General features: G+C 65.9%; 84 protein-coding genes (1 of these 84 only partly in view). 32 read left to right on the top strand and 52 right to left on the bottom strand.

What is annotated here, in order from left to right:
- Window positions 1-215: 215 nt before the first annotated feature.
- The 3 genes from HNP02_RS25945 to HNP02_RS25935 form a co-directional block, all read right to left on the bottom strand.
- Window positions 216-875 carry a hypothetical protein gene (locus HNP02_RS25945; RefSeq protein WP_184443467.1) on the bottom strand — a complete coding sequence of 220 codons (660 nt, stop codon included), beginning with the start codon at window positions 873-875 and terminating at the stop codon, window positions 216-218.
- A 203-nt stretch (window positions 876-1,078) separates the two neighbouring features.
- Window positions 1,079-1,816: a hypothetical protein gene (locus HNP02_RS25940; protein WP_184443465.1), complete on the bottom strand. Its 738-nt coding sequence runs from the start codon at window positions 1,814-1,816 to the stop codon at window positions 1,079-1,081.
- Between the two features lie 18 nt (window positions 1,817-1,834).
- Window positions 1,835-2,908, bottom strand: a complete 1,074-nt coding sequence (locus HNP02_RS25935; protein WP_184443463.1) for a hypothetical protein — start codon at window positions 2,906-2,908, stop codon at window positions 1,835-1,837.
- A gap of 154 nt (window positions 2,909-3,062) precedes the next feature.
- On the opposite strand from HNP02_RS25935, the gene HNP02_RS25930 reads away from it, so the two are divergent.
- The gene (locus HNP02_RS25930) at window positions 3,063-4,022 is read left to right on the top strand and encodes an endonuclease/exonuclease/phosphatase family protein (protein ID WP_184443462.1); all 960 of its coding nucleotides are present in this window, start codon (window positions 3,063-3,065) and stop codon (window positions 4,020-4,022) included.
- Between the two features lie 19 nt (window positions 4,023-4,041).
- On the opposite strand, the gene HNP02_RS25925 is transcribed toward HNP02_RS25930, so the two are convergent.
- The 25 genes from HNP02_RS25925 to HNP02_RS25805 form a co-directional block, all read right to left on the bottom strand.
- Entirely contained in the window at window positions 4,042-4,806 is a 765-nt protein-coding gene (locus tag HNP02_RS25925) for a glycoside hydrolase family 16 protein (RefSeq protein WP_184443460.1), read from the bottom strand.
- A 13-nt stretch (window positions 4,807-4,819) separates the two neighbouring features.
- The gene (locus tag HNP02_RS25920; RefSeq protein ID WP_255506909.1) at window positions 4,820-5,377 is read right to left on the bottom strand and encodes a hypothetical protein; all 558 of its coding nucleotides are present in this window, start codon (window positions 5,375-5,377) and stop codon (window positions 4,820-4,822) included.
- Window positions 5,378-5,537: 160 nt separating this feature from the next.
- On the bottom strand, window positions 5,538-7,055 hold the full coding sequence (locus HNP02_RS43570; RefSeq protein WP_184443458.1) for a hypothetical protein: 1,518 nt from the start codon (window positions 7,053-7,055) through the stop codon (window positions 5,538-5,540).
- A 628-nt stretch (window positions 7,056-7,683) separates the two neighbouring features.
- Complete coding sequence (locus tag HNP02_RS25910; protein ID WP_184443456.1) at window positions 7,684-9,018, bottom strand: xylan 1,4-beta-xylosidase; 1,335 nt, start codon at window positions 9,016-9,018, stop codon at window positions 7,684-7,686.
- A gap of 299 nt (window positions 9,019-9,317) precedes the next feature.
- A complete protein-coding gene (locus HNP02_RS25905; protein ID WP_255506908.1) occupies window positions 9,318-10,166 on the bottom strand; it encodes a hypothetical protein in 849 nt (282 codons plus the stop codon).
- Window positions 10,167-10,297: 131 nt separating this feature from the next.
- Window positions 10,298-11,770 carry a KamA family radical SAM protein gene (locus HNP02_RS25900; protein ID WP_184443452.1) on the bottom strand — a complete coding sequence of 491 codons (1,473 nt, stop codon included), beginning with the start codon at window positions 11,768-11,770 and terminating at the stop codon, window positions 10,298-10,300.
- Complete coding sequence (locus HNP02_RS25895; protein ID WP_221317977.1) at window positions 11,767-13,155, bottom strand: FAD-dependent oxidoreductase; 1,389 nt, start codon at window positions 13,153-13,155, stop codon at window positions 11,767-11,769. The genes HNP02_RS25900 and HNP02_RS25895 overlap by 4 nt, the downstream gene beginning before the upstream one ends.
- A complete protein-coding gene (locus HNP02_RS25890; protein WP_184443450.1) occupies window positions 13,152-13,373 on the bottom strand; it encodes an acyl carrier protein in 222 nt (73 codons plus the stop codon). Before HNP02_RS25890 ends, HNP02_RS25895 begins: the two co-directional genes overlap by 4 nt.
- Window positions 13,370-14,947 (bottom strand): AMP-binding protein, encoded by a 1,578-nt coding sequence (locus HNP02_RS25885; RefSeq protein WP_184443448.1) that lies wholly within the window; start codon window positions 14,945-14,947, stop codon window positions 13,370-13,372. The genes HNP02_RS25890 and HNP02_RS25885 overlap by 4 nt, the downstream gene beginning before the upstream one ends.
- Window positions 14,948-15,006: 59 nt before the next feature.
- The gene (locus HNP02_RS25880; protein ID WP_309241691.1) at window positions 15,007-16,995 is read right to left on the bottom strand and encodes a hypothetical protein; all 1,989 of its coding nucleotides are present in this window, start codon (window positions 16,993-16,995) and stop codon (window positions 15,007-15,009) included.
- Window positions 16,996-17,120: 125 nt separating this feature from the next.
- Window positions 17,121-18,449, bottom strand: coding sequence for a lipopolysaccharide biosynthesis protein (locus HNP02_RS25875; protein WP_255506906.1), 1,329 nt, complete (start codon window positions 18,447-18,449; stop codon window positions 17,121-17,123).
- Between the two features lie 70 nt (window positions 18,450-18,519).
- Window positions 18,520-19,293: a polysaccharide deacetylase family protein gene (locus HNP02_RS25870; protein WP_255506905.1), complete on the bottom strand. Its 774-nt coding sequence runs from the start codon at window positions 19,291-19,293 to the stop codon at window positions 18,520-18,522.
- Between the two features lie 20 nt (window positions 19,294-19,313).
- On the bottom strand, window positions 19,314-20,282 hold the full coding sequence (locus HNP02_RS25865) for a glycosyltransferase family 2 protein (RefSeq protein ID WP_184443440.1): 969 nt from the start codon (window positions 20,280-20,282) through the stop codon (window positions 19,314-19,316).
- A gap of 70 nt (window positions 20,283-20,352) precedes the next feature.
- Window positions 20,353-20,739 carry a hypothetical protein gene (locus HNP02_RS25860; RefSeq protein WP_184443439.1) on the bottom strand — a complete coding sequence of 129 codons (387 nt, stop codon included), beginning with the start codon at window positions 20,737-20,739 and terminating at the stop codon, window positions 20,353-20,355.
- Window positions 20,740-20,748: 9 nt separating this feature from the next.
- The gene (locus tag HNP02_RS25855; RefSeq protein ID WP_184443437.1) at window positions 20,749-21,735 is read right to left on the bottom strand and encodes an NAD-dependent epimerase/dehydratase family protein; all 987 of its coding nucleotides are present in this window, start codon (window positions 21,733-21,735) and stop codon (window positions 20,749-20,751) included.
- Between the two features lie 58 nt (window positions 21,736-21,793).
- The gene (locus HNP02_RS25850) at window positions 21,794-22,663 is read right to left on the bottom strand and encodes a glycosyltransferase family 2 protein (RefSeq protein WP_255506901.1); all 870 of its coding nucleotides are present in this window, start codon (window positions 22,661-22,663) and stop codon (window positions 21,794-21,796) included.
- Between the two features lie 87 nt (window positions 22,664-22,750).
- Window positions 22,751-24,538: a glutamine--fructose-6-phosphate transaminase (isomerizing) gene (gene glmS / locus HNP02_RS25845; protein ID WP_184443435.1), complete on the bottom strand. Its 1,788-nt coding sequence runs from the start codon at window positions 24,536-24,538 to the stop codon at window positions 22,751-22,753.
- Between the two features lie 429 nt (window positions 24,539-24,967).
- Complete coding sequence (locus tag HNP02_RS25840; RefSeq protein ID WP_309241690.1) at window positions 24,968-25,597, bottom strand: response regulator transcription factor; 630 nt, start codon at window positions 25,595-25,597, stop codon at window positions 24,968-24,970.
- A gap of 1,769 nt (window positions 25,598-27,366) precedes the next feature.
- Window positions 27,367-28,341, bottom strand: coding sequence for a response regulator transcription factor (locus HNP02_RS25835; protein ID WP_309241689.1), 975 nt, complete (start codon window positions 28,339-28,341; stop codon window positions 27,367-27,369).
- A 794-nt stretch (window positions 28,342-29,135) separates the two neighbouring features.
- Window positions 29,136-30,305: a lipid-transfer protein gene (locus HNP02_RS25830; protein ID WP_184443431.1), complete on the bottom strand. Its 1,170-nt coding sequence runs from the start codon at window positions 30,303-30,305 to the stop codon at window positions 29,136-29,138.
- Entirely contained in the window at window positions 30,305-30,709 is a 405-nt protein-coding gene (locus tag HNP02_RS25825) for a MaoC family dehydratase (RefSeq protein WP_184443429.1), read from the bottom strand. The genes HNP02_RS25830 and HNP02_RS25825 overlap by 1 nt, the downstream gene beginning before the upstream one ends.
- Entirely contained in the window at window positions 30,706-31,713 is a 1,008-nt protein-coding gene (locus HNP02_RS25820) for a bifunctional MaoC family dehydratase N-terminal/OB-fold nucleic acid binding domain-containing protein (RefSeq protein ID WP_184443428.1), read from the bottom strand. The genes HNP02_RS25825 and HNP02_RS25820 overlap by 4 nt, the downstream gene beginning before the upstream one ends.
- Window positions 31,714-31,726: 13 nt before the next feature.
- Window positions 31,727-32,890 (bottom strand): acyl-CoA dehydrogenase FadE29, encoded by a 1,164-nt coding sequence (gene fadE29 / locus HNP02_RS25815; protein ID WP_184443426.1) that lies wholly within the window; start codon window positions 32,888-32,890, stop codon window positions 31,727-31,729.
- Window positions 32,890-33,912, bottom strand: coding sequence for an acyl-CoA dehydrogenase family protein (locus HNP02_RS25810; RefSeq protein WP_184443424.1), 1,023 nt, complete (start codon window positions 33,910-33,912; stop codon window positions 32,890-32,892). Before HNP02_RS25810 ends, fadE29 begins: the two co-directional genes overlap by 1 nt.
- A gap of 27 nt (window positions 33,913-33,939) precedes the next feature.
- Window positions 33,940-35,190, bottom strand: coding sequence for a cytochrome P450 (locus tag HNP02_RS25805; protein ID WP_184443422.1), 1,251 nt, complete (start codon window positions 35,188-35,190; stop codon window positions 33,940-33,942).
- 121 nt (window positions 35,191-35,311) lie between these two features.
- On the opposite strand from HNP02_RS25805, the gene HNP02_RS25800 reads away from it, so the two are divergent.
- Entirely contained in the window at window positions 35,312-36,475 is a 1,164-nt protein-coding gene (locus tag HNP02_RS25800) for a steroid 3-ketoacyl-CoA thiolase (protein ID WP_184443420.1), read from the top strand.
- A gap of 53 nt (window positions 36,476-36,528) precedes the next feature.
- On the opposite strand, the gene HNP02_RS25795 is transcribed toward HNP02_RS25800, so the two are convergent.
- Both HNP02_RS25795 and HNP02_RS25790 read right to left on the bottom strand, forming a co-directional pair.
- Window positions 36,529-36,798, bottom strand: a complete 270-nt coding sequence (locus HNP02_RS25795) for a hypothetical protein (RefSeq protein ID WP_184443418.1) — start codon at window positions 36,796-36,798, stop codon at window positions 36,529-36,531.
- A gap of 186 nt (window positions 36,799-36,984) precedes the next feature.
- Window positions 36,985-37,374 carry a hypothetical protein gene (locus HNP02_RS25790; protein ID WP_184443417.1) on the bottom strand — a complete coding sequence of 130 codons (390 nt, stop codon included), beginning with the start codon at window positions 37,372-37,374 and terminating at the stop codon, window positions 36,985-36,987.
- An 11-nt stretch (window positions 37,375-37,385) separates the two neighbouring features.
- Here HNP02_RS25790 and HNP02_RS25785 point away from each other — a divergent pair, with 11 nt between their 5' ends.
- Both HNP02_RS25785 and HNP02_RS25780 read left to right on the top strand, forming a co-directional pair.
- Window positions 37,386-37,841 (top strand): nitroreductase family deazaflavin-dependent oxidoreductase, encoded by a 456-nt coding sequence (locus HNP02_RS25785; protein ID WP_184443415.1) that lies wholly within the window; start codon window positions 37,386-37,388, stop codon window positions 37,839-37,841.
- Window positions 37,842-37,862: 21 nt separating this feature from the next.
- Window positions 37,863-38,330 (top strand): nitroreductase family deazaflavin-dependent oxidoreductase, encoded by a 468-nt coding sequence (locus tag HNP02_RS25780; protein ID WP_184443413.1) that lies wholly within the window; start codon window positions 37,863-37,865, stop codon window positions 38,328-38,330.
- On the opposite strand, the gene HNP02_RS25775 is transcribed toward HNP02_RS25780, so the two are convergent.
- Both HNP02_RS25775 and HNP02_RS25770 read right to left on the bottom strand, forming a co-directional pair.
- Window positions 38,318-39,223, bottom strand: a complete 906-nt coding sequence (locus HNP02_RS25775; protein ID WP_184443412.1) for an SDR family oxidoreductase — start codon at window positions 39,221-39,223, stop codon at window positions 38,318-38,320. The genes HNP02_RS25780 and HNP02_RS25775 overlap by 13 nt on opposite strands.
- 19 nt (window positions 39,224-39,242) lie before the next feature.
- On the bottom strand, window positions 39,243-40,025 hold the full coding sequence (locus tag HNP02_RS25770) for an SDR family oxidoreductase (protein ID WP_309241687.1): 783 nt from the start codon (window positions 40,023-40,025) through the stop codon (window positions 39,243-39,245).
- A 68-nt stretch (window positions 40,026-40,093) separates the two neighbouring features.
- Here HNP02_RS25770 and echA20 point away from each other — a divergent pair, with 68 nt between their 5' ends.
- Genes echA20 through HNP02_RS25735 form a run of 7 tightly spaced genes read left to right on the top strand, consistent with a single transcriptional unit; the run spans window position 40,094 to window position 45,994 of the window.
- Window positions 40,094-40,849 carry a (7aS)-7a-methyl-1,5-dioxo-2,3,5,6,7,7a-hexahydro-1H-indene-carboxyl-CoA hydrolase gene (gene echA20 / locus HNP02_RS25765; RefSeq protein WP_184443408.1) on the top strand — a complete coding sequence of 252 codons (756 nt, stop codon included), beginning with the start codon at window positions 40,094-40,096 and terminating at the stop codon, window positions 40,847-40,849.
- Window positions 40,850-40,892: 43 nt separating this feature from the next.
- Window positions 40,893-41,819 (top strand): cholesterol ring-cleaving hydrolase subunit IpdA, encoded by a 927-nt coding sequence (ipdA, locus tag HNP02_RS25760; RefSeq protein ID WP_184443406.1) that lies wholly within the window; start codon window positions 40,893-40,895, stop codon window positions 41,817-41,819.
- Window positions 41,816-42,574 carry a cholesterol ring-cleaving hydrolase subunit IpdB gene (gene ipdB, locus HNP02_RS25755; protein WP_184443404.1) on the top strand — a complete coding sequence of 253 codons (759 nt, stop codon included), beginning with the start codon at window positions 41,816-41,818 and terminating at the stop codon, window positions 42,572-42,574. The genes ipdA and ipdB overlap by 4 nt, the downstream gene beginning before the upstream one ends.
- Entirely contained in the window at window positions 42,571-43,632 is a 1,062-nt protein-coding gene (ipdC, locus tag HNP02_RS25750) for a (3aS,4S,5R,7aS)-5-hydroxy-7a-methyl-1-oxo-octahydro-1H-indene-4-carboxyl-CoA dehydrogenase (protein WP_184443402.1), read from the top strand. Before ipdB ends, ipdC begins: the two co-directional genes overlap by 4 nt.
- A gap of 28 nt (window positions 43,633-43,660) precedes the next feature.
- Complete coding sequence (locus HNP02_RS25745) at window positions 43,661-44,551, top strand: hypothetical protein (protein ID WP_184443400.1); 891 nt, start codon at window positions 43,661-43,663, stop codon at window positions 44,549-44,551.
- A gap of 46 nt (window positions 44,552-44,597) precedes the next feature.
- Window positions 44,598-45,257: a SatD family protein gene (locus HNP02_RS25740; RefSeq protein ID WP_184443398.1), complete on the top strand. Its 660-nt coding sequence runs from the start codon at window positions 44,598-44,600 to the stop codon at window positions 45,255-45,257.
- Window positions 45,254-45,994, top strand: coding sequence for a hypothetical protein (locus HNP02_RS25735; protein WP_184443397.1), 741 nt, complete (start codon window positions 45,254-45,256; stop codon window positions 45,992-45,994). Before HNP02_RS25740 ends, HNP02_RS25735 begins: the two co-directional genes overlap by 4 nt.
- A 57-nt stretch (window positions 45,995-46,051) precedes the next feature.
- On the opposite strand, the gene HNP02_RS25730 is transcribed toward HNP02_RS25735, so the two are convergent.
- From HNP02_RS25730 to ipdE1, 8 genes are all read right to left on the bottom strand, one after another.
- Complete coding sequence (locus tag HNP02_RS25730) at window positions 46,052-46,921, bottom strand: hypothetical protein (protein WP_184443395.1); 870 nt, start codon at window positions 46,919-46,921, stop codon at window positions 46,052-46,054.
- Window positions 46,922-47,036: 115 nt separating this feature from the next.
- Entirely contained in the window at window positions 47,037-48,185 is a 1,149-nt protein-coding gene (fadA6, locus tag HNP02_RS25725) for a steroid 3-ketoacyl-CoA thiolase FadA6 (protein ID WP_184443503.1), read from the bottom strand.
- A 10-nt stretch (window positions 48,186-48,195) separates the two neighbouring features.
- Window positions 48,196-48,789, bottom strand: a complete 594-nt coding sequence (kstR2, locus tag HNP02_RS25720; protein WP_184443393.1) for a TetR family transcriptional regulator KstR2 — start codon at window positions 48,787-48,789, stop codon at window positions 48,196-48,198.
- A gap of 49 nt (window positions 48,790-48,838) precedes the next feature.
- On the bottom strand, window positions 48,839-50,389 hold the full coding sequence (locus tag HNP02_RS25715) for a DUF4153 domain-containing protein (protein ID WP_184443391.1): 1,551 nt from the start codon (window positions 50,387-50,389) through the stop codon (window positions 48,839-48,841).
- A complete protein-coding gene (locus HNP02_RS25710; protein ID WP_184443389.1) occupies window positions 50,386-51,417 on the bottom strand; it encodes a HAMP domain-containing sensor histidine kinase in 1,032 nt (343 codons plus the stop codon). The genes HNP02_RS25715 and HNP02_RS25710 overlap by 4 nt, the downstream gene beginning before the upstream one ends.
- Window positions 51,414-52,088: a response regulator transcription factor gene (locus tag HNP02_RS25705; RefSeq protein WP_184443388.1), complete on the bottom strand. Its 675-nt coding sequence runs from the start codon at window positions 52,086-52,088 to the stop codon at window positions 51,414-51,416. Before HNP02_RS25705 ends, HNP02_RS25710 begins: the two co-directional genes overlap by 4 nt.
- A 93-nt stretch (window positions 52,089-52,181) precedes the next feature.
- The gene (gene ipdF, locus HNP02_RS25700; RefSeq protein WP_184443386.1) at window positions 52,182-52,973 is read right to left on the bottom strand and encodes a (5R,7aS)-5-hydroxy-7a-methyl-1-oxo-2,3,5,6,7,7a-hexahydro-1H-indene-carboxyl-CoA reductase; all 792 of its coding nucleotides are present in this window, start codon (window positions 52,971-52,973) and stop codon (window positions 52,182-52,184) included.
- Between the two features lie 28 nt (window positions 52,974-53,001).
- Window positions 53,002-54,165: an acyl-CoA dehydrogenase IpdE1 gene (gene ipdE1 / locus HNP02_RS25695; protein WP_184443384.1), complete on the bottom strand. Its 1,164-nt coding sequence runs from the start codon at window positions 54,163-54,165 to the stop codon at window positions 53,002-53,004.
- 47 nt (window positions 54,166-54,212) lie between these two features.
- On the opposite strand from ipdE1, the gene fadD3 reads away from it, so the two are divergent.
- Genes fadD3 through HNP02_RS25675 form a run of 4 tightly spaced genes read left to right on the top strand, consistent with a single transcriptional unit; the run spans window position 54,213 to window position 58,829 of the window.
- Window positions 54,213-55,748, top strand: a complete 1,536-nt coding sequence (fadD3, locus tag HNP02_RS25690) for a 3-((3aS,4S,7aS)-7a-methyl-1,5-dioxo-octahydro-1H-inden-4-yl)propanoate--CoA ligase FadD3 (RefSeq protein ID WP_184443381.1) — start codon at window positions 54,213-54,215, stop codon at window positions 55,746-55,748.
- Entirely contained in the window at window positions 55,748-56,926 is a 1,179-nt protein-coding gene (locus HNP02_RS25685; protein WP_184443380.1) for an acyl-CoA dehydrogenase family protein, read from the top strand. Before fadD3 ends, HNP02_RS25685 begins: the two co-directional genes overlap by 1 nt.
- Window positions 56,923-57,891 carry an acyl-CoA dehydrogenase family protein gene (locus HNP02_RS25680; RefSeq protein ID WP_184443378.1) on the top strand — a complete coding sequence of 323 codons (969 nt, stop codon included), beginning with the start codon at window positions 56,923-56,925 and terminating at the stop codon, window positions 57,889-57,891. Before HNP02_RS25685 ends, HNP02_RS25680 begins: the two co-directional genes overlap by 4 nt.
- Complete coding sequence (locus HNP02_RS25675) at window positions 57,888-58,829, top strand: acyl-CoA dehydrogenase family protein (RefSeq protein ID WP_184443376.1); 942 nt, start codon at window positions 57,888-57,890, stop codon at window positions 58,827-58,829. Before HNP02_RS25680 ends, HNP02_RS25675 begins: the two co-directional genes overlap by 4 nt.
- On the opposite strand, the gene HNP02_RS25670 is transcribed toward HNP02_RS25675, so the two are convergent.
- Window positions 58,826-59,158 (bottom strand): DUF1330 domain-containing protein, encoded by a 333-nt coding sequence (locus HNP02_RS25670; RefSeq protein ID WP_184443375.1) that lies wholly within the window; start codon window positions 59,156-59,158, stop codon window positions 58,826-58,828. The two genes, HNP02_RS25675 and HNP02_RS25670, sit on opposite strands and share 4 nt — an antisense overlap.
- 24 nt (window positions 59,159-59,182) lie before the next feature.
- On the opposite strand from HNP02_RS25670, the gene HNP02_RS25665 reads away from it, so the two are divergent.
- The 3 genes from HNP02_RS25665 (at window position 59,183) to HNP02_RS25655 (ending at window position 62,381) form a co-directional block, all read left to right on the top strand.
- Window positions 59,183-59,509 (top strand): helix-turn-helix transcriptional regulator, encoded by a 327-nt coding sequence (locus HNP02_RS25665; RefSeq protein ID WP_184443373.1) that lies wholly within the window; start codon window positions 59,183-59,185, stop codon window positions 59,507-59,509.
- A 10-nt stretch (window positions 59,510-59,519) separates the two neighbouring features.
- A complete protein-coding gene (locus tag HNP02_RS25660) occupies window positions 59,520-60,689 on the top strand; it encodes a pyridoxal phosphate-dependent aminotransferase (RefSeq protein WP_184443370.1) in 1,170 nt (389 codons plus the stop codon).
- Window positions 60,690-60,806: 117 nt separating this feature from the next.
- Window positions 60,807-62,381 carry a DUF4407 domain-containing protein gene (locus HNP02_RS25655; protein ID WP_184443368.1) on the top strand — a complete coding sequence of 525 codons (1,575 nt, stop codon included), beginning with the start codon at window positions 60,807-60,809 and terminating at the stop codon, window positions 62,379-62,381.
- Window positions 62,382-62,464: 83 nt separating this feature from the next.
- On the opposite strand, the gene HNP02_RS25650 is transcribed toward HNP02_RS25655, so the two are convergent.
- On the bottom strand, window positions 62,465-63,211 hold the full coding sequence (locus HNP02_RS25650) for a 3-hydroxybutyrate dehydrogenase (RefSeq protein WP_184443366.1): 747 nt from the start codon (window positions 63,209-63,211) through the stop codon (window positions 62,465-62,467).
- Window positions 63,208-64,551, bottom strand: coding sequence for an MFS transporter (locus tag HNP02_RS25645; RefSeq protein WP_184443364.1), 1,344 nt, complete (start codon window positions 64,549-64,551; stop codon window positions 63,208-63,210). Before HNP02_RS25645 ends, HNP02_RS25650 begins: the two co-directional genes overlap by 4 nt.
- Window positions 64,552-64,664: 113 nt before the next feature.
- Between HNP02_RS25645 and HNP02_RS25640 the strand changes: the two genes are divergently transcribed.
- From HNP02_RS25640 to HNP02_RS25625, 4 genes are all read left to right on the top strand, one after another.
- Window positions 64,665-65,573 carry a LysR family transcriptional regulator gene (locus HNP02_RS25640; RefSeq protein ID WP_255506899.1) on the top strand — a complete coding sequence of 303 codons (909 nt, stop codon included), beginning with the start codon at window positions 64,665-64,667 and terminating at the stop codon, window positions 65,571-65,573.
- Window positions 65,574-65,618: 45 nt separating this feature from the next.
- Entirely contained in the window at window positions 65,619-66,392 is a 774-nt protein-coding gene (locus tag HNP02_RS25635) for an alpha/beta fold hydrolase (RefSeq protein ID WP_184443360.1), read from the top strand.
- Entirely contained in the window at window positions 66,389-67,348 is a 960-nt protein-coding gene (locus tag HNP02_RS25630; protein WP_184443358.1) for a hypothetical protein, read from the top strand. Before HNP02_RS25635 ends, HNP02_RS25630 begins: the two co-directional genes overlap by 4 nt.
- A 118-nt stretch (window positions 67,349-67,466) precedes the next feature.
- Entirely contained in the window at window positions 67,467-67,736 is a 270-nt protein-coding gene (locus HNP02_RS25625; RefSeq protein WP_184443356.1) for a fibronectin-binding protein, read from the top strand.
- Here HNP02_RS25625 and hsaB read toward each other — a convergent pair.
- Genes hsaB through hsaA form a run of 4 tightly spaced genes read right to left on the bottom strand, consistent with a single transcriptional unit; the run spans window position 67,733 to window position 71,309 of the window.
- Window positions 67,733-68,296, bottom strand: coding sequence for a 3-hydroxy-9,10-secoandrosta-1,3,5(10)-triene-9,17-dione monooxygenase reductase subunit (hsaB, locus tag HNP02_RS25620; protein ID WP_184443354.1), 564 nt, complete (start codon window positions 68,294-68,296; stop codon window positions 67,733-67,735). The genes HNP02_RS25625 and hsaB overlap by 4 nt on opposite strands.
- Window positions 68,297-68,302: 6 nt before the next feature.
- Complete coding sequence (gene hsaC, locus HNP02_RS25615; protein ID WP_184443352.1) at window positions 68,303-69,202, bottom strand: iron-dependent extradiol dioxygenase HsaC; 900 nt, start codon at window positions 69,200-69,202, stop codon at window positions 68,303-68,305.
- 2 nt (window positions 69,203-69,204) lie between these two features.
- Window positions 69,205-70,125, bottom strand: coding sequence for a 4,5:9,10-diseco-3-hydroxy-5,9,17-trioxoandrosta-1(10),2-diene-4-oate hydrolase (gene hsaD / locus HNP02_RS25610; RefSeq protein WP_184443350.1), 921 nt, complete (start codon window positions 70,123-70,125; stop codon window positions 69,205-69,207).
- Window positions 70,125-71,309, bottom strand: coding sequence for a 3-hydroxy-9,10-secoandrosta-1,3,5(10)-triene-9,17-dione monooxygenase oxygenase subunit (gene hsaA / locus HNP02_RS25605; protein ID WP_184443348.1), 1,185 nt, complete (start codon window positions 71,307-71,309; stop codon window positions 70,125-70,127). The genes hsaD and hsaA overlap by 1 nt, the downstream gene beginning before the upstream one ends.
- Before the next feature lie 181 nt (window positions 71,310-71,490).
- Between hsaA and HNP02_RS25600 the strand changes: the two genes are divergently transcribed.
- On the top strand, window positions 71,491-72,558 hold the full coding sequence (locus HNP02_RS25600; protein WP_184443347.1) for a ferredoxin--NADP reductase: 1,068 nt from the start codon (window positions 71,491-71,493) through the stop codon (window positions 72,556-72,558).
- Window positions 72,559-72,598: 40 nt separating this feature from the next.
- Window positions 72,599-73,141, top strand: a complete 543-nt coding sequence (locus HNP02_RS25595; RefSeq protein WP_184443345.1) for a hypothetical protein — start codon at window positions 72,599-72,601, stop codon at window positions 73,139-73,141.
- Here HNP02_RS25595 and HNP02_RS25590 read toward each other — a convergent pair.
- Entirely contained in the window at window positions 73,138-75,336 is a 2,199-nt protein-coding gene (locus tag HNP02_RS25590; RefSeq protein ID WP_184443344.1) for an acyl-CoA dehydrogenase, read from the bottom strand. The two genes, HNP02_RS25595 and HNP02_RS25590, sit on opposite strands and share 4 nt — an antisense overlap.
- 278 nt (window positions 75,337-75,614) lie before the next feature.
- Here HNP02_RS25590 and kstR point away from each other — a divergent pair, with 278 nt between their 5' ends.
- The gene (gene kstR / locus HNP02_RS25585; RefSeq protein ID WP_184443342.1) at window positions 75,615-76,220 is read left to right on the top strand and encodes a cholesterol catabolism transcriptional regulator KstR; all 606 of its coding nucleotides are present in this window, start codon (window positions 75,615-75,617) and stop codon (window positions 76,218-76,220) included.
- A 3-nt stretch (window positions 76,221-76,223) separates the two neighbouring features.
- Window positions 76,224-76,967, top strand: coding sequence for a trehalose-phosphatase (gene otsB / locus HNP02_RS25580; protein ID WP_184443340.1), 744 nt, complete (start codon window positions 76,224-76,226; stop codon window positions 76,965-76,967).
- Here the strand turns inward: otsB and HNP02_RS25575 are convergent.
- Both HNP02_RS25575 and HNP02_RS25570 read right to left on the bottom strand, forming a co-directional pair.
- Complete coding sequence (locus tag HNP02_RS25575) at window positions 76,964-78,061, bottom strand: substrate-binding domain-containing protein (protein ID WP_184443338.1); 1,098 nt, start codon at window positions 78,059-78,061, stop codon at window positions 76,964-76,966. The two genes, otsB and HNP02_RS25575, sit on opposite strands and share 4 nt — an antisense overlap.
- 48 nt (window positions 78,062-78,109) lie before the next feature.
- Window positions 78,110-79,354 (bottom strand): NADH:flavin oxidoreductase/NADH oxidase family protein, encoded by a 1,245-nt coding sequence (locus HNP02_RS25570; RefSeq protein ID WP_184443336.1) that lies wholly within the window; start codon window positions 79,352-79,354, stop codon window positions 78,110-78,112.
- A gap of 109 nt (window positions 79,355-79,463) precedes the next feature.
- Here HNP02_RS25570 and HNP02_RS25565 point away from each other — a divergent pair, with 109 nt between their 5' ends.
- The 3 genes from HNP02_RS25565 to HNP02_RS25555 all read left to right on the top strand — a co-directional run bounded on the left by HNP02_RS25565 (window position 79,464) and on the right by HNP02_RS25555 (window position 81,496).
- On the top strand, window positions 79,464-80,132 hold the full coding sequence (locus tag HNP02_RS25565) for a TetR/AcrR family transcriptional regulator (RefSeq protein WP_184443335.1): 669 nt from the start codon (window positions 79,464-79,466) through the stop codon (window positions 80,130-80,132).
- 21 nt (window positions 80,133-80,153) lie between these two features.
- A complete protein-coding gene (locus tag HNP02_RS25560) occupies window positions 80,154-80,714 on the top strand; it encodes a TetR/AcrR family transcriptional regulator (RefSeq protein ID WP_184443333.1) in 561 nt (186 codons plus the stop codon).
- 86 nt (window positions 80,715-80,800) lie between these two features.
- Window positions 80,801-81,496, top strand: coding sequence for an SDR family oxidoreductase (locus HNP02_RS25555; RefSeq protein WP_184443331.1), 696 nt, complete (start codon window positions 80,801-80,803; stop codon window positions 81,494-81,496).
- Window positions 81,497-81,512: 16 nt separating this feature from the next.
- Here HNP02_RS25555 and HNP02_RS25550 read toward each other — a convergent pair whose 3' ends face one another.
- Window positions 81,513-82,349: a sulfurtransferase gene (locus HNP02_RS25550; protein WP_184443329.1), complete on the bottom strand. Its 837-nt coding sequence runs from the start codon at window positions 82,347-82,349 to the stop codon at window positions 81,513-81,515.
- A gap of 30 nt (window positions 82,350-82,379) precedes the next feature.
- On the opposite strand from HNP02_RS25550, the gene bluB reads away from it, so the two are divergent.
- On the top strand, window positions 82,380-83,045 hold the full coding sequence (bluB, locus tag HNP02_RS25545; protein WP_184443327.1) for a 5,6-dimethylbenzimidazole synthase: 666 nt from the start codon (window positions 82,380-82,382) through the stop codon (window positions 83,043-83,045).
- A complete protein-coding gene (locus HNP02_RS25540; RefSeq protein WP_184443325.1) occupies window positions 83,045-83,971 on the top strand; it encodes an MBL fold metallo-hydrolase in 927 nt (308 codons plus the stop codon). Before bluB ends, HNP02_RS25540 begins: the two co-directional genes overlap by 1 nt.
- Here the strand turns inward: HNP02_RS25540 and HNP02_RS25535 are convergent.
- A complete protein-coding gene (locus tag HNP02_RS25535) occupies window positions 83,964-84,998 on the bottom strand; it encodes a glycerophosphodiester phosphodiesterase (RefSeq protein ID WP_184443323.1) in 1,035 nt (344 codons plus the stop codon). The genes HNP02_RS25540 and HNP02_RS25535 overlap by 8 nt on opposite strands.
- A 105-nt stretch (window positions 84,999-85,103) precedes the next feature.
- On the opposite strand from HNP02_RS25535, the gene HNP02_RS25530 reads away from it, so the two are divergent.
- On the top strand, window positions 85,104-86,001 hold the 5' portion of the coding sequence (locus tag HNP02_RS25530) for an SLC13 family permease (RefSeq protein WP_184443502.1). It continues 353 nt past the right edge of the window; only the first 898 of its 1,251 coding nucleotides appear in the window; its start codon is at window positions 85,104-85,106; its stop codon lies off the right edge, out of view.

Raw genomic sequence — 86,001 nt, 5'->3', positions numbered from 1 at the left:
TCCGCCACCACAGCACCTACGACGAACACACCGCCTGGGCACACCGCCAACCCGCCAAAGCCGCTTGACACCTTACGAACCTGGGATGTCTAACCCTGGAACCACGTCGTCCACGATACGAACCGCTGGCGGAAATCATAAAAATGAAGAGTCCAACCCATCAGCCGAATCACCAACCATCCCGGCTCCCACCTACCTCACGACCATCGCCCCCATCATCGCCGACACAATTCTCCAACCGCCTTCGACACGCCTGTCGGGCAGAGAACAGTTGACTGGATGTTGCCGGGGCAGTTCACCACGGCGGCGCCGCGTGCGACGCCATCGAACGCGGCCTGCAATGCGGCCTTGTCCCGCACCAGCGTGTAGGTGGCCGACGGTGGGCCGTCGGTGTCGGCGTTCTGCGTGCAGTCGACCTGCGCCAGTACATCTTTCGGCGGCTCGACCTTTTTGCACGAATTCGACGGATAACCGGGTGGCAGGAGCCGCTGCAGCTTCGCCTGCGCTTCGGTGACGGCCGGCTTCTCGGTGGTCGTCGGCGTCGTCGACGCGGTGTTCGACGAATCCCCGGCTTCCGATGACGGCCAGAACAGCCAGGCCGCCAACCCAATGGCAAGCACACCGGCCACGCCGGCGACGATGGGGCCAAGACGGACGCCGTCGGACTTGACCGGCGTCGTGCGTGGATCAACCGTCAGGGGCGCCGTGAAGCGGCCCGCGAAGGTGTCCTGCTCGGGCGGCGGCGGGCGGTAGGCCTGCGGCCACGGCACGGGGCGGGTTTCCTCGAAGTCCGTGTCGTCGACGGGCGGCGGGTAGTAACTCTGTTCAACGGCAACGTCTTCGACGTGTGCGACGTCCTCGTCCGTCGGCATCACGACGTGCACCGGTCCCGTGTCCGCGTCGGGTCGGCATCGGTACCGGCTCCGTAGAAGCCCTCATCCTCCAACGGCGGATGCGACTCCCACGGTGGCGGAGGCGAACTCATGCCCGCACCGCCGCATCTCTAGCGCTCACTACACAACCCCCATGCATCGCTAATGAGGGTAATAGGCGAGCGTGGCAGACGAGACGTGGCGCGTTACAACCTGCGCCTGATGTCGTCGTCGCCGTGCCTCGGCGGCTCGGGCGGTGCTACCGGCGCGGGACCCGCATTGGGCTCGCGCACACCAGGTCCCGCAGCACTCTTGGGGGGCTGTTCGGCGTGCGAAGGCTGCTGTGTGGGGTCGTCGTGGTGCTCGGGCTTCGGTGCGGGTTCCTGGCGGGGCCCGTCACCCTCTTTGGACTGTGGTTGCGGAGCACCGGCCGGTCCTCCCTGGCCACCGCCGCCCTGACCACCCGCGCCCTGGCCGGAGGCCGGCTGCGCGGGCGCCGGTTGCCCAGCCTGCGGCTGGTCGGGCTGGGCGCCCGGTTCTTGGCCGCCGCCCTGCCCACCGCTCTGAGCAGCCTTCATGACCTGCTCCATCAGCGACCCGAAGATGCCGCCGCCACCACCGGAACCGCCACCGGCCGATTCACCGGCCTTGGACGCCATCTCGCCGACCTTCCCGATCATGCTCGACAGCTGGCCGACCGCCTGGCCGCCCTGGTCGTCGGCATTGTCATACGCCGACTGGGCCGAGGTGACCTTGCCTGAGAACATCGTCTCCTTCGCCTGCAGGGCAGTCACATTGGCAGCGAGCGGTGCAGCCAACGTCGGCAGCACGGCGGCGATCGTCATGCTCATCGCGTCCTCGCCTGGCGCAATCGACGGCATCGGCGGCATCTCGACCGACGCGGGATTCCAGGAAATGTTCTCCGGCGTCTGTAGGCCACCCATCAGCGCATACCTCCCGACTCACCAGTCATCGTCAACCTCATCACCCAAGTCGTATTCGAGCGCAGGCGGCTGCGCCAGTGAAGTCGCGTGGCCTCCACCGCTCTCACCACGCTGGCCCATGCCGCCAGCCATACCGCCACCCATGCCTGCTCCAACCGGGGCGACCCCGCCGACGGCACCAGTGCCCGCGCCCGCAGGCCGCACCGCGACGTCCGAGGTCCCCACCAGATTCGACATCAGCGCAGTTTGAGCCGGCGAGCCACCCGCTCCTGGCAACGAGGCGGCCTTGACGAGGCCGCCTCCGCCGCCCGCGCCGGAGCCGCCTGCCAACGGGTGGTTGGAGAACGCAGGGAAGGGGCTCGCGCCACCCAGGCCCCCGCTCGAGCCGCCCTTGCCCCCGAACATCGAGGTGAGCTGCTGCAGCGGTTGTGATACCTGCTGCATCAGCTGCTGCGGAGCCTGCATCAGCTGCTGCGGGAGCTGCATGGCCATCTGGCCCATCTGCATCATCATCTGCATCATCTGCTCGGAACCCTTGCTGGCGGCCTGGCTGGCCTGCGCCGTGCCAGGAGGGGCGCCGGTGCTGGGCATGCTCGGCGGCACCCCGAGCCCGTTGGCCATCTCGGCCGCGCCTTCGGTGACGTAGGCGATGTTCTGCGAAAGGCCCATCTTGATGCGGCTCTGGATCAGCGCCTCGGCGTTGCCGACCAGCGCGGCCCCTGCCTCGATCGCCATGCACTCCTGCTGGACCTCTTCAGCCGTCGCGTTGACGAGCGCCTTCGTCTTGGCGACGCTGGCCTCCATGGTCTGCAGTTTGAGCGCGATGGCCGCCGCGTGGGCAGCGTTGGCCTCGTGACCTGCGATGATCGAAGTGGCTTCGCCAGACGCGGCCACCGAACCGACACCCGTCCACTGCGCCGCGAGCGCCTGCAGTTGGCTCTGCTGCAACGGCACGACGGAACCCGTCAGCTTCGTCGCGAACTGCGTGTATTCGGCCGCCGCCGAGGCGAGTTGCTCCTCCTCGACATTCGGCCAGCCAGGACCCATCACGGTCTGCGACCCATACGGACTAACGTCGCGCGGCAACCCCACGACCCCGCTCCCCTCACATCGCGGTCAGCTATCTGAAACGAGATTACCGCCGCCGCAGGTGGCCCGGGCACACTAACCGACGATGAGCCCAGAGGTGGGAGCGCCGGTTCCCAACAAGGCACTAAAACCGAACCAGCTATCTACGATTCAGTAGGTGCTCAAGACGGCAATCGGCCTCGTCGCGCTCGGCATTGCGTGTTGGGCCTTCGTGTCCCGGCATCTACCGGTCACCAACCACGTCGTGATGTTCACGGCGGCGCTTTCGCCGTACCTGATGCTCTGCGGACTCGTGGCTGTGGTCTTGCTGGTCCTGGCTGGGAGCTGGATTCTCGCTATGGTCGCCCTCGTGTTGACTGTTGCGACGCTAGCGGTCGAGGTTCCTCTGTACCTGCGTTCGGATGTCACACACACCGAGGGCGTCGTCGTTCGGGTGATTACGGCGAACCTCCGTAACGGGTTGGCCGATCCAGGCCATCTCGTGAGATCGGCTGAGGCACAGGCGGATGTTCTCGCATTCCAAGAGCTCACGCCCAGAGAAGTTGACCGCCTATCCGCAGCTGGGTTGGATGCGACATTCCAGTACCGGTGGCTCGATCCACGGGCGGGGGCTTCTGGAGTCGGCTTGTGGAGTCGGTTCCCGATGCACGACACGAGGCGGATCGACGGTTACAGCATGGCGTTCGTAAGCGCGCGAATACGGGTCGCGGGCACTTCAATCGATCCCAGTGTCCTTGTCGTGCACCTACCCGGTCCCTGGCCGCAGCCGATCGATGACTGGCGTCGTGACATGGGTCGTCTGCCGGTTACCTTGGATGAGGTCGCCGAGGGGGCGGGCGGCGGTGCTGTGGTCGTTGCGGGAGACCTCAACAGCACCATGGACATGCGCCCATTTCGCAGCCTGCTGCACAATGGCTACCGGGATGCAGCCGAGCAATCCGGGGCAGGTATCAAGCCCACCTTCCCGGCCGACTGGCGGCTACCGCCATTCATTGCCATCGATCACGTACTGACTCGCGGCTGCACCGCGACCTCGCTGCGCACGATCGAGATTCCCGGTTCGGATCATCGGGGCCTCGTCGCGACGGTGATGATTCCGTCGTCGGCATCAGCATGAATCCGGCGCTGGCCCATACTCAGGTTTCGACGAGTGGATACTGGCGTGCCCAATCGACGATCTGCTGACCACCCTGGCTGACGTCGCCGCCGAAATTGTCGAGCTGCATACACATCCTCATCAGACCGGTTGGGATGTGCGCCGCGTTGGTGGTGTCCCACCATTGCGCACCGTCGACGAACATCGCAATCCGCTGAGGACTCCACTCGACAGCCCAGCTGTGCCACTGCGTGGCGTCTATCCGGATATGGCCGGCTTCTTGCCGGTCGCCGTAGTGAACAAAGGCGTCGACGCTCTGCCGCGTGGGATCGGCAATTTCCATGAAGTCGACTTCGCCACCACCCCGCCGGTCCGGCCACAGCAGCTGCACGGAATGGTAGTTCGGTGACGCCGCAGGCGATTTCACGCACACTTCCCAGCGGCCGAACGTCTGACCTGGGCTCCACGACATTCCCTCGGAATTACCCCGGGAGTCGCCCGTGATCGTCAACACGCCGTCGTCGACGGAAACCGCACTGGGAGTCCGGCGGCCGTTTCCGGCGTGTCCCGGACCGTCGTAAAGGTTCCAACCGGCAAGCGACGATGGGTCGTCGAAATCGTCGGATTTGTTCGGCGCGCCCCATTGGTAGGCGGCGGCGGCAGTCGCCGGGCAGTTGTCGGGAGCGGCCTGCGCTGGCGCCTGGTGGCAGATCACTCCGGTAGCGACGCACAGCACCGTGCCCAACGACGCAAGGACCGTGCGGGGGCGGGTGATGTGCGTGGTCGCGGCTGGGCTTACTGCCATCACGCACCAGTACCTACCTGCACACGAGTGCTATGTGGTCGCTGGCGGCTTGCGCTTGTCCCAGCAGTGCAGCCACAGCAGGATCAGTATTGGGCACACCGACGAGTTGGTTCATCCCGATGTCCTGGAAGTTGTTCGCGAGCGCACGAACCGCGTCCGCCAACTCAGGTGGGGTGGCCGGGTCCAGGCGCGAAAGCAGATAGTCGCCGCCCCCGAGTGTCGCCAAACGGGCGTTGGCCGCCACCGCTTCCATCGCGGTCGGATCACGCCCCAGGTCGGTATTGGTTTGCTTTGACACCGCCTTGCGCACGATGTCGAATGCGCCGCACACACGCCCCTTGGCGGCATCGGACTGCTGGGCATTGACGGCAGGCTCAGCCATCGTGACGGAAGGTTCGGCCGGTGCCTGCGCGAGCATCCAGGTGGCCACACCAAGGGCGATCACCGCGATCACCAGGGCAGCCGTTGAGACCCGATGCGATTGAGTTGGCGGGGCCGGCCGGATTGCATTCAATGTATTCATATCGTGAACCGCTTCCACATCTGGCGTCGAATCCTGCGTTGCCCGCATTCAGATCACCTTTCCGAGAAGGTCGAATTTCGTTGTGCGAGAGGTAATATCCGCCCATCGCGGGGTGACTGTGCCGCCACATAGGGCGGGTACGGGCGTCGACTGTTTCGTTGTCGGCGCCCGTACCCGCCTGTGTCATTGCCGATGGGCGTCGTCGGGTCTACGGGCTGCCGTTGTCGCCGGAGGCGCCGGACGATCCGCCTGCGCCACCTGCGCCGCCAGCACCCCCGGTGCCGCCGGTGTTGGTACCACCGCCGGTAGCGTCACCGCCAGTTCCGCCTGCGCCGCCGTTGCCGCCGAGGCCACCGTTAGCGCCCGTGCCACCGGCGCCACCTTGGGATGGGCCACTGGTGGAATTGCTGTTGCCGCCGTCGCCGCCAGCGCCGCCGCTACCGATGAATGTTCCGGTGCCGTGGCCACCGGCACCGCCGGTCGCGGTGGTTCCTGTGCCCTCAGAGCTCCCGGCGCCGCCGACACCACCACTGCCGCCGGTGCCATTGCTTGCCCCACCGCCGGACCCACCGGCACCGCCGGTGGCGTTCCCATTCTGGGAGAACGCGAAGCCGCCTTCGCCCCCGGTTCCGCCGTTGCCGCCCAACAGGCCGCCACTACCACCCGTCCCACCGGCGACGCCGGTGACGTCGGCGGAACCTTGATCGTCGGCAGGCAGGCTGTTGTAACTGTCGCCGCCCCTACCGCCAGCACCACCTGAGCCGACGAGCACTGCGCTGCCACCGTTGCCGGGAGTGCCGCCAGTACCACTGCCACCGTTGGCGCTCGCGTATCCGGCCATGCCGCCGTCGCCGCCGGTACCGACGACTGTTTGACCGCCCGCCCCACCGTTGCCACCGGTAGCGGTTCCCCCGAGGTCGTGGGCCTCGGCGAACCCGCCGACACCGCCGTCACCGGCGTCGCCGATCACTGCTCCACCGCCGGCCCCGGCGGCGCCGCCGGTGGCGTTCCCCGTGAGGGAAATCGCGTCGCCACCCTGGCCGCCGCTCCCGCCGTTGCCGCCGAGGAGGCCACCCCTTCCGCCGTTACCGGCGGCGGCGCCAGTGGCGTCAAGCGGATCTACCGAGAGCACTGACTGGAGGTCACTGCCGCCGTTGCCACCATTCCCACCTGTGCCGAACAGACCGGCGTTGCCGCCGCTTCCGCCGGCGGTAGCCGCGGAGACCAATGCTCCCGTCGTCTCGTCGTATACCGCAGCGACGCCGTTCCCACCGGCACCGCCGTTGCCGAACAGCAGACCGGCATTGCCGCCGCTCCCACCGAGAGCGCCGGCGCCACCGTTGCCCCACAGCAACCCGCCGTTACCGCCGTTGCAGGGAGCGGTGCACGTGGCGGGATCTGCATCGAGGCCGTCGCCGATCAGCCAGCCACCCGGACCGATGAGCGGTGGCAGTTGCGAGGGGCTGATAGCCGCGGCCAGCGCGGTGGGCGTCGGCGAGCCGGCGCCCCCGAACAGGCCGCAACCCGGAAGCGGACCGCAATCAAGATCCGGCGGGCTCAGCGCGTAACCGGTCGACGCCAGCTGCACTTCCGCAGTGATCGGCGCCGGTGTGCCAGGGGGAGCTGCCAGCAGGACGCCGATCCCGACCATCGCTGCTCCCGTGAAACCTGTGGTGACGTATTGGCGGGCCGACATCCGCGGCGCACGCACGTAGTGCTTGGACAAGGTAGGAACCTCCTCGGAGTGATGCCTGTCGGCACCCGGCAGGCATGGCGCTTTGCTGACTCAGACCTCACGAATACCTGGCGCCGCTCCCGAGCGACGGTCTGCAGTTAGCCGAACACCACTTCACTATCGGTGCCTGCAAGCCACCCGTATATGAGCCATCAGAGCGAACTTCAGACAAATCTCGGACTAGTCCCTGCGATCGCCCCACGCCGTCGAATGACGTTGGGCGAGTGCGGCTGCTGGCGCGCGAGTGCTGATACCGTGCTCCGTCCAAGCACTGTGCAGGTGGTTTCCGTCCGGATGAATCGAGATACCCAGCTCCGTTGGGACATCCGGACTCGAAAGGCCCATTTCCGCCATCGGCAAGAACTAGTTCCCACGCGCCGCAGGAACTAGTTCCTTCGCCGCCGATCGCCGCGCTGAGAGCTAGTGCCGACAACCGTCGCCGCGGGATGTTCACCTACACGTCAAGCCATCCGTACCGATGTTGAAGCTAATCTTGCGGCGGCGGACGCTTCAGTTGCTGACGCCCCGTCGCCGCTATTTGGCCGCAAAAGCGACCGCATCCCATGCCTCCGACCGGAATCCACTGCAGTGGAGCTATTTTCATGATCTCCTGGCGCACCTACGGCTGCACCGTAATCCACCGCGTCTCGTAGCCCGACCACTCGATCGGCCGACCCTCGACGGTGGCACTGATCGTCCTATTGGTGGTGTTGACGATCACGAGAGTCCGCTCGGACGCAAGCGCGAGCAGCCCATCCGCAATTCGCACCTTCTGCCGGTCGACGCCCGGCGGGAACACGCGGACGAAGCGCTGGAGGAAGTCAGTGAGGAAGGGCAGCGGCCGGCCTCCACCGGCCATCCGGGTGTCGGTCCACAGACAGGTCGCACAATCCGCGCCGTCCGGACGCGGGCTCCAGTACAGAACCGTGTCTGCTCCGGTACTCGCGAGCTCGATCATCGCGGCGACGCGCAACGCAACCTGGTGCTCCGGCGACCAGTCGGCACTCGTCGGCTCCACGTACCACTCGGCCCACCAGATGGGCAGATTGACCTGCTTTCGGAGCCACGCGTCGACCGCGGCGAACTTCTCCAACGCGGCGAACTCGTCCGAGGCGCCGTCACCAGTGGTGGCGTGTCCGTCGACCGCGACGAAGTCGGCGCCCTTGCGGTGCCGCTCCCAATAGACGAAGGCGTCGAGGACTCGTTGGTCCACCGCTCCCCAAGAGCCGCGCAGATCGGGCGCGCTGTGGGAGGCATCGTGGGGTTCGGCGAAGTCGAGGTAGGGCCCACCGACCCGATTTGCCCCACTCACAGCCTTCAACGCGTCGTAGACGGCGTTGTAGAGGTCGACGTATTCCTTTGCATCCCACCGATTGAGCTCGTTGTCGAAGAACCCCTTGAACTCGTTCCAGACGAGGAAATGGCGAACGTAGGGATAGCGCCCGGCGACTGCGGCACTCAGCGCGGCGAAATCCGCGTAGTGTTCGGGCAGCGGCGCATCTTCCAAGCGGTTCCAGTCGGTCTCCCCCGCCGCGCCGCCCTTCATCCAGTCTGGGGCGCAGCACAAGACGATCACTGGAACGCCGCCGCTGCGGCGAATGAAGTCCATCCGACGGTCGAGGCTGCGGAAGTCGTACAGGCCGGGCGAGGGCTCGGGGTTGTCCACCCCCCAACCCATGATCGCCTGGGCCTGCACCATCGGCACCGACTTGATCGCCCCCTCGGCCGTGGCAACAGCTGCGGGCTCTCCCTGGTCGGCGCTGAACTGTGTGTGAGTGAACCCCCAGCCGGGCCAGTCGGCATCGCCGTGGCCGTCGGAAGCGGGAGGCACAGGGGATCGAACGCAAATCGCCAGAGCCAACGCCGTCACGGCCACCACGATGGCCGCCCCTACGGTGACCCACCGGCGGTTCGCCTTTCGGGCGTCCTGCCTTAGCCGGATATGGCGCGCCATGGCCCCGCATTCCCACGGCCTACCGCTGGCCGGCGCCGACGACAGTAGGGGGTCATCGCGAATCCATGCCCGCTCTATACGTGCTCGGAGTTCGAAAAGGGCTCTTGCGGGATTGCCGATCGGAGCTTAAGGAAAAGCGCAATGTTGATGGCCACGAGAATCAGAAACACGGCTATCACCGCAGCGATGAGCATTACTATCGCGCCTACCACCATCGCCATCATGTTGATCGAATTCCTTTCTCGCCGTGCAACTTTCGCTTGGTCGTATGCTCCTCGGGTTGAATGTGCGCTGCACGGCTACCAAGGCACACACACGAGCTCGCTGTAGAGGTAGTCGATCTGCCGGGGTTCCAGGCTGGCACTGCGGTACATCTTGGGCCAGTTGTTCAGCTTGAACGACAGACGTGGCTCGTGCTCGATGATCCGTAGCTCGGCCAGGGTTGCCACTAGCCCATGACGAACCAACAGATGGCGGGTCAACGGGATCAAGGCACGATGGAACAAGTCAGGATTGCTGACGTGAAGGATGATGGCGAACACCGGCGCACCCTTGTACCGAAACTTCCGGTACATGACATAGCAGGACTCCTGGCCACGGATTAGCACCAGGTGATGCGCTGCGAGCGCTCGTGCGTGGTCGCGGTAGAGCTCTAGCTCCGGCTCGGCGAGCGTCCTTTCGATGACGTCCGGTTTGGCACTGATCCTCGTTCGGCCCGGCAGAGTAGGCCACGGCAGGTTGGGAACGAGCGCCGCAGACGTGTCCAGCAAACGGAACCTGAGCCAGGCGAGGATCTCCTGCGGTCCCTCGTCGGGCGACAGGACTGTGAAGTGGTAGCCCTCCTGCGCCAGCAACGCCTTGACCAGCAAGATGCTCCGGGACCGGTAGCTGGGCAGCACGCACCACGATCCCATGTTGCAGAACCGCTCCACCCGCCCTGCCATCAGCCGCTCGGAGTAGAGAGCCAATAGTGTGCCGACGACACGCTGCCCGTCCCGGAGCATGAATCCGTGATTGGGTGCATCCACGGTCCATGGCACCGCCGAGCATGATGCAGCCCACGGAACTCGGTCATTGTGGTTGGCGTTCAGGAAGTCCGCTACCGCAGCCACGTCTACGTCCGTGATCGGTGCCAGTTCGACGGTCATCTCGCGCATCTTTCTGGGTCGCCATACGTAGCTTCCATTTCCCCGCTCGTCCCCTTTCTAAGGCTTGCCGTTCCTGGCATGCCCCGTGTTAGGCGGGTAATTCCCGTTGCGCAGAAATCGGCGACTTCTGGTCAAGATCCGCCGTCGTCCGAGGCGGGCACGACCGAGTCGTAATCCACCGAAAGTGCTGTGCCACATGGGCGACTGCAATTCTCCCGCCACCATGCCTGCCCGAACGCCGGCAGACTGTCGATCGGGTCGTAGAACGGGTAGACGCGGTTCAAGGCATCGACATCCGTTAGATCCAAGCCGGTGCGGTAATTCTTCGTCCAGTATGAGATGCCGAGGTTCCGGTCGTATTGCACGACTTGATGAACCCACCGCTTACCGACATAGGGAACGTCGCAAACGATCCGCGGCGTCGCGAAGCCGGGCAGATAACCCATGATCGCCAACTGCAACTGTTGCGCTTCCCACAGTGAGGTCCGCCAGTGTTCGGCGTGCGGGATCATGTCGCACATGTAGAAGTAGTACGGCAAAATGTTTGCTTCGCCCTGCAGCGCGAAGCAGAGGTCGAGCAGGTCGTCGGCGGTGGCGTTCACCCCGCGCATCAACACCCCCTGGTTGCGAACGTCTCGCAGCCCAGCGTCAATCAGTGCCCGCGTCGCCGCCGCGACCAGTGGAGTCACCGACTGCACGTGGTTGATGTGGGTGTGCAGTGCCAGGTTGACGCCGCGGGCAGCGGCGATGTGTGCCAAGCGATTGACTCCGTCAATGACCTTCACTTGCAACCAGTGTTGCGGCAGCGCGGCCAGCGCCTTCGTCGCCAAGCGGATATCGCGGATGGTGTCAATCTCGAGCAACTGCATGACGAACGATTCCAGCCGCGGCCAGGGAACGTTGGCCACATCCCCGCCGGACACCACGACATCACGCACCGTCGGTGTGACGCGCAGGTAGTCCAGCATTCGGTCCTGCCGGTCGGCCGGCTGCAGGGTCAGCCTGTTCTTGCTGATCGTTGGTGTGGAATTGCCGATCAGATCCATCCGCGTGCAGTGCCCGCAATATTGTGGGCAGGTCGAGAGCATTTCGGCGAGGACCTTGGTCGGGTATCGATGGGTCAGCCCCTCCACCACCCACATGTCGCTCTCGTGCAACGAGTCTCGCTCGGCGAAAGGATGTGAGCCCCATTCCGGCTCGCGATCGCTGAGCAGTGGCAGCATGTAACGCCGGATCGGATCGGCATAGAAGGCCTCGGTGTATGTTCGGCGTTCCAGCGCGCAGTTGGGCGCCATGGTGTTCAGCATCTGCGGCGGCAGCAGCATCGACATGGTGGCGCGCTGCTGCTGATCGGCTGCCAGGTCGATGTAGAACCGCTCGTCGAGCAGGTCCCCTGTCACCGCGCGCAGCTGCGCTATGTTCTTGACGGAGTGCGCTCGCTGCCATTGCGCGTCCCGCCATTCGGACTCCGTGACCGTCGCCCATCCCGGGTAACGACGCCAATCCGGTTCGGACAACTCCTTGCGCACATAGGTGTACGGCTGATCGATTGCGGCGGTGAAGCCGGTACTTGCCGATTCGGTGAACTCCGTGAGTAATGTCATTGCGCCATAACCTTTCCCGTAACGGTCGCCGGTTCAGCGCCGTGGATCAATTCGGTCGCGACGCGTTTGCCCGACCTGATCGCACCCTCCATCAGCCCGAAGAACTCCAAGCTGGTTTCGGTGCCTGCCCAGTGGACTCGCCCATGAGGTTCGGTCAGTGTCGGCCCGAGCCGCAACCAGTCGCCTGGGCCGAACAGGGCGGCATAACATCCCCTGCTGTACGTCTCCGCAGGCCAGTCGGTCACCGAGCATTGCGTCGGCGGCGGCAACTGCGGAAAGAGCCGCCCGGTGTGGGCGAGTGCCGCTTCCCGCTGCTCGTCCGACGACAGCGCGCTGAAGGCCGATGCCGCTGCGCCGGTGACGAATCCCGTTAGTATGCCGGCAGATTCATCTGGCGGAGAATCATCGACCGTAGACAGCAGCGGTCCGTGCGCGCTCACCGACCACCCGGACAAGCCCTGCTCACGCCAGATCGGAGCCGGATAACTCAGATGTACTTTGACCGCGCAACCGCGGCCGGTGGCCGCCGTCGCCCGCGGCGCGGCCAATGCGGGCCGGAACTCGATCCGCTGCGCCAACAGCGGCGGTATGGCGACGACGACCTGGTCGGCCCGGTACTCGGAACGTCTGCCATCGACGGACGAAACGCAATGCACCACGACCTCGTCGGCGTCCTGATCGATCGCAGAAACGGGATGGCCCAACCGCACTCGCTCGCCGAGCCGATCAGCAAGCGCCTCGCATAGCAGATGCGCGCCACCATCGATCCGCCACTGCTGAGCCCCGCCCTCGAAGGCGTTGAGGTAGCGGATCCCTCCGCCAGAACGCAGATAGAAGGCCATGTGCAGAACAGAGATTGCCGCCGGATCGGCCGCCATCATTTCACCGATGAACAGCGGGAAGAAGGTCCGCGCGTCCGGATGTTCGACCTCGTCGGCAAGCCACTGCGCGGCCGTCAGCTGGTCGAGATACTCCGCGCGCGGGCTCTCCCACGGCGCGTCCGGCCGCACCTGCGCGACCAGTTCTTCGAGCCGATCGAACAGATCGCCGAGTGCGACCGCGGCCAGCGGGGGGACCCGGGTCGCAGTCGTCGTCCGCTCATCCGATACCAGGAATGTGCTATCCCCCTCCATCACCGTGGAGGCCAGGCCGAGTCCGTGCTCCCGCGCCATTGCGAGCAGCTCGGTATGCCGCACCCCCAGGTAGGCAGCACCCCCATCGGCGACGACACTGGCGGACACCGGGATACCGTGCATCCGGCCGCCTACCCGCTCACGTGCCTCGAGCACTGTGACCTCCGCGCCCACCGCCGCCAACTCGACAGCGGCGGTCAGCCCGGCCAGACCGGCACCGACGACGACGACGCGCATGCCTCCCCGGTTCATGGCGCTACCGCGGCAATTCTGGCGAACAATCCGTCCGGCGTGGGATCGTCGAGGAAGTCCTCGAACAACAACTCCGTCCCGAAATCCCGTGCAATCGCACTGAGCACCCGGGTGGCTAGCAGCGAATCACCGCCCAGTTCGAAGAAGTCGGAGCTCGCATCCACCTCAGGGGTGTTGAGAACCATACGGAAGATGTGGACGATGTGGTCGGGGTTCATTGACCTGCTCCTTTGCCTTGGTAATCCGTTGCAGCACGCTGTGTTGCTGCACGATCGACTTTGCCGCTCGCGGTATAGGCCAGCGCGACAACGAATTTCACTCGGCTGGGCACGAATTGACTGGGTAGTCGTTCGCGTAGGTAACGTTTCAACTCAGCCGGAGTGGTCGTCGACCCAGCCGGAACGACGTACGCCGTCAACGACGTGCGCTCGAGTAGCCGTTCGCCGACGACGACGGCACCCGCAACCGCGGGATGGGTGTTCAGCTGTGCCTCCACCTCGGCCGGATGTACTCGTACGCCAAGGACTTTCACCTGTTCGTCAGCGCGGCCGCGTGAATACAGCAGACCGTGTTCACCGCGGGTGACCAGATCGCCCGTGTGGAACCACCGGGTGGGTCCCGATCCGTAGTCGGCCATCGGGAATCCGGTAGAGGTAATTTCCGGCAGCCCAAGGTATTCGGTGGCCAGGGAGGGGCCCGACACCAGCAGTTCGCCCTCATCGGTGACGTGATCGCGCACATGGGGAAGCGGGCGCCCGAGAGGCGCCTCGGCATCGTCGGCCGTGACTTCTGGTTCGCTACCAGGGCCGCTCAACTGCACAGCATGGGTGATCATCGTCGTCTCGGTACACCCGTAGGTGTTGAGCAACCCGATGTGCCCGACGTCGAGATCGCGCCACTGCCGCAATCGGGTGGGATCAACCCGCTCACCACCGATCACCACCAACCGGACGCTGTACGGCAGTGCAGCTTGCCCCTCGTGCAGGTAGAGCACCAGTTCGTGCCAGAACGCCGTTGGCAGGTCGAGCACGGTGATCTCCCGTTGCGCCAGCATGCGGACAAAGCGCGGGAACGAGCCGGATTGGGCCTCGTCGTCGAAAACCAAAGTCGCGCCGCCGGTTAGCGTGGGCAGTATCTCTTCCAAGCAGGTGTCCCAGCCGAGCGAGGCGAATTGGAGCACGCGGTCCTCGCGGGTGAGTGCGAAGAGGTCGCGAAGTGCGCGCACCGTGACGGTTAGGGCTCGCCGCGAGACCACCACCGGCTTCGGCACCCCAGTCGAACCGGAGGTGCACAGCACGTACGCCGGATCACTGCCCTGCCATGGAGGCTGCGGCAGTTCGGTATCCGCGGGTGCTGGGTGATCGTCGAGCCGCTCGATCCGCAGATTTGCTTGTTCGTGCGGGTCGGCGGCTAACGCAAACAAGCGGTCCAGGCCGAGCACCGCGGCGATCGCCTGCTTGCGGGTGACCGGAAGAGCGGCGTCGATCGGGCAGTAGGTGGCGCGGGCTTGCAGTATCCCAAGCAGGTGCTCGACCACAGCGGGTGTGTGCGAGACCAACGCTCCGATCAGACCGGATGGTCCATTGGCGCCGAATCGGCCTGCCCGGTAGCGCAACGCGGTGAGTCGAACTCGCTCTGCGAGGTCTCGATAGCTGATGGCGGTCCCGTTGTGCACGATGGCAGGATGGTGAGGCCGATCTCCGGCCGCGGTGGCGAAGTCCGTAATCACATCGCCGACGACATCGACGTCGGGAGAGGCGACGCCGGTATCGGGAAAGATGGTGTGAGACATGGCTTCCTAGTGGTTTTGTAGGGATTGGTCACCGGTTCGAAACCGGATCTTGAAGTTCCTCATGACGTCAGCAACAGGAAACGCTCGACGACGACGAGCACGAACCCGACCAGGAACGGCGCCGCGGCGTACACGAGTGGGCGGAGCCGCCTGTGGTCGTCAGGTGCAAGGCGAATTCGCCACACCTCACGCACGCTCAGAATGCCCAACAGCATGACCAGAAAGCCCGCACCAACCGTGGTCCAGGGCGTACGCCACACCTGCAATCCGGTGGACGTAGGCGGGTAACGGTTGGCTACCGCGCCGGGGGGCCAGTCGAGGGCATAGATGGTCGCGTCCGGGTTGTCGACAACCACCCGAAGCCCGGGGGCAGCGGCTAGCGCGTGGCGGAATCGCCCGCTCCAATCCCTGGGGTAGCCCTGGCCGAATACGATGTATGCCTCCTGACTTCGCGTGGTGATCAGGTATCCGCCAGTCCCCTGCTCTCTCAGGGTCTGCACCACCCCGGTCACGTCGGTCGGATCGATCGGTGCCATCGTGTTCATCCAGTGGACCCGTTCCACGTCGCGGTAACCGAGCGGCATGAAGGGGGTGGAGTTGAGCTCGGGCACAGCGGTGACGTAAAGGAACTTCACGGGGCCAGACGTATGCTCGTAGACCGTCTCCACCGCGCTGACCGCCCCCTCGGGGATCCGTTCGAATGCCTCGTTGCCGTAACGAGTGACTAAGAAGGAGAACAACAGAACCAGAGCGCCTACGGTGGCGACGCATCGCGCGAGCATCGAGGGGCGTGATGCCGGGTGGGGGAACAAGGCCAATGCAGCGAGCACGGACGCGGGCGCAAGTGCGAACAAGTAGACGCGCAAGGCCATCTCGCCGCCGTAGCTCTGCATGAGCGCCAGGCCGATCGGGGCGGCGGTCAGCACCAGCAGGACGCGGTCCTCGATCCCTCGCCGCCTACGGCGGAGCAACCCCCAGCCCGCGATCAGGAAGACCATCACAGTCGCGAACATCCGGGCGTGAACGACGAGCAGGTGTTCGGCGTTGCCAAGGCTGGCTCGGTTCCCCACCGCCCCACCGATATCCCCGACGCCGCTGGCCACGTCACTGAGGTTGGCCCCCCAATAGGCCTGGGTCATGAAGCTGATCCACGCCAGAAGGATCACGACGAGCATCACGGGGAGCCCGGTGAGCGCGCACCGACGGGCGACGACGAGCCCAGCAGCGCTCATCAGCATCGCGAACGGGGTTAGCTGGTGGCAGACAGTGGCCGTGGCGAACAGGCCCACCACCACCGCAAACACGACAACACGTTCCGCCGGCGCAGCCTTCCTTGGCGGCAGCTCGCCCCGTGATGCATTGCCCCAGAGCCACCACCACAGCTTGCTTCCCCAGCGGTAGGGCCTTGGCATGTCCCCGGGCGGTGTGAGGGGCGGGCGGAACCACATGACGACGAAGGCCACGAAGAACAGGTAGAACAGCAATGACAAGCCCTGGGGCGAAAAATAGTCCTGCCCAATCCAGTTGAGGAGGCAAAAGAACAACGCCGCCAACCACCTTGCCTGCCAAACCATCCGAATGGTGGTCATCAGCAACCCGAGTGCAACCAGGTACAGCAGATTCAGCACCACCGGCGTCACGGTAAGGATGGTGTGCAGCGCCTCGAGCTTGCCCGAACCGGCCCAGAACGCGGCGAGCGCGAAGAATCCGGGCCAGGACCATCGGGTGTCGAGGTCCGGCGCCGTGGTCCCAGTGCGATCGATGAACTCGACGAAACCGGCATGGACCCACGTGATCGCGAAGCGCGGCTCGGACTCGAGCAGCGCCGTGATGCCATGAAGCATCAGGACGAGTAGCACCAGTTGCACGGAGAGCAACCACACGCAGCGCCGCGGCAGTGAAAGCGACCCCATGAAGCCGACGGTGAGAAGTGCAAGCCCGACCAACGTCGACACCGGCAGAACTGAGATCAGCCCAAGCCCGGTCATGCCGCCAAGATCGACGCTATGCAACTTGTCGAGGTACAACGCGACTGCCCCTACGGTCACGACGCACAGAATCGCCACACGGACGCCCTGGACGTGACTCGGTCGAAGACTCCCGGGCTGCGCTCCCTCCTCGGTGAGCCGAGGAGGGAGCACCGCCGGGATGAGCTGGCGCTCATCGGCATACATCAGAGGAGACATTCCGTCTCCTCGTGCACCGTGACCGGCGGGGCAAGTCGCCGGTGCCACCCGAGAAGCCTTCCAAGGCCTGGAAGCACAACGACCATCACGACGAGCTGGCCGAGCAGTACCGCCGCTCCCACTGCGGTCAGCCTCGGGTCACCGAAGTTTCCGAACAACGGGTGATAATGCTGAAAGACGACCACCAGTCCCAATACGGCAACTGCCCGAAGGGATTGCACCCACATGATCCGCATGCGCTTGGTCCGCGCCCGTAGCGTCCCGACATAGATGTCCACCACCGCGCTGGGCAAGCTTGCGAAGGCCAACAGCTGAAGCAGCGGCACGGCGTCGAGGTATCCGTCACCGAGCAGCCCCATGGTGTACGGAGCCGCAAGGCCGATCCCCACGACTCCGAAGGACAGCAGTACCAAGGTTCGAGTGAGCGCAGAGCGGCAATAGCCGGCCAAACGCGAAGGGTCATGCACACCCTCCACTGCCATGGACACCGACATGTTGACGGCCACCAGATTCATCATCGTCGCGATGGCCCAGGCCAGGAAGAAGTACGCGTAGGTGTGCGGCGCGACGTGTATTGCCACCAGCACCGGGACGAGAAACATTGTGCCGTAGAGCACTAGCGCGCCCAGATAGTCCGCGGCAAAGAACCGGCCGACCTGTGCGACCGTCAGCCCGACCTCGTGCGTCGACGTGCGTACATGCTGCGGCAGCAGCCGACGGAAGATCAACAGGTTCACCGGAAACATGACGATGATCATGGGAATGATCCAAGAGAAGAACAGTCCGGACCGGGGCATGGATTGAGCCAGCACCACCAGAAGGATGATCTTGGCGACAGAGAACGCGGCGTTCCAGACAGGCACCCAAACCGCGCCCCTCAGTCCTGTCAATACGCTGTCCTGCAACGTGATTACGCTCGCGGCAACCGCAGCTGCGACGAACCACATTTGCGTCTGCCCGTCGCGCAGGAGGTCGTATGCCGGACCTCCCACCATGTGGAGGGTGAAGAGCAAGGCCACGGCAAGGACGGCGATTACGGCGGACGTGACGAGATAGGTGAACGCGACGACGGCGACCGTATGCTTTCCGGTCTTGGGGATGAAGCGGTTCAGTGTGCCCGCGAAGTTGACCGACACCAGGCCGGTCAACAGCATCAACGCCGAGATGGCGGCCGATCCGCGACCGACGTCGGAATCGTCGTAGTAGCGCGCCGCGAGAATCCAGTACACCAGACCCAGAACCCCCGAGATCCCGGTATTGAGTACGAGGGCATAGGCGTTCCGCAAGAAGGGCGGGCCGGTGAATCGACTTCTCATCCGGCGATGGCGAACTGAATAGGGAACCAGTGCGGAGTTCTCGTCGGCCGCTTGGGTCGCGCTCACACTCTCAAGCATTGCCCAGGACCCGCTTTCGGGCCCGTCGAGCGCTGCGAACAGACGCCCAACCTGCCGTCAGCAGACGATCCCGCCGGAAGACTCGCTTGTCGCCGCCGGTCATGGCCGAGGCGAAGGCGATCGCGTTGGTGCTACGGCGGATCGTGAGCCGCGGGAGCATGAAGATGTCGTCGAATGAGGTCGCTCGGACATTCCTCACCGCCGCTGCGCAGCGATAACGAGCGTCGCGAGCAGCGAGGCGTACCCGCGGAGTGGAATAGCCGAAGGGATAGGCAAGGGCTCGAACCGGGGCACCGATGCAATCTTCGAGCAGTACCCGGCCGACGCGGAGTTCCTCCCACAGCGCGGCGTCAGCGAGCTGGTCGAGCTCGGGATGGCTGTGGCTGTGGGCCCCGATTTCGATGCCCGCCTGCGCAACGTCGCGAACCTGCGCCCACGTCATCATCTCGTCCAGCGGCGTACCGGCGGCATCCGGACCGGCGTCGGCGATCCAGCCGCTCGTGACGAATACCGTTGCCGGGCAATCGTAGCGCTGAAGAATCGGCAAGGCGGCATATGCGAAGTCCGCATAACCGTCGTCGAACGTGAGCACGACCGGCCGCTTCGGCAAGGCCTTGCCGGTCTCGAAGGCATCGGCCAGGTCCGAGAAGGTCATCCCGGTGAAGCCGTGCTCCGCCAAGAAGGCGACCTGCTCCTCGAATGAATCGGGAGAAACGGACAGGCGTCTCGATGCGGCCGACGGATGCTCCGCGACGGCGTGGTACATGAGGATCGGAACCGACTCGGTCATTCCGACCCGTTCATCGCGTGTCGCCGGCGCAGAGGCACACCACCGCGTGCGTAACCTGCTGCCGCGGTGAGTAGCCCCACGGCGATGGCGCCGGAGCGCTCGATCCCGGTCCGATCCCCACGCAGCGCCTCACCGAGCCCCCGCACGACACCGCGAGTGAGGGTGTGCGTGGTGTACTTCCGTTCGGCCGAGAGCCCGTCCGCAACGCCCACGCTGCGGGTCACTTCCGCCTTCGACAGTCCCTCGGCGAAGCACCGAGAACGGAAGTAGGCGAACCGCTCTCGTTCGGCGCCTACGCGGTGCCAGATCACTGCCCGTGGTTCGAAGACGTATGTCCAGTCGGGACGGTGCTGGCTCACCCGGATGCAGAACTCGGTCTCCTCGCAGCCAAGGGGGCGACGCTGCGCCGACGTCCTGCCAATGTGGCTCGGGAAACCCCCCGCGACGGAGAAGACCTCGCGACGAAATGATGCGTTGCCGCCCAGAAGGTTTCGGACCGGTCCCGGTTCCCTGCCAGTGAACGTACATCCCAGGACCCAGTCGAACTCCTCTGGGAACCACCGCGGACGCTCGGTTTCCCACCGAGGCAGCGTGGTGCCGCCTACACCGATGATGCTGTCATCGGTGTAGGCGTCGCGAAAATGTCTCAGCCAGTCGGGGTGGGCCACGGCATCGTCGTCCAGGAAGGCCACCACGTCGCTGGAGGTCACTTCGACGCCGGTGTCCTTGCCGCCGGATAGCCCGCGCCGATGCCGGTTCTCGACGACGGTCACGTCCGGAAGTGCGGTGCGCAGCCTGCTGAACAGATCTGCGTTGTGGTCGACGACGACGACGATTTCGTCTGGTGCTGTCGTTTGGCTCCGAACCGACGCTACCGCGGCAAGAGTGTCATCCCACCGATCGCACGTGTAGGCACAGATCACCACGCACGCGGTGGGTTTGCGCCTGATGGTCATTCCCGTCATCTAGCACCTCTCTTGGTCGTTCGGCGGATGGGCACGCTCGGCATTCGCCGCTAGCGGTGGAGCCAGGTCCTCACGAGCCAGTCCCCGTGGTTGGCACCAGCCACAGGAGGGCTGCGATGAGACCAACGGCGATGACACCCGCAGTGCGCGACCAGGCGCTGGCCGATAGCATCGACTGCGCGACAAGGGCGTTGATGACGACGGCGCCGGCAGCCGCGACGATCACGGCGACGACGGTGTTGACGCTGGGCAGCAGCCCGGTGATCGCAATCGCAGGCGCCAAGAACACGAAGGCCACGACCAACGTGCGGGCGAAGGGTGCGGAGGATTGGGCGTCGTTCAGTGCAATCCCGGCTGCGCCGATCGCCGTCACGGCCGCGGCGCCCACACGGCCAACGTAGGGCGATGACCGTCGTGGCGGCTGCGGCACTCCGAGGGGCACCTCTTTGATCGACATGACAACCCCTCAGGCTCCGACGATTACGGCAAAGTCAGGGTCGAGAACGGTGCGAAGCCAATGGACCGTGCGTTCGATTCCCTCGACGATGTCGACGGCGGGTTTCCACCCGATAGCCTCTTCCGCCTTTCTCGCATCCAAGGCGATGGCGTGCAACTCACCTGTGCGGGCGGCGGCGTATCGGGGCGGCGCCGACTCGTCGAGCACCGAAGAAATCATCCGGTGTACTTCTGCGACGGTCGTCTGTCGACCGGTGCCGATGTTGTAGGTTCCGGTGACTGATAGCGGAGCCTCGCCGGCGCGCACGAACGCATCCACGACGTCGTCGACGTAAACGTAGTCGCGGGCGGCGGTGCCGTCACCGTACACAGTCACGGGACGGCCGGCGATGAGCGCGCTGCCGAAAACCGCTATCACACCGGCTTCCCCATGCGGATTCTGACGTGGACCGTAGACGTTGGCCAGTGCCAGGCAGATCGGTGCCAAACCGTACATTCCTGCGTAGGCGCTCAGGTACAACTCCCCAGCGAGCTTCGCCACCGCATACGGCGAGAGCGGACCGAGCGGAGCGCTTTCGTCCACCGGCAGACGGGTCGGCGTTCCGTAGCGAGAACCGCCCGAAGCGGCGTAGACGATCCTCTTGACGCCCGCTCGCCGGGTGGCTTCACAGAGATTGATCGTGCCTAGCACATTGCTACGTGCGTCGAATTGCGGATCGGACACCGAAGCTCTGAGATCCACCTGCGCGGCGAGATGGAAGATGGCGTCCGGGTTGGCACCCGCGACGATGCCGGTCAGTTCAGGCGCTTGAATATCGACCTGCACCAAGGTGAAACGGCCCGTGCTCATACCCTTGCCGCTAAGGGCTGCCTCAAGGTTGGCCACATTGCCCGTGCTGACATTGTCGACCCCGATCACCTGATGACCGTCGGTCAGGAGACGGTGGACCAAGGTGGACCCAATGAATCCGGCCGCGCCCGTGACGAGTGCTCGCATCTCCGTCAATCTCCTAGTCGACGATGGCGCTTTGAGTGCGGACTCTTCATGTGCCCGTTCATCGGGAAGATTGGCGGGGTTGTCCGAGTTGCTGTGAGCCACTGCTATGCGACAGTGTCTGCGCGAGGTATCCGGACAGTCCGGAGCGGTGGCCGCGTAGGACGGTGCGCAGCACCCGAATACCGTCGCGGATTGCATGGAGGTTTGACTTGCCCGACCTCCGCGGCATTTCCAGACTCGGCACCTCGGCGATCCGAAGACCGGCCTGCATCGCATGAACGGTCATTTCCGCCTCGATCTCGAACCCCGTCGCCGAGAGTGCAAGGTGCTCGAGATATCGACGGTGAAACGCGCAGAAGCCGTAACACAGGTCGGTGAGGTCGGCGTCGTAGAGGGAATTGAACACCCCGAGCAGGAATCGGTTGCCGAGCCGTCGGAACGGGGTGATGTCCAACGACCCACCCCCACCGATGAATCGCGATCCCTTGACGAAGTCGTACCCGTTGGCCAAGAAATGCACGTAGTGGCGGATTTCCTGGGGCGACATGCTGCCGTCCGCATCCATCATCACGATGAAGTCGCCGGTGGCGGCCCGGAATCCTGTTCGTAGCGCGCTGCCCTTGCCGACGCCGTCCTGGGGAACCACCCTGATGTCGGGCCGGTAGCTGCACGCGGTGATCAGTGTCGCGTCGGTCGAGTCTCCGTCGACGAGGATGATCTCGTCCACGTCGTCGGCGATCTGCTCGAGCACCCAGGCTATGTTGCGGGCCTCGTTTCTGACTGGGATCACCAGGCTGACAGTCGATGCCGGCACGTGGAGCCCGCCGAAGGTACGCCGCCGGTGCTCGATGGGGTCGTGAACCGCCGCTGTCGGTAGTTGCGTTGGGACGCTCATGATTTCGACGTCATTGGTCTGTATATCGGTCATTTCTCGGCTCCACTCTGTTCGGACGTTGCAATGTCGTTGGGGGGTCCAGGCAGATATCTGCCGCTAGGCTGGTGGCGGTTCACTCGGCTATTCCACCGTCACTGATTTGGCGAGGTTACGGGGTTTGTCGACGTCACATCCCAAGGCCAGGGCCAGATTTCGGGCCAGGATCTGCAGCGGGATGACGGTCTCGATCGGGCCCCACGGTGCGGCGAGGTCGCTCACGACGGGAACTGTGCCACCGGGTGATCCGATGCTGATGATGCGCCCGCCTCGAGCCCTGACCTCGGCGACGTTGTGGGCTAGTCTCGGGTCCGCGCTCGCTATGGCTACAACGGGAACTCCGTCGCAGACCAGCGCAAGTGGTCCGTGCTTGAGCTCACCTGCCGGGTAGTGCTCGGCCCATCGGTAGCTGAGTTCCTTGAGTTTCAGCGCGCCCTCGGCAGCATAGGGAAGCGCCGTCCCCCTGGCGATGAAGATGAAGCCACTGGCGTCGATCAACTCGTCGGCAATCGGGGGGACCACACACTTGGCCACGGTGCCGGCCGCCGCCAGACGATCCGGCAGCCGTCGGAGGTCGTCGACGAGCCTGGTGGCGGCGGTGACCGAGAGCCGGTCAGTGGCGACGAGCGCCGAAACCATAACCGCGACACCGGCAACGATCTGACATACGAAGGTCTTGGTGGCTGCCACTCCGATTTCCGGGCCTGCTGCACACGTCATGACGGCGTCCGCACGGCGCGCAAGCGTGGAGAAAGGGTTGTTGGTGAGGGCCAGCACCGGCGGCTGGGAAGTCTCCTGCAGATCGATGGCATTCAGCAGGTCGGCCGTTTCACCCGATTGGCTGATGGCGAGGCGCAATGTGCGGGGCTCGACGATCTCCTCGGCGGCTTCGCTGGCAACCGTGAGCACCACCGGTAACCCGCCGAGGCGTCGCACCACGTTGCGAATCACGCTGCCCGCGTTCAGGGAAGTGCCACAACCGATTACCTGTACACGGTCGAACGGCGCCAATCCGAGATCGGTCCAGAGTGACCCGTCTGCGACGCGATCGCCGAACTCGTCGAGCACCCGCGTTACGGCCTCGGGCTGTTCGTCGATCTCCTTGGCCATGTAATCGGCGTGGCCGTTCAAGTCCGCGTGACTCGTACGCCAGATGTACCTACCCATCACCGGCGCCACGGCACCAATTCCATGATCGTGCCAGCCGTTGGCGCCCGTGAGCTCGACGACTTCACCGTCATCGAGCACCCGGAATTCATCCACCCAGTCGGCGACCGCGGCGATGTCACTTGCCGCGAAGTCGCCATGGCTCGTGTGTGCGACGAGTAGTGGAGAGCGTTGAGCGGCGACTACGACCCGACCGGTTCGTTCCTCCAAGACCGCGAGCGCCCAGGAGCCTTCGAGCGGAGTGAGGGCGGCCTGTACTGCGCCCAATAGGTCTCCATAGATGTCCAATTGATCTTCGATCAGGTGGCATATGACTTCGCTGTCGACGGTTGTGGCGAAGCGATGGCCCGACGTCGTCAGTGCGTGTCGTAGTCTGTCGGCGTTCTCGATGATTCCGTTGTGGACGAGACTGATCCGGCCGGTGCAGTCGCTGTGCGGGTGTGCGTTGGTCTCGGTAGCCGGCCCGTGCGTTGCCCACCGCGTGTGACCAATGCCAACGCCATCGAGTGCTGGTCCGGTCCGGTCGCGCAGCAACCGATCGAGTGCGCCGACCCGTCCGACCGTGCGGAACCGCGCTACCTCGCCGCTGGTCGTTTGCACGGCGACCCCGACTGAGTCGTAACCGCGGTACTCGAGTCGGCCGAGTGCGGTAAGGAGGTAGTCGATCGCGGGCGCGTGCGTCCGGCACGCGATGATGCCGCACATCACCCTGCCTCCTGATCCGTGCCGGCCGCGGAGAATCCGGTGTGGAGTGGCGCCGACGACGCGCGTGCGGATGGCTGCGGGTTCGGCGCCTCGCAATTCGCGATGTCGCGTGGGCAACTCTCATCCAGAGCGGATTGACGAAATGGTGAGGGACAGTGTGAGGAATCGGTGCTTGGAGATTCTGAGAAGTGGAGCAACCGTGCAATGCGCAATCTCGGCGTCGTCACCGACCGAGTCGATGCGAACGTCGCCGAACCGGGTGACGCGCCTTGCGTCGAACCGAGCGAGACCGATCCGTTCGCCAGCGATCGCCTACCACCGTCTGGAGCTAACCCGAGGAACACCACTTCACTATCGGTGCCCGCAATGGCTCCGTACATGGACCATCAGAGCGAATTTTGACTAGCCCAGTGCCTAGTTCGCACGTGTTCACCCTTGGTGTAGCCGGATGGTCCGGGAGACTGCCGCTGCCTCGGCGCGTGTGCTCACCCCGAGCTTGGTCAGCAGGCTGTGCACGTGATTCTTGACCGTGTGTATTGCGATGGAGAGTTGCGTCGCAATGTCCTGATTCGACTGACCCAGTTCCAGCATCCTCAAGATCTGGACCTCGCGCGTCGTGAGAGCTAGTTCCTTCGCCGCCGGTTGCCGCTGCGAAGCAAGGGCCGACAAGCGGCGGAGCAAAATTGCTGACACTCGTGGCGAGCAACATGTACCCCCGGCAGCAACGTTTCGTATCAATACAAGCAAGTCTTCGAGCGAGTCGGTGCGCATGTGATAGCCGGCCACACCCGCCTCGGCGCACGCGACGATCTCCGATTCGTTGTCCTCGGACGCACCCAGGACGATCACTCGCAAGCTCGGACAGATGTCCATCGCCGCCTGGAGCAACAAGGCACTGCCACGGGTCTCGATGTTTAGAAGGACGACGCTCGGCTCGATTCCTTCAAGCGCCGTGACCAAAGAGGGCAAATCCCACGCGACGCATGGAGCGGCCATTCCGTTCAGGGCGAAAATGGCGGCCAGATTTTCGCGATAGAGCGTGCAGTCGTCGATGATCAAGATCCGTTCGTCCCGTCCTGGATCTTGCATATGTCGGCTCTCCTGCGCTATCTCCGAGCTACCCGAACAGGTCGGCGGCGTGTCCCAGCCCCCGTGTTCCGCGTGAGCTCGGATGCGATCCCGAATCGGGCCCGCTTTGCTGACCGTTACAGGCCTGCTGCATGTGGACGGACTCCGACAGAGCGGTACCTGAACGCGGTGCTCGCTCACCCGCCGGAGCGGGCGGAACCCGCGGGGCACCGGCAGCGGCACTGTCTGCTGGCCGGACAACGCGCGCTAGGAGCGTCCACTCGGTAAAAGGTCCGTTCAGCATTTGCCGCATTTGCCATCTCCCGGCTTCGAGGAGTCGGTCGTCGGCCATGAAGGGAGCCGGGCGCCTGAGGTCATTCACCGCCCGAGGTTCCACCACCGGAGCTCCCCTCAGAACCACCACCGGAGCTCCCCGCGGAACCACCACCGGAGCTCCCCGCGGAACCACCACCGGAACTCCCCGCGGAACCACCACCGGAGTCCCCCGTAGAACCACCACCGGAGTCCCCCGCGGAACTCGCATCCGTTCCACCTGCTGGTGACGACGGAGGATCGGGACTCGGCGGATCCGGTTCCGGCACCGAAACACTGGGCGGATCCGGTGCGGAAACCGGAGCTTCGACAGACACCGAGACAGGAACCTCGGTAGGAGCCGGAGCCGCGGGTTCGACAGATGCCGGGGCCGCGGATTCGACAGATGCCGAGACCGCGCCTTCGACGGGCGCCGAAACGGGAGCCTGAGCGAATCCCGAGACTGGAGGGTCCGGGGCCGCCAAATTCTGGGCTTCGATTGGAGTGAACTCCGGAGCCGCGACAAGTGCCGAGACTTGCGTCTCGGGTGACGGCGCGGTTGGAGCGAGCGGGATGCCAAGGGACACCGCCAACTTCGGGAAGACGTTGGTGATGAGATCCCGCAGTCCGTCGCCACCCGCGAGACTTGGCGGGTTCTGCTCCAAGAAGTCGAGCAACAACATCAAGGCCGGCCACAGGTCCCCGGGAACATCGGACGATCCGCCACCCCCGCCACCCCCGCCACGTGAGACACTCGGAAAGCTGTGCCTCAGAGGGCCCAGCGAGTCGAGGAGTTGAAGCGACCTCACCACATTCGGCAACCCGTAGGTCATCGCCAGGTCTAGTAACCCGTCCGCCCCGAAGCCCGGGAAGTCGTGGTTCAGCGCAACCAACTTCACCATGTCCGCCAATTTCAGCGTGAAAGAACCCGAGTTCTTGTAGCTAAGGAACTTTGCGCCGGCCACCTTCTGGGAATCCGACGATGACTCGTGGTTGGGCGGGAATGGGTAAAGGAGATTCGGTCCATCCGGTAGTGGGTAGAGCGAGACACTGAAGGCGAGGCCACCTGCGACGATAGCCGCACCAACAACGCGATTGGCGGGACGCTCGGACGGACCACCATGCCGTCGCTTCTGGGGCAGCGGCGTCCAGAAGCGCGAAGGCCATGTCTGGCCGCGCATTAGCTTGCACTCCTTGAGTGCGGTGGCACGGTCAGCCTGCGGCGGCGAACCTGGCTACCGTCACTCGACGCGCCGAGGCGAAGGAGGCGCGCCCGGACGAGCCCGCGAGCGGGCGGGCTTCGCCATGTCGTCAGCAACCAGTCCGGCCGCGTTTCCCGCAGAGCTGCGTCAACGCTCCTGAAGCAACGGGATTGAGCCAACTCATATCGCACCGATTCACTATCGACCCCGCCCTGCCCGGCCGTATATGGACCGTCGGAGCCATCTTCAGACCAGCTCGGTGCCTAGGCCCTTCGCGTTCAGCTCGGTGTACTGAAATGAGCGCGAGACCGCCACCGCCTGAGCCCGCGTGCTGACCCCGAGCTTTCCCAGGACACTGTGCACGTGGTTCTTCACCGTGTGCAACGCGATACACAGCCGGTCTGCGATGTCTCGATTCGACAGACCTATCTCCAACATCCGCAGGATCTGGATCTCACGTGCTGTCAGAACTAGTTCCCTCGCCTCCGGCTGCCGCTGCGCAGCGAGCGCCGACAAGCGTTTGAGCAGGATTGCGGAAACCTTTGGCGAGCAAAGGGACTCTCCGTCGTAGACCTTGGAGATCAGGTCAAACAGGTCGCTGAGCGACTCGGTTCGCAGATGGTAGCCGGCAACGCCCGCTTCAGCGCACGCGACGATCTCCGATTCATCGTCCTCGGAAATGCCGACAACGATCACCTTTGCTTGCGGGCATGTCTCCCGTAGCGAATTGAGCAGTGTCACGTTCTCGCTGGAGAGCATGTTCAACAGAACGATGTCCGGAGTGGCTACGTCCGCCGAAGCGCGCAACGACGGCACATCCCAGGCGAGCGCCGGCACGGAATTGCCGTTGACGGCGAAGACCGCGGCTAGATTCTCGCGTTGAAGCGTGCAGCCGTCGAGGATCAGAATTTTGGCATCAGGACGCTGATGACTGGATTCCACTACCCCCGGTAGGTGTCCAATTTGCGAAATCGGTCGAGTGGACGGAGCGGTTCGACCATCCGGATCATACGTGCGCGACCGTGACGCCGACAGTTGTTCGCGTACAAGACCATTGGACGGAGCCCTCGGGTCCCTATGCGCCATCGGCGGGCAGTCGGTTGGAATGACGCAGGACACCGGGCCCGGAATCGGGTGATTCCCGAGGTCGCTGGACAGGCTGATGGTCGGAACGCCATCGAGGGGTCTTCGGACTCCTCGTAAAATGTCCTCGGGAATCACTCCAGAGACAGTGCGTTCCCCCATTTCAGTCGCACACCGCAGGCGCACCATTGATTGCCTCCCCCCATTGATTGAATTGATTCGCGTCGTTGATGATGGCGATCTTGCCTTTGGTCGCTACCACCCCTTGTCCATAAGGGGCACAAAGCAGTGACCGAGTCGGCACTGGTGCCCTCGGCACTCCCTCATCGCCGGTAGGCAGGTTGGCGCCTGCGCTAGCACCGGCCCTCCTCCGACGCCCCCACATTCCGTCCTTTGCTGTCGAGCTTGGCTAATGTTAGGCCTTTGCCAAAAGTGCCGTCAACGGTTAAGTTCGCGCGCACCAGTCAGAGATTCCCTGCGAAACTAGTTGGTGTCGGGACCCTTCGGAATCCGTTGGACGTTTCCCCTGTTAGGAGCGATATCAAATACTTCGAGCATCGTGCAGGTGAGTTTTCGGTGGCGTCATTTTGCTGTACTGGGGTTTCGCTGAGTAAACAATCTTCACGCCCGTAAATCCGACCAAAGGTACGAACGGGAGGTCGCTGGCTTAGGTCAGCCGGTGCCGCGGTCATGATCACGCCGTTGGCTGCCGCCAGCGAATAGATCGATCTTGATATTCAATGACAAACAGTTTGCTGGAGCGTTCTAACTCCGCCCTCAACACGACGAGCGCCGGGTGCCCGCGGTGGGCCACCGTCGAAGTAGCAGGTTTCAAATCGGCGCCGTTCGCGGTCACATCCCGCGGCGAGAGCCACGTCATCTGTGCCGCTAGTCTTCAGGCCTGGAAGCCTCGTCCGAGCCTCCTTGCCACCTCAACCGAGGATGAGGCCCGAGGTAGGCACGCCCGTTCCGGCCGTGACCAACACGTGCTCCACATCGGGCACCGGGTTGACCGACGTCCCGCGCAACTGGCGCACGCCCTCGGCGATGCCGTTCATGCCGTGGATGTAGGCCTCACCGAGCTGGCCGCCGTGGGTGTTGATGGGCAACCGTCCACCGACCTCGATGGCGCCATCGGCGATGAAGTCCTTGGCCTCGCCCCACCCGCAAAACCCCAACTCCTCCAACTGGATCAGGGTGAACGGCGTGAAGTGGTCATACAGGATCGCGGTCTGGATGTCGGTGGGCTTCAAACCGGACTGCGCCCACAGCTGCTTGCCGACCAGGCCCATCTCGGGCAGCCCGTCGAGCTCGGGCCGGTAGTAGCTCACCATCGAATACTGATCGGGGCTGGCGCCCTGCGCTGCCGCGTCGATGACGGCGGGCCGGTTCTTCAGGTCCTTGGCCCGCTCCGCCGACACGATGACGAGGGCGACGGCTCCGTCGGTCTCCTGGCAGCAGTCCAGGAGCCGCAGCGGTTCGGCGATCCACCTCGAGTTCTGGTGCTCCTCAATGGTGATCGGCTTCTCGTAGAAGTACGCCTTCGGGTTCTTCGCCGCGTGCTTGCGGTCGGCCACGGAGACGGCGCCGAAGTCCTTGCTGGTCGCACCGGAGAGGTGCATGTAGCGCTTGGCAATCATCGCCACTTGTGCAGCGGGCGTTGACAAGCCGTGCGGATACGAGAAGGAGTTGTCGACACCGGTCGAGTCGGCATTCTCCACCAGCCGGGTCTGCACCTGGCCGAACCGCATGCCCGAGCGTTCGTTGAACGCGCGGTACGCCACCACGCAGTCCGCGACGCCGGTAGCGACCGCGACAGCCGCCTGCTGCACGGTGGCGCATGCCGCGCCGCCGCCGTGGTGGATCTTGGAGAAGAACTTCAAATCCCCTATGCCGGTGGCCCTCGCGACGGCGACCTCGGTATTGGAGTCCATCGTGAACGTCGTCATGCCGTCCACGTCGGCGGGTGTCAGACCCGCGTCGTCGAGCGCATCGAGCACCGACTCGGCAGCAAGGCGCAACTCGCTGCGGCCAGAGTTCTTCGAGAAGTCGGTGGCGCCGATCCCGACGATCGCTGCCTTTCCGGACAGTTCACCTGGCATCAGGCTGTCTCCCCAATCGTCACCGTGGCAATGGCGATGACGTGATCACCAAGGCTGTTGCTGCCCACGATCTTCAGTGTGATCAACCCGTCCTGCACAGCCGTCACCTTGCCGTTGAACGCGACGGTGTCGTAGGCGTACCAGGGCACGCCGAGCCGCAGCCCGATCGTCTTGATGACGGCGTTGGGTCCGGCCCAGTCGGTGATGTAGCGCTGTACCAGGCCGGTGTCGGTGAGGATGTTGACGAAGATGTCCTTGGAACCCTTCGCGTGCGCCTTGTCCCGGTCGTGGTGCACGTCCTGGTAATCGCGGGTGGCGATGGCGGTCGAGACGATGAACGTCGGGTCGCCGTAGAGCTTGAGCTCGGGCAGCTTGGCTCCGATCTCAATGGCAGGAGCGCTCATTTGGCGGGCTCCCATGCGTACAGCGTCCAGGCCGGGCCGACGTCATTGGCCGGGAAGTCGATATACGTTGCGCGAACGGGTAATCCGATCTCCACCTTTGCGGGATCGATACCACGCAACTCACCGAGCATCCTGACACCTTCCTCGAGTTCGACCAACGCAATGACGAACGGCAACGTGCGACCGGGCACCTTCGGGGCGTGGTGCACGACGAAGCTGAACACCGTGCCCTCACCGCTCGCGACGAGATAATCCGACTCCGCTACTTCATCTTTGGCGTCCAGCCACAGGGCAGGAACCGGCGGGTGTTGCAGGCTGCCGTCCTGTCGCTTCTGAAGCCGCAGTTCGTGCGCGCTGACACCGTCCCAGAAGAACTTGGTGTCCCGTGACGAGGAGGGCCGCATCATCGAGTCGGCGTCCAAGTCATCGGGCACCGGCGCAACCGCTGACTGGTCCTTGTCAGCTGGAATGAACTTCATGATGCGCCACATCATCTCGGCGACGTCTTCGTCGCCGACCTGCCAGCTGATCTTCTGGGTGATGAAGAACGCCTCGCCGAGCGCAGTCTGCTTGGGCCCGACCACGTCGGTCAGCTCTGCCGCGACGCTGACCTCCTCGCCGGGCCGCAGGTACCGGTGGTAGGTCTGCTCGCAATTGGTCGCGACCACGCCGATATACCCTGCGTCGTCGAATAATTCGAGGATCTTGCTCAGCGGATCGTCGTCGGGGCGGACGCCGCCGAGACCCATCATCGTCCACACTTGAATCATCGCCGGTGGGGCGACGACGCCGGGATGACCGGCCGCCTTGGCCGCGGACTCGTCGACATAGATGGGGTTCTTGTCGCCGATGGCGTCGAGCCAGTGATCGACCATCGGCTGGTTCACTGGGTGGCGACCGACCCGCGGCTTGCTGCGCCCCTCGGCCTTGACCCGCTCCGCCGCCTTCTGGATGTCCTCGACCGCAGCCGTCTGCTCTTCGCGCAAGCGCTCATCACCACTCATGAGACTCCGTTCTTCACCTTGGCACCCGGGGAACCTTCAGGCCCGACGCCGCGATCATCTCGCGCATCACCTCGTTGACACCGCCGCCGAACGTGATGACGAGATTGCGCTTGGTCTGGCTGTCGAGCCACTCGAGAAGCTCGGCGGTTTCCGGGTCGGCCGGGTTGCCGTGAGCACCGACGACCGCCTCGGCGAGCCGCCCGATGTACTGAATGCGCTCGGTGCCAAACACTTTGGTTGCCGCCGCGTCGGCGACGTCGATGTTCTCCCCGGATGCCGCCACCTGCCAGTTCAGCAGCTCGTTGATGCGCCACATGGCCTTGATCTCGCCGAGCGAACGCTTGACGTCGTCATGGTCGAGCGGGGTGTCCCCGGAACTGCCCGGCTTGGACGCCCACGCGTGGATGCGGTCATAGATGGAGGCGACCCGCCCGGCGGGACCGAGCATCACTCGCTCGTTGTTCAGCTGGGTGGTGATCAGCCTCCAGCCGCCGTTCTCCTCGCCGACGAGCATGTCGGCCGGTACCCGCACGTCGCTGTAGTAGGTGGCGTTGGTGTGGTGCGCACCGTCGGACAGGATCATCGGCGTCCAGCTGTAGCCGGGGTCCTTCGTATCGACGATCAATATCGAAATGCCCTTGTGCTTCACGGCTTCCGGATCGGTCCGGCATGCCAGCCAGATGAAGTCGGCGTCATGACCACCGGTGGTGAAGACCTTCTGCCCGTTGACGACGTACTCGTCGCCGTGACGGATCGCGGTGGTACGCAGCGACGCCAGATCGGTGCCTGCGTCGGGTTCGGTGTAGCCGATCGCGAAGTGCAGCTCACCGGCGAGGATGGCGGGCAAGAACTTCTTCTTCTGCAGGTCGCTGCCGAACTGCTGCAGGGTCGGCCCGACGGTCTGCAGGGTGACCGCAGGCAGCGGCACGTCGGCTCGCTGTGCTTCATTGACGAAGATCGACTGCTCGATGGGGCCGTACCCGAGACCGCCGAATTCCTTGGGCCAGCCGACGGCGAGCTTGCCGTCCGAGCCCATCCGCTTGATGACCGTGCGATAGGCCTCGTTGTGGCGATCGGACTCCATCGCCTTGGCTTCTTCGGGGCTGATCAGGTTCGAAAAGTATTGCCGCAGTTCAGCTTGCAGCTGGCGCTGCTCTGGGGTCAGTTCGATGTACATTACGCTCCCACCAAAGTCGAGGCCCCGAGAAGTGTCAGCCGGTGCTCTTGCCCGCCGAGCAGACGGGTCAGGTCCTTGATCGTCGAGTAGTAGCGGTCCATGGGGTAGGCAATGTCCATACCCATGCCGCCATGCAAGTGGTGGCAGAGCTGCATAACCGGCGGCGCCTGCGACGTCACCCAGTACCCGAGCACGTCGATGTCCTCGTTGGCGTCACGACCTTCGGACAGACGCCAGATCACCGATGTCGACGCCAGCGCAATGGTGCGCGACACGATGTACACCTCGGCGAGCTGCGCGGCAACCGTCTGGAACGTCGACAGCGGCTTGCCGAACTGCTCACGAGTGGCCACGTAGTCGGCCGTCAGCCGAAGCGCGCCCGCGACGAGACCGGCAATGAAGGCCCCCGTCGTCGCCAACACCAACTGATTGACCCGGCGAACGTCGGCCCCGGCCAAGACGTCCGAATCGGCAACCGCCACACCGTCGAACGTGATCACGTACTCGTCGGAGTGGTTGGACGTCGGGGTCTTCGTCAACGTCACGCCTGCGGCCCTCTGCGACACCACGACGACACCGCCGTCGGTGGTCACCACGAGCCAATCCGCAAGCTCTGCATACGGAACGCCGACCTTGGTGCCGGTCAGCTTGCCGCCAGACAGCGTCACCTTCGGACGATCGGGCAACGAGGTGCCCGGCTCGTTGAGCGCCGCCGACAACACACCGCCCTTGGCCACTCCGGCCAGGAAGCGGTCCTGTTGCTCGTCGGAGGCCAGGTCGACCAGTGGCACCAGGCCGAGGCCGAGGGTCGCAAGCGCGGGGCTGACCGTGCCGTGCCTGCCGATCTCGGTGAGCGCCGTGGCGACCTCCGGAAGGCCGAGGCCGTCACCGCCGAGCCGCTCGGGAACGCCGAATGCGTTCACCCCGCCGTCGACCAGCGCCTGCCAAGTGTTGTCCCTGCCGAGCGCAGACGTCACTACGTCGGCGACGGCCTGCTGCCCCTCGTCTGGGGTGAAGTCCACCCGAATCCTCCTTGATTCCTGGGATTTTCAGCGCAGGCTGGCGCTGGCGCCGGTGTAATCGACCTGCCAGTGCTTGATGCCGTTCAGCCACCCCGACCGTAGCCGCTCGGGCTCGCCAACGGACTTGAGATCCGGCATGTGATCGGCGACCGCGTTGAAGATGAGGTTGATCGTCATCCGCGCGAGGTTGGCGCCAATGCAGAAGTGCGCACCCGACCCACCGAACCCGACGTGGGGATTCGGGTCGCGAAGGATATCGAATGTGTGGGCGTGTTCAAAAACGTCTTCGTCGAAGTTGGCCGAACGGTAGGACATCACCAGCCGCTGGCCCTTCTTGATCTGCACGCCGGCCAATTCGGTGTCCTCGTTGGCGGTGCGCTGGAAGGCCGACACCGGAGTGGCCCAACGGATGATCTCGTCAGCAGCGGTCGTCGGGCGCTCCTTCTTGTACAACTCCCACTGATCCGGATTGCTCGCCAACGCGATCATGCCGTGCGTGATCGAGTTGCGAGTGGTCTCGTTGCCCGCCACCGCGAGCATGATCACGAAGAAGCCGAACTCGTCGTCGGAGAGCTTCTCTCCGTCGATGTCGGCCTGGATCAGCGCCGTCACGATGTCGTCGGTCGGGTTCTTGCCCCGCTCGTCGGCCATCGCCATCGCGTACATGATCACTTCCATCGACGACTGCGCGGGATCGACGTCGGCGAACTCGGGATCCTCGCCGCCGGTCATCTCATTCGACCAGCGGAAGAGCTTGTCGCGGTCGTCCTGGGGCACGCCGAGCAGGCCTGCGATGGCCTGGAGCGGCAGCTCGCACGACACCTGCTCGACGAAGTCGCCGGAGCCCTCTGCCGCTGCGGCCTTCACGATGTTCTGGGCGCGCTGGGAAAGCTCCTCCTCCAGCCGGCCGATGGCCCGGGGCGTGAACCCGCGGGAGATGATCTTGCGCAGCCGGGTGTGGTGCGGCGCGTCCATGTTGAGCATGACGCTGCGCTGCATCTCGACCATGTCGCGCTTCATCTCTTGCGGCCACACGGGGATGGCGCCGTTCTCCCAGCTGGAGAAGACGTCACTGCGACGCGACACCTCCTTCACGTCGGCGTGCTTGCTGACCATCCAGTAGCCGTGGTCTTCGAAGCCGCCGCAACCGCTGGGAACCGAGACCCAGTAGATGGGCTCGGACTTGCGCAGCTCGGCCAGTTCCGCAACGGGCAGACCGGCGAGGTTGACATCGGGATCCAGGAAGTCGAAGTCAGCCGGGATTTTCAGGGGTGCCATAGGTACGCGCTCCTCAATTGCAACGTGTTCTAGTGCCAGTAAAACATGGCTTCACCGCAGATCAAAGGCGTGGGCACTTCGTAGCTTGTCAGACTTATGAAACGTGTTCTAGCCTGGCGGAATGGGTAACCCTGTCATCGTCGAAGCCACCCGCAGCCCGATCGGAAAGCGCAATGGCTGGCTTTCTGGCCTGCACGCCACCGAACTTCTCGGTGCCGTCCAGAAGGCTCTCGTGGAAAAGGCCGGCATCGACGCCGGCGAGGTCGAGCAACTGATCGGCGGCTGCGTCACGCAGTTCGGCGAGCAGTCCAACAACATCACCCGCGTGGCCTGGCTGACCGCGGGTCTGCCCGAGCACGTCGGCGCCACCACCGTGGACTGCCAGTGCGGGAGCGCCCAGCAGGCCAACCACCTGGTGCATGGACTCATCGCCGGCGGGGCCATCGACATCGGCATCGCCTGCGGCATCGAGGCGATGAGCCGGGTCGGCCTCGGCGCCAACGCCGGACCGGACCGGTCGATCATCCGGGCGTCGTCGTGGGACATCGACATGCCCGACCAGTTCACCGCCGCGGAGCGGATCGCCAAGCGGCGCGGCATCACCCGTGAGGAGATCGACGCCTTCGGCTTCGCCTCCCAGCAGAAGGCCAAGGTGGCCTGGGCCGAGGGCCGGTTCGACCGAGAGATCTCGCCGATCGTCGCGCCCGTGCTCGACGAGAACAAGCGGCCGACGGCCGAGCTCGCACCCGTGACCCGTGACCAGGGCTTGCGCGACACCACCCTCGAGGGCCTCGCGCAGCTGAAGCCCGTCATGGAGGGCGGGATTCACACCGCGGGCACGTCGTCGCAGATCTCCGATGGCGCAGCTGCGGTGCTCTGGATGGACGAGGACGTTGCCAAGGCGCACGGTCTGAAGCCACGGGCCCGCATCGTCAGCCAGGCGAACGTCGGCTCCGAGGCGTACTACCACCTCGACGGCCCCGTGCAGTCGACCGCCAAGGTGCTGGAGAAGGCCGGGATGAAGATGGGTGACATCGACATCGTCGAGATCAACGAGGCCTTCGCTTCTGTGGTGCTGTCATGGGCCCGCGTGCACGAGCCGGACATGGACCGCGTCAACGTCAACGGCGGCGCGATCGCGCTCGGTCATCCGGTGGGCAGCACCGGCGCCCGCCTCATCACCACGGCGCTGCACGAGCTGGAGCGCAGCGACAAGAGCACCGCACTCATCACCATGTGTGCTGGCGGCGCGCTTTCGACGGGCACCATCCTCGAGCGGATCTAAGGGGTCAGCGCTGGGCCTTGCCACCAACGGCACTGGCGGCCAGCGCTTCTCGCTTACTTCACCCCGAAGAACCGGTCCACCCTGTTATCGAACCGGGTCCCCTCGCCAACGCCGAATCGACCCTGGACGCGGTCGAAGAAGGTATCGGCGCGTTGGAGGTGGGTTTGGATGTGATTGCAGATCATCATGTGCGGATGCGTGCAGGAATGGACTGTATCGGCTTGGGCCGTACCTGAGCCGAGGCCCAAACCTACCGCAGCCACGGCTGTCGCCATCGCGGCGGTGCCCGCAAATTTGTTGATCGTTGCGAATCGAGTAGTCATGATCACTCCTTTTTGGAATCTACTTCTCGAGTCACCCGACCTATTCTGTTTACGAGTTGTGCCACTGTCTGGTTCAAAGCAGAATCGCAGGAAATCTAACGTTGTCTTGCTTCAACAACGGCCGCCGCTGCAAGCGCAGTGATTCGATTAGCTAAACACTCTCAGGGTTAACACGTCGGCTAGAACCTAGCGCTGGATGCGCGGGCGAATCCGCGCCCGAATGTGGTGGATCTTGCCGTCGCTCGCGGGGATCAGGAACGTCTCGTCGACCTGGGCAACGACACGGCGTCCGGCGACGTTCAGCTTGGTGACGACGGTGAACGTCGCGTGTACCTCGTCGCCGTCGACGGCGAAGTCACGGTCTGTGGTCGCCGCGATGATGCGGTACTGGGGGCCGCGATTCAGGCTGCGCCGCAAGTGATCTCCGGAGAATCCGGTCTTGAAACCCACCTCGATGCGGACGCAGTCGGTCGCGAACGGCACCGAATCACCGTCGTGGTTGGCGAGCGCGTCGATGTAGGCGTCGGCCGCGGCGATGCGGTCCGAATCCGAAACTGTGTTCACGGGGCTGAGCATAGGATGACCCCATGCCAAACTCACGTCCCAAGTACATGGACACCGCGTTCGGCGACTTCGTCGTCAAGTGGATGTCGCGCATCAACACCTTCATGTACAAGCGCAACAAGGGCGAGGGTCTCGGCGGCAACTTCCAGGGCATTTCGGTCGCACTGCTGACCACCACCGGCCGCAAGTCCGGCGAGCCGCGCGACAGTCCGCTGTACTTCCACCGTGACGGTGACAAGGTCATCGTCGCGGCCTCAAAGGGCGGCAGCGACAAGCACCCGATGTGGTACCTGAACCTCAAGGCCGATCCCAAGGTGAAGGTCCAGATCAAGGATGAGATCTTGCACCTGACCGCGCGCCACGCCAGCGAGGACGAGCGCAATCTGTACTGGCCCAAGCTGGTCGAGATGTACCCGACGTACGACGACTACCAGTCCTGGACCGAGCGAAGGATCCCCTTGGTGGTTTGCGAGCTCTGAGTCGCGGCAACACGCCAAGGCATGTCCCGCGAGCGTCCGATCCGCAATTCGAAGCTCGTTGCGCTGCTGCTGAAGTACTTCGCACGCGCGCACATCTGGGTCTATCAGCGCACCAACGGACGCCTGGGAGCGAAGCTGCTCTGGTTTCCCGCCGCGCTGCTGACCACGGTCGGTCGCAAGAGCGGGCAGTCGCGCATCACCGCGACGCTATATCTACGCGACGGCGACCGCGTCGTGTTGCCCGCGTCGTTCGGCGGTCGTGACCGCGACCCACTCTGGTATCTCAACCTGAAGTCGGATCCCAAGGTGCACCTGCAGATTCGTGGTGAGCACCTGGACATGACCGCGCGCGACGCGACCGACGAGGAGCGGCGGCGCTACTGGCCGCCGCTGATCAGGATGTACCCGCCGTACAAGGGTTACCGGGATGCGACCGATCGGGTGATCCCGCTGGTGGTGTGTGAACCCATCGCCGGTCAGGCGCCATAGACCGGCAGTGGGGTGCGTGACTTGGCCAGCAGGTCCGCGACGACCGGGCCGAGTTCGGCCGGAGCCCATCGCGCACCCTTGTCCGCCTCCGCGCCACGTGCCCACCCCTCGGCGACCCGCACGATGCCGCCCTCCACCTCGAACACCCTCCCGGTCACGTCCTTGGCCTCGGCACTGCCCAGCCACACCACCAGCGGTGAGATGTTCTCGGGCGCCATCGCGTCGAAATCGGAGTCCTGCGTCGACATCATGTCCGCGAAGACCGTCTCGGTCATCCGGGTACGCGCCGACGGTGCGATTGCATTGACGGTGACGCCGTAGCGGCCCATCTCCGCGGAGGCGACCAGCGTCAAGGCTGCGATGCCCGCCTTGGCGGAGCTGTAGTTCGCTTGTCCCACACTGCCTTGCAGGCCCGCGCCGGAACTGGTGTTGATGATGCGGGCGTCGGGAGTATTGCCAACCTTGGCCTGCGCGCGCCAGTAGGCCGCGGCGTGCTTCATGGTGGCGAAGTGCCCCTTGAGGTGGACGGCGATGACGGCGTCGAATTCCTCTTCGCTGGTGTTGGCGAACATCCGGTCCCGCACGATGCCAGCGTTGTTGACCAGGACGTCGAGACCGCCGAACGCGTCGACCGCGGTCTGGATCAGGCCTTCGGCCTGTGCCCAATCGGCGACATTGGCTCCGCTGGTGACGGCTTCGCCACCCGCAGAGGTGATTTCGTCGACGACGCCCTGCGCAGCGCTACCACCACCGGCGGGCGAGCCGTCCAGGCCGACGCCGATGTCGTTGACCACCACACGTGCACCCTCGGCGGCGAACGCCAGTGCATGGGCGCGTCCGATTCCGCCGCCTGCGCCCGTCACGATGACGACGCGGCCGTCGAGCAGTCCCATATCCGTATGTCTCCCTTGCCTATTTGATGTCTGCGGTCGTGGTGGCCAGGTAGTGCGGCGGCTCGCCGCCGCCATGCACCTCGAGTGATGCGCCGCTGATGTAGGAGGCCGCGTCGGACGCCAGGAACGCCGCGGCCCAGCCGATGTCGGTCGGCTGCGCGAGCCGTCCGAGCGGGACGTTCTTCGAGATCGCGGCGATGGAGTCGGCGTCACCGTAGAACAGCTCGGACTGCTCGGTCTCCACCATGCCGACGACCACCGAATTCACCCGGACCTTCGGTGCCCATTCGACGGCAAGTGTGGTGGTGATGCTCTCCATGCCCGCCTTGGCGGCACCGTAGGGTGCGGTGCCCGGGGTGGGCCTGCGGCCGCTGACACTGGTGATGTTGACGATCGAGCCGCCGCCTGCCTGCTGTTGCATGACCGCGTTCGCATGCGTCGAGACCGACAGCGGCGCAAGCAGGTTCAACTCGATGATCTTGGTGCTGAACCTCGCCGATGACTCGGCGGCCAGCACGTAGGGCGATCCGCCCGCGTTGTTCACGACGACGTCGAGCCGGCCGTGCTTCGCCACGATCGCGTCGACGAGCGCCTTGACCGCGTCGTCGTCGCGGACGTCGCAGGCATGGAATTCGTACGGCAACCCCTCGACGGGGCGGCGCGCGCATGTCACGACGGTCGCGCCCTGGGCGGCGAACACCGCGCTGATGCCTGCGCCAACCCCGCGCACGCCGCCGGTCACCAGAACGACCCGACCGCTCAACTGAAAGTTGAACGGAGCACTGTCAGCGGCGTCGGTCACTGTGCTAGCGTACCAAGCAAGTGCTTGCTTAGGTAGCCAGCCCAATCTCGGAGCCCACTGGAGTACTCGTGACCATCACCACCAAGACCGTGGAACCGGGCATCGTCTCGGTCACCGTGGACTACCCACCGGTCAACGCCATTCCCTCGCGCGGTTGGTTCGAACTCGGCGATGCCATCACCGCCGCGGGCCGCGACCGCAGCACCCACGTGGTCATCCTTCGCGCCGAGGGCCGCGGCTTCAACGCGGGCGTCGACATCAAGGAGATGCAGAACACCGAGGGCTTCACCGCGCTCATCGACGCCAACCGCGGCTGCTTTCACGCGTTCCGCGCGGTGTACGAGTGCGAGGTGCCGGTCGTCACGGCGGTCAACGGCTTCTGCGTCGGCGGCGGCATCGGACTGGTCGGCAACTCCGACGTCATCGTCGCCTCCGACGATGCCAAGTTCGGCCTGCCAGAAGTCGAGCGCGGCGCGCTCGGCGCGGCCACGCACCTGTCGCGGCTGGTGCCGCAACACATGATGCGACGGCTGTTCTTCACCGCCGCCACGGTCGACGCGGAGACGCTGCATCACTTCGGCTCCGTGCACGAGGTGGTGCCACGCGCCGAGCTCGACGAGTCCGCACTGCGGGTAGCCCGCGACATCGCATCCAAGGACACCCGGGTGATCCGGGCCGCCAAGGAGGCACTCAACTTCATCGACGTGCAGCCGGTCAACGCCAGATACCGGATGGAACAAGGCTTTACGTTCGAGCTCAACCTGGCCGGGGTGTCCGACGAGCACCGGGACGCGTTCGCGGGAACCGACAAGGGAGCGAAGTGACGGGGATGATTCGGCGGGCACGAGCGAAGCGAGCGGGGAAGAAGTGACGGACAAGAGGACCACGCTCGAAGAGGCTGTCTCGTCGATCGAGAGCGGCATGACCATCGGCATCGGAGGGTGGGGTTCGCGGCGCAAGCCCATGGCGTTCGTTCGAGCGCTGTTGCGCACCGACGTCACCGATCTCACCGTCGTCTCCTACGGCGGGCCCGACGTCGGGCTGCTGTGTTCCGTCGGCAAGGTCAAACGCCTCTACTACGGCTTCGTATCGCTGGATTCGCCACCGTTCTACGACCCATGGTTCGCCAAGGCCCGCACCACCGGCGCCATCGAGGCGCGCGAGATGGACGAGGGCATGCTGCGCTGCGGGCTGCAGGCGGCAGCGCAACGCTTGCCGTTCCTGCCGATCCGGGCCGGGCTCGGCAGCGACGTGCGCGCATTCTGGGGCGACGAGCTCAAGACCGTGACGTCGCCGTACCCCACCGATGGTGGCTTCGAGGAGCTCGTCGCGATGCCCGCGCTGACGCTGGACGCTGCGTTCGTCCACCTGAATCTGGGTGACGCTTCTGGCAATGCGGCGTACACCGGCATCGATCCCTACTTCGACGATCTGTTCCTGATGGCCGCGGACCGGCGGTGCCTGTCGGTCGAGAAGGTGGTGCCAACTGAAGAGTTGGTTAAATCGGTTCCGCCGCAAGCATTGCTGATCAACCGGATGATGGTCGACAGCGTGGTCGAGGCACCCAACGGGGCTCACTTCACCACCGCTGAGCCGGACTACCATCGTGACGAGAAGTTCCAGCGGCACTATGCCGAGGCCGCGGGCTCCGACGAATCGTGGGGCGCGTTCTACGCCACGTACCTGGCCGGCGACGAGGCGGATTACCAAGCCGCGGTGCGGAAGTTCACTGCGGACGCGAGGAGCAATAAGGATCAAGCGAACACAGCCGCCGCAAAGGAGGCGTCCAAGTGATTTCAGTGACCCGCGCCGAGGTGTGCGCTGTCGCCTGTGCCGAACTGTTCCGCGACGCCGGCGAGATCATGGTCAGCCCGATGGCACCCATGGTGGCCATCGGCGCCCGATTGGCCCGGTTGACGTTCTCCCCCGACATCCTGCTCACCGACGGTGAGGCCCGACTGCTGGCCGACACTCCGCCGATGGGCGCCACCGGGGCGATCGAGGGCTGGATGCCATTCGGTCGCGTCTTCGAGACCCTGGCCTGGGGCCGCCGGCACGTCGTGATGGGCGCCAACCAGATCGACCGCTGTGGCAATCAAAACCTGTCGGCGTTCGGGCCGATCCAACACCCGAAGCGGCAGATGTTCGGCGTCCGGGGTGCACCGGGCAACACCATCAACCACGCCACCAGTTACTGGGTGGGCAACCACTCCGCGCGGGTGTTCGGCGGGTCCGTCGACGTCGTATCCGGCATCGGCTGGGACAAGGTGGATTCCGGCAATCCGGCATACCGTTTCGTCAACGTGTACCGCGTAGTGACCAACCTCGGCGTCTTCGACTTCAACGGGCCAGACCACCAGATGCGGGCAGTGTCACTGCATCCGGGTGTCGAGGCCGGGCAGGTCGCCGAGAACACGGCCTTCGAGGTGCACGACCTGGACTCGGCCGAGACCACACGCCTACCCACCGGCGACGAGCAGAAGCTGATCCAGGAAGTCATCGACCCGGGGGGGCTTAGGGACCGAGAAGTGAAAGCAGTCAAGTCGTGAAACTGCGCACTCCGCTGACCGAGCTGATCGGCATCGAGCATCCCGTCGTGCAGACCGGCATGGGCTGGGTGGCGGGTGCACGCCTGGTGGCTGCGACGTCGAACGCGGGCGGTCTCGGCATCCTCGCCTCGGCAACCATGACGCTCGACGAACTCGCGACCGCGGTGACGAAGGTCAAGGCCGCCACCGACAAGCCGTTCGGCATCAACATCCGTGCCGACGCGGGCGATGCGAACGACCGGATCGAGCTGCTGATCCGCGAGGGCGTGAAGGTTGCCTCGTTCGCGTTGGCACCGAAGCCGGAACTGATCGCGCGGCTGAAAGAGGCTGGCGTGGTGGTCATTCCGTCGGTCGGCGCGGCCAAGCACGCGAAGAAGGTCGCGGGCTGGGGCGCTGACGCGGTGATCGTGCAGGGCGGCGAGGGCGGCGGCCACACTGGGCCGGTCGCGACCACGCTGCTCCTGCCTTCGGTGCTCGACGCGGTGGACATTCCGGTGATTGCCGCGGGCGGCTTCTTCGACGGCCGCGGCCTTGCCGCCGCGCTGTCCTACGGCGCCGCGGGCGTCGCGATGGGCACGAGGTTCCTGCTGACGTCGGACTCGACCGTGCCCGACTCGGTCAAGCAGCGCTACCTGGATTCCGCCTTCGACGCGACCGTGGTGTCGAAGCGCGTGGACGGCATGCCGCACCGCGTCCTCCGCACCGGACTGGTCGAGAAGCTGGAGAGCGGTTCGCGGGCAAGGGGTTTCACCGCAGCGATACTCAACGCGCAGAAATTCAAGAAGATGTCGGGCATGACCTGGCGGTCGATGATCCGCGACGGGCTGGCGATGCGCCACGGCAAGGAACTGACCTGGTCGCAGGTGGTCATGGCGGCCAACACGCCCATGCTCCTCAAGGCCGGGCTGGTCGAGGGCAACACCGAAGCCGGCGTGCTGGCCTCGGGTCAGGTCGCGGGCATCCTCGACGATCTGCCGTCGTGCGCAGAGTTGGTTCCTGCGATCGTTGCCGATGCCATCAAGCACCTGCAGAGCGCGGTCTCCTTCGTCGTCGACTGACAGCTTCCCAAGGTAACGTGGCTGACCCATGAGCGACGGCACCAGTCCTTCGGACCTGCGCCAGAGCAGTGTGCAGCGGCTCCAGGAACGCTACCGACGCTTGGCGGAGACCAGGCGCTTGCGGCCCGTTGCGGCAATCGTCGCGCGCTTCAACGACATCGACGGCGGCATGTTGGGCGCCATGGTGTCCGTGCAGCTGTTCACCACCGTCATCCCCTTGATGATCATGGGCTTTTCCTACATGAGGGGATTCGCCGACAACGCCAGCCCTGGCACGCTGGTCATCCGCGAGCTCGGTCTGGTCCGACCGGCGGCCGACCACGTGCGCGAAGCGTTCGGACACTCGTCCGCCCTGAAGTCCAGCTGGACGTTTCTCGGGGTCGCAGGCTTCCTGATCTGGGGCATCCCGATGGGCATCATGATCGCCGGGATATTCGCGAAGGCCTGGCACCGCCAGCAGTTCGGACTCGCCAGCAGGTTGTGGCGCGGATTGGCCTGGTTCGCGCTGTACCTGACGATGATCGGCCTGCGCGACCGGATCGCGTTCGGCGGCGATCACCACGCAGGGATGCGGATGGTTCGCTTCGTGGTCTCCCTGTTGCCGGTCTGGATCTTCTGGTCGCTCACCCCGGCCCTGCTGGTCCGCGACGGCGGGCGCGGCCGCAACTACCTGATGCTCGCGGGTCTTGCCGGTGTGGTGATCGACGGGATCGTGCTGCCGCTGGGATCGCGCTGGCTCTTCCCGCCCCTGCTCGACGGTTGGGACGAGCTCGGCCCGATCGGCGTGGCGATGGCGTTGCTGACCTGGTGCGGTGCGGTGGGAACGGGCTGGGTCGTCACGGCGTGTGTCGGCGCCGTCCTGTGGGAACGCTATGCACCCTCCAAGACCGTGGTGGAGTCCCAGACCGACGAGTCCTGATGAAGCTTATAGTTTCATTTTGCGATAGTGAAGCTATAGTCTTCATATGACAAAGATGAAGCTCTTGCCTTCATCGAAGGTATCTTCAAAGGCGACGTTGATCGGGGACGTGGTCGGTTCACGCGACGCCGTCGACCGTCGTGCCCTGCATCGTGACGTGACCGCGGCGCTGACCGTCGTCGCCGATGACGCTCTGGATGCCCCGGCCTTCACCGTCGGCGACGAGTTTCAGGGCACCTACCCGACCGTCGGCATGGCGATCGCCGCCGCGCTGTCGATTCGACTGTCGCTCGCCCCGGCCGTCGACATCCGCTTCGGCATCGGCTGGGGCCCGACCACCGTGCTCGACCGCGACACCGGGATCCAGGACGGGCCGGGATGGTGGGCGGCGCGCGAGGCGATCGAATGGACCGCGACCGCTCAGAAGCAAGCCGGCCTCGCGCTGGTGCGCACGTCGTACCGGACCGCGGACCCCGCCGGGCCCGCCGTGGATCCGATCAACGCCGCGCTGATGTGTCGGGACCACATGCTTGGATCGCTCGATGAACGGTCCATCCGCATCCTGAGAGGTCTCGTGCACAACCAGTCCAAGAAGGAACTCGCCGACGAGGAGGGCATCAGCGCCTCGGCCGTGTCCCAACGCGCGGGTCGCGACGGGTTGGACCTCATCGTGACCGCGTCGCAGTACCTTTCGGGTATTCGATGAGCGCACTGGCCGTGCTGCTCGTCGCGGTGGGGATCGGCGACGTGTGTCGTCGCCTCGTCGGCATCCGGTGGTTGTCGACCGTGGTGGCATTGGTCGTCATCGCGGCATGCGTACCGCTCGGTGCGTTGTGGCATCTCGGCGACGTGCCTCTGCTCGTCATCGCCGCCGTGACGAGCGTCGGCTGGTTGTTGCTGTGCGGTCGCGCCGAGCGCATGGGCACCAACCAGGCCTTGCCCCTCGCGGTGTTCGGCGCGGGGGTCGCGCTGCTGATCCTGTTGTCCGGGTGGGGATCCGACGTCGGTGGCCTCATCGGACGGTGGTCGACGTGGGCCGGTTTGTTCGGCAATCACCCGGTCGATCCGAATCGGTTACTGATGATCGTCGGCGTGGTGCTGATACAGCTGGCGACGGCAAATCAGTTGGTGCGCCTGGTACTTGGTTCGGTGGGCGCGGTCAAACCGGTCGGTCAGCCGCAGCCGTCCGACCGGCTCAAGGGTGGCCGCCTGCTCGGCCCGATGGAGCGGCTGCTCATCCTCGGGCTTGGCCTCGGCGGACAGCTCACGATGGCGACCGCCGTCGTCGCGGCCAAGAGCATCATCCGGTTTCCCGAGATCACCGCGCAGAGGGACAAGAACGGCACGCCAGGGCTTGGCATCGATGACGTCACCGAGTACTTCCTGGTCGGCAGCTTCGCCAGCTGGATCCTGGCGTTCGCGGGCTTGGCCCTCGTGCACTAGAGCCGCCATTTGTGCATCTGGCGACGCACCACCAGCGTGTCGCGTCGTCAGATTCACTCACCAGGTAACGCCCCGGTCGCGAAGCGCAGCAGCCACCCTCTCGACGAAGGTGCCCCGCCGGAACTTCAGCAGGTCCCTGCTTGCCCTGATGATCTTCCACCCGAGATCCTGCAAAGCGACCTGCCTGTCGATGTCGCGCTGACGGACCGCGGGATCCGTCCAATGCTGCGGGCCGTCGTACTCGATGCCAACCAGAACGTCCTCGTAGCCCATATCGATTCGGGCGACGAAACACCGGTGGTCGTCGTAGACCTGGATCTGCGTCCGGGGCCGCGGCAAGCCGGCGTCGATCAACACCAATCGCGTGAGCGTCTCCTGAGGAGACTCAGCTCCACCGTCCACCACCGGAAGCACCTTCCGCAGCCGAGGCATCCCGCGGGCGCCAGGATGCGCGGCCATGACGGCTTCGACGTCGATGAGCTTCACGTCGGTGGCATTCACCAGAGCGTCGAGCCGTTGCACGGCTCGCAACCGCGAGGATGTGCGACGTCCCAGGTCGAAAGCGGTTCGCGCGGCGGTCGTTACGGGCATGCCGTCCACCTCGAGGGTTTCGCCCGTTGCCAGCGCGTCGGAGTGAACGATCAGCTTGGCCGGCGGCCTGCGATTGTCGTGGATGAGCTCCGCGGGCTGGGCGCCGTCGACCCACTTTGTGCCAAGCATCGCGGCGGCGGACTGGCCTGCGACGGTTCCGCGGCGCCGCGACCACAGCCACGCGGCCTTGGCCCTCGCGACCGCCGAGGGCGCGACACCCCATGGGATGTAGACACCGGGATACACGGGTTCATAGAGCGTCCGCATCGCGCGCTCGGGAATCACACGCGCCGCCAACGCCTCCGACCCGATGAAGGGCCACGGTAGCTCTGCCATGGCCGAATGTTGCCAACGACCACCGACAAGCTTGCGTGTGTGAATCTGGCTACGCAACACGCCGGTGGGGCGTCGCCAGATGCACGAACGGCGGGGAAGGAGGGAGGGGCGGGGGCTAGAGCCGCTCGATGATGGTGACGTTGGCGGTGCCGCCGCCCTCGCACATCGTCTGCAGTCCGTAGCGACCTCCGGTGCGCTCCAGCGTGTTCAGCATCGTCGCGAAAAGCTTTGCGCCCGTTGCTCCGAGCGGGTGACCAAGAGCGATGGCGCCGCCGCTCGGATTGACCTTGGCGGGATCGGCCTTGGTGTCCTTCAGCCACGCCATCACGACGGGCGCGAAGGCCTCGTTGATCTCGACGGTGTCGATGTCCTCGATGGACAGCCCCGTCCTGTCCAGCGCGTACTGAGTGGCCGGGATCGGACCCGTCAACATGAACACCGGATCCGCGCCGCGCGCGCTGATGTGGTGGATGCGGGCGCGTGGCTTGAGGTTATGGGCCTGCACTGCGCTTTCTGACGCCAACAGCACCGCACTGGCGCCGTCGGAGATCTGGCTGGCCATCGCTGCGGTCAAGCGGCCACCCTCGACCAGAGTCTTGAGCCCTGCCATCTTCTCCAGTGAGGTATCGCGCGGGCCCTCGTCGGTGACGAAGCCCTCCACCGGAATGATCTCGTTCTCGAAGTAGCCAGCGCGGATCGCCTCTTGGGCCCGCTGGTGGCTGGTGAGCGAATACTGCTCCATCTCCTCGCGCGAGATGTTCCACTTCTCCGCGATCAGCTCGGAGCCGCGGAACTGAGAGATCTCCTGGTCGCCATAGCGGTGCAGCCAGCTCTTCGACTCGCTTGTCGGCGAGGTGAAGCCGAACTCCTTGCCGACGATCATCGCCGAGCTGATCGGGATCTGGCTCATGTTCTGCATGCCACCCGCGACGATGATGTCCGCGGTGCCCGACATGATCGCCTGTGCACCAAAGGAAATGGCCTGCTGACTCGAACCGCACTGGCGGTCGACCGTGACGCCGGGCACCTCTTCCGGGAAGCCCGCCGCCAACCACGACAGGCGCGCTATGTTGCCGGCCTGGCCACCGATGGCGTCGACGCATCCGGCGATCACGTCGGTGACTGCGCTGGGGTCGACGTCGTTGCGCTCGAACAGGCCACGCCACGCGGCCGCACCCAGATCGACGGGGTGAACTCCAGCCAGCCCTCCGTTGCGCTTGCCGACCGCGGTTCGCACAGCATCGATGACGTACGCCTGTGATATCCCAGTCATGTCAGTCCATTTCTTTCGTGATGCCGCCAAGAACGATGGCGAGGTATTGCCGGCCGACTTCCTCAGCCGTGAGTGGTCCGCCTGGCTGATACCAGCGGACCGAAACCCAGGTGGTGTCGCGGATGAAGCGGTAGACGACGTCGACGTCGATGTCGGGCCGGAAGCATCCGTCCGTGATCCCCTGCTTCAGCACGTCGAGCCACATCTTGCGCTGTTCGCGGTTGCGCGCCTCGACGAAGCCGAATTGCGGAAGTGCCGAGAGCCGCTTGGCTTCGTCCTGGTAGATCACGACCTGCGCGTGGCGATGCTCGATGGCTTCGAACGACACCATGAACAGCCCCTTGACGCGCTCCAGCGGATCGGGCTCGGTGTCGACGATCTGCTGGTACCGCTCGAAGAGCCAATCCAGGAAGTCGCCGAGGACCTCCTCGACCATCTGTTCCTTGGACTTGAAGTGGTGATAGAGGCTGCCTGAGAGGATGCCTGCCGAGTCGGCGATGTCGCGCACGGTCGTCGCGCGCAGCCCACGGTCGGCGAACATCGTCGCGGCGAGCTCGAGGAGCTCGTCGCGGCGGCTCGGAGGCGCCTTGTCCACCAACCCACTATATCGACCAAGCGCTTGCTTGGCTACCGCGGGGCCATTGTCAGTCGGACCGCGTCCAGTACGCCTCGCACGAATCCCGCGATGCCGTGCCACCGCCGGTGGCGCGCGACCTCGACACGTTGAACTGATACCAGGCGTCGGGCTCGCGGTCGCGGTACCTCGCGCACTGTCGCACCTCCTCCGGCAGCCGTTGAAGTGCAGGCTCGACGTCCTGCGACAGGGACAGCAGGTAGTCGGTGTCCAACAGCCCGGTCTGCTCGTAGCGGTCGATGTTGCGATCGGCGATCAGTCTCTCGGGATTGATGGCGGCCAGCCCGAGCAGGGCCACCGCGCCCGCCAACAGAACCGCACGGGGTAGCCATCGCGCCGTCATGCGGATGCCGGCCACGGCGATGAGGACGAACACTGCACCGAGCCAGAGCTCGATCGTCACCACCATCACCCGCTCGGTGCTGAAGCCATACGCCTGCTGGTAGAGCCACATCCGGTGGATCGCCGAGATCACCACGACGACCGAAGTGGCGCAAAGAGTTCCGACGAGAACCCGCAGGATCCGACGATCGGCGACGGTCACGCGCCCGGCCACCCGGATGGCGACGCTGAGCACCAGCAGGGTCAGCGCGGAGACCCAGAGCAGCTGCCAGAACCCCTGCCTGGCGTATTCGGCGTAGGTCAGCCCTTCGGTCTCCAGCACGTGCGTATGCCCGCCGAACAGCACGGTCGCCTGCACCACCACGAAGGCGATGAACAGCGCGTCGAGCACGCCGAGCGGCAACGCCCACTCCCACCGCTGCACCGGTCGCATCGGCTTCGGGGCCATGGCGTCCAGCTTCGGCGCGAACCGCACGACGTAGCCGCCGGAGAAGACGAACGCCAGCACGATCCCGAAAACCACGACACGGGCCACGAATTCCCCTGCGTTGAAGGCGGGCACCAGATCGCCGACCAGCCGTGCGAACGCGGGATCGGCAGCCGCGAACAACGCACCGAAGACCAGCCCGAGCACCACGGTGATGCCGACGACGACGAGGCCACGAACCAGACTGGGAGTGCCTACGCCCCTGAGGCCAACGACACGCTCCGAGCACCGCACCCAGCCGAGCACGCGCGCCGGTAACACCCATGGCACCAACGGTCCCGTGAACACCGCGGTCCACGTGCGGCCGCCGACGAGCGTGCACCACCCGACCGCCCATGCCGCGATGATGCACAGCCCGCCAACCCATTCGGCCGCAAGCAGGCCGGGCACCGCGAGAAGTGCCAGGGTCAAGGCGATCCCGAGCCATTCCACACGGGTGGGACGACGTTCGGCGGTGCCGTAGACCACGCCGAGGACGACGATGCCCACGACCAAGTACGCGACGCTCATGACCGACGGGCGCCACAGCGCGGTGCCCACGATGCCTGCGACGAGCGCCAGCACCACCAGTCGGCGTGATGCGGAGGCGAGCGGGTCGAGAGGCCAGATGCGGTGCGGCCAGACCGTCCAACCCGGTTCGCCGTACTCCGGCAGCGCCGGACCGTTCAGCGGAGGAGGAGGCGGTGGCGGGGGTGGCGGGTAGCCGTACACACCCGGAACCATCGTCGTCATGCGAGCTCCTCCGCTGTCGCCAGATCGGGCAGCGTGACCCTGATTCGGCATCCCGTTCGGACATCGACCACTTCGATCGTGCCGCCGTGCAATTCGACCGCCCAGCGGGCGATCGCCAGACCGAGTCCGGTGCCACCGTCGGACGTCGCACCACGGCCGAAGCGCTGGAAGACCAGTTCGTGCTCGGCGGGCGGAATGCCGGGCCCCTCGTCGCACACGTCCAGATGCAAACCTCCCAGCTCTCCCGCACTCGCCTGCACCGACACCCGGCCGCCCGCCGGACTGTGCCGAACGGCGTTGTCGACCAGGTTGACGACCACTTGCCGCAGGCGTGCCGGGTCGGCGACCGCGGCCAGGTCGGACGGCGAGACGTCTACTGCGATCCGCACGTTCGCGGGCGATACCGCGACGTGTTCGATGGCGTCGTGCAAGAACTGGTCGACCCGAAACAGTCCGAGCTGCAACGGAATTGCACCACCTTCGACGCGCGAGAGGTCGAGCAAGTTCGTCACCAGCTCGCCGAGGCGTGCGGTCTGGGACAACGCCATCCGCATCGTCTCGGCGTCGGGTTCTGCGACGCCGTCGACGACGTTTTCGAGCACTGCATGCAGGGCGGCGATGGGCGTGCGTAGCTCGTGTGAGACGTTGCCGATGAGTCCCCGCCGGTACTCGTCGGCAGCTCCGAGGTCAGCTGCCATCTGATTGAACGCCGTTGCCAACTGGCCGATTTCGTCACGGGACGTGGCGCGTACCCGGCGGCTGTAGTCGCCGCGAGCCATGGCGCCCGCGGCGTTGGTCATCTGCCGCAATGGAGACGTCATTCCGTGGGCCAGAAACTGGGTGAGCGCCAACGAGGTGACCAATGCCGCGAGGAGTGCGTATCGGAACTGCCAACTCGCGCCTATCCAGAAGGTGAAGGAGGCCAGGATGATTGCGCTGCCGACCAGCAGCCCCATCTTCATCTTGAAGGATGCGAACGGATCGAGAGGCCGGGGCAGTCGGTCCCAGACTGCGGCGAATCCGCTCATCGTGGCGTTTCCAGCGCGTAGCCGACGCCGTGCACGGTCCGGATCAAGTCGGGTCCCAGCTTGCGCCGCAAGGCCTTGACGTGACTGTCGACCGTCCGGCTCTCCGCGCCGGAAGGGGGTCCCCAGATGTGCTCGAGCAGTACAGCTCGCGTGATCGCGGTGCGCGGGCGGGCGGCAAGGAAGGCAAGCAAGTCGAATTCGATACGGGTCAGGTGGATTTCGCGCTCCTCGTGGTGAACTCTGCGCTCCTGCAGGTCAAGTCGATAGCCACCGACGGACAACGTCTGCGCTTCACCCGCGTCACCGGCCCGTTCCATCCGGCGGAGCAGCACCCGCACCCTTGCGACGAGTTCGCGCATGCTGAACGGCTTGGTGAGGTAGTCGTCGGCGCCGACGCCAAGACCGATCAACATGTCGGTCTCGTCGCTGCGGGCGGTCAACATCAGCACCGGGATGGACCGCTCCGCCTGAATCCGCCTGCACACCTCGAGGCCGTCGAATCCCGGCAACATCACGTCGAGTACGACGAGATCAGGTGCGGTCGCCGAGGCGGTCGCCACCGCCGACGGCCCGTCGACCGCGGTCTCCACCAGGAAGTCCTCGGCGCGCAGCCTGGTTACGACGGCGGCGAGGATCGTCGGCTCGTCCTCGACCACCAGTATTCGTTTCACACAACCGACTGTAAGTGCTGGTTGTGGAGCAATCGGTCAACGATTGTGAAGATACCGTGGAGATTGCTCGGCTCGCCGAGACGGAGTAGCCGCTCAGGCGTGCTGGCTGGATACCGAGATCACTTCGCCAGTCAGGTAACTGGAATACTCACTGGCCAGGAACGCGATGGTGGCGGCGATTTCCCACGGCTCGGCGGCCCGGCCGAACGCCTCGTCCGACGACAACCGGTCGAGCAGTTCCGTGCTGCTGGTCTTCTCTAGAAACTTGTGCCTCGCGATGCTCGGCGACACGGCGTTGATCCTGACGCCGAACTCGACGGCTTCGATTGCGCTGCACCGGGTCAGGGCCATCACGCCTGCCTTGGCGGCGGCGTAGTGCGACTGCGAGTGCTGCGCCCGCCAGCCGAGCACGCTGGCGTTGTTGACGATGACGCCGCCGTGTCCGGCACCGCGGAAGTATCGCAGGGCGGCGCGGGTGGCGCGCATGACCGACGTCAGCGTGACGTTGAGGACCCGATCCCATTCGTCGTCGGTCATGTCGATCACGGGCGTCTGACCGCCGAGCCCAGCGTTGTTGACCAGGACGTCGATGCGTCCCATCTTCTCCACCGCGCCGGTGAAGAGCGCGTCGACGGCTTCTGTGGAGGTCACGTCGCACACCACGGCCTCGACGCGGCCCAGCCCGAGCCCTGCGAGTTCCTCGCGGGTCTCGCCAAGCCGCCGTTCGTGGTAGTCGGAGACGACGACGTCGGCGCCCTCGGCGAGCGCCCGCCGTGCCGTCGACGAGCCGATGCCCGTTCCGGCGGCGGCCGTCACCAGGACGACCTTGCCTGCGAGCAGCCCGTGTCCCTCGATCTCCTTCGGGGCAGCCGATAAGTCCGTCATCGTTGTCTCTTCTTCGCGCAAGCGCTCATCAGCCCTTGACCTCTCGTGGCAGGCCGAGCACCCGCTCGGCGATGATGTTGCGTTGGATCTCGTTCGACCCGCCGTAGATGGTGTCCGAGCGCGAGAACAGGTACAGCCGTTGCCATTCGTCGAACTCGCCGCCGTCGAGCGTCAGGCCTGCCATCCCCTGGACGTCCATGGCGATCTCACCCAGTTCGCGATGCCAGTTGGCCCACAACAGCTTCGACACTGAGTCTTTTCCCGGGGCGGCCTGACCGCCTCCTTCGACATCCATCGTCGCCAGCGCATAGGACCGCATCGCCTGCAGCCCGGTCCACGACCGGGTCAGCCGCTCGCGGATCAGCGGGTCGTCGATGGCGCCGTTGGCCTTGGCCAGTTCGACGAGGCCGGAATGCTCACGCGCATAACGGATCTGTTGGCCCAGCGTGGATACCCCGCGCTCGAACGTCAGCGTGCCCATCGCCACGCGCCAGCCGTCGCCGGGTTCACCGACCACCAGGTTGGCGTCCGTGCGGGCGTCGTCGAAGAACACTTCGTTGAATTCCGAGTCGCCCGTGAGTTGGACGATGGGGCGGATCTCCACGCCCGGCTGATCCAGCGGCACGAGCAGATACGACAGCCCTGAGTGCCGCTTGGAGCCCCTCTCGGTGCGGGCGACGACGAAGCACCACTGCGACAAGTGCGCCAGCGACGTCCATACCTTCTGCCCATTGATCACCCACTGGTCGCCGTCGAGTTCGGCCGCGGTCGACACGTTGGCGAGGTCACTGCCCGCGCCGGGCTCGGAGTAGCCCTGGCACCACAGCTCGGTGACGTCGAGAATCTTCGGCAGGAACCGATCCTGCTGCTCGGCGGTGCCGAATGCGATCAGCGTTGGGCCGAGCAGTTCCTCACCGAAGTGGTTGACCTTGTCGGGCGCATCCGCACGGGCGTACTCCTCGTAGAACGCGACACGGTGCGCCACGGACATCCCGCGTCCGCCGTGCTTCTCCGGCCAACCCAGACACGTGAGGCCCGCCTTGGCGAGATGCTGGTTCCATGCCACCCGTTGCTCGTATGCCTGATGCTCGCGCCCCGGCCCGCCAAGGCCCTTGAGCGCGGCGTATTCGCCGACGAGATTGTCGGCGAGCCACTGCCGGACCTCGGCCCGGAACTCCTGGACCCCTATCACCCTTGTAGGCTAACCTACCAAGCACTTGCTTTGTTAGAGGAGCATCCATGAGCAGCGAGCCACGGACCATTCCACAGGTCCTGGACGAGATCGCCGACCGCTTCTCCGACCACGACGCACTGGTCACCGAGGACCGCCGGTTGACGTTCGCGCAGCTCCACGCCGAGGTCAGGCAGGCCGCCGCGGCGATCATCGACCTTGGCGTGAACGCAGGCGACCGGGTGGCGATCTGGTCGCCGAACACCTGGCATTGGGTGGTCGCGTGCCTGGCAGCGCACTACGCCGGCGCCGCCGTGGTACCCCTGAACACCCGCTACACCGCCACCGAGGCCACCGACATCCTGGCCCGCACCGATGCACCACTCCTCATCGCCATGGGTCGATTCCTCGGCTCCGACCGAACCACCGAACTCGACCGCGCAACGCTGCCCGCGCTGCGACACATCGTGCGGGTCCCCGTTCAAAAAGGCGATGCGGGCGCGGCGACATCATGGGACGAATTCGTGGCCCGCGGCACGGATCTCGCCGCAGTGGACGCCCGTGCCGCCGCCCTGTCCCCCGATGACGTCGCCAACATCCTGTTCACCTCGGGGACGACGGGTCGCAGCAAGGGCGTGCTGTGCTCGCATCGGCAGTCGCTCGACGCGCCTGCGGCGTGGGCCGCGTGCGGTCAACTCACCAGCGACGACCGCTACCTGTGCATCAACCCGTTCTTCCACAACTTCGGCTACAAGGCGGGCATCCTGGCCTGCCTTCAGACGGGCGCGACGCTGATCCCCCAGCTGACGTTCGACCCCGAGGGCGCGATGCGCGCGGTGCAGGAACACCGCATCACGGTGTTACCAGGGCCCCCGACCATCTACCAGGTGCTCCTCGACCATCCCAAACGCGCCGACTACGACCTGACCTCGCTGCGGTTCGCGGTCACCGGTGCGGCGACGATTCCGGTGGTGCTGATCGAGCGGATGCAGACCGAGCTGGACATCGACATCGTGCTCACCGCCTACGGCCTCACGGAGGCAAGCGGATTCGGCACCATGTGCCGGGCCGACGATGACGCGGAGACTGTGGCGACCACCAGCGGACGGCCGATCGCCGACTTCGAGCTCGCCATCGCCGACGAGACCGGTGAAGTTCTGCTGCGTGGCCCGAACGTCATGCAGGGCTACCTCGACGACCCGAAAGCCACCGCGGCAGCGATCGACGCAGACGGCTGGCTGCACACCGGTGACATCGGAACCCTCGACGAGAAGGGCAACCTGCGCATCACCGATCGGCTCAAGGACATGTACATCAGCGGCGGTTTCAACGTCTACCCGGCCGAGGTCGAGCAGGTGCTCGCCCGGCTGGATGGCGTCGCCGAGTCCGCGGTCATCGGTGTGCCCGACGAGCGGCTCGGTGAGGTCGGCAAGGCGTTCGTCGTGACCAAGCCGGGAGTGAGCCTCAACGAGAAGACCGTGATCGCCTACACGCGTGAGCATTTGGCTAAGTTCAAGACCCCACAATCGGTGGAGTTCCTCGACGTGCTGCCCCGCAACCCAGGCGGCAAGGTGGTCAAGCCACTGTTACGAGAAAGAGCCTGATGGACCTGACCTTCGACGACGCGACAGAGCAGTTCCGGGCCGAAGTCCGTGACTTCTTGTCCGCCAACACGTCTGCATTCCCGACGAAGTCATACGACACCGCCGAGGGCTTCGAACAGCACCGGCACTGGGACAAGGTGCTGTTCGACGCCGGTCTTTCGGTGATCGCATGGCCGAAGGAGTACGGCGGGCGGGACGCCACCCTGTTGCAGTGGATCGTGTACGAAGAGGAGTACTTCCGCGCAGGCGCACCGGGCCGGGCCAGCGCCAACGGAACGTCGATGTTGGCGCCGACGCTGTTCGCGCATGGTACGAAGGAGCAGCTGGATCGGGTCCTGCCCAAGATGGCCAGCGGCGAGGAGATCTGGGCGCAGGCCTGGTCGGAACCCGAGTCGGGCAGCGACCTTGCCTCGCTGCGTTCGACGGCCACCAGGGCCGACGGCGGCTGGAAGCTCAACGGCCAGAAGATCTGGAGTTCGCGGGCTCCGTTCGGCGAGAGGGCATTCGGGCTGTTCCGGTCGGACCCGGATGCGCAGCGCCACAGGGGCCTGACGTACTTCATGTTCGACTTGAGGGCCGACGGCATCACGGTGCGCCCGATCGCGCAGCTCGGCGGGGACACCGGGTTCGGCGAGATCTTCCTCGACGACGTCTTCGTACCCGACGAGGACGTGATCGGCGAGGCGAACGAAGGTTGGCGCGCTGCCATGAGCACCTCGAGCAACGAGCGCGGCATGTCGCTGCGCAGCCCGGCCCGCTTCGTCGCACCGGCCGAGCGGCTGGTCAAGCTGTGGCAGGCCGATCCGGACCCCGCCTACGCCGACCGCGTCGCCGATGCCTGGATCAAGGCGCAGGCCTACCGACTGCACACGTTCGGCACCGTGACGCGGCTTGCCGGCGGTGGTGAGCTTGGCGCGGAGTCGTCGGTCACCAAGGTGTTCTGGTCGGAGCTCGACGTCGCGCTGCACCAGACCGCACTCGACCTGCGCGGCGCAGATGCCGAGCTCGCGGATTTCCCCGGACGCGAGGAGGAATCCTACAATTGGACCGACGGGCTGCTGTTCGCGTTGGGCGGTCCGATCTACGCCGGCACCAACGAGATTCAGCGAAACATCATCGCCGAGCGGCTACTCGGGCTGCCCCGCGAGAAGGCGGAGCAGGCAGGGAAGACACAGTGAACTTCGAGATCGACGAACAGCAGCGCGACTTCGCCGCAAGCATCGACGCGGCACTCGGATCCGCCGACGTGCCTGCCGCGGTACGGGCATGGTCGGCTGGCGATACCGGTCCCGGCCGCAAGCTGTGGGCCACGCTGAGCGATCTCGGTGTGACCGCGCTGGCGGTGGCCGAGGAGTTCGACGGTATCGGCGCGCACCCCGTCGACCTGGTGGTGGCCACCGAGCGACTTGGCTACTGGGGTGTACCCGGCCCCGTCGCCGAATCCATCGCCGTGGCACCGGTTCTACTGGCCGGCCAGGGCGAGCGCAGCGCCGGGCTGGCATCGGGTGAACTGATCGCGACGGTCGCGCTGCGGCCGCACGCGCCGAGGGCCGTCGATGCCGACACCGCAGGCCTGATCCTGGTCGCGGGCGACGGCGAGGTCAGCGACGGCGCCGCAGGTGAGCAGCACCAGTCCGTGGACCCGGCGCGCCGGCTGTTCGACGTCACCACGGTCGGCGAGGCGCAGAAGGCCGATACCGCACGGGCTTTCGAGTTCGGTGCGCTTGTCACCGCGGCCCAGTTGATCGGCGCAGGCCAAGCCATGCTGGACGCGTCGGTGGAATACGCCAAGCAGCGCAGCCAGTTCGGCCGCGTGATCGGCTCCTACCAGGCGATCAAGCACAAGCTGGCCGACGTCTACATCGCGGTCGAGTTGGCCCGGCCACTCGTCTACGCCGCTGCGCTGTCGCTCGCCGACGGGTCGCCGAACACCGCGCGCGACGTCAGCGCCGCGAAGGCCGCCGCGTCGGATGCGGCGTTGCTTTCGGCGCGCTCGTCGCTGCAGACGCACGGCGCCATCGGCTTCACCCAGGAGCACGACCTGTCCCTTCTGCTTTTGCGGGTGCAGGCGCTGCACTCGGCGTGGGGCGACCCGAGCTGGCACCGTCGCAGGGTTCTCGACGGATTGGAGGGCCTGACATGAGTGACGAACGGGATCTGTTGCGCGACACCGTCGCCGCGCTGATCGAGAAGCACGCCTCTCCCGCCGCGGTGCGCGAGGCCATGGCCTCGGAACGCGGTTACGACGAGTCGCTGTGGAAGTTGTTGTGCGAGCAGGTCGGTGCGGCAGCGCTCGTCGTGCCCGAGGAACTGGGCGGTGCGGGCGGCGAACTCGGCGACGCCGCCGTGGTGCTCGAGGAGCTCGGCAAGGGTCTGGTGCCGACGCCGCTGCTCGGCACCACGCTGGCCGAGCTGGCCCTGGTGGCCGCCGATGAACCCGACGCCGATGCCCTTGAGAAGCTCGCCGAGGGCACGTCGATCGGCGCCGTCGTCTTCGATCCCAACTACGTGCTCAACGGCGACGTCGCCGACGTGGTGATCGGCGTGCAGGATGGCACGCTGACCCGCTGGACGAACGTCGTCGCTCATCCGGCCGCCACCATGGATCCCACCCGCAGGCTGGCGCGGGTCGAGCCAGGCGACACCATCGCCATCGGAGCCGACCCCGGACTGGCCGACGCCGCAGCGATCCTGATGGCCGCCGAGCAGATCGGCGCCGCAAGTCGCTGCCTGGACCTGACGGTGGCGTACACCAAGGACCGGGTTCAGTTCGGCAGGCCGATCGGCAGCTTCCAGGCACTCAAGCACCGGATGGCCGACCTCTACGTCAAGGTGCAGGCGGCGCGTGCGGTGGTCGACGACGCGGTCGCGGACCCGATGCCGACGTCGGCGGCGCTGGCCAGGATTGCGGCCAGCGAGGCGTTCAGTGCCGTCGCGGCCGAGGCCGTCCAGATGCACGGCGGCATCGCGATCACCTGGGAGCACGACATCCAGCTGTACTTCAAGCGTGCACACGGCAGCGCGCAACTGCTCGGGCCGCCTCGTGAGCATCTGCGCCGCCTCGAAGCCGAGGTGCTCTAACCTGACGGGTAATCCGGCGCGCCGCCTTCGAAGACGACGATCCTGCCGGCACCGGCGTTCTTGCGCACGTCAAGCCACGGCCGGTACTCCTCGGACTCGTAGAATTCGAGGAGCTTGCTCATCGAGGGAAACTCGATCAGCGTGATGAAGTCAGGACTCCAGTCGCCTTCGAGCACGCGAGACTTCTTGTGGCGCAGGTGGTAGGCACCGCCGAACGACTCGATGATCGCACCCACATGGGCGTTGTATTGGGCCATTCCGTCGGGATCTCCGTATCCGGACTCCGGGTCGACGTGAATGAGGTATGCAGCGGCCATCTTCTCGATCACTTTCCCTCTGAATGCTACTGTTCGATGATTATCGAACAATCACTTTTGGGTGGAGGTCACATTCGCGGCACACCAGACATCGACGGCATGTCGGTCCTTCAAGCGCTGGCCGATCCGGTCCGCGTGGCAATCGTGCGCCAACTCGCGGCGTGCACAGGTGCAATGGCCTGCGGCGAGCTCGAGGTCCCGGTGACGAAATCCACCGCGAGCCATCACATCAGGACGCTGGCCCTGGCCGGGGTCATCGGCGAGCGTGAAGAGGGCAGGCGCAAGTACCTCTGGCTGCGGCGCCCTGAACTCGACACACGGTTTCCAGGGCTGATCGACATGGTCCTGCGCGCGACCGTCTAGCCTGGCTCGGGTGAATGATCGCGTGGCGCTGCGCGCGGGGATTCCGCCGTTCTACGTGATGGACGTGTGGCTGGCCGCGGCCGAGCGCCAGCGGTCGCACGGCGACCTGGTCAATCTGTCGGCCGGGCAGCCTGGCGCCAAGGCACCCGCGCCGATTCGTGCGGCCGCAGCCGACGCGCTGGCCAACGACAACCTCGGGTACACCGTGGCGCTGGGGATTCACGAACTGCGCGAGGCGATCGCCGGGTCATACGCCGACCGGCACGGCATCACCGTCGAGCCCGACGACGTCGTGGTCACCACCGGATCGACCGGCGGCTTCCTGCTGGCGTTCCTTGCGAGCTTCGACGTCGGTGATCGCGTCGCCGTGACCAGCCCCGGCTACCCCTGTTACCGCAACATCCTGTCGGCGCTTGGCTGTGAGGTGGTCGAGGTCCCATGCGGGCCCGACACCCGCTTCCAGCCGACGGTCGAGATGCTCGCGGCGATCGACCCACCCATCAAGGGCGTGGTGATCGCCAGCCCGGCCAACCCGACCGGAACGGTGATCCCACCGGCCGATCTGGCCGCCATCGCGACGTGGTGCGCCGACTCCGGCGTGCAGTTGATCAGCGACGAGATCTACCACGGTCTGGTGTATCCCGGTGCGCCGCAGACGAGTTGCGCATGGGAGACGTCGCGCGACGCCATCGTGGTGAACAGCTTCTCGAAGTACTTCGCGATGACCGGCTGGCGGCTGGGCTGGCTGCTGGTGCCGCGACCGCTGCTGCGCGCCGTCGACCGCCTGACGGGGAACTTCTCGATCTGCCCGCCCACGCTGCCGCAGAAGGCAGCCGTTGCCGCGTTCGCGCCGGAATCGATCGTGGAGGCCGACGCGCTGGTCAAGCAGTACGCGGTCAACCGTGAACTGTTGCTGCGCGGGCTGCCAGAGATGGGTCTCGGCCGGCTCGCCCCCGCGGACGGCGCGTTCTACGTCTACGCCGACATCTCGGACTTCTCCACCGATTCACTGCAGTTCTGCGCAAAGCTGTTGGGCGACACCGGCGTTGCAATTGCACCCGGCATCGACTTCGACACCGTACATGGCGGTGCCTACGTGCGATTGTCGTTCGCCGGCCCGAGGAGCGACATCGCGGAGGCGCTCCGCCGGATGGGTCCCTGGTTGACCACGGTCGGTTAGCGGGCACTCACCGGTTCGTCGTGCCCGCGCGGCTGTGAGAGGATCCATGCATCGCATCGGCGCGATGGCTCGACACCCCGTCACCTCGGAGAACACCAGAGATGATTGGAGTCCCCCATGTCCGCTGACGAAGTCCACGAGCGGTCCATCAACGTGATCACCGGCGTGGTCGTCGTGCTCGATGCCGCCCTGGCGTGGCTCGTCGCGACCCTCGCCGTCGCGGGATCGACAAGCTGGCCGGTGCTTGCCATCCTTCCGTTGACCCTCCTCTTCGGGCTCCTTGTCGGCGCGGTCATCCGCGCGGTTGCGACCGGCCCGACACGCTGGCGCAGCGTCGTGGGACGCGGCGTGGTCGCGATTGCGGTCGGGGCGGTCGTCAGCGAGCTCGCCGCGCTCGTCCTCTTCGGCAGCACGATCGATCGCCGCCTCGACGAGCAGACCGCACGCGCCGCTCTCGCCGTGCCCGCCGTCGCGCAGGCCTCAGCCGATCTCGACCAGACGCGTGGCGCCCGGACTGCGCTCGACGCCGCGGTCGAAAGTGCACGAGCGGATCGTGACGAGGCGTTGGTCGTCGCACGCTGCGAGTACAACCCGTCACCGGCATGCCCCCAGACGCGCATCACAGGCGTACCTGGTGCCGGACCCGAAACCCGAACGGCGAAGGAGCTTCTCGCAGACGCCCAGCGGGAGTTAGGTACCGCCGAAGCCGCACGTGACCGCGGTGCACCCGAGCTGGACTCGAAGATCGCCAACGCCGAGCAGGGGCTCGCGCAGGCCCGCGCGACCGTGGCGACGGGAGCGAATCATGGCCTCGGAGCACGCTGGGTCGCGATGAACGCCTACACGTTCTCCAACGTCGGCGCGCTCCTGCTGCGGTTGTTCACGCTCGTGTTCTTCGCGTTGCTCAGCCTGCTGCCGCTGATCTTCAAGTCGTGGCGCGGCGAGACGACCGACGATCGCGGCGCGGCCGCCCGCGCCGAGCGTGATCGCGCGGAGCTCCTGGCAGACACGGCGATTGCCGTCAAACGTGCCGAGGTGCGCGCGGCCACCGAAATCATGTGGGCCGACCAGCAGCTCGCAAACGCTCGATTGGCCGTTGAGGCACAGACCGAGATCGACCGCGAGCACCATCGCCGTCGGGTCATCGACGCACTCGATGGCCCGGTCCAGGTGGCTGCGCAGCGGGAGCCCGTGGACGCCGAAGCGGCTCAGGCCGAATTGCCCGCCGCCGCGGAGACAACGGAGAACCTGCCTGCACTGGTCGAATCGGGCGGTGCGGTTGAACCGCGTAGCGGGTCGCTGATCCCGACGATTCCGGACGTCACCAAGGCCGCCGCTCGCTGGCTTCGTCCGCTAGTGCCACCGTTCGTCGCCCGCGCGGTCGACACCACAACCCAACCGCTGCGGGCCGCAAGGCAGGTGTTCGAAGAGGTCGAGGAGATCACGTTCCTGCTCAAGCGCACCCACAAGGTGACCGTCAACTCCGAGGAGACTACAGAGCAGCCGCGGCAGCTCGGATCCACAGTCACCGAGGCGAAGCCCGCTGTTCAATCGGGGCGCGCAGCTCAATCGGAGCGGGCGTCGTTGAGCCGCATGCCCGGTCGCGAGCCGCAGGTCGAGCTGCTCGAACACGACGGCCCCGGTGAGTTGCGCGAAGCTGGTGGGCCGCGCCAACTGCCGCCCGCGGAGTAGATCACCAGCGCGAGTTCTGCAGCAGGGTCGCTCACGACGCGCGTAGCCACAGCCATGACGCAGAAGTGGACGATACCCGGCTGCTACCGTGCACTCCAGCCACCATCCATCGTGTACGACGCGCCAGTCACCATGCCGGCATCCGGTGAGGCCAGAAAGCCCACCAGAGCCGCGACCTCCTCGGGTTCCACCAGCCGCTTGATCGCACTTTCGGACAGCAGAATCGTCTCGACGACCTCCTGCTCGGGGACACCGTGGGTGCGGGCCTGGTCGGCGATCTGCTTGGCCACCAACGGGGTTCGGACGTAACCGGGGTTGACGCAGTTGCTTGTGACGCCGTGCGGCCCGCCTTCAAGCGCAGTCACCTTGGACAGCCCCTCAAGGCCGTGCTTGGCCGTCACGTAAGCCACCTTGTACTCGGAGGCCCGAATGCCGTGCACCGACGAGACGTTGACGATCCGGCCGAACCGCTGCGCGAACATGTGCGGCAATGCGGCACGGATCAACAGGAACGGCGCCTCGACCATCAACGCGAGCATCGATCGGAAGCGCTCCGGGCTGAACTCGGTGATCGGGGCGACGCACTGCACGCCCGCATTGTTGACGAGGACGTCGGTCTCCAGCACCAGCTCCTCGAGGGCACCCACGTCGAGAAGGTCTATCGCCCAGGCACTTCCACCGATCTCCTTCGCGAGCGCCTTGGCCGCCCCTTCGTCCACGTCGGCTACGACAACGGCGGCACCCCTGCCTGCGAGTTCCCGCGCACAGGCCGCGCCGATCCCGCTCGCACCGCCGGTGACCAGGGCGGTGCGGCCGGCCAGGTCGGTCATCCGACCGCGGCCTGACGCCGATCGGCCATCTCGTCGGCGTCGGCGACGTCGAGGGACTTCAGGTCGATGCCCTTGGTCTCGCGGGTGAACAGCACCGCGACGAGAGTGATGGCACAAGCCACGGCCAGGTACACCGCGATCGGCACCGACGAGTCGTAGATCTCCAGCAGCTTCACCGCGATGATCGGCGCCAGCGAGCCCGCCACGATCGAGGTGACCTGATAGCCAAGGGACACACCGGAATAACGCATCCGAGTTGGGAACATCTCCGCCATGATCGCCGGCTGGGGCGCGTACATGATCGCGTGGATCATCAGGCCGAGAGTGACCGAGGCCGTGATGACCACGTAGTTCCCGCTGTTCATCATCGGGAAGGCGAAGAATCCCCAGCTGGCGCCGAGTGCGGCACCCACGAAGTACACCGGCCGCCTGCCGTAACGGTCGGCGAGCCTGCCCACCAGCGGGATGACCGCGAAGTGCACCGCGTGGGCGACCAGCAGGTACCACAGGATCGAGCTGGTGTTTGCGCCCACCTGCACCTTCAGATAGGTGATGGAGAACGTGACCACCAGGTAGTACATGATGTTCTCGCCGAACCGCAGACCCATCGCGGTGAAGACGCCTCGCGGGTAGCGCTTGAGCACCTCGACGACACTGAACGACGTCGCCTTGATCTGCTCGGCCTCTCGTTGCGCCGCAACGAAGATCGGCGCATCGGTGACCTTGGTCCTGATGTAGTAGCCGACCAGCACCACCACCGCGGACAGCCAGAACGCGACACGCCAACCCCAGGACAGGAAGGAGTCGGCGGACAGCGTCCCCGTCAGCACCAGCAGGACCACAGTGGCGAGCATGTTGCCCGCGGGAACCCCGGCCTGTGGCCAGCTGGCCCAGAAGCCGCGCTCCTTGTTGGGGCTGTGCTCGGCCACCAGAAGCACGGCGCCGCCCCACTCGCCGCCGACGGCGAAGCCCTGGATGAAGCGCAACACGACGAGCAGCGCGGGCGCCCAATAGCCGATCTGACCGAACGTCGGCAGACAACCCATCAGGAACGTGGCCGCGCCGACCAGCAGCAGCGAGAACTGGAGCAGTTTCTTGCGGCCGTACTTGTCGCCGTAGTGTCCGAACACGATGCCGCCGAGCGGTCGCGCTGCGAAGCCGACGGCGTAGGTCACGAACGCTGCGAGAATCGCGTCGAGTTCGCTGGTGCCCGCCGAGAAGAACACCTTGCTGAACACCAGAGTGGCCGCGGTGCCGTAGAGGAAGAACTCGTACCACTCCACGACCGTGCCCGCCATCGATGCCGCGACCACCCGCCGCAGACCCGTGGGTGTACTCATCGCCGAGCTCCTCCATGGATTGTGATGCCCGCCACAGGCTGTCTGAGTATCGACGCACATTCCCTTCGACCGCAATGATCAAACATGCAGCACCGATCTGCAAAAATGCATACATGACTCAGGGCAACCGGCCCAGCGCCGACGACCTGCTGGTCCTGCTCGCGGTCGGCCGATCCGGCCGCTACGTGACCGCCGCCGAGGAACTCGGCATCAACCACACCACCATCTCGCGCCGCATCGCCGCACTGGAACGGTCCATCGGCGGCCGGCTCCTCGCCAGGGTGGCAGGTGGCTGGGAGCTCACCGACCTCGGCCGCGACGCACTGGCCGCCGCCGAGGCCGTGGAATCCGCCGTGCGCTCGCTATCCGCGGATTCGGCGGGCGGCCGGGCGCTCGAAGGCGTCGTGCGGATGTCGGCGACGGACGGCTTCAGCGCCTACGTCGCCGCGCCAGCCGCGGCCGCCGTACAGAAACGCCACCCAAAGGTGGCCGTCGAGATCGTCACCGCGACACGGCGCGCGACGCAGCAGCGGTCCGGCCTCGACATCGAGGTGGTTGTCGGCGAACCCCAGGTGCACCGCGCAGAGGCCATCCGGCTCGGCGATTACCGGCTGGGTTTGTACGGTTCGGCCGACTACCTCATCGAGCACGGCACCCCGGTATCGCGGAACGACCTGGCAGGGCACCCATTGGTCTACTTCATCGACTCGATGCTGCAGGTCGACGATCTCGACCTGGCCCGCAGCTTCGCGCCGACGATGCGGGAGTCCGTCACCTCCACGAACGTCTTCGTGCACGTGGAGGCGACAAGGGCCTCGGCCGGGCTGGGTCTGTTGCCGTGCTTCATGGCCGACCGGCACGACGACCTGATCCGAGTGCTGCCCGACGCGGTCGCAATTCAGTTGACCTACTGGCTGGTGACAAGGCCGGATACGTTGCGCAGGCCCGAGGTGTCCGCTGTCGTCGCCGCGATCCGCGCCAGGATGGAGGAGCAGCGGGACGCCCTCATGGGCACACCATGAGCAGATCTCTTGCGCGGACACGGGTTCACCTGGTGCAGTCGGGTCATGCCATTCCTGGACACCGATGACGGCAAGGCGTACTACCGGCACTGGGCGGCCGCCAACCCACGCGCCGTGGTGATCTTCCTGCACGGCTTCGGCGAGCACACCGGCGTCTACCACCGGTACGGCTTCGCGCTGAACGCCGCGGACATCGACCTGTGGGCCGTCGACCAGTTCGGACACGGGCTCAGCCCAGGCGAGCGCGGCGACTTCGGTTCGATCGAGGCCAGCGTCGGCCTTGCCGACCAGCTCGCCGCCCTGGCCAAGGCCGAGACTCCGGGCATTCCCCTTGTCCTGCAGGGCCATTCGTTCGGGGCCGTCGCCACCCTGTGGAATCTCATCGACAACCCCGGCAAGTACCGCGCCGGGGTGATCTCGGGTGCACCATTGGTCCCGGTCCCCGGACTGGTCGACGCCGACAGCACGTTCGAGATCGCGCCGAGCCAGCTGTCGGCCGACCCGTTCTACCTCGATTTGATGGAAAACGACCCGCTGGCCTTCGTCGACGCGGACGGCGGACCACTCGCGCGCGAGTTGGACAGGGGCTGGGACACCTTCGGAGCGAGGCTGCCTACGCTGGCCGTGCCAACGCTCGCGGTCCACGGCGCCAACGATCCGATAGCTCCGGTCGGGGCGCTGAAGGCCTACGCCGAGCAGGTCGAACCGCTGTCGCTCATTGAGATCGACGGCGGCGGCCACGACATCCTCAACGACGTCACCCACCAAGCGGTGTCGGACACCATCATCGAGTTCGTGCTCGGGGTCGCGTCGTCGTGACGACCAGGACGCGAGCCTGGGCCTGCGCCGCTGCGGCGTGCCTGGTGCTTGCGTCCTGCACGTCCCCGCAGCCTCCTCAGGCTCCGCCGTCTACGGGGTCGTCGTTCGATGGCACGTTCAGCGCTCAACTCGGTCTGCGGACCACCGTGCAAGGCGTCGAAGTTCCCGACACCGCCGCCACCGTCAAATGGGTGACCAGATCCAGCTGCGTCGACGCCGGATGCATCGCCACCGCAACAGAAGTCGCGCCGCCAGACGCCGAGGACCCACGCCCACCGAAGATGGTCTTCGACATGGTCGACGGCCGCTGGGTGTCGGTTCGGGAGGTGCCGTCGCAGTGCACGACCCCCAACGGTGATCCGATCGACGTCCAGGGCTGGCAGACGTACACGCTGGAGCCCAGACCCGACGGCACGCTGGTCGGCGCGTACACCAACAGGTCGTCGGTTGGCGGCGCATGCCACAACTCGACGCAGTCAGTCACGGTGTCGCGCACCGGCGACGCCGACGCTGGTGTCGCGGTCGGCGATCCAACCGCCGAGGAGCCGCGCGCGTCGTCCCCCGGTTCGGCACTGTGGGGTGACTACGTCCTGACCCAGACCAACCCGCAGACCGGCGAGGTGTACCCACCATCGACCTACAGCGGAAACACCCGTTGCGTGCGCAGCGGTGAGCACTGCCTGAGCTACCTGGTCGAGCCGACCTCGGCGGCCCTGCTGGTGCTGACCTTCGCCGACGGCAAGTGGACGTCCACCAGCGCACCTGACGACTCGCCATGCGACAACGGTGCTCCTGGTACGTCGGTGTTGACGGGGGAATTCGCACTGCCGCAACCGGTTCCGGATCCGATCATGTTGCTGACCGGCACCCAGCGCACCGTGCGGACGGGCGGGTGCCCAGGCGATTTGACGCTGGACGTGCGGCTCGAACGCACAGGGGACGGACCGGGCCGCTGAACGTCACCGACGCGCGAGATCGGCAGGTCTTCCATCAACTGCGGCGTCGACCGTGACATCCGGTCGACGGAATATGACCGAGGCCACAGGGCTACGCGGGCATGAGTAAGGTGATTCCATGTTGAAGAGGTCGGTGATCGCCGCGGTGAGTGCCATCGGGGCGGCTGTGCTCCTTGCGGTCCCAGCGAGCGCCGACCCCGGCGACAATCCTTGCGAATTCTCGGTCAGCTTCATCTGCCGGTTCGTCCCGATCGCGCCCGACCTCGAGGGCGACATCGACCTCACCCAGCAGCAGCCACCGGTGGATCCAGCCCCGCCACTACCGGAGCCACCACCCCCGGCGGAGGTACCGCCCCCGGCGGACATCTGCGCGAACGGGTGTATCTAAAGCCAGGTGTCGGCGGTGGTGGTGGTGATGAAGGCCTCGAGGTCATCGCGCCACTGCGCAGGCGTGGTCTTGTCCGGTTCGATGCCGGTGTACTCGCCGCGGTAGAACAGCAGCGGCCTTGGCTTCTTCTTCGGGATCTCGGAAAGCGAGTGCACCGCCCCGAACACCACGAAGTGATCGCCACCGTCGTGCACCGAGTTCACCGAGCAGTCGATGTGCGCGAGCGTGCCGTCGATCACTGGTGAGCCGAGCGCCGAAGGGCTCCAGTCGATTCCGCCGAACTTGTCGGGCTCCTTCGAGCCGAACCGGGCCGAGACGTCCTTCTGATTCTCGTGCAGGACGTTGACGCAGAACTTGCCGCTGGCTTCGATCGCCTGCCAAGACCGCGACATCTTGGTCGGGCAGAACAACACCAGCGGCGGATCGAGCGACAGCGCCGCGAACGACTGGCAGGCAAAACCAATGGGCACGTCGTCGTGCACCGTCGTGATGATGGTGATGCCCGTGCAGAACTGCCCAAGCACGTGGCGGAACGTGCGCGGATCGATCGGCTCAGGCATACCGGGCTACTTGAAGCCGATGGTGAAGTCGTGGCCCCACAGGCTGACCGCGGTGCTCTCTCTCGCGATCCAGTCGTCGTCCTCGACTTCGAGTCCTTCACAACCGAATTCGATGTCGAAGCCGCCAGGGGTCTTCATGTAGAACGACAGCATCTTGTCGTTGACGTGGCGGCCGAGCGTGGCCGACATCGGCACCTTGCGGCGCAGCGCACGATCGAGGCACAGGCCGACGTCGTCGCTTTCCCCGACCTCCAGCATCAGATGGACTATGCCGCTTGGGGTCTCACCCGGCATGAACGCCAGGCTGTGATGACGCGGGTTGACGCCGAAGAAGCGCAGCCACGCAGGAGGGCCGTCGGCAGGCCTTCCGACGAGTTGCGGTGGCAGCCGCATCGAGTCGCGCAGCTTGAAGCCGAGGACGTCGCGGTAGAAGTGCAGCGACTCGACGTCGTCCTTCGTGGTCAGCACCACGTGGCCGAGCCCCTGCTCCTCGGTGACGAACTTGTGCCCGTACGGGCTGACGACACGGCGGTGTTCCAGCGCGGCGCCGTGGAACACCTCCAGGGTGTTGCCGGAGGGGTCGTCGAACCTGATCATCTCGTCGACCCGGCGTTCGGCGAGTTCCGCGGCCGTGGCCTCCTTGTACGGCGTGCCCTCGACGTCGAGCCGCTTGCGGATGTCCTGCAGTTCCGCGGCATTGGCTGTCTCCCAGCCGGATTGGATCAGCCGGTCGTGCTCACCGGGGACGATGATCAGACGGGCAGGGAACTCGTCCATCCGCAGATACAACGCACCGTCGGTCGTACCCTTGCCCTCGACCATGCCGAGCACCTTGAGGCCGTACTCGCGCCAGGCCCCCACGTCGGTGGCCTCGATGCGCAGGTAGCCAAGGGACTTCATGCTCATGATCAGGCCCCCTTGGATCCGCTCAAGAAATCGGCGGTCAGTTTGTTGAATTCCTCGAACTTCTCCAGCTGAGCCCAGTGCCCGCACTGCCCGAACACGTGAAGTTGCACGCGCGGGATCTGCTTGAGTGCCACCAGGGCGCCGTCGAGCGGGTTGACCCGATCCTCCCTGCCCCAGATCAGCAGCACCGGCTGGCGCAGTTTGTACACCTCACGCCACATCATGCCGAGCTCGAAGTCGGGGCCTGCGAACGACTTTCCCATCGCCTTGGCGGCGGCAAGCGACTCGGGCTGGCTGGCGATGGCGAACCGTTCGTCGATCAGCTCTGGCGTGACGAGCTTCTGGTCGAAGACCATGATGCGCAGGAACTTCTCCATGTTCTCGCGCGTGGGATCGACGGTGAACTTGCCGAGCAGTTTGACGCCCTCTGTCGGGTCGGGCGCGAATAGGTTCACGCTCAGTCCGCCGGGGCCCATCAACACCAGCCGGCCGGCACGTTTCGGGTTGTCGAGGGCGAACCGCACCGCGGTGCCTCCGCCGAGCGAATTACCTACCAGCGCAGCCCGTTCGATGCCGAGATGGTCGAACAGGTTCAGCAGCGCGGTGGCGCTGTAGCGGTTGTACTGCTCGTGTTCGGTGTGCTTGTCGGAGTGCCCGTAGCCGGGCTGATCGACGGCGAGCACGTGAAACTGCTGCGCCAGCACCGCGATGTTGCGGGAGAAGTTCGACCAGCTCGACGCGCCGGGTCCGCCACCGTGCAGCAACACCACCGTCTCGGAATTCCCAACGCCCGCTTCGTGGTAGTGCAGGCGCATGTCACGGGCTTCTCCCGTCGCTTCGCTCGCCCCGATGCGGACCTGCGCGTAGCGCGAGGTGGATTCGAACGTTACGACTTGTTCGGGCGTCGATAAAGACTGAGTCATCAGACCATCGTGTCCTGGGGCGGCAGCCCGAACTCGTTGTTGCCGAAGATGAGGTAGGCGCGCTCCGGCTCGTTGGCGGCGTGCACTCGCCCGGCATGGGCATCACGCCAGAACCGTTGCACGGGAGCGTCGTTGTTCAGTGCGGTGGCACCCGATGCTTCGAACAGCCGATCGACGGACGAGATCGAGCGGGCGGTGGCGCGCACCTGGTCGCGACGCGCGCGGGCACGCAGCTCGAACGGAATCTCCTTGCCCTCCTTGAGCAACGCGTACTCGTCGCTGACGTTGCCGATCAGCTGGCGCCACGCGGCGTCGATGTCGCTGGCCGCCTCCGCGATGCGGACCTTCGCGAACGGATCGTCCTTGGACTTCTCCCCCGCGAATGCGGCGCGCACCCGCTTGCCCTGGTGCTCGACGTGGGCGGCGTAGGCGCCATAGGCCATGCCGACGATCGGCGCCGAGATGGTCGTCGGATGGATGGTGCCCCACGGCATCTTGTACACCGGGTCGGTGTTGTTCTGCAGGCCACCGGCGGTGCGGTCGTTCATCGACTTGTAGGACAGGAACCGGTGCGACGGCACGAACACGTCCTTGACCACCACCGTGTTGCTGCCGGTACCGCGAAGGCCGACCACGTGCCAGACGTCGTCGATGCGGTACTCGGAGCGGGGGATCAGGAAGCTGCCGAAGTCGACGGGACGGCCGTCCTTGATGACCGGACCACCGAGGAAGGCCCACGTGGCGTGATCGCAGCCCGATGACCAGTTCCACGAGCCGCTGACGAGGTAGCCGCCGTCGACTACGGTGCCCGCGCCCATCGGGGCGTAGGACGACGAGATGCGGACGGTCGGGTCGTCGCCCCAGACCTCGTCCTGAGCCTTCTGGTCGAACAGCGCAAGGTGCCAGTTGTGCACGCCGAGGATCGAGCCGACCCAACCGGTGGAGCCACATGCGCTGCCCAGCCGGCGCACCGCCTCGTAGAACACGGCAGGGTCGCAGTGCAGTCCGCCCCACTGTTCGGGCTGCAGCAGTTTGAAGAAACCGACCTCGTCGAGCTCGGCGACGGTCTCGTCGGGAAGCTTGCGGAGATCCTCCGTGGCCTGGGCGCGCTTGCTGATGAGCGGCAACAAATCATCGATGCCATCTAGGACGGACTGCACGTCACGTTGTTCAATGGACGTCACTGGTTTGCCTCCAGGATCGGCGGGGCTAGATATCTAGAGTATCGAGAACTAGTCAGAAGATTAGAACACGTTACGATTTGTGTCGAGTAAGGCAATCCCACGGTCGCTAGACCTGCGGAAGAGCATTTTTGTAACGTGTTCTAGTTCTGAGGCGCAAGTACGACGAGAGGAAGTACGGACTGTGACGGATGAGCCGCTCGGCAGCCATGTGCTCGAGCTGCAGGTGGCAGATGTCGTCGACGAGACCGCCGACGTGCGTTCACTGGTCTTCAAGGTTCCCGACGGACCAGACGCCCCGCCGATCCCGGCCGACCGGCTGCGCTACGCGCCAGGCCAGTTCCTCACCCTTCGGGTGCCAAGCGACCGCACCGGCTCGGTGGCCCGCTGCTACTCGCTGTGCAGCTCGCCGTTCACCGGCGACGCGCTGACCGTCACCGTCAAGCGCACCGTCGGCGGCTACGCATCGAACTGGCTGTGCGACAACGCGCACCCCGGCATGAAGATCCACGTGCTGGCGCCGTCGGGCACGTTCGTGCCCAAGACGCTGGACACCGACTTCCTGCTGCTGGCCGCGGGCAGCGGTATCACCCCGATGATGGCGATTCTCAAGTCGGCGCTGTCCGAGGGCAGCGGCAAGGTGGCGTTGATCTACGCCAACCGCGACGAGAAGTCGGTGATCTTCGCCGCGGCATTGCGCGATCTCGCGGCCAAGTACCCCGACCGGCTGACAGTCGTGCACTGGCTCGAGACGGTTCAGGGTTTGCCGACCGCGGTGGCGCTCGGCGGTCTGATCGGGCAGTACCTGGGCCGGGACGCCTTCGTCTGCGGCCCTGGCCCGTTCATGGCCGGCGCCGAGGAAGCCCTCAAAACGGCAGGTGCGGCACCGGAGCGGGTGCACATCGAGGTCTTCAAATCGCTGGAGTCCGACCCGTTCGCCGCAGTGGTGATCGAGGAAGACGACAGCGACGAGGGGCCCGCAACGGCGGTAGTGACGCTGGACGGTGAGACCCACGAGGTCAGCTGGCCGCGCAACGCCAAGCTCCTCGACGTGCTGCTCGACAAGGGCCTGGACGCACCGTTCTCCTGCCGCGAGGGGCACTGCGGGGCCTGCGCGGTGCTGGTCAAATCCGGCACCGTCGACATGCACGTCAACGACGTGCTCGAACAGTCCGACCTGGACGAGGGTTTGATCCTCGCCTGCCAATCCCACCCAACATCGGATTCGGTCGAAGTCACCTACGACGAATAGGCCGCGGGCTAACATTCGCCGGACCTGAAGAGGGAGCACCATGAAACGGTTTGCCTGCTCTGCCGCGCTGATCTCGGCGACGTGGCTCGCCATGGCCCTCGTCGCGCCGACGGCCGTGTCCGCGGCCGCGCAGAACTCCGCCACCGCGTCGATCCCCATCGACGACGTGACCACGCTGGAGATCCATACCACCGCCAACTGCGTGAAGGCCGACAACCAGTGCTACTTCACGTCGGCAGCGAACCTGCTGACGCCCGACGGTCCGACCGGTTTCCCTGCCCAGTTCTACGCTAAGCAGAACACCACGCTGCGGTCGATGAACAAGTTGGTCTACCTGGACTCCGACTTCGATGCCCCCAACACCAGGATGTTCAAATCCGCTGGGCCGGTTGAGTTCAGCACCGTGTACTTCGACGGCGGACCGCCCGAGAAGTTCACCTTGCACGGCAACACCCGCACCACCGACTGGTCCACCGGCCAGCCGAAGACCGACGCCGACTACATCGTCTGCTCGTACATCCAGGTGGTGTACGCGAACGTCAACCTGACCTCGCCGAGCGCCTGCGCGCAGACCACGTACTAACGCGGCAGGCCGAGGAGCCGTTCGCCTGCGACGGTGAGCAGGATCTGTTCGGTGCCGCCCGCGATGGACAGGCACCTGGTGTTGAGGAAGTACCGCACGTCGGGCGAATCGACGATCCCGGATCCGGCGTAGGACTCCATGATGATCTCGGCGAGCGACTGCCGGTAACGCACTCCGATCAGCTTGCGCACACTCGACGGCGCACCCGGATCATGGCCGCCAAGAGCCATCTTCGCGATCAGCTGATCGAGGAGCGAGCCCACCTGAGCCGCCACGATCAGAACGCCGAGCTGGTCGAGTTCGGCGACGTCGAGGTCACGCCCCTCGACGATTTCGAGTAGATGCTCCATGCCCTTGTCGAGGGCACCGCCGGAGGCCATCGCGATCCGCTCGTTGGCCAGCGTGGTGCGGGCGAGCGGCCAACCACCGTTGACGTCTCCGACGACCATCTCGTCGGGCACGAACACGTCATCGAAGAACACCTCGTTGAAGAGGTTGTCGCCGGTGATCTCGCGCAGCGGCCGGATGTCGATGCCCTCAGAGCGCATGTCGACCAGGAAGTACGTGATGCCCTTGTGTTTTGGAGCGTCTGGGTCCGTTCTCGCGAGACACACACCCCACTGGGCCCAGTCCGCTCGCGACGTCCATACCTTCTGCCCGGTGAGAAGCCAACCTGACCTTCCATTGCTCCTCGCGTCCGCACCTTCGGCGCGAACGGCTTTCATGCGCAGTGAGGCGAGATCGGAACCTGCGCCCGGTTCACTGAACAGCTGGCACCAGAACACCTCGCCGGTCAACGTGGGAGGTACGAAGCGTTCGATCTGCTCCGGGGTTCCGTGCTCGAGAATCGTTGGCGCAGCCCACCATCCGATGACCAGGTCGGGACGCGCGACACCCGCCGCGGCGAGCTCCTGGTCGATCACCAACTGCTCGGCCGGGGTGGCGGCGCGCCCGTACGGCTTCGGCCAGTGCGGCGCCAGCAGCCCCGTCTCGGCAAGTGCCACCCGCCACTTGTCTTCGGTCAGGGCCGCGATGTCGGCGATGGTGGCCGCGATCTCAGGTCGAATGTCTTCGGCGCCAACGACGTCGACGTGCAGTTGCCTGCGCACGCCGGCCCGGGTCAGCTCCGTGCTGCGCCGCAGCCAATGCGACTTGCCGCCGAGGAACTGTGCAAGGGCGTAGGCACGGCGCATGTAGAGATGCGCATCGTGCTCCCAGGTGATGCCGATGCCGCCGAGCACCTGGATGCAGTCGCGCGCGTTGACCTTTGCCGCTTCGATGCCGATGACAGCAGCGACCGCAACGGCGATCGACAGCTGCAGTTCGTCCTTGTCGGTGACGGCGCCCGCCGCGTCCGCGGCGGCGACCCGGATCTGCTCGGAACGCAGCAGCATCTCGGCGCACATGTGCTTGACCGCCTGGAAGCTGCCGATCGGCTTGCCGAACTGCTCGCGCACCTTCGCGTACTCGGTCGCCGTCTCGAGCATCCAGCGCGCCAGCCCGGCGGCCTCGGCGGCCATCACGGTGGCGGCCAGGTCGACGACGCGCTGATACGCCAGATCGAGCGTGGCGGCAGGCGCCGACGACAGCGTGACGCGAGCCAGCGGGCGCGAGAAGTCGGTGGCGGTCAATGCCTCGACCGTCACGCCGTCGGCGGTGGCGTCGACCAGCACCCACTTGTCAGCAGTAACAACCCCCGAGTCGCTGCGCTCTCCCCCGCAAGCGGGGGGACCCCCAGCACCGGCGGGCAGGATCAACAAGCCGTCTGCCAACCCGCCCAAGACGAACTCGGCAGTGCCCGTGGCGGTGCCCGATTCGTAGCCGATGTCGGAGCGCAGCGCGACGCCCGCGGTGCGTTCGCCCGAGGCCAGTGCTTCAAGGAGGGTCTCGTCGGTGATGACCAGGGTGGCCAGCGCCGTCGTCGCCACCGGGCCAGGCACCAGCGCGGCGGCCGCCTCGTCGATCATCAGGCAGAGGTCTTCGACGCTTCCGCCTGCACCGCCCAGTTCCTCGGGGATCGCGACGCCGAAGATCCCCAGTCGCGCCAGGCCCTGGTACGGGGCCCGCCACGCGTCGGGGTCGCCCTGCTCGACCGCACGGGCGGCCGAAATCGAGTCCGAAGACGCGGCCCAGCTACGGACCATGTCGCGCACGGCAAACTCTTCGTCAGTGACGGTGGCGGACGCAACAGGCATCTCCGGCCTCCTAGCCTTGGGCGAGAACGCGATGCTTCTCACTAGAACGTGTTCTAATGGTGCCAGCGTTCTGACGTCAAGTCGACCGCCATTACAGCAGGACACGTGGGTGTCCCGGGGGCACGGAGGTGGGAAATCAGAGTTCGGCATGCGTATCGTTTTCACCCAGTGCGCAATCTGAAGGAGCTGACCGCCGCATGTCAGGGTCTTCACAGCCAGCAGTTACCAATCCGGGTTCGGGGTCCGATTCGGCCGCCAGCCCGCGTCAGGTGATGAACGTGGCCGTTCTTGCAGAATCCGAACTCGGGTCCGAGGCTCAACGCGAGCGTCGAAAGCGCATCCTGGACGCCACCCTCGCCATCGCCTCCAAGGGCGGTTACGAGGCAGTTCAGATGCGTGCAGTGGCCGAACGCGCGGATGTCGCGGTCGGCACGCTGTACCGCTACTTCCCGTCGAAGGTGCACCTCCTGGTGTCCGCTCTCGGCCGGGAGTTCGAGCGCATCGACGCCAAGACCGACCGTGCTTCCCTCTCGGGCGGCACCCCATATCAGCGACTCAACATCATGGTCAGCAAGCTCAACCGCTCCATGCAACGCAACCCCCTGCTGACCGAGGCCATGACGCGTGCGTTCGTGTTCGCCGATGCCTCGGCCGCCGGTGAGGTTGATCACGTCGGCAAGCTGATGGACTCGATGTTCGCCCGCGCCATGAGCGAGGGCGAGCCGACCGAGGACCAGTTCCACATCGCCCGCGTGATCTCCGACGTGTGGCTATCGAACCTGCTGGCCTGGCTAACCCGGCGCGCCTCGGCCACCGACGTCAGCAAGCGACTGGACCTCGCGATGCGGCTACTCATCGGCGATGGGGAACACCCTAAGATTTGACCGGTGCGCCTCCCGGTAGATCTCGTCCGTGCGCTCGACGGCGTCGCTGCGACACCGCACCTGCTCGTCGCCTCTGACTTCGACGGCACCCTCGCACCGATCGTCCCCAACCCCGCCGACGCCCTTCCCCTGCCCGGCGCTGCCGAGGCACTGCTCGCGCTGGCCGCGCTACCGTCGACCACCGTCGCGTTGGTCTCCGGGCGGGCCCTGAGCACGTTGCGCGAGTTGTCCTCCATGCCGCCGCCGGTGCATCTGGTTGGCAGTCACGGCGCGGAGTTCGACACCGGGTTCGCGCACGACATCGACAAGGATCTGCTGGACCGGATCATCAGCGAACTGACGGAGATCGCCGCGAACCGACCCGGCGTGACCGTGGAGCCAAAGCTGGCCAGTGTCGCGCTGCACGTGCGCAATGCCAGCGCGGCCGATGGCGCGGATGCGCTGGACGAGGCGCGGGCCGCCGCACGGGCGTGGGACGCCGAGGTCACCGCGGGCAAGGCGGTGCTGGAGTTCGCGGTCATCTCGACCGACAAGGGTGAGGCGGTCGACATCATCCGCGACCGGGACGGCGCGACGGCCGTGGTGTTCTTCGGCGACGACGTCACCGACGAGAAGGTGTTCCGGCGGATGCGGATGAGCGACGTCGGGGTCAAGGTCGGGCCCGGCGACACGTTGGCGGGATATCGGGTGGAATCCCCAGAGGACGTCGCGAGCGCGCTGACCTACCTGTTGGAGCAGCGGCGTTAGACCGGGCCAGATGTCCGGCCGCGCACCACTTCGGTGTCGAGCACCTCGACCACGGGCAGGCCGGAGCGCGGCGGGTTGTGCAGCAGCCGCCCGGCGTGCCTGCCCTTCTCGATGCTGGGCTGCTTCACCGTCGTCAGTCCGCGGGCCAACGCGTCGGGGATGCCGTCGAACCCGGTCACCGTCATCTGGCCGGGCACGTAGATGCCGCGCGCCCGCAGATAGTCCATCGCCGAGAGCGCCAACACGTCGGCGGTGCACATCAGCGCGGTGATCCGCGGATTGGCTTCCAATGCCACCTCGGCGGCTGCCCCGCCCGACGTCGGAAGGTGCTCGTAGCTCTCCACCACGGTCAGGGATTTTGGATCCAGCCCGGCGGCGCGCATCGCGTCGTGGACGCCGTTGATGCGTTCGCGCTGGACGTGGAAGTGCGGGCTGTCGACCCGCTCCGGATCGGCCACCGCAGGGCCGCCTGCACTGTGCGGCCAGTCGCGCCCAAGCCGCATCGTCAACAGCCCGATCTCGCGATGCCCGAGGCCAACCACGTGCTCGGCCATGGCGCGCATCGCCGCGCGGTCGTCGATGCCGACCCGGGATGCGCCAGGAAGGTCCTTGGGTTGGTCGACGACCACCGTGGGCAGGGCGCGCTGCGCGACGACGGGCAGATACGGATCGTCGTCGGAGGCGGCGTACACGATGAAGCCGTCGACGCCGGCGGAGAGGACGGCAGCCGTGCCGTGATCCACGGTGCGGTTGGGCCCGACGGCGACGAGCAGTAGGCCCTGCCCGGCTTCCTCGCACGACTCGGCGAGACCGGCGACGAAGTCCATCGCCGCCGGATCGCTGAACGAGTAGTTGAGCGGTTCGGTGATCAGCAGGCCGACGGCCCCCGCCCGACGGGTGCGCAGCGAGCGCGCCACCGGATCGGGCCCGGCGTAACCCAGCCGCTTGGCGGTTGCCAGCACACGATCGCGCAGGTCGGGCGAGAGTTGATCCGGCCGGTTGTACGCGTTGGAGATCGTGGTGCGCGAAACCTTCAGCTCGGCGGCCAACGAGGCCAGAGTCGCCCTACGTCGCGGGGCCGGACCTCTGGACATGCTCTGTGACGTTAGTCGATCGAATCGATACTGCCCGGTAACCGTGCGTCAGAGGCCACGCTTGCGGCCGAAGGACGTCGTGCCGTTGCGACGCAGCATCGCGAGAGTGGTGGCGATGCGTCCGCGATCGAGGTCGGGTTCGAGGCCCGCACCGACACGATGCAATTGGTCGGTGTGCCAGGAGAGTTCGAGAAGGCCGTCGAACGATTTGATGTCGATCAACCGCCCGAGCACACCGCGCATTCCGGCGCGCACCTGATGTTGGGTGAGCGTCTCGGCGCGGCCGGCAAGGATCACGTCGGCGGCGTCGGTCGTCGTCGCGGTCGGCCTGCCAAGACCGACGACGTCGCACTCACCGTCGGCCACGGCGTCGTCCATCGCGGCGCGGGAACGGAATCCGCCGGTGACCGCCAGCGGGATGTCACCGGCCAGGCTGCGCACCGTGCGGGCGTACTCCAGGAAGTAGGCCTCGCGTGCTCGGGTGCTGTCGGCGGCCTTGCCCATCATGGCGGGTTGTTCATAGCTGCCGCCGCTGACTTCGATCAGGTCGATGCCCTCGCCCGCCAATGCCGCCACCACGGAGCGAGATTCGTCTTCGGAGAACCCGCCGCGCTGGAAGTCGGCCGAGTTGAGCTTGATGCCGACGGCGAAGCTCGGTGACACCCGTGAGCGGATGCGGCGTACGACTTCGAGCACGAAGCGCATCCGCCGCTCGGGGTCGCCGCCCCACTCGTCGTCGCGCTGGTTCGACAACGGCGACAGGAACTGCGCGACCAAATATCCGTGGGCGCCGTGAATCTGCACACCGTCGAATCCCGCCGTCTCGCATACCGCCGCCGTGGCTGCGAAACGCTCGATGATGTCCTCGATCTCGTTCGACGTCAGCTCACGAGGCGTTGCCGCACCGGGGAAGTTGAGGGCCACCGGGCTCGGCGCGACGGGCGTGTGCCCGAGCGCGAGCGGGTTCGACTGCCGCCCTGGATGATTGATCTGTACCAGGATCGGAACGCCTGCGTCCTTGGTGGTCTTGGCCCAGCGCGACAACGCGTCGAGGTTGCGCTCGTCCTCGATGACGACGTTGCCCGGCTCACCGAGCTGCGTGCGATCGACCATCACGTTGCCGGTGACGATCAGACCGTACCCGCCACGGCTCCAGCTGGTGTAGAGCCGCTCCAGCCGCTCGTCGGGAGCATTGCGCTTGTCGCCGAGCCCTTCGCTCAACGCGGACTTCATGATCCGGTTCGGCAGCACCAGACCGCAGGGCAGTTTCAGGGGGTCGTGCAATGAAGTCACGGGGACCTTCCTTTCAGGGACGCCGCGCATGACGGGATTGACGTGCAATAACGAAGTTATCGGCTAATATAACGAAGTTATCCTTACGTCGCAAGGGAGTCGTGAAGCAATGCCGGAGGGTGTGCCCGAGCGGCTCGTCGAGGCAGCCATCCGCCTACTGGCCGAACAGGGGCCATCGGCCATCAAGGCCCGCACGGTCGCGGCGGCAGCGGGGCTGTCGACGATGGCGGTCTACAGCCACTTCGGTGGGATTCCCGAGCTCACCCGTGCCGTCATCGATCAGGGTTTCAAGGAGCTCGGCGCAGAGTTTCTTCGACTGCCCGTGACCGACGATCCGATGGCCGATCTCGCGCTTCAGGCGCTGACGTGTCGGCAGGTCGCTCGCGAGAACCCCCACCTCTACGACCTGATGTTCGGCCTGTCGACACGCGGAAGCTATCGGCCCCAACAGACCGAATCCTCCTGCGCGAGTGGACGTTCACACGCGTTCTTGGGCGCCTACACTCACGTCCTGGACGCGTGCGCACGGCTGGTGAACACCGGCAGGGTCAGACAACAAGACCCCCAGTGCATTGCGGCTCAGTTGTGGAGTTTCGCGCACGGCTTCATCACCCTCGAGCTCGCCGAGACCTTCACCGGGTTCGTCGACCCGGTCAGGCAGGTGTTGCTACCGCTCGGCGTTAATGTCTTTGTCGGACTGGGCGATACGCGTGAGCACGCCGAGATCTCGCACGAGGAGGCGGCGCGTCTGTTCGAGTCGATTCTGGCCACGAAGTAAACCTATCGGTATACTTCAGGCATGAGTACCCAGGGTGGTCGTGGCGCACGCCAGCGCATCCTCGACACCGCGACCAGGCTGTTCTATCACGAAGGCATCAACGCGACCGGCGTCGAGCGACTTGCCAACGAAGCGTCGGTATCCAAACGGACTCTTTACCAACACTTTCCGAGCAAGTCCGCCGTGGTGGAGGAGTACCTGCGCACCATCCAGCGAGGCGTCGGCGACCCCATCCAACCCGGACCGGATGCCGACCGGCGAGACCCCCGCGCCCGGATCCTTGCACTGTTCGACACTCCGCGCGGACCCATGCGTGGCTGCCCGTTCCACAACGCCGCCGTCGAGGCTGCCGACGCCATGCCAGAAGTTCAAGACATCGTGCACACCCACAAGCGCAACTTCGTGAACGGCCTCGCCACGCTGACGAAACAAGCCGGTGCCGCCAACCCCAAGCTGCTGGCCAACCAGCTCGCCGTGCTCTACGAAGGTGCCGGGGCGCTGTCGACCTCCCTCGACGACCGCACGCCGTGGGCACACGCCCGCAAGGCGGCGCAGACGCTGCTCGACCAAGGCATCCAGTGAAGTAGACCGATCGGTTTACAACCCTCTCAGCAGCTGCTACAGTCGCCAATGCAAGTACACCGAACGGTTTACTACAGGAGAATCACATGACTTCGCTCGCCGGTCAGACTGTGCTCGTCACCGGAGCCAACCGCGGGATGGGCCGCGAGTACATCGCCCAGCTGCTCGACCGTGGCGTCGCCAAGGTCTATGCGGCGGCCCGCGACCCACAAACGGTCGATGCAGAAGACCCACGCGTCGTTGCGCTGCAGCTCGACGTCACCGACGCCCGATCCGTCGCCGAGGCCGGAAGGACGGCGTCCGACGTGAGCGTTCTGATCAACAACGCAGGCATCGCGCGCATGACGTCGGTGTTGGACCCGGATACGTCCAAACTCCGTGCGGAGCTGGAGACGAACCTATTCGGCCCGCTCGCAACGGCTTCCACGTTCGCCGACCGGATCGCCGAGAGGTCCGGTGCCATCGTCAACGTCGCGTCGGTACTCGCGTGGTTACCCATCGGGGCGAGCTACGGGGTGTCGAAGGCCGCGGTGGCGTACGCAACGGATTCGATGCGCACCGAACTCGGCCCCCGCGGCGTGCAGGTCTTGGGCGTCTACGTCGGGCTGGTCGACACCGACATGGGCAAGTTCAGCGACGCTCCCAAGTCAGATCCCGCCGACGTGGTCCGCCAGGTACTCGACGGCATCGAGTCGGGTGCCGACGAGGTCCTGGCCGACGACGTCACCCGCGGCGTGCGTGCGGAACTTGGCAAGCCGATTCGCGAGCGAGCCAACGCCTGACGCTCGGCCCGTCGGCCTACTCGGGGCCGACGGCGACCGGGAGTGCTGAGTTCGAACTCCACTCCGACCAGGAGCCTGGATACAGCGCTGCGTCGACGCCGACGGCGGCCAGTGCGGCGAGCACCACCGACGCCGTGACACCCGATCCGCAGTAGACGCCAGAAACGTCGTCGGGTGTGAGCAGTCGCGCCAGGTCGGCGTCGGGCAGAAAGCGTCCGTCCTCGCCAAGCAGACCCGCGCTCGGCACATTCCTGGCGCCTGGGACGTGTCCGGCCACCGGGTCGATGGGTTCGACGTCACCGCGGAACCGCTCGGGCGCCCGCGCGTCGAGCAACCGCGCGCCAAGCGCCGCAGCGCCGTCGGCGTCCAGCGTCGACAGCGCACCCGCGTACAGATCGTCGTGATCGACGACCACGTCGCCGGGCTCCGGTGTCACGGTCCCGGCCTCCAGCGCGCCGTCGGCAGCGATCCATGCGGGCAGTCCACCGTCGAGGATCCGCACGTCGCGAAGGCCCGCTGCGGTCAGCACCCACCACGCCCGCGCCGACCCGGCCCGATTCCAGTCGTCGTACACGACGACCGGCGTGCCCTCGCGGATGCCCCAGCGCCGGCCCGCCCGCTCGATGCTGCGCCCACGCGGCAGGGGATGGCGCCCCCGCCCGCTGACGGTGTGATCGCTCAGCTCGTCCTCGAGCGACACGTACACCGCGCCGGGAATGTGGCCGCGCTCGTAGGCGGCCCTCCCGTCGGGCTCGGACAGCTGCCAACGCACGTCAAGGACGGCCACCGGCGCATCGGCAGCCAGGTGCTGCGCGAGCTCCGATGCGGTGATCAATACCGCTTCTCGGGTCACACCACGATCGTGCCATCTACGCTGACCCGCGTGAGCGAGCACGCGTTCAGCACGGCGGATCGGCAAGCCGTCTACCGCGTCATTGCGGAGCGGCGCGACATGCGTCGGTTCGTGCCGGGCGCGGTGGTGCCCGACGACGTCCTGGCCCGGCTGCTGCAGGCGGCGCACGCCGCTCCCAGCGTCGGACTGATGCAGCCGTGGCGGTTCATCCGCATCACCGACGCCGGGTTGCGCCGCCAGATTCATGGGCTCGTCGCCGAGGAACGTCTGCAGACCGCGCACGCGCTCGGGTCGCGCAGCGATGAGTTCCTTGCGCTCAAGGTGGAGGGCATCCTCGAGTGCGCAGAACTCCTCGTCGTCGCGCTTGGCGAGGGCAGGCGCGGCCACGTGTTCGGCCGTCGCACCCTGCCGCACATGGATCTCGCATCGGTGTCCTGCGCCATCCAGAATCTGTGGCTGGCCGCGCGCGCCGAAGGCCTCGGCGTTGGCTGGGTGTCGATCTTCGACCCGGTCCGGCTCGGGCGACTGCTCGGCATGCCCGACGAAGCGGAGCCGGTGGCGATCCTGTGTCTCGGCCCGGTGCCCGAGTTCCCCGACCGGCCTGCACTGGAGATCGACCGCTGGGCGTTCGGACGTCCGCTGGCGGAGTTCGTCTCCGAAAACGGCTGGCCCACGACGACGGTCGGGCTCGTCTGATGCGCCTCAAACTGGGCCGCCCCGACCTCGCGGACTATGCGGGGTACTTCGACCAGCCCGCGGCGACCGCGGCGTCACCACTGACCGTGACGTGGGCGGGCGTGACGACACTGCTCGTCGACGACGGCGCGTCGGCGGTGATGACCGATGGCTTCTTCTCGCGGCCAGGGCTGCTGACGGTCGGCACGCGGGCGTTGACGCCATCGCAGCCGCGGATCGACGGCTGCCTGGCCCGCCTCGGCGTGGACCGGCTCGAGGCCGTGATGCCCGTGCACACCCACTTCGATCACGCGATGGACTCGGCGGTGGTCGCCGACCGCACCGGCGCGGCAATGGTCGGCGGGGCGTCGGCCGCCCAAATCGGCTGCGGCGGTGGCCTTCCCGACGACCGGCTGGTGGTCGTGACGCCCGGCTCGCCGCTACCGTTCGGCTCGTTCGACCTGACCCTCATCGAGGGTGAGCACTGTCCGCCGGATCGCTACCCAGGGCCCATCACCGCGCCCGTCGTCCCTCCGGTGAAGGCCGCCGCCTACCAATGCGGTGAGGCGTGGTCGATCCTGATCCATCACCGGCCCACCGATCACCGGTTGCTGATCATCGGCAGCGCGGGCTTCGTCCCAGGCGCGCTGGCCGGCCAGCGGGCAGACGTGGTGTATCTCGGCATCGGCCAACTCGGCCTACAACCGGAGTCCTACCTCGTCGAGTACTGGTCGGAGGCCGTGCGCGCCGTCGGCGCGCGCCGCGTGGTGCTCATCCACTGGGACGACTTCTTCCGGCCACTGCACGAGCCGCTGCGCGCGTTGCCCTACGCCGGCGACGATCTCGACGTCTCGATGCGGGTGTTGACCCGGCTCGCCCGCGAAGATGGTCTGCCCCTTCACCTTCCGACGCTGTGGGAGCGCGCGGACCCGTGGGCGATCAGCTGACGCGGTGGTAGGCCGGCGGCAGCGGCATGCCGAGCCCGGCCATCACGCTGCGCAACAGCGTCGGATAGTCGGTGATGATGCCGTCGGCCCCTGCCGCGATCTGGGCGCGCATCACGTCGGCGTCATCGATCGTCCACGGAATGACCTGGAGCCCCAACGCATGAGCCCGCTCGATGAAGGCCTTGTCGGCCACCAGCGCGAAGTTCGGATCCTTGGTTGTCAATCCGGTGGGCACCGAATAGCCGGGCGACAGGATGTTGGCACCAACCATGGTGGCACCCGTGATCGGATCGCCGACGACGGCGGGGTTCACCCCGGCCAGCCACGGCGAGTCGGGAACCCAGGTCGTGTCATCCCACAACGCCACCAACGGAATCGACGGCTCCTGCTGGCGCACCAGTGGCAGCGAGCGCCAGTCGAAGCTCTGGATCTCGACCTTGTCGATCTTGCCCGCCGCTCTGATCACCGGCAGGATCACGTCGACGAATTCTGCTGGACTGGCGGAGTTCTCGCGATTCTCCGCCTCGATCTTCGTCTCGATGTTGTAGCGGACGTTGGCGCGGTAGGAGTCGGCGAGCGCGAAGACCTCCGGCAGGGTGGCGATCTTGTTGTGCCGCACGACCTCCGCGTTGGGGAAGTTGGGCAACAGCTTGCCGCAGTCCAGAGTGTGAACCTGTGCGATGGTGAGGTCGTGCACCAGCTTCCCTACGTAGGGATACTGCGGGTCGCCAGGGAACGCCGGTGCGGTGTCGGAGCACTTGGTAGGGTCGACGGTCGGATCGTGCCAGACCATCGGCTGGTTGTCCTTCGTGAGGACGATGTCGAGCTCCAGAGTGCTCACGCCGAGTTGGAGCGCTTTCGAGAAGGCCCGCAATGATTCCTCAGTGGTCTCCCCGCGACCGCCACGGTGTGCCTGGAGGTCGAATCCCCCTGGCGCTGCTGGCGCCGAAGGAACCGGACCAAGGACACTCAGTGCGGTCGCCGACGCGAGAAACACGATGAACGAGACGAACGAACGCGTACGCATGGATCTGACGCTAGCCACGGCGCGGTGTCATGCGATGTCGAGTCGGGTCCGTCGATGGACTCGTCACCGAATGTTCCTCTCGACGAAACGTTGGCAGGCGTTCGGATGACCGTCCTCGGGGTCATCTCGATGGTGATGCTGGCCGTCGTCCTCGGGTTCGCGATGGCCCGACCTCGTGGGTGGCCCGAAGCCGTCGCGGCCGTACCTGCGGCGGGCCTGCTGATCGCCATCGGTGCGATACCGCTGCACGACGCCACCCACGAGGTCGGGCGACTGCTGCCGGTCGTCGGATTCCTCGGTGCGGTACTGGTGTTGGCGAAGCTGTGCGACGACGAGGGCCTCTTCCATGCCGCCGGTGTCGCGATGGCACGGACGAGTGCAGGCGATCCGCGGCGGCTTCTGGTGATGGTCTTCATCATCGCCGCGGCGACCACTGCGATCCTGAGTCTGGATGCGACGGTCGTGTTGTTGACACCGGTCGTGCTGGCGACGGCCCGCACGCTGTCGATTCCGGCAAGGCCACACGTCTACGCCTCCGCGCATCTGGCCAACACCGCCTCGCTGCTCCTGCCGGTGTCCAACCTGACCAACCTGCTCGCATTCACCGCCGCGGGCCTGTCCTTCGGACGATTCACCGCGGTCATGACGGTGCCGTGGCTGGCGGCGGTGATCGTCGAATTCTTGGTGCTGCGTTGGCTCTTCGCCAAAGAGCTCAAGCCACGGGATGGCCCCAAGGAGCCACCGCCGAAGGCCGAGGTGCCGGTCTTCGTGCTCGTCGTGCTCGTCCTCACGCTCGCCGGGTTCGCCGTCACCTCTCTTCTCGACGTCGCGCCCGCGTGGGCGGCGCTGGCTGGCGCGGTGGTGCTCGGCGTGCGAAGCCTTGCTCAGCGCCGCAGCACCGTCAGCGGCATCGTGAACGCCGTCAACGTGCCCTTCCTGGCGTTCGTGCTGTGCCTCGGCGTGGTGGTCAATGCGGTGATGCTGCACGGCCTCGACACCGCGA

This window comes from Mycobacterium sp. AZCC_0083 (assembly GCF_014202335.1).
In the GTDB taxonomy this organism is placed as follows: domain Bacteria; phylum Actinomycetota; class Actinomycetes; order Mycobacteriales; family Mycobacteriaceae; genus Mycobacterium.
This window is presented reverse-complemented; position numbering and strand designations above follow the sequence as displayed.

Excerpts from the sequence above, each read along its gene's own strand:
- HNP02_RS25940 (WP_184443465.1), bottom strand. The coding sequence starts at position 1,816 with ATGGGTGGCCTACAGACGCCGGAGAACATTTCCTGGAATCCCGCGTCG.
- HNP02_RS25925 (WP_184443460.1), bottom strand. The coding sequence starts at position 4,806 with ATGGCAGTAAGCCCAGCCGCGACCACGCACATCACCCGCCCCCGCACG.
- HNP02_RS25920 (WP_255506909.1), bottom strand. The coding sequence starts at position 5,377 with ATGCGGGCAACGCAGGATTCGACGCCAGATGTGGAAGCGGTTCACGAT.
- HNP02_RS25910 (WP_184443456.1), bottom strand. The coding sequence starts at position 9,018 with ATGGCGCGCCATATCCGGCTAAGGCAGGACGCCCGAAAGGCGAACCGC.
- HNP02_RS25905 (WP_255506908.1), bottom strand. The coding sequence starts at position 10,166 with ATGACCGTCGAACTGGCACCGATCACGGACGTAGACGTGGCTGCGGTA.
- HNP02_RS25900 (WP_184443452.1), bottom strand. The coding sequence starts at position 11,770 with ATGACATTACTCACGGAGTTCACCGAATCGGCAAGTACCGGCTTCACC.
- HNP02_RS25895 (WP_221317977.1), bottom strand. The coding sequence starts at position 13,155 with ATGAACCGGGGAGGCATGCGCGTCGTCGTCGTCGGTGCCGGTCTGGCC.
- HNP02_RS25890 (WP_184443450.1), bottom strand. The coding sequence starts at position 13,373 with ATGAACCCCGACCACATCGTCCACATCTTCCGTATGGTTCTCAACACC.
- HNP02_RS25885 (WP_184443448.1), bottom strand. The coding sequence starts at position 14,947 with ATGTCTCACACCATCTTTCCCGATACCGGCGTCGCCTCTCCCGACGTC.
- HNP02_RS25875 (WP_255506906.1), bottom strand. The coding sequence starts at position 18,449 with ATGAGAAGTCGATTCACCGGCCCGCCCTTCTTGCGGAACGCCTATGCC.
- HNP02_RS25870 (WP_255506905.1), bottom strand. The coding sequence starts at position 19,293 with ATGTACCACGCCGTCGCGGAGCATCCGTCGGCCGCATCGAGACGCCTG.
- HNP02_RS25865 (WP_184443440.1), bottom strand. The coding sequence starts at position 20,282 with ATGACGGGAATGACCATCAGGCGCAAACCCACCGCGTGCGTGGTGATC.
- HNP02_RS25860 (WP_184443439.1), bottom strand. The coding sequence starts at position 20,739 with ATGTCGATCAAAGAGGTGCCCCTCGGAGTGCCGCAGCCGCCACGACGG.
- HNP02_RS25855 (WP_184443437.1), bottom strand. The coding sequence starts at position 21,735 with ATGCGAGCACTCGTCACGGGCGCGGCCGGATTCATTGGGTCCACCTTG.
- HNP02_RS25850 (WP_255506901.1), bottom strand. The coding sequence starts at position 22,663 with ATGACCGATATACAGACCAATGACGTCGAAATCATGAGCGTCCCAACG.
- glmS (WP_184443435.1), bottom strand. The coding sequence starts at position 24,538 with ATGTGCGGCATCATCGCGTGCCGGACGCACGCGCCCGCGATCGACTAC.
- HNP02_RS25830 (WP_184443431.1), bottom strand. The coding sequence starts at position 30,305 with ATGCCAGGTGAACTGTCCGGAAAGGCAGCGATCGTCGGGATCGGCGCC.
- HNP02_RS25825 (WP_184443429.1), bottom strand. The coding sequence starts at position 30,709 with ATGAGCGCTCCTGCCATTGAGATCGGAGCCAAGCTGCCCGAGCTCAAG.
- HNP02_RS25820 (WP_184443428.1), bottom strand. The coding sequence starts at position 31,713 with ATGAGTGGTGATGAGCGCTTGCGCGAAGAGCAGACGGCTGCGGTCGAG.
- fadE29 (WP_184443426.1), bottom strand. The coding sequence starts at position 32,890 with ATGTACATCGAACTGACCCCAGAGCAGCGCCAGCTGCAAGCTGAACTG.
- HNP02_RS25805 (WP_184443422.1), bottom strand. The coding sequence starts at position 35,190 with ATGGCACCCCTGAAAATCCCGGCTGACTTCGACTTCCTGGATCCCGAT.
- HNP02_RS25800 (WP_184443420.1), top strand. The coding sequence starts at position 35,312 with ATGGGTAACCCTGTCATCGTCGAAGCCACCCGCAGCCCGATCGGAAAG.
- HNP02_RS25795 (WP_184443418.1), bottom strand. The coding sequence starts at position 36,798 with ATGACTACTCGATTCGCAACGATCAACAAATTTGCGGGCACCGCCGCG.
- HNP02_RS25790 (WP_184443417.1), bottom strand. The coding sequence starts at position 37,374 with ATGCTCAGCCCCGTGAACACAGTTTCGGATTCGGACCGCATCGCCGCG.
- HNP02_RS25785 (WP_184443415.1), top strand. The coding sequence starts at position 37,386 with ATGCCAAACTCACGTCCCAAGTACATGGACACCGCGTTCGGCGACTTC.
- HNP02_RS25780 (WP_184443413.1), top strand. The coding sequence starts at position 37,863 with ATGTCCCGCGAGCGTCCGATCCGCAATTCGAAGCTCGTTGCGCTGCTG.
- HNP02_RS25775 (WP_184443412.1), bottom strand. The coding sequence starts at position 39,223 with ATGGGACTGCTCGACGGCCGCGTCGTCATCGTGACGGGCGCAGGCGGC.
- HNP02_RS25745 (WP_184443400.1), top strand. The coding sequence starts at position 43,661 with ATGAGCGACGGCACCAGTCCTTCGGACCTGCGCCAGAGCAGTGTGCAG.
- HNP02_RS25740 (WP_184443398.1), top strand. The coding sequence starts at position 44,598 with ATGACAAAGATGAAGCTCTTGCCTTCATCGAAGGTATCTTCAAAGGCG.
- HNP02_RS25735 (WP_184443397.1), top strand. The coding sequence starts at position 45,254 with ATGAGCGCACTGGCCGTGCTGCTCGTCGCGGTGGGGATCGGCGACGTG.
- HNP02_RS25730 (WP_184443395.1), bottom strand. The coding sequence starts at position 46,921 with ATGGCAGAGCTACCGTGGCCCTTCATCGGGTCGGAGGCGTTGGCGGCG.
- HNP02_RS25715 (WP_184443391.1), bottom strand. The coding sequence starts at position 50,389 with ATGACGACGATGGTTCCGGGTGTGTACGGCTACCCGCCACCCCCGCCA.
- HNP02_RS25710 (WP_184443389.1), bottom strand. The coding sequence starts at position 51,417 with ATGAGCGGATTCGCCGCAGTCTGGGACCGACTGCCCCGGCCTCTCGAT.
- ipdF (WP_184443386.1), bottom strand. The coding sequence starts at position 52,973 with ATGACGGACTTATCGGCTGCCCCGAAGGAGATCGAGGGACACGGGCTG.
- fadD3 (WP_184443381.1), top strand. The coding sequence starts at position 54,213 with ATGAGCAGCGAGCCACGGACCATTCCACAGGTCCTGGACGAGATCGCC.
- HNP02_RS25685 (WP_184443380.1), top strand. The coding sequence starts at position 55,748 with ATGGACCTGACCTTCGACGACGCGACAGAGCAGTTCCGGGCCGAAGTC.
- HNP02_RS25675 (WP_184443376.1), top strand. The coding sequence starts at position 57,888 with ATGAGTGACGAACGGGATCTGTTGCGCGACACCGTCGCCGCGCTGATC.
- HNP02_RS25665 (WP_184443373.1), top strand. The coding sequence starts at position 59,183 with ATGATTATCGAACAATCACTTTTGGGTGGAGGTCACATTCGCGGCACA.
- HNP02_RS25655 (WP_184443368.1), top strand. The coding sequence starts at position 60,807 with ATGTCCGCTGACGAAGTCCACGAGCGGTCCATCAACGTGATCACCGGC.
- HNP02_RS25650 (WP_184443366.1), bottom strand. The coding sequence starts at position 63,211 with ATGACCGACCTGGCCGGCCGCACCGCCCTGGTCACCGGCGGTGCGAGC.
- HNP02_RS25645 (WP_184443364.1), bottom strand. The coding sequence starts at position 64,551 with ATGAGTACACCCACGGGTCTGCGGCGGGTGGTCGCGGCATCGATGGCG.
- HNP02_RS25640 (WP_255506899.1), top strand. The coding sequence starts at position 64,665 with ATGACTCAGGGCAACCGGCCCAGCGCCGACGACCTGCTGGTCCTGCTC.
- HNP02_RS25635 (WP_184443360.1), top strand. The coding sequence starts at position 65,619 with ATGCCATTCCTGGACACCGATGACGGCAAGGCGTACTACCGGCACTGG.
- HNP02_RS25625 (WP_184443356.1), top strand. The coding sequence starts at position 67,467 with ATGTTGAAGAGGTCGGTGATCGCCGCGGTGAGTGCCATCGGGGCGGCT.
- hsaB (WP_184443354.1), bottom strand. The coding sequence starts at position 68,296 with ATGCCTGAGCCGATCGATCCGCGCACGTTCCGCCACGTGCTTGGGCAG.
- hsaC (WP_184443352.1), bottom strand. The coding sequence starts at position 69,202 with ATGAGCATGAAGTCCCTTGGCTACCTGCGCATCGAGGCCACCGACGTG.
- hsaD (WP_184443350.1), bottom strand. The coding sequence starts at position 70,125 with ATGACTCAGTCTTTATCGACGCCCGAACAAGTCGTAACGTTCGAATCC.
- HNP02_RS25595 (WP_184443345.1), top strand. The coding sequence starts at position 72,599 with ATGAAACGGTTTGCCTGCTCTGCCGCGCTGATCTCGGCGACGTGGCTC.
- HNP02_RS25590 (WP_184443344.1), bottom strand. The coding sequence starts at position 75,336 with ATGCCTGTTGCGTCCGCCACCGTCACTGACGAAGAGTTTGCCGTGCGC.
- HNP02_RS25575 (WP_184443338.1), bottom strand. The coding sequence starts at position 78,061 with ATGTCCAGAGGTCCGGCCCCGCGACGTAGGGCGACTCTGGCCTCGTTG.
- HNP02_RS25565 (WP_184443335.1), top strand. The coding sequence starts at position 79,464 with ATGCCGGAGGGTGTGCCCGAGCGGCTCGTCGAGGCAGCCATCCGCCTA.
- HNP02_RS25560 (WP_184443333.1), top strand. The coding sequence starts at position 80,154 with ATGAGTACCCAGGGTGGTCGTGGCGCACGCCAGCGCATCCTCGACACC.
- HNP02_RS25555 (WP_184443331.1), top strand. The coding sequence starts at position 80,801 with ATGACTTCGCTCGCCGGTCAGACTGTGCTCGTCACCGGAGCCAACCGC.
- HNP02_RS25540 (WP_184443325.1), top strand. The coding sequence starts at position 83,045 with ATGCGCCTCAAACTGGGCCGCCCCGACCTCGCGGACTATGCGGGGTAC.
- HNP02_RS25535 (WP_184443323.1), bottom strand. The coding sequence starts at position 84,998 with ATGCGTACGCGTTCGTTCGTCTCGTTCATCGTGTTTCTCGCGTCGGCG.